The following is a 115,343-nucleotide window of genomic DNA, read 5'->3' as shown; positions in this document are numbered from 1 at the left end:
CACGCCCGAGACGGTCACGCGGCCGTCCTCGCCCGTAGTGACGGTGGCCTTGCCCTCCGCATCCCACGTGCAGTCGGCCGCTAGCGTGCGGCCGCGGTCGTCTGCGATGCTCAGGACCGCACCGGCAAGCGGCTTGTCGCCGTCGCTGCCGCGCTTGGTGAGCGCGAGATCCCAGGTGTAGGCGCACGCATCGTCGCTCGGCGTGCGGGTGAAGCCGGCGTCGCCGGACTGGTCGGCAAAGGGAGAGCGCGGGTAGCGCAGGTAGACCTCGTTGGGGTTGCCCTTCGCGATGCCGTGGTTGCACGCGCTGTTGAGCGGCGCATTGTACACGGCGACCACGCGGGCGCCCGCGGTGAAGGCGTCGGCCCCGCCGAGCGCGGCGATGAGATCGCCGGTGCGCACGGTGAAGGTCTTGCCGTCGGCCGCTACCTTGGTGGCGCACTGGGCCGTGATGTCGGTCCAGCCCTTCGCGGGCTCGGTGCCGGCGCGGCCGTCCTTACCGGTCGAGACGGCGTCGAAGCCGCCGTCCGCGCCCGGCGCCACGTACACGTGCACGCTCGCGGCGACCTTAGAGGGGTCGAGCCCCGCGCTCATGGTGTCGACGAACCGCACCGTATAGGTGCCGTAGGCGGTAAGACCCGCCGGGACCGTGGCAGAGAGGCGCCAGTACAGGTCGTCGGCAACCGTGGCGTCGGCGGCCTTCTGCCAGGCGGCGGTGCTGTCCTCCAGCACATGCTTTTGGACCTTGGGCGTCGCCGCCTTGGGCTTGACGGTGACGGCGCTACCGCCCACCAGGGCCATGATCGGCGCGGTGCCGGCCTCGTTCTGGGAAATGGCGTCGTCGTCGGCGACGATGAGCCAGTAGCCGCAGGGCAGCTCGGTCGTCGTGCCCGCGTTAAGGGCCACAGACTTGGCGCCAGAGCTCTGGAGGGAACGAGCGAGCTGTGCGCTCAGCGCGCTCGTAAGGTGGGAATCGGTGTTGAGCCACTCGGCAGCTTCCTGCGCGGTGGTCTGGGAATTGGGCATGCCAGCGCTGTGCAGCACTGGCAGCGCGGCGTCGCGCACGGCGTCGCTTGCCCAGGCGAGGTCGGTGGCGATCTTGGCGTCGCTGTCGCCGTCGACGACGTTGGCGCTAAAGATCTGGTAGGCGTCGTAGCTGCTCGCCACGGTGCCGCTCACCGTGATGGAACCGGTCGAGGTCGGCGTGGCCTGCGCGGAAGCGGGGAACACAACCGCGCAGGTGCCGATCAGGAGGGCAAGCAGCGCAAACAAGATCGGGAAGGAGCAAACTTTCTTATTCACGACGCTTACCTCCCTTCGCATTCGCCTTGCGACGAATGTGCATCCAGGCCGCAGCAGCGCAAAGCACCGCCGCGCCGGCAAGGTACGTCAGAGTGACGCCCGACATACCAGAAAGGGGCAGAGTGGTGGAGTAGGTGTTGGTGAAGGTGGGGATGGAGGTGTCGGTGGAGTTGGGGGCGAAGGTGTCGATGAACGTCCGTTTTTCGGCTTTGGGGTCTGCTGCCCAATTGCCTGCGGAGTCAACGGTTCCCTTCTTATAGGTCACCCTACAGTTGATCTCTCCTTTTTCGGTGTCATACGTTGGCTCAACCGTGAACTGATAGACCGACTGGTCGTACGTGTAGTGTGAGAACTGCGGACCGTCGGTTTTCTCGCGCACATAGTACGTAAAGGTCTTGAAAGGGCCACCCGGGTCGCCGGGATTATTCCTGATATCAGAGAGCGAGTACTTGAGCTCAATCTTTTCATTGTTTTCGTCCATGAACGGAAGCGTCTGCGTCTTCTCAGAACCAGAGGTCACGGCGGTACCGATGATGTTTTTAAATTCGCTGTCTTTCGCAAGCTGAAGTGTAAACTCCTTCATCTCGCCACCCTCAACGACCTTAGTCGCCCTAGGAGTCCAGGAAACCTCAGGGTCGTACGTGTTGGTGAAGGTTGCCTTATTGGTGGAGGTTGCGCTGCTGGAGTCGACGATTGAATAATAGCCGTCAGTACCTGGTGGCACAGTGCCCAGATCTTTAGCTGAACCCTCATCATGCTTAGTCACGTGCACGCTATCAATCGTGTAGTTATGGACATTAAGCTCTCTAGTCGAATTCGAATTTCCCTGTATCGGAACAGACATAAGTACAGTCTTGTTGTATTTGACTCTCACCTTAATCTCGTATACAGCACGATCGTAATGAACACCAGGCTTATTGCCCCCATCTTCGACCAAGTAGTATGTAATTTCGACAGCACCTTTCGCTAATAACTGCTCGCCAAGCTGTTTGTCGTTAAGAAGCAGCTCGAGCTTGTCGCTAAGGTCAAAGGCGATGTGGCCGTCAGCGCTATTTTGGGCAGATTTGACAAGCTCGCAGCCACCTTTGTCGAATTTATCATTCTTCCAAGAAGGCGCCTTCGCAGTATCCGAGTTCTTGCGATAAACCGTAAACTTGAAATCCCCATCTCCGAGCGTACGGCCGGCCAACTCCTTGGTCGCCTTCAGCTTAAGGCTCGGGTAGACGTACGCATCCGCAGGCACGCCTAGGTACAAGTCGCCATTCGACATGATGCCGCCACCATGGTCCCAGGAATAGTTGCCCGTGATGAAAGTTGTCGCTTCATTCTGCGCATGATTCCGCGCATCAATCGCCGCCTCATCCTCGGCAATAACACCCGAGGTCAGGCCGATGCTATTTTCTACCCCAACAGCACCGTTGGCGGGAATGGTGATGGCTTTTTTAAGTTCGATGCTTCCCGAGTACCGGGCGTCTCCACCGCCAAGCATCTTACCAGTCACAACTGCAATCGGCTTATTGTTATCATGCGCTGCGAGGAAGAAATCGGCATGACCATTGTCACGAAAAACCTGTTCCAAATAGGCGGTATAGTCTTGATTCTTACCGTCGCCGCCTTTAGAAAGATGGGGCGCTTTGTCATTGCCGGAATTGTGCTCTTTGTCGTAAGCAGGATCAGGATATTTTTTGTCATGATAATCAGCACCGGCAGACGAATTGCCAAAGATAGCCGTGCCTTCAGTGTTCGTTACCAAGGTCTTACCCGATGGGCAGACCGCAACGCCGCCACCATAGCCGCCAGCGATATTGCTGCTTATATACGAGTTGTATACAAACAGCCTGCCTGCGTTAGTCGCGTTTTTCGAATCACCCTGAACAAAGATGCCGCCACCCCAGTCATAGCGAGACATGCAGTGATTGTTAGTGATGTAGACTATACTTTTTTTAGTGCCGTTACTTTCTTTAGGGCCGTTAATAAACGCGTCAACCTTCTGGCCCACTCGGATGCCGGCACCTTCAGATCGGTAGCTCACGTTAGAGGCAATAATTCCTCCCGTAACTTTGAGCCATGCCATATCTTGTTGATCAATATTGGTAACGTAAACGCCGCCGCCAGCTTCATCGGAATAGTTGCCAGTAATCTGGCCGCCATAAATGGCGACATCGGCGCCCTTTATGGCGGCAAGCCCAGCGCCGCCATGACAACCATCGCCATCTTTACCGCAGAATTTGGCATAGCGATTGTTCGTAATGTAACCGCCGAAAACAGTAACGCTGCCGCCATATTCGGCCATGATGCCGCCACCAAAGCCAACAGAATCAAGCGTTCTGTTGCCGGAGATTACGCCATTAGTTATGGTGACCGTGGAAGCGTTGGCAGACACACCACCGCCACTATAAGCGCTGTTGCCGGCAATTACGCCACCGGAAACGTCGAGGCTCGAATTGTTGCATATTTCAATTCCGCCGCCCGCATGCGAGCCGAAAGCACCACACACATAGCCGCCGCTCATGTTGACGGTAGAGCCATTCTCGGCATAAACCAAACTGTCGACCCTGCATTGTTTCTGTTGCGTATTTTCCTGTTGCGTAATCACGCCACTCTCGAGCTTGAACGTACCACCCTTGCTGTTAGTTGCGTAGAGATTAATGAGCCTCAGTCCGTCAGAGCCATCGCACGCCACGATGGCACCTTTAATCTCGACGCTATGTTTGAAAAGCATCTCGGTTGTCTTGGTTGTGTCTTTTTTACTCGGGGACGATTCGGTCACGTAGTAGGTAAGGCTAGACGGAATGCCATCGGTGTCGTAAACCAACTCTGCTTCTCTACCATAATTGTTGCGATCTAAAGTCTGATCCTGATCATTTAGCTGCTTGCCGTCGTCGACACTTTCACTCGGTTTCTTAGGATCAGTATCCTTAATTATAAGTGTCGCGCCACCGGTGATATTGAACAAAGGATCTCTTTGACTCGTATGCTTAATCTTCCTTGATTATCAACTTTATCCGAACACCTCCCACATTCATCCGCACATGTGCGGATGAATGTGGGAACCCGATACCCTGAGGGCCGGGCCGGCCGGCCCCGGGAGATCGGAGGACGGCATGTCCGGAAAGAAGAAAAGGGACTCCGCAAGGGCGGTCCCGAGGGCCTACGGAAGGCTCACGAGGCACGAGCGGGACACGGTCCAGAGGATGCTGGAGCGCAGGGCGTCGTGCAGGGAGATCGCGAGGGAGCTGGGCAGGTCGCCCTCGACGGTGAGCGCCGAGGTGGCGTCGCACAGGTTCGTGACGGCGCCGAAGGCCAGGCGCGGCGAGCGCGTGGACGCCTCCGCCGACCTGTCGGCGGCCTGCCCGCGCCTGGCGGCGTGGCCGCGATGCTGCAACGGCTGCGGGCGGTACCGCGCGATCGGCTGCAAGCGCCGCCCCCACGTCTTCTACGAGGCCCGGGCCGCGCAGCTGTGCGCCGACTCGGTCCTCGTCTCGTCCAGGCGCGGGATAGACGCCGACGAGCCCGCCGCGGCCGAGGCGCTCGCCCACATTCGCGACGGCCTGCGCCGCGGCCTGTCGCCCGAGCAGCTGTCGGCCCGGAACGGCGGGCCCGTGGACCTGTCGCCCTCGACGATCTACCGCTGGGTCTCGGCGGGCTACGACGGCATGACCAACATGGAGCTCAGGCGCAAGGTCGGCTACAGGCCGAGGAAGCGCGCCGCCGGCCGGGCGGCCACGCGCCACTCCGCCCGCAGGTCGCATGCCGCGTTCCTCGCCCTCGGGGAGGACGCGTGCGCCGCGGCCTGGGAGATGGACACCGTCGAGGGCGCCCGGGAGGACTCCGCCTGCCTGCTCACGCTGCTGCACCGCCCCAGCAGGCTGCAGCTCGCGCTGCCGCTGGCGGAGAAGACCGCCGGGCGCGTCGCGGCCGCCCTGGGCGATATCAGGGAGGTCCTCGGCGCCGACGGGACGCGCCGCGTGTTCCGCGCCGTCCTCACCGACAACGGCGCCGAGTTCTCCGACGAGGCTGCGATCGCGGCGCTGCTCGGCGAGGGGCCGGGCGAGACGAGGCTGTTCTACTGCGACCCGAGGCGCAGCGACCAGAAGGGCGCCTGCGAGCGAAACCACGTCGAGATAAGGAAGCTGCTGCCCAAGGGCTCCGGGCTCAGGTTCGACCGGCTCGCCCCGGCGGACCTGGCGCTGGCCATGTCGCACGTGAACTCCGAGCCCCGCGGCGCGCTCGGCTTCTCGACGCCCGCGCGCGCCTTCAGGGCGATGCTCGGGGAGGACGCGGCGGCGCTGCTGGACGCCTACGGCGTGGAGGAGGTGCCCATCGGCGAACTCGACCTGACGCCGAGGCTCATCGAGAGGGCGCGCGCAGAGAGGGGCGATGCCCCGCTGGCCTAGCCTAGAGGAAAAACGGAATAGACGGACCGACCGTCCGGCTGAGTCTGGGAAGAGGTGCCGGGCGGCGGGCGGAGCATGGCCACCGGACCCATCGAAACACATCTCCACCGTTCCTTCAACTGGGAAAACGGCGCCCCCGGGGCCCGTGAGGGGCCGCGGGGGCGTTCGGCTAGCTGCGGGAACGGCCTATCCGCTCAATGTGTTCGGCTGAGATCGGAAATCAACCTATGCTTAATCTTATGGCCTTTTAGATCCAGCGTGATATTGCTACCGTCTTGGCCGAGCTGAATTGTCGTTTTGGTATCAATATCTTTCGTAAGCTCAAAGTTGGCAGTGCCGCTCGCGCTCTCCAGCTTAGTTTTCAGCGTATCCGCGCTATCTATCCCACCAGATGCCGCTTCGGTCTGCCCGCCTTCCGCGACCGCCATTACAGCATTGCCATCCGACGACTCGCCATCTTCACCCCGTTGCTCGTCCTCAAGCTGATCCTCAGCCTGATTCTGCTCAACGTCATTTGTAGGATTGGTCTCGCCGCCCTCGACGTCGTCACTATTCTGGTTTTCGGTATCCCCGTTGTTGGTGTTTTCTACATCAGTAGACTCAGTTGAGGAATCCTCCGTCACAGTCTTCTCGGTAGGAACCGTCTGGACATCGTTGGCAATGGCCTGCGAGATCGGAGGCATGACGAGCGACAGCACCAGGCTCAAAACGGAGGCTCCGCACAAAACGCCTGCCAGTACACGGCGCGTCGCTTTTTTTACTCTGCTTAGTTTTTTCTGAATTCGCTTTCATCGATGTCTCCTCCCCAAGAGACCGCGATCTTGCTCTTTCACTATCAAACGTATCTGCGCAACCTGTAATTACGCACGCTTATAGTACATATTGTAACGATTGTTTGAACATCTAAGCAAAAATACCGATAGTTTTGTAGCGAATTCTCAATTCTCTTGACATTTACTCAGATTTGCTTTTGTTTATTCGCTATTTAGTTTTTATTTCTGCTGGTAATTTAGTTGCCTATCATTTTTTAATAGCATTTTATTTATTTGCACAACATTTTGCTCAAGAGCAAGCACCTGTGAACGATCGAAAATCGACCGTGAACGGTAGGTCATTAACCGGGAGGAATAGACTACTAAATTGATGGGAATATCTTTATTTCATCGGTAGTTAGAAGCGTAATGTTCAGACAACCATATCTGAATTTTCGCGTAGATTTTAGGCATCAATTCGCCCAAATCGCCTGAGGCCACCGCAAAAGGAGCCTGTCCCCTTTTGCGGTGGTTCTCCCCCGGCGCTACAGCAGATGTTCCTCGATAAAGATCGCGATGCCGTCTTTGTCGTTGCTGGCGGTTACAAAGTCGGCGGCGGAGCGGGTGGCATCGCTACCATTTGCCATGGCCACGCCCACGCCGGCGTCAGCCACCATGCAGGTGTCGTTATCGGCATCGCCAAACACACAGATGTCCTGGAGCTCCATGTCGTTGAGCTCCGCCACGCGCACAAGGCCGCGCGTCTTGGACACGCGCGGATCCATGAACTCGTAGAGCCGCTGCGTGGTTTGCAGAGCCGCCGCTTTAACGGTGTCATCGGCAAACGTCGACGCCCGCTCAATCACCCGCGGCATTACCTCGGGCGCCATGGTAAACATCACCTTGGGCTGCGGCTCGCGCAAAAACTCGGCAAAATCGACCACCTGGTAGGGCACGCCGTCGACGCGCGACAGGTGCTCGACGCACGCGTTGCTCTCGGGCACGTAGAACACGCCGTCTCGGGGGCAGACGGGCGTTGCCGGAAGGTCCGCCATGTGTTTGCAGATGCGCGCGATGGTCTCGCCCGGCAGCGGATAGCTCAGCTCGTTGATGTCGTGCGCGCGGTCGATGACCTCGGCGCCACCGCAGCCCACGAGCACGTCCACCAGGCCTTCGATACCCCAGAGCTCGTACATGGCCTCGGTCGCGTGGGCGTCGCGCCCGGTGCACAGGCCAAAGAGCACGCCGCGCTCGCGCAGGGCGCGGATCGCCGCCACGGTGCGCGGGGACACCGTGTGCTGGCTCGTGAGCAGCGTGCCGTCGATATCGCAGAACACGGCTTTGATGTGGCTGAAGGTGGTGTCCATGGGGGCCTTTCTGGGTTGTGCGGCGGTGTGGGGTGTATTCGTGAACGGCGTACATGGTATACCAAGGCACGGGCCGTTGGGGCCCGATCACCACAAAGGTGCCTGGCCCCTCTGTGGTGGCCGGACCCGAAGGGTGGCCGGACCCGGGGCGCGAACCATCACAACATTCGACGTTTTTCGGCAAAATCGCGATTTTCGCTGAATGTTGTGATGGTTTTACTGCCTTGCGGCACGATCAAAATGCCGGCGTCCAAACAGCAGCAACGCCGCGGGAACCGCCGTCACGACCATGCCCGCACCAACGAGCGTCTGCTGCACGCCAAACGTCGCCGCCAGCCACGGGGCAATAGCCAGCGGGGCCACGCCGGCGAACATATTGCCAAAGCCCATGACCGAGTTCACGCGACCGAGCTGCTCGAGCGGGGCCGTCGTTTGCACGATCGTGTTGTGGAGCGGGTTGACGATGCCCCAAGCTATGCCCAGTGCAATTTGGCCGACGAGGGTTACACCCACGTACGGTGTCCCCACATAGAGCAAACTTCCCAGACCCACGGACATAAGCGCCACAAGCAGCGTCTTAAGGTTGACCAAGTGCGGCGGCAAGCGGAGCGCGGCCACGGCGCCCAGCACCGCGCCCACACCGCTGGCCGACGAGAGCCAGCCCATCCATTCGACACCGACGTGCAGAATATCGCGGTAGAAGAACGACTCCAGCGGGTCGAAGGCGCCATAGCCAAAGTTCGAAAGGAAAATAATGCAGAACAGTAGGGCGAGGACGCTGTTGGTAAAGACCGTCTTGATGCTGGTCGCGAAGGTGACGCGAGAAGATGTGTTGGGGTCGGGACTTTGGCTGGCCTTATCCGACGTGATGTCGCCGATTACGGGTTTGCCTTCGTGTGTGGCGGCCTGACCTGCACTTTGCCTAAAGCCCCAACCGGCGGCGAGCGCCAGTACGGTAAAGATCATCATGAGCACAAACACCGCGCGCGACGATGCAGCCGCCGCGACAAAGCCGCCCAATGTGGGGCCAACGATGATACTCACGTTTGAAAACATGGCTATGGCGGAGTTGATGTCTTTGAGCTCGAGAGGATCATCGGTGAGGTAGGCTGGATAGGACGTAGCGATGGGCTGGGCAAACCCCATCACGAAGCCCAGGAGCACCGCGCCGAGCAGGACGATGCCGGTCGCGCTGCCAAAAACGATGATCGCCGCGCCGGTTGTCAGCGTGCCCACGATGCTCAGCAAGAAATGACGGCGTGGGCCCCAGGCGTCGAGCGCCGCGCCACCCGCAAAGGATCCCAAGATCACGAAAACGTTCATAAACAGAACGGCCAGCGATGTCGCCACGACCGAGGCATCGTCTGCATAGGTGAGCGTTCCGATGACGCCGATAAAGTAGCTGGTCTGAAAACCGGTGTAGATGAGAAAGCGCATCGCCACCAGGCGCTTGGCCTGCATGGACAGCGATGATTGAGACTTTGAGAAAAGAGAGGCGAGCATGGAGACTCCTTGTTTCATACGAATACGGGCGGCGGGCATTCGCCACCGTCTGTCAAATCAATCTATCCGCATGAAACATTAAGGACGCATCAAGCCCCTTCTCTCCGTTTTTCGCCCGTCATGAACTACTTGGTAGATTGTAAGGCATGTCCCACGCATCTACTAAAGCAAAAACCACCACAAAGGTGCCTGTCCCCTTTGTGGTGGAAATGGCGTTTGCCCAGATAAAACCTGCCAAAATAAACCTGTCCCTTTTGGCAGGTTTTAGGCCAGATGGTCTTGGATAAGATCGCAGATGGCTCGGGCGTCGTTGATGTTGATGGCTCGGGTCGCAAAGCCGGCGTCGAAGGCCTGACGCGCCAGGGCTTCGTTGCAGGCAAGGGCCAGCGTGTGACCGTCGACCAGGTCGAGCGAGCTCTTGCCGCGCAGACGGTCAACACCGGAGCGCGCGACGACGATGTTGTCGAAGCCCTCGGTCTTGTAGCCCTCGATGATCACCACGTCGACATCGTTGTAGCGCGACAGCAGCTCGCGCGCGGGCATCTCGTCCTCCTCGCGCGTGTCGGCGTACTCCGCCCAGCGCGTGGCGCAGATGAGCCCCACATGCTTGGATCCGGCCTGGTGATGGCGCCAGGTGTCCTTAGCGGGTACATCGATATCAAAGCCATGATGACCATGATGCTTGAGCGAACCCACGCGCAGGCCGCGGCGGGTGAGCTCGGCAATGACCTTCTCGACGAGCGTGGTCTTGCCCGAGTTTTGGTAGCCGATAAACGCGATCGCAGGGACGGCCGGTGCCGGAGCTGCGGGCGCGACGGCGACGGGTGCGCTCGCGGGCGCGGCACCGTCAGCGGCGGCAGCCTCAACAGCAGCAACCTGACGCTCGGCACGATCCCACACGCCCGAGCGGCCGCCCTCCTTGTGCAGCAGGCGCACGTCGACGATCTCCATGCCGCGATCGACGGCCTTGCACATGTCGTAGATGGTCAGACACGCGGCACTCGCGCCGGTCAGGGCCTCCATCTCGATACCCGTCTTGCCCGTCACGCCGGCCGTAACCAGTACGTGAAAGCCAACCTGCCCGTCCGCGCGCGCCGGCGCCCAGCCCTCGGGCACGTCCTCGGCCGGCATCCCCGCCGGAGCGATGGGCGCAATGTCGCACTTACTCTTGGTAATGAGCAGCGGATGGCACATGGGGATGATGTCGCTCGTGCGCTTGATGGCCATGATGCCCGCCACGCGTGCGCAGGCAAGCACGTCGCCCTTTTTGGCGCGGTCCTGCAGCACCATGGCTTGCGTCTCGGGGTGCATGAGGATGGTGCCCTCGGCGATGGCGATGCGATGGGTCTCGGCCTTGTCAGACACGTCAACCATGCGCACCTCGCCCTTGGCGTCCACGTGCGTCAGCTCGTCACGACGGGCGTCGCGGGCGGGCTCGGCGGCAGCGCTGGCAGTCGGCTGCGCGGACGCGTCGACGTTGCCGGCATTCGCCGCGGCCGTGGCTTTGTGGGCAGACATCGCGGCCCTGCGAGCGGCCTTGGTGGCATCGGCGTACCTGCTCTTGGCCATATGATCATCCTCCGATTTGGGACATAAATCGTTGCGTGCCCTCAATTATCGCGTGTTCCTGCGGTTTGTGGGCGACGGCATCGCGCCAAATCGAAAGTACCTGCATATCATCACCACGGCGCAACGCCTCACGCACCGAATACTCGGCATCGCTAAACAGGCACGGACGCACGTTGCCATCGGCCGTCAGGCGCAGACGGTTGCAATTCGCACAAAAATGATTGGACATGGCGCTAATGAAGCCGACCGTTCCCGCCGCGCCCGGAAAGTGCCAATAGCGCGCAGGGCCCGCGCCGGCAGGAGCGTCGTTGATGTCGAGCGGCTCGAGCTCGCCCAGTCCCGCCGCGGCGGCCCCGGCATTGATGCGCGCCCGCAGCTCGTCGCTCGGCACGGTATCGCTCGCGTCCCACAGCTCGGGATTGAGTGTGGGCGCGTGCGGGTCCACAGCGCAATGCGAGCTCGTGTGTTCGTCGCCGATGGGCATGTATTCGATAAAGCGCAGGTGGATGGGCCGGTCGAGCGTGAGCCGTGCGAGGGCCGCCACATCCTGGTTGAGCCGGCGCACCACAACGCAGTTGACCTTAACGGGTTCAAAGCCCCAAGCCAGCGCTGCGTCGATGCCCGCCATGGTCTGCTCGAGTCGACCCAGACGCGTGATCTTTCCAAACAGCTCGGGGTCGAGTGTGTCGAGCGAAATGTTGACGCGGTTAAGTCCTGCGTCTTTGAGGTGCGGCGCCAGCTTGGGCAGCAGGGCGCCGTTGGTGGTGAGTGAGATGTCCTCGATCTGCGGGATCGCACGAATGTCGCGAATGAGCGGGATGATGCGGCGGCTGACCAGCGGCTCGCCGCCCGTCAGGCGCACGCGGCGAATGCCCTCCCCCGCCACCAAGCGCACAAAGCGGGCGATTTCCTCGGCACTGAGCAGCTCGTCGTGTGCACGGGGCGCCACGCCATCGGCCGGCATGCAGTAAATGCAGCGGAAATTGCACTTGTCGGTAACGGCAATGCGCAGGTAGTTGATATCGCGGCCAAAGCCGTCATGTTGCACGTGCCCGTCCACGCAGCCCTCCCCTCACGCGGCGTTTTATTCTTCGGAAAACATAATACTCCACGGGAGAATCATGCCGACACCCGTACGACAGGACGGGTCGCTTCGAGCAAAACGGACTTTCCAAGCCCATCCTCAGCATACAAACCATCACAACATTCGATGCTTTTCCCGTTTTTGGCAAAAAACGTCGAATGTTGTGATGGTCTGCCTGCCCACGGCACCCCGTAGAAGGACCAAAGCGTCCCTAAAGGCTGCCGTCCCAGTGTCGAATCACGAATTCTCGCAGGTCATTCTGACGTTTTTGGAACACCTCGCTTCGGTCGCACTTGAGACCCATAGCGAGCGCGATGGCGTTCATCGCCCGATGCAATTGCAGCTGATGGGCAAACTGAGTCCCGGTGAGGACGATCATCCTAAAGCCCAGCGCGCTCAGCACGGTCATACGCTCCGCGTCCGACGCGCTGCGCTGTTTATCAAGATGGTCCGAGCCGTTGTATTCAATCCCCGTACCGCTTGCAGGCGCATATACGTCGATCTCGAAATACCCGGCCTTTGCGAGATATTTGAACTCGTTGGGAACATCGACCCGATGGTTGAGCTCGATCTTGGCGTATCCCAACCCTCCCTGGGAACGTTTTGCTACAACCATGATTGCGGTGGCTGTCTCCATGGGCGACCGCGCGCCATCGTGCACACGCTTGAGCGCGGCGGCCGCGCGTATTGTCCCCTGGCGAGATCGGTTCTCATTGCAATAAGCAATCAAGTCGGCAACGGTATACCTCTGCCCCATCTCGATATAATCGCCTGTCGACAGATGATTCAAATGGTATCGGGCGCAGATTTCGTAGCCATATTCCAGCTGCTCGGGCTCGCTCATCCACGAACCCGCTTGAACAAAGCACATGGCCTCATCAACCACCAGAAGGCCCTCTGCCACCTCGATAAGATGGCCTGGAGGTACCGGCGCTCCAAACACGTGGCATCTAAATCCAGCCGGCGTCGAGCGCTCAAAATCGAAGTTGACGAGCGTGTCGATATGATCGAGCTCTTCTCGTGGAATACCGAACGAAACCAGATAGTCGGTAACGATCTCAACTGCCGTTGAAGCCCTCAGCCCCTTGGCATCGAGTCCCAATTTGGGCAGGCTCGCAGTCGGCTCCGCCTCGTTAGCAAGCGAGTCCTCATCGTATAGGCTGCTTGCACGCGAGAGCGGCTCGGACGGGCGCGCCACGTTGTGGTACAGCCAGGCGGTCTTATGGGACAGGACGATCGGCAGGTCCATGAGCCCTCCAATGGAGTCGGATAACCAACCTTATTCCCCTGCTCACGGGTCCGCACACCTTCGTGCACAAGAAAGCGATTCCACCCGGTCGAGCGGCAGAAAAACCATCACAACATTCGATGCTTTTCCCGTTTTTGGCGAAAAACGTCGAATGTTGTGATGGTTTGAGACGAGGTGAGGGGCACGGAGGGATCAAAGTATCGTGCTCGAACGGGTTAATCCAGCTCTTTTAAGCCATGCGCCAGCTGCCAGTACTCGCCGTGCTGGGCGAGCAGCTCTTCGTGCGTGCCGCGCTCGATGATGCGGCCGTGTTCGAGGACCATGATGGCGTCGGCATCGCGGACGGTGGACAGGCGGTGCGCGATCATAAAGGTGGTGCGTCCGCGCATGATGCGGTCCATACCGCGTTCGATGAGCTTTTCGGTACGCGTGTCGATGCTCGAAGTGGCTTCGTCCAGGATGAGCACCGGCGGGTCGGCGACGGCCACGCGCGCGATGGCGAGCAGCTGACGCTGACCCTGCGACAGGTTGGCGCCGTCGGCCGTGACCGGTGTGTCGTAGCCCCGCGGCAGGCGGCGGATAAACGAGTCGGCGCAGGCGGCCTCGGCAGCGGCGCGTACCTCCTCGTCGGTCGCGTCGAGCTTGCCAAAGCGGATGTTCTGCGCAATGGTGCCGCTAAACAGGTGCGTGTCCTGCAGCACAATGCCGAGCGATCCGCGCAGGCTGGCCTTGGCAATGTGCTTGACGTCGATGCCGTCGTACGTGATCTCGCCGTCATCGACCTCGTAGAAGCGGTTGATGAGGTTGGTGATGGTCGTCTTTCCGGCGCCCGTCGAGCCCACAAACGCGATCTTTTGCCCCGGCTTGGCAAACAGGTTGAGATCCATGAGCACACGGGTGCCCGGCACGTAGGAAAAATCCACGGCATGGAAGCGCACGTCGCCGGCAAGCGGGACCAAGCCGCACGTGAGCTCGGTGCCGTCGGCAGCCACCGCGCGGCCCGACTCATCAACAGCAACCACATCATGCAAGTGCCCGTACGCGCCCACGCCCTGACCCTCGGGAATCTTCCACGCCCATGCGGCGTCGCCCGTCTGCACCAGCTCCACGCAGCCCTCGTCCACCTCGGGCTTAAGGTCCATAGCCGCAAACAGGCGCTCGGCACCGGCCAACGCGTTGAGCAAGAAGTTGCCGAGCTGCGTAAACTGGTTGATGGGCATGGCGGCCTGGCGCACAAAGACCAGGTAGCTCGCGAGCGCACCTACGTCGGCGAGCCCCTTGATGCAGAGCATGCCGCCCGCCACGGCGACGATGGCATAGTTGACGTAGCCAATCACGACAGTCATGGGCACCATGGAGTTGGCATAGCTCACGGCGGCGGTGCCGGTGCGGCGAAGCTCGTCGTTGCGGCAGGCAAAGCCGGCGACATTCGCCGCCTCGCGGTTAAAGACCTTGATGACCTTTTGGCCCGAGACCATCTCTTCGATATATCCGTCCAGGTCGCCAAGCGATGCCTGCTGGGCGGCAAAGAAGCGCTTAGAGCGCGCGCCCGAATAGCGCGCATACAGCACAATGGCCGCATCGCACACGAGTGTGATAATCGTGAGCTGCCAGTTAAGGATGATGAGCATGGCCGTGGTGCCCACAACCTGAATGGTGGCCTGAATCACGTTGGCAAAGCTGTTGTTAAGCGCCTCGGAGACGGTGTCGACGTCATTGGTGAAAAAGCTCATGATGTCGCCCGAGCGCGTGCTGTCAAAATAACTGAGCGGCAGCGTCTGGATGTGCGCGAACAGGTCGCGGCGAATATCGGACACCACGCGTTGGGCCGCGCGCACCATGATCTGCGAGTAGCCCAGGGCCGAGAGCACGCCCGCAGCGTAGATGATCGCCGTCAGGATGACCTGCTTGGCGAGCAGTTCCTCCCCGCCCGTGGCCAAACCGTTAACGATGGGGCGCACCATGTAGGTGCCGGCGAGGCTCGCGATGGCGGCAACGGAGGCGAGCACGCCCACCGCGAGCAACGAGAACTTGGCATGCCCCATGTAGGAGAGCAAGCGGCGCACAGTGCGCTTGAGGTCGGCCGGGCGTGCTTGGGCTGCGGTCTTAGGCATGACGCTCACCCCCTTCCAAGGGCGATCCGCATGCGACGGAGGAAAACGGATCATTCGCGCAACCATCGTCGCTGCCGTCGCCGGCGTCCGCGTTCCTCGCAAACTCCATCTGCGAGGCATAAATCTCCTGGTATATGTTGTCGCCCGCTAGCAGTTCCTCGTGCGTGCCCACGCCGTGGACACGACCGTCGTCCAATACCACAATGCGATCGGCATCCATGACACTCGCGATGCGCTGGGCGATGATGAGCACGGTCGTATCGGAAATCCGGGCGATGTGCTCGCGAATCTTAGCGTCGGTCGCCATATCGACCGCGCTGGTGGAGTCATCAAAAATGAGCACGCGCGGATGCTTGAGCAGCGTGCGCGCGATGCACAGGCGTTGCTTCTGGCCACCCGAGACACCGGCGCCGCCTTGGCCCAACTCGCCGTCCAGCCCGCCGATGCGATCAAGGAACTCGTCCACGCACGCCGCGCGGCAAGCCGCGAGGAGCTCATCGTCCGACGCCTGCGGATTGCCCCACTGCAGGTTCTCGCGCACGGTACCCGTAAACAGCACGTTCTTTTGCAGCACAATGCCCACGGCGTCGCGTAAGGTCGCGAGGTCGTAGTCGCGCACGTCGTGTCCGCCCACAAGCACGGTGCCCTCAGTGGCGTCGTACAGGCGCGCAATCAGCTGTACAAGCGAACTCTTGCCCGAGCCCGTGCCGCCGAGGATGCCCACCGTCGAGCCGCTCTCGATGCGAAGGTCGATATGCTCGAGCACATCCTCGGCAGCATCCGCGCGGTATTTAAACGACACGTCGCGAAACTCGATACTGCCGTCCGTTGGCGCCGCAGTCGCGAGGTCCCCCGCAGGATTGGCGATAAAGGGCTCTTCATCGAGCACCTCTGCGATACGGCCCACACTCGTAAGAGCGCGCGTGAGCAGCAAAAACACGTTGGAAATCATCATGAGCGAATTCATGATCAGCAGCACGTAGCTCATAAAGCCCGTGAGCGAGCCCACGCCCAGCTTGCCGGCGAGAATCATGCGGCCGCCAATCCACAGGATGGAGAGCGCAGCCACGTACATCGACAGCTGAAACACCGGCAGGTTGAGCACCGCGCTGCCAAAGGTCTTTGTCGCAGTGCGCGCAAGCTCGGTATTGACTGCGTCGAACTTGGCCTCCTCGTGCTCGGTACGAACGTAGGCCTTGACGGCACGCACGGCGGTGAGGTCTTCCTGTACCACGCCGTTGAGGTGGTCCATCGAGGTCTGGAGTTGGCGGTAGAGCGGACTGACGCGATAGGTGATGACGCCCAGTACGATTGCCAGCACGGGCAAGATGATCGCAAAGACGGTGGCGAGCGGGCGCGACAGCATCAGCGCGTAGATAAGGCCGACGATAAGCGTCACCGGGCCGCGCACCATAGGGCGAAAGCCGTTGCCCACAGCATTTTGGATAACGGTGATGTCCGTGGTCATGCGGGTGACGAGCGAGCTGGCGTCGTAGTTGTCCAGGTTACCAAAAGCGAGCGTCTGAATCTTTTTGTACTCGGCCTCGCGCAGGTTAGCGCCTAGGCCCGAGGCAACGCGGGCGGACGTGCGGGCATAACCCAAGCCCAGTACCAGCGAAAGCGCAGCGCACACCAACATGTACGCGCCCTGCAGCAGCATGTAGTTGATATCACCCGCAGGCACGCCCACATCGATGATGTTGGCCATGATGACCGGGATAAACAGCTCGAGCACCGTCTCGACCGACACAAAGAACACGCCGAGGATGGCATCGCGACGGTATGCCCCTAGATAGGAAAACAGTATTTTGAGATTGCGCACGCAGGTTCAACCCCCATCAAACGTTGTTCGCAAACGCACGTATTATTGCGCGCCGAATAATGGTGTCAAGTATTCCGAAATCGTTTTCTGCAAGGTTAGCGACGGCGGCGAGTTCTCGTGACGTGTGTCCATATTCACTCGGAATAATGGTGCGCGAGACTTTTTCGCTCCGGCGTCAACACAAACCTTGACTCTACAATCGTTGTAGGGTTTTCACTACACTGGTACGTAAACGAACCCAGCCAGAAAGCCCCGCCCATGGAACACGACCTCACACGCGGCAATGTCCTTAAGACCATCGCGGTCTTTGCCCTGCCTTATATGCTCTCGTACTTTTTGCAGATGCTCTACGGCATGGCCGACCTGTACATGATGGGGCAGTTTAGCGGCGCCGCCGGCATCACCGCCGTGGGCAATGGTGCGCAGACGCTCTATATCATTACCGTGACGCTCGTGGGTCTAGCCATGGGAACGACGGTCATCGTCGGTCACGCCGTGGGTTCGCGCCGCTTCGACCGCGCCGAGACCGCCATCGGCAACACCATCACGCTCTTTATGGGCGTCTCGGTGGTGCTGGCCGCTGTCCTGCTTGCATTGTGTCCGCAGATTGTGGCACTCATTGGCACGCCGGCCGAGGCAGTCGAAGGAACCGCCGCCTACCTGCGTATCTGCTTTGTCGGCATTCCGTTTATCGCCGCATACAACATTCTTTCGGCCATCTTTCGCGGGCTGGGCGATTCGCGCTCGCCCATGTACGTGATCGGCGTGGCGTGCATCATTAACATCGCGCTCGATTTTCTGTTTATCGGCCACATGGGGCTCGGCCCCGTGGGCGCGGCGCTCGGCACGGTGACCGCCCAGACGGCCAGCGTTGCCCTCGCGCTCGTGTGGCTCAAGAGCCGCCGCACGAACATCCACGTAAAGCGCAGCGACCTGCGCCCCCAGCCCGAGGTGCTCGGCAGCATTCTTAAGATTGGCGTGCCCGTGGCCGTGCAGGACGGCTGCATCCAGGTGGCGTTTATGTTTATCACCGTCATCGCCAACCACCGAGGGCTCGTCGACGCCGCCGCCGTGGGCCTGGTCGAAAAGATGATCAGCTTTTTGTTCATTGTGCCAAGTTCCATGGGTGCCACCGTCAGCGCGCTCACGGCGCAAAATGCCGGCGCGGGCAAGGGCGACCGCGCACGTCAGGTGCTCAAGGACGCTATGACGATCTCGGTGGTGTACGGCTGCCTGATCACGGTGCTGATGTGGCTGGTGGCCCCGGCGTTTATTGGCTTTTTTGCCAAGGACGCCGCGGTGGTCGCGGCCGGTACCGGCTATATGCGCAGCTACATTTTCGACGCAATCTTTGCCGGCATCCACATTTGCTTTAGCGGCTTTTTCGCTGCTTACGGCAAGAGCTACATCGGCTTTGCGCACAACGTGCTGGCCGTGGCGCTCATTCGCGTGCCGGGCGCGTGGCTGCTATCGAACGCCTATTCCGACACGTTGTTTCCCATGGGCATCGCTTCGCCGTGCGGCTCGATTTTGTCGGCGGTCATCTGTGTTGTCGCGTTTACCGTGCTCAACCGGCGCGGGGCTTTTAACAAGCTGATGGCGTAGAGGATCGTTTGCGTCGTACGACCTCGGCGCCCCTTCCCCGTCCATTGAAAGGAGCGGTGCCATGACCGACTCGCCAACTGAACATACCGAGGGTCTGCTCCGCATTGGCGAGGTTGCGCGCCTGTTTAACCTGAGCGTGGGCACGCTGCGCCATTACGAGCAGATGGGCTTGCTGGATCCGGCACACATCGATCCGGCAAGTGGATACCGCTACTACGGATCGCGGCAGCTCTCCACCCTCAACACCATCAGTCATCTGCGTGTTCTCGACTTGCCGCTCGCACAAATCCGTGAGTTTGTGACCACGCGCGATGTGGACCTCATGCAGCGGCAGCTGACTCAGCAGCAGGAGCTCATCGAGCGCAAGCGCCGCGAGCTCGAACGCGTGTCGCGCAAGATCGATAACCGGCTTGCCCTGTTGCACGATGCCCTGAACACCGAGCTCGATACCATTTGCACAATCGATGCGCCCGAGCTTCGCTGCGCCGTGTTGCGCGAACGCGTCAACCCCACCGACGCCTATGCGTTGGAGTGGCAGATTCGTCAACTGCAGAAGGGCCAGCACGAGACCTTTGTCTTTCTGGGCAACTTGGGCGTTGGGATTAGCGCCGAGCGCCTCGCCGCCGGCGACTTTGATGGCTACGACGAGGTCTTTCTACTGCTCGATGACACCGATGATTACGAGGGCGACCTCGAGACGCGGCCCGCCGCGCGCTGCCTGACCATTAGCTTTCGCGGCACGCACGGGCAAGCAACCCCACGCTATGAGCAGCTGCTCAACTATATGCGCGAGCGCAACCTGACACCCGTCGGCCCCTCGCGCGAGATCGCCCTCATCGACGACATCATCAGCGACAACCCCACAACCTACGTGACGCAGATCACAGTGCCCGTTGCCCCGTCCAAATAAGATCCGCCCGGAAGGCAGTTCAATCATGCTTTCCGGGCGGATCTTCAATTTGGTTATCGATGCACTAAGCCTGGGGCACCTCACCGGTAGCCAAGATCTGCTCGAGTGCGTCCTCATCCAGTACGGGCACACCCAGCTGCTCGGCCTTGGTGAGCTTGGAGCCCGCCTTGGGGCCGGCGACCAGATAGCTCGTCTTCTTTGAAACACTGCCCGAGACCTTGGCACCAAGCACCTTGAGCGCCGCGCCTGCCTCGTCGCGGGTGCGGTTGACGAGCGTGCCGGTGAGCACGAAGGTCAGACCCGCAAGCGGCTGTGCGTCAGCAAGCTCACCCGCCACGCCAGTGTCGGCTGCGGCCTGCGCGTGCGCGGCGCCCAAGTCGACCTCGAGCGACAGGCCCGCCTGGCGCAGGCGCTCCAGCACGGCAAGGTTCTCGGGCACGGCCAGGAACTGCTTGACGCTCGCCGCAATCTTGGGACCGATGCCCTCGCACTCGGCGATGTCCTCTTCACTCGCCAAGATGAGCTTGTCAATCGACAGGAATCGCTCGGCGATGACCTCGCCCACACTCTTGCCCACATGGCGGATACCCAGGGCAAACAGCACGCGACCGAGCGACTGGCTCTTGGACTTGTTGAGCTCGGCGATGATCTTTTCGGCCGTCTTGAGGCCTACCGGGATGGGGTCGCCCTTCTTAACGCCCTTTTTGCTGTTGGAGCTGGCATAGGTGCGCCCCGTGTCCAGGCCTGCGATGTCGTCGACCGTGAGCTGGTAGAAGTCCGCGACATCGTGAATCAGCCCGGCGGCGATCATCTTGTCGACAATCTCGTCGCCTAGGCCATCAACGTCCATGCAGCCGCGGCTCACCCAGTGAAGCAGGCGCTCCTTGAGCTGCGCGGGGCAATCGATGGAGACGCAGCGGTAGGCAACCTCGCCGTCCTCGTGGACCACGGGACTACCGCACACGGGGCAGACCTCGGGCATGTGCCAGTCGACCGAATCAGCCGGGCGCTTGTCGAGTACCGGGCCCACGACCTCGGGGATTACGTCGCCCGCCTTGTGCACGATGATAGTGTCGCCCTCGCGCACGTTTTTGCGACGGATCTCGTCGATGTTGTGTAGCGTGGCGCGCGCGATAGTGGAGCCGGCAACCGTCACCGGGTCGAACTCGGCGACCGGCGTGAGCACACCGGTGCGGCCCACCTGGATACGAATCTCGCGCAGGACGGTCTGTTTTTCCTCGGGCGGGAACTTAAAGGCAATGGCCCAGCGTGGTGCGCGGGCGGTAAAGCCCAGGTCGAGCTGCTGCTGGAAGCTGTCGACCTTTACGACCACGCCGTCGATGTCGTAGTCCAGGTCACCGCGATGCTCGAGGGCCTGGGCGCAGAACTCGTGAACCTCGGCCGGCGCGGCGCAACGAGCCACGTTGGGGTTGACGCTAAAGCCGGCGCTACGAAGCCAGTCCAGAAACTCGCGCTGGCTGTGGACGTGCAGCGGGTCGGTATCGGCGATGGCATAGATAAAGGTGGCCAGGTCGCGGCGCGCCGTGACCTTGGGGTCTTTCTGACGCAGGCTGCCGGCGGCGGCGTTGCGCGGGTTGGCGAAGGGGTCGCGCCCCTCGGCATCGGCCTCTTCATTCAGACGCACAAAGCTGCCCTTGGGCATATAGACCTCGCCGCGCACCTCGATGGTGCGCTCGCGGTCAGCGCCCATGTGGGCGAGCGCCGGCTCGGACAGGTGCATGGGCACATCCTTGATGGTGCGCACATTGAGCGACACGTCCTCGCCCGTGGTGCCGTCGCCGCGCGTGGCGGCGCGCACAAAGGTGCCGTTTTGGTAGGTAAGCGCCACGCCCAGACCGTCGATCTTAAGCTCACAGGTATAGGTGACGCTACCGGCACCGAGCGCATCCTCGGTGCGCTGGAGCCAAGCGTCGAGCTCGTCCAGGTCCATGGCATCGTCCATGGAATACATGCGTGCCATGTGCGTAACCGGCGTAAACTGCTCGCTCACGTAGCCGCCCACGCGCTGGGTATAGCTGTCGGGCGTCACCAGGTCGGGGTAGGTCGCCTCGATTTCCTGCAGCTCAACGAGCATTTTGTCAAAGGCGGCGTCCGTGATCTCGGGCGCGTCGAGCATGTAGTAGCGATAGGCGTGGTAATCGAGCTCGTGGCGCAGCTCGGCCGCACGCGTTGCCGCCTGGGCACGGGCATCGGTCGGTGCGGTGGCTTCCGCGGTCGTGGGCGTTTCGGTATCGATATCCACGCCGTCACCAAACAGGCTCGATTGCTCCATAGCGGCACTCCTTCGCTCGATTTCAAACGGATACTAGAGTACCACCGGTCACCATGGCGCCGAATAGCCCTTTCGAACCGCACCGAATCGGCAGCCGACGGACCGGGGCGGAGCGCGCGATCAAACCATGCCCTTGCCAGCTCTAATTGATCCGTTTTCCTCCGTCCCCAACGGATCAATAAGAAGAGAGGGGCTGCCCCGCATCGGCGGGACAGCCCCTCTGGCTTCGATATGCGCAATACAGCTCGTTAGAAACCCTGACTGTAGCCTTGGCCCTGGCCCTGCTGGCCTAGCAGCTCCTCCAGGTACTGGCGCAGCTGCTCGTCGGTGATGCCGCCGTTGCCGGTGTCGGTCGAACTGTCGTCCTGCTGCTGGTTCTGCAGCTCCTCGTCAGAGCCCAGCTCGACGGTGACCTTCTTCTCTTCCTTGCCGCGCACGAGCGTGATCTCGACCTTCTCGCCCACCTCGTGGCTGCGCAGTGCGATGATCAGGCCATCGGCACTCGTAATCTCGTCGTCGCCCAGCTTGGTAATGACATCGCCCTCTTGGATGCCAGCTCTGGCGGCGGGGCCATCCTCAACGACGCTCGCCACATAGGCGCCGCTATCGGTACTCAGTTTGTTGGTGCGGGCGTTGAGCGCGTTGACGCTCGAAAGCGTGGCACCCAGGTACGGATGAACCGGCGTCTTGCCGCCGATAATCTGGTCGGCAATGTTCTTGGCGTAGTTAACGGGAATAGCAAAGCCCACGCCCGAGCTGGAGCCCGAGTAGCTCTCGATGAGCGAGTTAATACCCACGAGCTCGCCGTTGTCGTTAACGAGCGCGCCACCGGAATTGCCCGGGTTGATGGCGGCATCGGTCTGGATCATGTTGGCATAGATGGTATTGCCGCTGGTAGAGCTCATGGCCGTGGAGCGATAGAGCGCCGAGACGATGCCCGTGGAGACAGACTGTTCGTTGCCAAACGGCGAACCGATGGCCATAACCCACTCGCCCACGTTGAGCTTGGAGGAGTCGCCAATCTCGATCGGCGTAAGCTTGGAGGCGTCTGCATCCTTGAGCTTGATGACGGCTAGGTCGCTCGAAGCATCGTTGCCCACGAACTCGGCCTCGTAGGTGGCGCCGTCGTCCATGGTCACCACGTACTGGTCGTAACCATCGACCACGTGGTTGTTGGTGAGGATATGGCCCTCGGTATCGAGCACCACGCCCGAACCAACGCTGCCCGAGCTATCCGACTCATCAGCAGACTGCGAAAGCGAGCCATTCTGGCTGCCGCTCGAAGTGGCGGTGATGGAAACGACGGAGGGCAAGGCCTTGGCAGAAACGGCCTCGGCCAGCGTGGTGTCCTCGGAATCAATCGTAATCTTTTGCGTCGACGAACCCGAAGCACCCGCCGTCACGGCATTCTTGCCACCACCAATGTTGAGCGTGCCACTCATAATGAGCGCGATGACCAGCAGAGCGCCGCAGGCGCAGCCGGCAAGCGCTGTAATAAAGATCGGCAGCTTTTTGGTCTTGGTCTTGGTCTTGACCACCGTGTGCTTGTTTACAACCTGCTGGCCGCCCAGCGGCTTGCCAGTCTGTGTGTCGTAGGCCTGCACGTAGGGAATGTTGCTGCCGGCAGGCGTCGACTCCACCTGCACACGCGGCTGCTGCTGGGTCTCGCCGGCGTTGCCCGCATCCTGGGGACGCTGGGAATCGTTCTCGCTCATGGCTGCGATCCTTTCGTCAAATAACCAAAGGCCCACCAAACATGTGGCGGGCCATCATTGTTCACGTTGAGTTGTACCCCAATATGCGGGTGCACGTGTATGAGAACGCAATCTTTTAGGAATGCTTAAGTTCTGTTGCAGGCCCTAAAGGAACCCGCACCTGCGTCAAAACCACCACAAAGGCGCCTGTCCCCTTTGTGGTGGAAAGCTAGTCCTTAAACAGATAGCCCACGCCGCGGACGGTGGTGATGTGTGCCGCGATCTGCGGGCCCACCTTGGAGCGGATGCGTCGGATGTGCACGTCGACGGTGCGCGTACCGCCGCAGTACTCAAAGCCCCACACGCGGTGCAGCAGCACCTCGCGGCTGTAAGCACGGTTGGGATGCGTCGCCAAAAAGCTCAGCAGCGAGTATTCCATCAGCGTCAGGTCGATGGGCTCGTTATCGAGCGTCACCTGGTAGGTTGCCAGGTTAATCTCGAGGTTGTCGATGTTGAGCACATCGTCGGCGGCGACAGTCTCCTCCTCGCCCATCAGGCGCTGCGCGCGAGCCTTGAGCTCGTTGGGCGTCGCCGTGGGGCATACAAAGTCGGCATGCGCGTGATTCGGCAGGCGCAGGGTGCCGAGTGCCTCGTCATCGACGATCACCAGCATGGGGACGCCGCCGCGATCGTCAAGCCACTTGGCAATCTGATCGATGCGGTCACTGCGGATGCCATCGGAATCGAGGATCAGCAGGTCAAAGTCGTGCGCCGCAGTCGGCGAATCGGGGGTTGCCAGGCTCACCTCGACACCCAGGGTGGTCGTCAAGCTGCGGGCAAACTCGTGGAAGCGCGTCGTGCGCGCCATGAACAGGGCACTCTTTTCGGACATATCGACCTCCAAGGAAATGAGCTCAATCGTACTGGAACAAGCCAGCGCGATTAGGAGTTCGCCAGATAATGCTTGATCTCCCACTCGGTGATCGTAGACTCAAACTTATGCCACTCGTCGCGCTTCTTTTTGAGGAAGAAGCTATGGATGTGCTCGCCGAGGGCATCCTTCATAAACTGCGAGTCCTCAAAGACGTCGAGCGCCTCTTTGAGCGAGCGCGGCAGCGGCGTATAGCCGGCCTCGACCATCTGACGGTCGGTGAGCTTGAGCGTCTCGGCCGTTGCCTCGGGCGGGAGCTCCAGTTTGCGCTCGATGCCATCGAGACCAGCCGCCAGCGTGACGGCGTTGACCAGGTACGGGTTGGCCATGGGGTCGGGGCTACGAAGCTCGATGCGCGTGGACAGCTGCTTGCCGGGCTTGTAGACCGGGATGCGGACCATGCTCGCGCGGTTGCGCAGGCCCCACGTGGCGTACTGCGGCACAGAGTCGCCACCCGTGGTGATGCGCTTGTATGAGTTGACCGTGGGGTTGGTGATGGCGCTGATCTCGCGCGCGTGCGTCAGAATGCCGGCCATGTAGTGTTTGGCGATGTCGGATAGATGGTACTTCTCGTCGTCCTCGCCCCAAAAGACGTTGTTGCCGTCGTGATCGAATAGCGACTGGCACAGGAACATAGCACTGCCGTCTTCGCCTGCCAACGGCTTGGGCATAAAGGAGGCGTGGCAACCGCTCTCGTAGGCCTGCTGCTTAATGATGAGTTTGGCCGTGGTGATGGCGTCGGACATGCTCAGGGCCTCGGCGTGGCGCAGGCTCATGCCATGCTGCGAGCGGCCAGCGGCGTGGAAGGTGTATTCCACGGGCACGGACATCTTCTCGAGCGTGAGGACCGTGTTGCGACGCAGGTCGCGAGCAGCATCGCTCACCGAAAGGTCAAAGTAGCCCACGTTGTCGAGCGGCTCGGGCGTGTGCTCGTCGGGGAAGTAGTAGTACTCCAGCTCGGCGCCCACGTTGAGCAGGTAGCCGGCCTTCTCGGCCTTATAGAACATGCGGCGCAGGGCGTCGCGCGGGTCGCCGGCAAACGGCTTGCGATCGGGGGTGCACACGTCGCAGAACACGCGGGCGACGCCGTTGTGGCTCGGGCGCCACGGCAGGATCTGGAAGGTCGAAGCATCGGGAAACGCCAGCATATCGGCTTCCTCGGGCGTGGCAAAGCCCTCGATAGCGGAGCCGTCAAAGCCAATACCCTCCTCAAAAGCGACCTCGAGGTCCTCGGGGCTAATGGCAAAGTTCTTGAGGCGGCCGAGAATGTCGACAAACCACAGACGCACAAAGCGGATGTCACGCTGCTCTACGGAGCGGAGTACGTAATCGATATTCTGCTGGTTCATGTCGCTCCCCTTTCTTTCGGGCGGGTTTCGACTGGTCTATATCGCAGATACTATCGCAGAAAAATGTTTCCGCAGGGTTAAAGCGTATCAAGCGCTCAAAAAACGTGCGCGAACAGGCCGTTGCGAACGAGCGACTAGCGCGAGGTCGAAGCGCGGTATTCGATGTGACCGGGAATCTCGATGCGCTTGGGGGCGAGCTTTGCGGCATCGCCCACCGTAGTGGTAACGATGTCGATGCGCTCGGACAGGCGCTCGACCACGCGCTCGGCAATGGTGAGGGTGTCTTGCGCGGCCGTGGTCACACCGCCAAAGAGCACGTGGTTCCAGGGGTAGTCGTCAAACGTCGCGATCTTGAGACCCGCCGGCAACGAGGGTCCCAACTGTGCCAGCGCCTCGGTCAGACGCAGAAAGACCAGGCCGTTGACGGCAATGAGGCCGAGCTTTTTACCTGCATAGCCGCGGATGGTCTCGTCCAAGCGGCCGACGCCCGTGGCGCCACCATCGGCCAGGGTGACGACCTCGCCCGCAAGACCGCGGCGCGAAAGCTCGTCGGCAAAAGCCTCGGCGCGCTCGCGACGCACGGGGCTGTCATCGCTTGCCTCGGTGAGCAGGCACAGGCGCTCGCTGCCAGCGGCAGCCAAGGCGTCTACCAAGCCGGCAACCAGCTCGCGGTTGTTAGATGTCACCAGATCGACACCGCCGGCGGCAACATCGCGGTCGAGCAGTACAACGGGTAAACGTCCCGCGGCAGCGGCGATTGCCTCGTCGTTACCGCCGCAGGTATTGACGACCAGGCCGTCCACGCCGGCGTCGATAAGCCTGGTGAGCGATTCGGCCTCTTTAGCGGGATCGTTGCCGCTAATGGCCGTCATAAGCGAGCAGCCGCGCGCGGCGGCACTGGCGGAAAGCCCTTCGAGCATGGCACTGGAGAACGGGTTGGCGATGTCGGCCAGGATCACGCCGATGAGGTTGGTGCGTGAGCTGCGCAGATTGCGCGCGGCGGCACGTGGGCGATAGCCGGTGCGCTCGATAACCGCCGCAATGCGAGCACGGGTTTCCTCGGTCATCTGCCCGGGGCGGTTGTTGAGATAGCGCGAGACCGTGGCCGGACTCACGCCCGCCTCGGCGGCAATGTCCTTAATCCTCATCTGCGCCATAGCGCACCCCGTTTCCCAATTGTCAGCAGTCTGAGCCATTTTAGGCATTTTTTAAAAATGCCGGTTGCAAAACGCTGTAGGTGAGTATACTACAACTCGAAACGAAACCGATTTCGTAAACCGATTTCGGCAAGCGTTGGCACGGTGGTGCAAAGATGTACCCTACCGTCTTGGCACCTCCGTGCCAACGCCATATCAAAGGTGTACGCACGAGCAAGAAGGAGCTGCACGACCATGGATAAAACGGTTCTTACCTTCGGCGAGATCATGATGAGGCTCTCGCCCAAAGATCACCTGCGTATTGAGCAGGCAACCGAGTTTGACGTTCGCTATGGCGGCGCCGAGGCCAACACCGCGCTTTCCCTGGCCTACCAGGGCGACAAGACCGCTTACGTCTCCGTTGTCCCGGCCAACCGTCTGGGCGAGTGCGCGCTGCGCTCGCTGAAGGCCTACGGCGTCGATACCACGCGCGTCGTGCGTCAGGGCGACCGTCTTGGCTCCTATGTGTTTGAGGTCGGCGCCTCGCAGCGCGGCAACGGCTGCGTCTACGACCGCAAGTTCTCTGCCATCAACATGGCCAGGCGCGACGTCTTTGACTGGGACGAGATCCTCAAGGGCATCGATGTCTTCTATTTCTCCGGCGTGACCCCCGCCGTCTCCGATGAGATGGCCGCCGCCTGCAAGGAGGCGCTCGCCGTCTGCCGCGCCAAGGGCATCACCACCGTGTGCGACGTGAACTATCGCGGCAAGATGTGGTCGCCCGAGAAGTCGCAGGCCACCATGAAGGAGCTTCTGCCGCTCGTCGACATCTGCATCGCCAACGACGAGGACGCTCCCGCCGGCCTCGGTATGACCTGCGTCTCCGGCTCCCTTGCCCACGGCATCGAGGAACGCGACACCTACGTCGAGATGGCCCGTCAGATCTGTGCTGAGTACGGCTGTAAGAAGGTCGCCTCGGTCATCCGCAACATCTCCTGCGTCGAGCGCTCCATCTGGATGGGCATGCTCTTTGACGCCGAGAGCGGCGAGCACTGGTTCTCCCCTGCTCACGACGTGCACGTGCTCGAGGGCGTTGCCGCCGGCGACGCTTTCAACGCCGGCTTGGTCCACGCCCTCATCAACGACTTTGATCCACAGGACGCCGTCAACTACGCGATTGCGGCCTCGATCCTCAAGCTCACCATCAAGGGCGATTCCAATCTGGTGACCGCCGACGAGATCGCCGCTGTGGCAAACGCCGCCGACGGTGGCACCCGCGTCGCGCGCTAAGCCGTCCCCATTCCGCGGGCCGCAGCTTTCCATACCCATACCTCTGCGGCCCGCTCCCCGATTCCTCCGGTCGGGCAAAACCACCAGTCCCATTCCGGTTTTGTCTGGCATTTCCTACATGACTGGTCGTGCAGCCGATTTTGGAATTGCTTGAACCCCAAGCAGTGCCTCCGATAACCAATCCAGAATCGGCTCCTGACCAGCACATTTGTCAATCACGCGCCCGTGCGCACCACATATCGAAAGGAACATCATGTTCGATCAGTTCTACACCACGCTTGAGTCCCTGGGCATCGTGCCGGTCGTCGTGCTCGACAAGGTCGAGGACGCCGCTCCGCTCGCCCACGCCCTTATGGCAGCTGGCATGAAGTCCGCCGAGGTCACCTTCCGCACCGCCTGCGCCGCCGAGTGCATCGCAGCTATGGCCGAGGCCGAGCCCAAAATGTGCGTCGGCGCCGGCACCGTCCTGACCGTCGAGCAGGTTGAGCAGGCTCGCGCCGCCGGTGCCAAGTTCATCGTCTCCCCGGGTTATAACGAGGACGTCGTGAAGCACTGCATCGACATCGACCTGCCCGTGCTGCCCGGCACCGTGACCCCCTCCGAGGTCACCGCGGCCGAGAACCTGGGTCTCAAGGTCACCAAGTTCTTCCCTGCGGCTCAGTACGGCGGCCTGAACACCATCAAGGCCCTCGCTGCTCCGTTTGTCGGTCACCGCTTTATGCCTACCGGCGGCGTGAGCACCGCCAACGTCGAGGAGTACCTGAGCTCCTCCGCCATCATCGCCTGCGGTGGCACCTGGATGGTCAAGCCCGCCCTGTTCGCCGACGGCGACTTCTCCAAGGTCGAGCAGATCGCCCGCGAGGCCATGGACGTCGTCAAGAAGGTCCGCGGCTAGGTTTAGCTCTCTATCGTGAAAGGGGGCGTGCCCTAGACCTCGCCCCCTTTCTTTTAAAACGGCTCGGAAGCGCGCCGTTTCCGTCACGGACAAGAACCGAAACCGTCTTGTATGCTGATAGAACGTGACGGAAGCGACACGCCCCCGAGCCGCTTTACTTACTCGACTGGCAACCGCGCCCAACTGGACCACTTCGGTAAAAACCGAGCCACCAAAACAGCTGCGGCGCCGTCTGGAGGAATGAACCCTTGCTTCCGGTCTTTTCCTCCAAGCGGCGCCGCAGCTTTTTCGTGCCCCGATAATGCCCCGGCAGTTGCGGTGAGATACGGACTGCTTACACCATCAGAGCCGCAAAACAATCCCTATTTCACCGCAACTAATGTAGGGGGCGAGTTAGATGGCCGAGTCTTTGGACAGCTCAAAGTAGTCGGGATGCAAGGCAATAACCGGGCCCTGCTCCTCGGGCATCAGGTGCAGGTGTGTCTCGGCCAGATAGCTCGCCGTGTCGGTATCGCCCTTTTTAATGGCCTCGAGAATCCGGCGATGCTGCCGACGAATCGGCTCCCAATCCAGATCCTGCGAGACCATACGCAACCAGTTGTATCGCTCAAAATGCGTATTGACGCTCTTCATCCAATCCCACAACATGTGGCGGCCGGCAATCTCAAAACACGTCTCATGGAACAGGTTGTCCAGATCGAAAAAGCGACGCGTTTCGCTATGGTCGAGCGACTCGGACTCGGCAAGAATCTGCTCGAGCCGATGCTTTTGCTCGGGCGTGGCGGTCGAACAGCATTTAATTAGCACGCTTCTCTCGAGCTTCTCACGCAAGAAGCAGGCGTTTTCGGCGTGTTCCATGCTGATCTTAGAGACGTAGGTGCCGCTTTTGGGGCGCGTTTCCACCAGCTCCTGCTCACGCAGGCGTACAAAGGACTCACGAATGGGTGTGCGTCCGATTCCCGTCTCCTTTTCCAGACCAATCGCCGAAAGGCGCGTGCCGGGCTTGAGCTCGGCATAGATGATCTTGGAGCGCAATGCGTTGTATGCCTGATCTTGCAGGCTCTGATAATGCTGGTGTTGTTCCATAAAGCCCTCGGATAAGTCCTCGGTTAGTCGAATACCACCATGCAATACTATCGCATCGACACGCCCCAGCTCCCAATCAGTCTTTTTGGGACGGGGCTTTTTGGCTACCCTGAGCCGCAGGTCGGCCCCTTGCCACAAAAGTGGCCCATCTACTACGTTAACACGGATAGCCTCGGCCATACCGAAAACCGTGAAAACAAAACCGCAGGTAGACAGCTTGTCGATTTTCGAAAAAGCCGACTATGGTTGACCCCTGCGGCTTAAACGTAGTAGATAGGCCCTTTTCGTGGCGCAGCACTACTGCACCCCAAATTGGCACCCCGAGCCCTCGTGAGTTGCCAACAAGCTGTTCGCCCAGCGCTTTATCCGCGCGGCATTCGGAAAATAGCGCCACCGTAAGAACCCGCGAACAGCGCTATACGTTGCTATATCTCACTATACTTTGCTATATCTTGCTATACTTTGCTATATCTTGCTATATCTTGAGCAAAGGTGGCTCACATGCAAACAAACCCTTTTAAGCCCACAGCAGGTAAAACACCCCCCACGATTATCGGCCGCGAAGATGTACTCGAAGAATTCAATGAAGGCCTCATCAACGGGCCTGGTGCCCCGGGGCGCCTAATGCGCATAGCCGGCGTCCGTGGAACGGGCAAGACGGTCCTCCTTGACGAGTGCTCACGTTTGGCGCAAAGCCGTGGCTGGACGGTCATAAAAGAGGTCGCAACCGAGGGACTTTGCCAACGCATTCTCGAACAGCTGCAGCCCAAATTCCAGGCCAAACACGCCAGATTTGAGCCCACCGTAGCTGGCATATCCATCGGCAGCATAGACATTGAGCGAATCGGTCCATCGCTACGCGACGCCATGAGACAGACAATATCCAAGAATGAAAATGGCCTGCTCATCACTCTCGACGAGGTTCAAGACGCAGAGCTCGATGAGGTCCGAACGCTCTCCATTGCGATTCAGCAGGTTATCGGCGAAGACCTTGATATCGCCTTTGTTTTTGCGGGGCTGCCTTCGATGATTGAAAGCATCATCAACGGAAAGACACTTACGTTTTTGCGCCGTGCCCTCCCCTTTGACCTGAAGGCTGTGGCAGTAACCGAAGTGTCGTACTCCCTCGAGGAAACCATTGAAGCGTCTGGCATGGAGTTGCAGCCAGGTATTGCCGGCCAACTTGCCGAGGCAACGCAAGGTTATCCTTTCATGATCCAACTCGTTGGATACTACGCATGGCAGTTGGCAAGACGCGCACATACACCGATTATTGGAGAAGAAGAAGCCGAGCGCGGCATTGCAACGGCACGCGAACGCTTCTGTGCCATGGTGATTGAGCCCGCGCTACAGCGCATTCCGCCCACGTGCATCGCTTATCTGCTGAGCATGGCATCTTTGGGGCAGACGAGCTCGACCAGCATGGTTGCCGATGCCCTAAACAAAACGCCTCAACAGGTGAGTTCCGTCCGCAGCCGCCTGTTAAGAGAATCGATTATCGAGGCTCCCTCGTACGGCAAGGTCTCATTTGCCATCCCCTACATGCGCGACTACCTCTACGAGCACAAAGCCGAACTGGAAGTTGAACTGTAGAAACGGCAACTGCCCTGCAAGACGAAAACCGTTTTCGTACGGATTAAAGCAGACGTAAACGATTTTCGTCTTGATTTGCGTACGGAATTAAGACGTAAATTGCGCTTTCGTACGCTTATTACCAGACGCAAATTGTTTTCGTCCGGCCATGCGTCCCCAATCTAGACGAAAAGAGCCCCGAGCTCGTATTGAACTGCATCCCAATTCTTGGACGGGCGCCGATGCCCTGATCTCTGCCATGTCGAGGTGCGAGATCAAATCCTTGGCGCGCTCGCCGGAGTGGTATGCCTTGTTCGGCGCCACCTTCCTGTAGAGCTTCTTGAGCTTCGTCTTCCCCTTGTTGCCCGGCGGCATCTCCGTCTCAGGTGGCAGCCCTAGGAAGGACAGGACGCCGGGCAGGTCGCACAGCATCACGTCCTCGATGTCGGCCTTGGCCGCCAGGTCGACGACTCTCTGCGCTGTCGGCGAGATGTTCGGGGTGCTGCTACCGCCCGCTGGTTCGGAAGCTGGCGGGCAGTAGCGGGCAGTAGCGGCAGTAGCGGTGTGGCTCGATAGGCCCGAATATCCGTAAGGAAGGTGCTCGCTCTCATATGTGCTGATATGCCTCGCCTCGCGAACCTTGGGATGCTTCCTGAGGTAATCCCTCAATTCGAGCCACTCTTTATGCTCATAACGCTTCGAAATCGTTTCCCCGTCGACAGTTTCCTTCACATAATGGTATGTTCGAACGCCTTCGAACTTGCCGAACCCGTTCTCGACGCTGATGTTTCTGAACCAGCGCGAAAACCCATTCAGGTCCATGAAGTTGACTTGGGGATGCCTGTCTTTCGTTCGTTCGAATGAGTGGACGAGCGGAGTGCCTTTGACTTGTTCCAGGCCGAAGGCTTCCATTTCGCGGGCCTGCTCCTTTTTCCAGAATTCGAGATACGACGTCAGCGTCTCGCTTATCGAGATCCTCCGCACGCTTTTCTTGCTTTTGGGCGAGCGAACGCTTCGATCGGCCGCGAACTGCTGCTCAATGAGGATGCTTCTGTTCTCGACGGAGACATCGGACCACGTCATCCCGAGGGCTTCTGCCCTTCTCATGTCGGTGTCGAGCATGAGCATCACGCATGTGATGTGCGCGTCCGGTTCTCGATTGAGTAGGATGTCGAGTAGGCGAGCGGCGTGATGGTTCCTTCGCGGTTGTCGTGGAACTTTTTTGCGTACGAGCCGACGGTGTCCCTCGATTTTTGGACGTAGGTGCCGCTGTTGAGTTCTGCCTTGTAGGCTTCGAGTGCGGCGTCGACCTCTCGGCTTTTGGTGGTATGTATGGTCTGCCACGGCGAATAGCGGTATTTGCCCGTGACCGGATCCTTGCCGAGGCTGTGACGGTAGCGCCACGTGTATTTGTCGCGGCGTTGCTTCGTTCCTTTGCCTATGACGAGAGGTCGGTCGTTCATCGTGTTCCTTGCCTGAAGTGCCTGAGAATCGCGCTCGGTTGCGCGGAATGGCGCAAAGGGCTGGGGCGGGTGGGCATTACCCTTGGTGGTGGGCCCTGCGTGGGGTCACACCCCAAGGGTAATGCTCCGCCTGACCGCTTTCAAGCTCGTTGTGGGTCGAATTTGGGTCGAAATGTCTGAATGAAACAACGTCGTAGCGACCTCATAACCCGAAGGTCGGTGGTTCAAATCCGCCCCCTGCGACCATGAAACTTCAGGTCGGAAGCATAAAAGCTCCCGACCTTTTTCTTTGTCTAGGGGTTTCGGCATCTCTCGTTCTTTGGGTACCTCGAGGCGGGCAATCAGATAGATGCTTACGAGTATCATAGGGTCTTTTTACGTCGCGGTCGTGTCTCGTACTGGTGCGCCGCTCTTTGTGGGACGTGTCACTTTGCCATAGGTTGTCCGGCGGCGGGGCGCAGGTCGTTCCCCGTGGCGTCGCTCCTTTCGACGCTACGCTGCCTGACTACTCGTTCCACTGGTGCTTTTTCATGTCGACGCAGCCGTTGTCTCGGAAGGCGACTCCTTCCTCCGTCAGTAGTGCTCGCTGGTCGGGGAAGTTTGGCGCGAGGCGTCCCGCGTGGTTGACGACGCGGTGGCAGGGATAATCGCCGTAGCGATCCGCCTCGCTCAGCACCGCTCCGACCAGGCGAGAGTTTTTCTCCCTGCCGATGAGGCGCGCTATCTGACCGTACGAGGCGACGCATCCCGCCGGAATCTCTGCCACGACGGAGAGAATCTCATAAACCAAATCTTCGTCCAGGACTTTTCCCATCGTATCGCTCCCGTGTTCGCTTTTGCCTTCGGGGGCGCGGCGCCGATCACCCGTGCTGCGATTTTCGCAGCTCCCCTTACCGAAGCATCGAGGGAAAGCGCGTGCGTGTCAAGGTTGTCTGGTCCAGTTGCTGGCTCGATGCCTCGAGATGTTCGCCTCAAGTGCGACCTGCCCCTATTGGAAAAGGATGCCGAAGATGTATTTGGTGATGGCGGAGCGGCGGATGACCCCCACGAGTTTGCCCTCGTCATCAACCACAGGAAGCTTCTTGAACTTCTTCTTCGCCAGCAGCGCGGCGACGCGGGCGATGCTCTGCTCGGGACGGGCACACACTACCTGGCGCGTCGCGAAATCCATGACGCAGCGATCCTTCAGGTCTTCGATGCGCTGCTCAAGGCTCTGATCGTCGAAGTACAGCATGGACGCGTCGCCGCCCGTGAAGATGGTGTGAGCGCGATGCTGCGCGATGGCTCCCATGACATCGCCGTCGGAGATGAACCCGACCACCTGGTTGCGCTCATCGATTACGGGCATGCTGCTCACCTCGTTTTCGGCGAGCATGCGCACCACGTCGGAAATCGTGCAATCCTGCGTGCAGGTGAACGGCTCTTCAATCATGATGCTCGAAACGGGCGTCCCCTCGAGCTCGAGCGGGATGCGCTCGGACAGAATCTCGGACATCGCTTATGCCTCCTTCGTTTTCGGTGCGGTTTTCTTGGTGCGCACGCTGAATATGGCGCAGATAAGGGAAACGAGGCCGATTGCCGCGCACACCTTGTAAGCGACGCCCGCGCCCACGGCGGTGGCTACTTGGATGCTCGCATCGACGCCGGCCGACGCGGTGACGCTTGTCATGACCGTGATGATGAGCGCCGTGCACAAACCGCCGGCGACCTGGCGGCCGGTGTTCGCGATGGCGTTGCCGTGGGCGATCATGTCATTTTTCAAGGCATTGACACCCCATGTGTTCACCGGCATGTTCGCGAGCGACTGGCCGGCGGACTGCAGCATGCAGAACAGCGCAACCACCAAGATGGGCGTGTTTACCGTCGAAAGCGAGAGCAGGAACAGGGCGCCGGTCATGAGGGCCAGGCCGACGATCGAGATGGCACGCGGACCGAACTTGTCGAACACCACGCCGGAGATAGGGCTGATGATGATGCCCACCGCCGCGGCGGGAAGCATGGCCATGCCGGTTTCGAAGGCCGAAGCGCCAAGCGAGGTTTGCAGCAGCAACGGCAACAGCGTGTTGGTGACCAGGCATGCGGCGTTGATGAGCGTGACGATGATGGCGGCCACGCGGAACTCGCGCGTCTTGAGCGTGCCCAGTTGAAGCAGCGGGTCCTCGATTTTGCCCTGGCGTACGACGAACAGCACCAAGCACACGACACCCGCGACGATCGAGCCGAGCACCACGGGGTTGCCCCAACCCATCGACGAGGCGCTCGAGAACCCGTAGAGAAGTCCGCCGAAGGCGATGGTGGAGAGGACGACCGAGGGCAGGTCGAGCTTGGGGTTCTTCAGCTCGCCCACGTTTTTCAGCATGAACACGCCCAGCACCAGCACGAGAATTGCGAGGGGGACGATGGCGCCGATCATGGTGCGCCAGCCGTACGTGTCGATCACCGCACCGCCTACGACGGGGCCGACCGCGGGACCCGCCGACATGACGATGCCCGCCATGCCCATAGCCGTTCCTCGTTTCTCGACGGGGAACACCAGCATGGGAACCACCGAGACAAGCGGCATGAGCACGCCTGAGCCCGCCGCTTGCAACACGCGACCGATGATGAGGAACAGGAAATCAGGGGCTGCGGCGCACAGCAGCGTGCCCAGCGCGAACACCAGCGTCGCCCCGAAGAATAGCGCGCGGGTGCTGAACTTGTCGATAAGGAACGCCGAAACGGGGACCATGATGCCGCTCACCAGCGGGTATATGGACATGATCCACTGGGCAGTCGAGGCATCGATGGCGAAATCGGACATGATGACCGGCAGCGCAGGCGACATCACCGTTTGGTTCAGTAGCGCCAAGAAGGCACCCAGGACGACGACCGCGACGATGCGGATCTGGGTACCGGTAATGCGCCCATTGGCGGGCGCGACCGTACAATTATCAGACATAAGCTTCCTTCGTATCTATTCGATTCTTCGCCGAAGGCGCGCCGGCCCACGGGCGAAATAACATGCACGTGCTATGCGTGCATCAGATACGACAGGAAGAAAGCGGCTGCTCAGAGCGCACTTGGGGAACAACAGGAGAGGCCCCGTATACCAGGGGCCGCCGAATTGCGATGTATGCTTTGGTCAAATCCTTCATAGCGGGGAGGTATTCTAGCAGCCGTCTTCGCCCCTTTCAAGGGATGTAACCCAGACGTTGATTTTCTTTACCGAGGCGCCATCGTTGACGGGTGGCGTGCTTCTCTATCGCCACACCGCGGGGCGAGGGAACGCCGCGGCGAGCTTGTACATCGGCTATGTGTGCAGCTGCGAGCGTGTCGCCGGCGCGCGCTGGGCGCCAGTCCGATCCGGCCGACTCTTGCCGACGGTCGGTCGCCGTCCTCCTCCATCTCCGCCTGCTCTGTTTTTGCTCGGCTCCCTTGTCGTATCATGGACGGACGAGAATTGAGCGAAGGCGGTACGTATGAACATCCAGATATTCGGCACGAAGAAAAGCTTCGATACTAAGAAGGCGCAGCGCTATTTCAAGGAACGTCGTGTGAAGTTCCAGTTCATCGACTTGAAGGAAAAGGGGATGAGCAAAGGCGAGCTCGAAAGCGTGGCGCGCGCCGTCGGCGGGATCGACGCTGTGATCGATCCAAAGGCGAAAGATGCCGACACGGTTGCGCTCGTACAGCATCTTGCTGCCGACCAGAAGTTCGAAAAGGTGCTCGATAACCAGCAGATTCTTCGTGAGCCCATCGTTCGCAACGGCCGCCAGGCAACCGTTGGCTACGAGCCTGACGTGTGGAAGGGCTGGGAATAAAGTGAAGCGCCCACGCCCGTGGTTTTATCCACGGACGCGGGCGCTTGCGTAAGACGTCTCTTGTCGTTTGAGTGGAGCGCCCCGGCGGCGCTGAACAACGCGCCCCGGTGACGTGGCTCGGGGCTCTTTGTGCCGCACATCTATGAGAGGAGATATTTGATGCGCATGGGCGCTACTCCATGTAGCCACCCTGAATGGCGGAAACTGCATGCTCGGTAAAGAACTTGAGCGTGCCGGAGGTGTAACGATTAGCCTTGGGCTTCCAAGCGGCTCGGCGCTCGGCCAGGACGGCGTCGACCTCGGCCGGCTCCATCTCCTTGCCGGCGATGCCCACGATGGACAGCGAGCGCTCGGGGATGTTGATTCGGATAAGGTCGCCCTCCTCAATCAGGGCAATCGGACCGCCCACAGCGGCCTCGGGCGAAACGTGACCGATAGCCGGGCCCTTGGAGGCGCCGGAGAAGCGGCCATCGGTGATCAGGGCAATGCTCGCACCCAGCTCGGGATCGCTGGCGATAGCCTCGGTGGTGTAGAACATCTCGGGCATTCCGGAACCCTTGGGGCCCTCGTAGCGAATGATAACGGCATCGCCGGGCTTGACCTCGTGCGTCAGGACGGCGTGAATGGCGTCCTCCTCGCAGTCGAACGGACGGGCCTTGAGCGTAGCCTGGAACATCTCGCGCGGAACAACCGTGTGCTTGACGACGGCGCCCTCGGGAGCAAGGTTGCCGTGGAGGATGGCGATGGAGCCGTCGGTACCAAAGGCCTGGTCAAACGGACGGATGATGTCCTCGCGCTTGAGATTCCACTTCTCAAGGTAACGACCGCACTTCTCGTAGTAACCGTTGTTCTTGAGGTCCTCGAGGTTCTCGCCGAGAGTCTTGCCGGTGACGGTCATAACGCCGAGGTGGAGCATCGACTTGATCTCCTCCATGATGCGCGGCACGCCGCCCGCATAGTAGAAGAACTGCGCCGGCCACTCGCCTGCGGGGCGAACGTTGAGCAGGTAGTGGGCGCCACGGTGCAGGCGATCGAAATCGTCGGCGGACATCTCGATGCCAAACTCGCGGGCGATCGCGGGAATGTGCAGCAGCGAGTTGGTGGAACCGGAGATGGCGCCGTGGACCATGATGAGATTCTCGAAGGACTCCTTGGTCACGATGTCGCGGGGGCACAGGTTGTGCTCGGAGAGCCACACGGACTGACGGCCAGCCTCGCGCGCAAACTCACGCAGATCGGAGCTGGTTGCGGGCAGCAGAGCCGTGCCGGGGAGCATAAGGCCCAGGGCCTCGGCGGTAACCTGCATGGTCGAGGCGGTACCCATAAAGGAGCAGGCGCCGCAGCTGGGGCATGCGTTGTGCTTGGCAAACTCGAGCTCCTCGCGGGAAATCTCGCCGCGCTCATAGCGGGCCGAGATGGCGCCGAGCTGCTCCAGGGTCAGCAGGTCGGGACCGGCATCCATGACACCGCCGGTAACGACGATGGAGGGGATGTTGATGCGGCCCATGGCCATGAGGTTCGCAGGCAGACCCTTATCGCAGCTGGCGACAAAGACGCCGGCGTCGAATGGAGTGGCCTTGGCATGAATCTCGATCATGTTGGCGATCATGTCGCGGCTGGGCAGCGAGTAGTTGATGCCGTCGTGGCCCTGGGCCTCACCGTCGCAAATGTCGGTGCAGAAGTAACGAGCACCGTGACCGCCAGCCTCGGCAACGCCAGCACGGACCTCCTCGACCAGATCAAACAGGCCGGCAGAACCCGGGTGCGAGTCGCCGAACGTCGACTCGATAATGACCTGCGGCTTGTCCAGATCCTCGATGGACCAGCCAGAGCCCAGGCGCAGCGGGTCCATCTCGGGGCTGATGGTGCGGAACTTGCCAGAACGCGGCTGCAGCTTGGCAACCAGGTCGGCGGCCTCCTGCTGAATCTGTGCTTTGGTTTTCTCGTCCATGATGTTCTCCTCTTTTGGTTTGAACGGTTGTACCAATCGTTGGTTAATGAATCAGGTGAAAATGGGTACCGAGCGATGCACTCGGCGAAAGATGCTTAGCTACGCGAACTAGGCGAAGAACGAAATCACCAGGGCGCAGGCAAGACCCGAAAGGCCGATGAGCGTCTCCATAACGGTCCAGGACTTGAGGGTGGTCTTCTCGTCAATCTCCAGGAATGAGGAGCACATCCAAAAACCGGCATCGTTGACGTGCGAGAGGGCCGTGGCACCGCCGCAGATGGCAAGACAGATAGCGGCACGCATGAGCACCGAAGCACCGGCAACCGCGGGCATGGCGGCCATAATGCCCGATGCCATGGTCATAGCGACGATGGAGCTGCCGACAGAGGCACGCACCATGACGGCAATCAAAAAGGCAACAACCACCAAAGGCAGCGGTGAAGCCTCGAGCATAGGGCCAATAACCTGGCCCAAGCCGCAGTCCTGCAGCATCCAGCGAATGACGCCGCCGCAAGCGATAACCAGCAAGATCATGCCGACGGGCTTAAGAGAGCGGTCGAGCAAGGCCTTGAGCTCGGCGCCGGAGTAGCCGCGGCGCGCGCCCAGCAGATACATCGCGACGAGCGTGGCGAGCGTCAAAGCGACGAACGGCTTGCCCAGGAAGGCGAGAATCGAGGCGAACTCGGCGGGCATGGGGATATAAGAGGACAATGTGCCCAGCAAAATCAGACAAAGCGGCGTGAGCACGATGGCAAGCACCATGCCAAAGGAGGGAAGCTCCTTTTCGTCGCTCGCACCCTCGGCAGAGGTAAAGTGCTCCGGAACATCGGTAAAAATGCGACCGCCCACGTTGCGGCCCCAGATGACGCCGGCAATCGCCATGGCGATGAAGGCGGTGGGGATACCGACGAGGATCATGGTGCCCAGGTCGACACCGAGCGTGCCGGCGACCAAAACCGACCCGGCCGATGGCGGCACAAACGCATAGCCAGCGGCAAGTCCCGCGAGTAGCGCGATGCCGTAGTAGAGCGTCGACTTTTTGGTCTGCGATGCCACGCTAAACGCAAGCGGAATCAAAACGACCACGCCGGCCTCAAAGAACACCGTAGTACCGATGACCAGACCGGTAATGCCCAGTGCCCAGCTGGAGTGACCCTGCCCAAAGGTATCGATGAAGGTCTGGGCGATCTTCTTGGCGCCGCCGCTCTCTTCAAGAATCTGACCAAACATCGAGCCCAGGCCAATGAGCAGGGCGATGTTTTGCAGCGTGGTGCCCACGCCCTTGGTGACGGTGTCTGCCACCATGTCGAGCGGCATGCCGGCGCCGATACCGATCACGAGCGCCGAGACCATCATCGAAAGCACGGGATGCAGCTTGAACTTGATGATGAGCGCAAGCAGCAGCGCGATGCCCACGATGGCGGCGATGACCAGCCTGGTGGGATCAGCCATAAACGTTGGGTCTGACATCTTTCCTCCAATTCATCAGACCTTTTGAATTCGTCTGATGACTATAGCGTGTTTTGGAAAGGTCTGATGTTTCATTTTGAAATTTGTTCGAAATACATCTGATGTATTTGGTGAACGGTCGGAAAAGAGCTGCGAACGGCATATATGTGGCAGCTGATTCATGTCAAGCCGTCTGCATAGCGTTCGCAGTGCGCTAAAATAGCTCAGATGAATTCTTTTGATATGAGGTGAAGCGTGGCACGAGCCGATTCGGGACTCCCCGAGCAGATTTCAGAGAAAATCATTCAACTGATCCTGGATGAGCATCTTGAACAAGGCGATCGCCTGCCCAAGGAGGCCGTGCTCGTCGAGCGCCTGGGCGCCGGCAGGAGCACGGTGCGCGAGGCCATGAAGCTGCTGCAGTCGCGCAATATCGTGCGCATTAAGCAGGGTTCGGGCACCTATGTGGCGTCAAACCCCGGCGTTGCCGACGACCCGCTGGGCTTTACCTTTATCGACGACAAGCAGCGTCTGGCGCGCGACCTACTCGAGGTGCGCTTTATGATCGAGCCGCAGATGGCCAGCATGGCCGCAGAGCACGCAACTAACGACCAGGTCGTCTGTATCAAAGAGCTCTGCGACGAATCCGAGCGCCTGGCCGAGGCCGGTGAGGATTACTCCGCCGCCGACACCGCGTTCCACAATGCCATTGCCGAAAGCTCCGGAAACCTCGTCGTTCCCCGCCTGATGGGCGTGCTCAAGGCATCCGTCCCCCTCTTTATCGACGTGACCGGCAAAAAGCTCGTCGAGGAAACTATCCGCACGCACCGCGATGTGGCCGACGCCATCGCCTCGCGCAACCCCACCGCCGCGCACGACGCGATGTATCTGCACCTGGTGTATAACCGCAACATGATCGCAGAGGGCACGCAGGCAAAAAGCGAGTAGAGGTCCGCACGGCAGGGGCTTTTCTGCCGTTCACCTTTTAAAAGTGAACGTTCACCTGATTTTAGGAAATAAGGGGTGCCTGTTGCGCCGCTTCTCCTATACTGAGCTTGTACTAAAAGTAAGATAAATATAGATGAACGTTTCTTTTGAAAGGATCGCTATGTCTGATCTTATGGACAGCTTCCGTCTGGACGGCAAGGTCGCACTGGTAACCGGCGCCACCTATGGCATTGGCATGGCTATCGCCGAGGCGCTCGGAGAGGCTGGCGCCAAGATCGCCTTTAACGCACGTCACGCCGACAAGGTAGCCGAGGCCGAGAAGCACTACCGCGAGCTGGGCTTTGAGGCTCATGGTTACGTGGCAGACGTCACCGACGAAGCCGTCGTTGCCGAGCTCATCGCCAAGATCGAGGCCGACTTTGGCACCACGCCCGACATCCTGGTCAACAACGCCGGCGTTATCCAGCGCACCCCGATGCTCGACATGAGCGCCGAGGACTTCCGCCGCGTCGTCGATATTGACCTCAACGCACCGTTTATCGTGTCCAAGGTCTGCCTGCCCGGCATGATCGCCAAGGGCCACGGCAAGATCATCAACATCTGCTCGATGATGAGCGAGCTGGGTCGCGAGACCATCGCCGGCTATGCCGCCGCCAAGGGCGGACTCAAGATGCTCACCAAGAACATCTGCTCGGAGTTTGGCGAGGCCAATATCCAGTGCAACGGCATTGGACCCGGCTACATCGCCACGCCGCAAACCGCACCCCTGCGCGAGACGCAGCCCGACGGCAGCCGCCACCCGTTTGACCAGTTCATCATTGCCAAGACGCCGGCCGCCCGCTGGGGCACGCCCGAGGATCTGAAGGGCCCCGCCGTGTTCTTGGCTTCCGACGCGTCGAACTTCGTCAACGGCCACATCCTCTACGTCGACGGCGGCATCCTCGCATACATTGGAAAGCAGCCGCAGTAAGACGTCTGGGCGAGGCGGTGGACGATAAGGTCTGTCGCGAGTTCCGCACGAGCCGAAGAGCACTTAATGTGCTCTTCGTGCGAGTCAGGACTGTTCGAGCAGCAGACCTTATCGTCCGCCGCCCGCAGAGCGGCTTCTCTGCTGGAGATGCCATGCAACATAACGAACCATTAATTTAGAAAATAGTGGAAGGTTACCTATCATGAAAATCGCTCTGATCAATGAGAACTCTCAGAACTCCAAGAACCCTATGATTGAGGCTGCCCTTAAGAAGGTTGTCGAGCCCATGGGCCACACTGTCTTTAACTATGGCATGTATGCCGATGCCGACTCCAAGCCCCTCACCTACGTGCAGAACGGCATCCTTGCCGCCGTGCTGCTCAACTCCGGCGCTGCCGACTACGTCGTGACCGGCTGCGGCACCGGCGAGGGCGCCATGCTCGCCTGCAACTCCTTCCCCGGCGTGCTGTGTGGCCACGTTGCCGACCCGCTCGACGCCTACACCTTTGCCCAGGTCAACGATGGCAACGCCGTCGCCATGCCCTTCGCCCTCAAGAACGGCTGGGGCCAGGAGCTCAACCTTGAGTACACCTTCGAGAAGCTCTTTGGCTTTGGTTCGGGAAACGGCTACCCCGCCGAGCGCGTTGAGCCCGAGCAGCGCAACAAGAAGATCCTCGACGGCGTGCGCGCTGTGACCATGCGCCCGCTCGTCGACGTCCTGGGCGAGATCGATCAGGACCTGGTGAAGGGCGCACTTGCCGGCGAGCACTTCCAGGAGTACTTCTTTGCCAACGCAACCGACGAGGCCATCATCGCCAAGGTCAAGGAAATTCTGGACCTCTAATCGCATGACTCATTGCAGCTGACGCAAGCGGCGGTCGTCCCATGTACGGGACGACCGCCGCTTTTTGCTATCTACCGACTGACGCCGCGGGGATAGGCCTCACATGCACCAAGGGGTTGACTAGAGCTCGCAAGCAACCTTGTAGCCATCGCCGATGGCGTCGCGGATGTTGCCGCACTTGTTGGCATCGCCCAACACGTGGGTGGTAACGCCGGCTGCAGCAAGGTCGTCGGCCAACTTGGTATTGGGACGATAGCCCATGGCAAGTACCAGCGTATCGGCATCGGCGATGGTGTGGATCTCGCCGTCCTTTTCGTAGCTGATGGCATCCTCGGTAATCTCGGTCACCTTGGCCTCGGTCAGCACGTGAACGCCCTTGGAGAGCATGCGCGTGATGAGCACCGCGCGACCGGCGCCGCCCTCGTTGGCGGCGAGCGTCTTGGTCATCTCGATGACGGTGACGTCGCGATTGGCCGGCGACAGATCGTTGACCAACGGGGCCAGGTAGTCGGCCGTCTCGCAACCGACGGTGCCGCCGCCCACGATGACAATCTTCTTGCCCGGGAAAGCCTTGCCGCCCAACAGGTCGTCAGCTGTCATGACCTGCTTAAATCCCTGCATGAAGGCCGGGGCGATGGGCTCGGCGCCATAGGCCAGGACGACCTCGTAGCCGGCGTAGTCACGCTGAATGTCCTCGGCAGTAAGCTCGGTGCCAAATACGCACTTCACGCCGACCTCGGCCAGGCGACGGTACTGATACTTGATCACGCGGGTGAGTTCCTGCTTTGCCGGCGGAACGGCCGCGATGCGCATCTCGCCACCCGGCTCGTCCTGCTTATCCACGAGCACTACGTTGTGGCCGCGCTTGGCAGCAATGTAGGCTGCCTCCATGCCCGCAGGACCAGCGCCCACAACCAGTACGTTCTTGGCCTCGGCGGCAGGCTCGTAGCCGGCCTCGTCGCGCTCAACATCGGGATTGACGGTGCAGGAGATGCGCTTGCCAAACATAATGCCGTTCAGGCAGCGCAGGCAGCCGATGCAGGGGCGGATGTCGTCGGCGTTGCCGGCAGCGGCCTTATTGCAGAACTCGGCATCGCACAGATTGGCGCGGCCCATCATGCAGATGTCAGCAGCGCCGTCCTCGATCAGCTCCTCGGCGATCCAGGCCTCGTTAATGCGTCCGACGGTGGCAACGGGAATGTTGACGTGCTTTTTGATCTCGCGCGAGCAGGCGGCATGCGAGGCCTGCTGAGTACCGGCGGCGGGAATTGCGGAACCGCGCTTGATGGTGGTACCGCCCGAGACATGAATCATGTCGACGCCGGCCTTCTCCAGGCGGCGCGAGACATAGATCATGTCGTTGAGGGTCAGACCGCCATCGGTGTACTCATCGCCCGAGATGCGGACGTCGATGATAAAGTCCTTGCCGCAGCGCTCGCGAATCTCGGCGATAACCTCGAGCAAGAAGCGCATGCGGGCGTCGAGCGAGCCGCCATACTCGTCGGTGCGCTTGTTGTAGAGCGGAGTTAAAAAGCCGCCAAGCATGCCATGGGCGTGCGCCGCATGGACCTCGACGCCATCGACACCGGCCTTCTGCATACGCACGGCAGCGTCGCCAAACTGATGCGTGAGCTCGTGAATCTCGTCGACCGTGATGGGGCGCGGTGCCTCGCGGGCGTAAGACGGGCCCACAAAGGACGGAGCGATCAGGCGAGGCGTGCCCGGAATGTTAAAGGCCATATAGGCGGGGTGGAAGAGCTGCGGCATGATCTTGCAGCCATACTCGTGGACGGCCGCGGCGAGCTTTTCCCAGCCGGGGATAAACGTGTCGTCGTAGCAGCACATGTCACCCGGCAGATAGGTGTAGGTGGGCTCGACCGTCACGACCTCGGTAATGATGAGGCCCACGCCGCCCTTGGCGCGGGCGCGGTAATGATCGACCAAGTCGTCGGTCACATAGCCATGATCGGCCAGGTTGGTGGACACCGGCGGCATAAAGACGCGGTTCTTGACCTCGGTCATACCGACCTTGATCGGGCTAAAGAGCATTGGATAGGCAGAGGACTCCATATAGGGTTCCTTTCATTTGAGCCGCTCGGCGGCAGTTGCTGACGTATCTATCGTACCAGCAACCGCGCAGCACCCGACCGCACGCACTCCCCTGCCTACGTATCGACCCACAAAAAAGTTGCGGTGGAATACGGAGTAGATAAGGCCTTTGACAGCCAAGACAGTCCGTATTTCACCGCAACTGATGGGCGGGATGGAGTTAGAGGCCCAGGTAGCTGGTCATGCCTTCGACGGCGAGCTTGGCGCCGGCTACGGCGTGAACAACCGTCAGCGGGCCGTTGACCACGTCGCCGGCGGCAAAGACGCCAGGCACGGTGGTCATGCCGCGCTCGTCGACCGAAAGCAGGCCACGATGGTCGGTCTCTAGGCCGCCCGTTGTAAGCACAAGCTTGTCTTTGGGCACCTGCGAAGCTGCAATCACAACTGTGTCGGCAGACGCATGGTCGAGTTCCTCCTCGTAGCCCACCACGTTGTTGTCCTCGTCAAAGATAGCCGTCTCGAACACCGGACCGTTATCGTCGATGGCGCAGATCGCCTTGCCGCACACAATCTCGGCACCGTCAAGCTCGGTCAGCTCGACCTCGTCGTCGATGGCCGAGATATGGCGCGAGCGTGCATACACAGTGACCTTGCGAGCACCCGAACGCAGCGCCGTGCGGGCCACATCCATGGCCACATTACCGGCACCGATGACCGCCACGTTCTGCCCGATCGCCACGCTCGAGGGATCGACCAGGTAATCGATACCAAACAGCACGTTGCCGCGCGACTCGCCGGGAATGCCCAGTTTGTGGGCACGCCAGGTACCGGTACCAACAAAGACCGCATCGTAGCCGTCGCGCAGCAGGTCGTCGATATGCAGCGCGCCACCGATGGTGGTCGAGGGGCGCACGCGCACGCCAAGCGAGCACATCACATGACGGTACTTTTGCACGAGCGCACGGGGCAGGCGGAACTCGGGGATACCGTATTCCAGCACACCGCCGATCTCGGGCCGCTGCTCAAAAACAGTGACGGCGCAACCCAGCTGCGCCATCTTAATGGCCACGGTAATACCGGCTGGGCCGGAGCCGACCACGGCGACCTGCTTGCCGCGCGACGGCGCGGGTCTCCACTCTTTGCGGTCCAAATACGCCGTGGAGATATAGTTCTCGATGCTCGAAAAATGCACGGGCGCGCCCTTGCGGCCCTGAATGCAAGCGCCCTCGCACTGGCCCGAATGATTGCACACCATGGAGCAGACCGCGCTCATGGGATTGTTCTGGAACAGTAGCTCGCCCGCCTCTTGCAGACGGCGCTGTTTGAACAGGTCGATGACCTGCGGAATAGGCGTCTGAACCGGGCAGCCCTTAATCTGACAGAACGCCCTTTTACAACCTAGGCAACGATTCGCCTCTTCGACAATGTGGATAGCCACGCAACTCCCCTTTTTAATGCAATCCAATGGGGGCGACGATAAAGACCCTTCACCGCCGCCCCCATACAGGTAATCTCAATCTGCCGACACGGCAAAAGCCAATGCTATAACTCGCGATGCGAAGCCCCGCAGCGAGCGGACATGTGCTCGAGTGTCGCCAGGCAGTCAGCCGCCGTCGCCGGCACGCTGTTCTCGACCACGCAGGGAATCCCAGGGCAGGCGGCGGCAGCCCAGGCCACCACGGGCTCAAAGTCATAGCGACCCGTCTCGCCCACGCCGTGGCACACCAGGCGTGAGCCCGTACCGTCGCACCAACCGGCTTCGTCCTCGTTATCAACGACCTCAAAATCCTTGGCGTGCAGCACGCGGATCTTACTGCCGCATAAGTAGAGCATGCGCGCTGTGATTTCCTGCGCTTCGTCAACAACGCTGGGGTGCAGCAGCGACACTGGGTCGTAGATCACGCCGAGCGACGGGCTCGAGACGTGCTCCAGCACCTCACGGCAGCGATCCGGCGTATTAACCGTCTCGTTCCAACCGGGCTCGATCAGTATTTGCCCGCCCACGGCCTCGGCCCGATCGCAGACGTGTGCGAGTCCGTCCATAAAAGCCTCGAGTGCCTCATCAGTCGTGCGGTCGTCAGCAACGCGGTTCTGCGCATTGGGGCGACCGGTCTCGGTGCCAACCGGGCATCCGCCGAGCATCTGGGCAAAGTTCAGGCATGCCTCGTACTCGGCAATGTTATCCATGAGCTGTTGGCGATCGGGCGTCGCCAAATTCTTATAGCAGCCGAGCACGGCGACCGAAACGCCCGCCTCGTCGAGCACCGCAAGCAAATGGTCGGCAAGCTCGCGGGTCAGGCCGCCTCGATCGATCCCCATCGATGCGTAGAGCACCTTGCTCGGCAGCTGAATGCACGAAAAGCCCAGCTCTCCCGCCATGCGGATGCGTTCCTCGACGGTCCCCTGCGGAAGGTCGTGCAAACGCACACCCGGAGTAATAGCCCCCACGTTATTCACATCCCTTATGAGCGTTGATGCCCGGGGTGTATCCGCCAAACGGGTCCTCGATAGAGCACACGCCCGAGGGAGCAAGCGGGTCATGCCTGCCGGCCAGTTTGTCGTGATGCATGGTCTCGATATAGGCAAGCACCAGCGGCGCCACGCCCTTCGCATCGTTTTTGACGATAGGCTCGCTCATGTAGTAACCAAACGTGCCCTCGCGGTGCGCGGTGTTTCCCAAGCCCGCGACCAGGCAGATGTTGTCGAGCGCCAGCTGCCCATCATGCTCGGACAGGCAGGTCTCGCAGATGCCGTCGAAGGCGCGACGGCCGTACTGGTAGTAACGCTCGCCCAGCACGCCTAGACGCACGCCCTTCATGATGGCATTGGCAAAAATCGCGCTACCAGACTCCTCCAGGTAGTTGGGGGCGATATTGGGCAGGTTGATGACCTGATGCCACATGCCGGTCTTCTCGTCCTGATACGGCAGCATGGCATCGATCAGGTCGTGGAACATCTTGCGAATCTCGTCCTTCTCGGCTGACATCGAAGGCGGCATGAGCTCCCAGGTATCGATGAGTGCCATGGCAAACCAGCCCTCGGCGCGCAGCCAGAAGTTAGCCGAAAGGCCGGTGACCGGGTCGCACCAGAACTGTTTGCGGCTCGCGTCGTAAGCGTGATAGTACAGACCGTTGAGGGGATTGCGCATCAGGTCATGCACGACCTGGAACATATGGAAGCTGTCCGAGCAGGCACGACGGTTGTGGAAGCTCAGCTCGTACTGCATGTAGAACGGCTGGGCCATATACATGCCATCGAGCCAGATCTGGTTGGGATAGACGGCCTTGTGCCAAAACACGCCTTCTTTGGTGCGCGGCTGGGTCTCGAGCTGGCGGTAGATGGTGTCCATGGCGGCACGGTACTTGGGCTTGCCCACCAGGTCATAGAGCTTGTAGAGGGTCTTGCCCGCATTGACGTTATCGAGGTTGTACTCCTGCGGGTTGTAATGCTTGATGGTACCGTCGTCCTGGACAAAGAAATCGATGTAGTCATCGGCAAAGGTCAGGTAGCGCTGCTCACCCGTGATCTCGTACAGTTCGATGAGCGCCTTGATCATGCAGCCGTCGATATAGTTCCAGGTGTTCTCCTTGCCGGCGCGAATCTTTTCGATATTCCAAGCCGGCGCCTGCGGCGTAGAGGTTTCGATCAACTGCTCGATATAACGATCCAGGATTTGATTGCAACCCATTGCTGTCCCCTCTGACATAAACGATAGGTGAACGTTACCCCTAGTGTAACGCGAACGAGGAATATAGGGTGAACGTTAACCCTATATTCCTCGCGAACGGCAGACTTTTAGCGGCAAACGGCGGTGAGACCCGCGGCGATGCGATGCGCCAGGCGCTCATAGCCAGCCGGGCTGTAGTGCAGACCGTCCGGCATATAGAGCTCGCGGTGCTCCGGCAAAAACGGGCTGATGCCGCTTTGCGCATACAGGTCAATCACCGGCACGGAGTAGCGGTCGCAGACCTCGAGCATCGCTCGCACGTAGGCGACCTGCGTCAACCCCAGGTGGTTGAGCTCGTCGCTTGCCGGGATATCCTTCTCGTGCTTGCCGCTCGTCTTGCACGGCGTCATAAACACGAGCTTTGCCCGAGGCGAGCGCGCCGTGATGGTACGGATCAGGTAATCGAGTGCACCATAGAACTCATGCACGTCCGTGCTGCCGAGCTCTCCAAGCGGCACGTTGCGGCTAAAGTCGTTGACGCCGCCAAAGACGATGTAGATATCGGCCGCATCGTCGATACCGTCAAGGCGCTCGACAAACGAATCGGTACGGTCGGCCTTGATGGCGATACGCGAACCCTTGATGCCAAAGTTCTCGACGACCGCGCCTCCCAGCAACGCGCCCAGATGCGAAGTCCAAGAGATGTCGTTGCCGCCTGCGCCGCATCCGTTATCGCCCCATGTGGTCGAATCGCCAAAGCAGCAAATGGTCGATTCACTCAAACTCTTCGTTTCCATAATCTTCTCCTCATCCGCCCATCGGCGGTCATACAGGAACGTACCGTTTATTCGCAGCATGCCGAGGGGCTATGCACGGGCGCATTCCGCAACGTGCGAATCGAGCCATTCGATATCCTCGACAAGATGTGCCACGCCCAGATGGTGTTCACCCGGACATACCTCGTGCCGCAGGCCATCTCTGCGACCCAGCAACTTGTAGGCATCGCGCACGATCTCGAGCTGCTCGTCAACATTTTTCAGCCCGCGCGAACCGTTCAGATGATCCTCTTCACAGCTTTGCACTAACAACGGGCGCGGCGCAATAAGCGAGGCAATATCGCCCATGTCGAGCAAGCGCCAAAGTCCGGGTGTGTAGTTGCAGCTGCAATTGCCGTTGAGGTGCAGCAGCGAATCATCGACACCGTACAGGTAGCCCGAGACAAACGTCTTGCATACGCGTGGGTCGAGCGCCGCCAGATACAGCGTCATGTATCCGCCGCCCGAAAAGCCAAAACAGCCCAGGTCGTCCATGGCAATGTCGCCGCGCGCCTCTAGGTAATCGATCAGACGCATGTTATCCCAGGCGTTGAGGCCCGCAACGGTAAGTCCCAGCGGCTCGGCCATGCGCGCCTGGTTTAGGCACGTGCCGCGCAGAAAGCTGTTCTCGTCATCGCCCTGACCCTTCCAGTCACGACGGTATCCCCAACCGCGTGCGTCGGGGCAGACGGTCACGTAACCCATACGCGCCAAACGCAGACCGTAGTCGTAATTGAACTTACGCACAGCATCATCGACCGCCGGCACGCCCGTCACGCCCGCAACACTTGCGGCGCCTGCTCCCTGATGGCCATGCGGGCAGATATAGCAACGCTTAAGCCCCCGTCCATCAAGCTTCGGATGAGACGGCTCCAACAGGTAAAACGACATCCACACATCGTGCTCAACCTGCAGCATCGCATGAGTACGCACAATGCCGCCGGCAACCCGCACGCGGCTGAGCTCACGAATCTCAATCGAGACGCGGTCCATAAGCGAAAGGCCCAAAACATCGTACAGACGAGTCCTGGTCGCAATCTTCCACGCCTCAAAATCTGCAGGAGTCTTGCCCGCAAATGCCGCCGAGCGCCCTTCGCGCTTCAGCCGGGCACGCAGCGCAGGCTCGTCTTCGCAGTACGTCTCGATGTGCACGGTGCGACCATTGGCAGATAGCCCAGCCGTCTCCACCGCATCACCGTCGCCGCCCTCGGGATCCCAGCTATCCACACCGGCAAGCACCTGCTCGCGAGCGTACCCGGCGGCAGCCATCACATCGAGTTCATTCGCCCACGGCACCCAGCCGGTAGTATCGCCCGCCGGCCCATACAGGATCGCGCCAGCATACTGCGCGCAGTTGTGCGCCGCCGGTTTATTCCAATCCCACCAGCCTTCGCGCTTGATATGTCGCCCTAGCCAACAATCGATCAGCGCAGTTTGCGCCCATTCGCGCCAAGGACGGCCCAGGTAGACCGAATCCGGCGCCACGCCATCCGGAGCTGTAAACGAACAACCATGAAACACAAATCCGTACGGCTCGCCTTTAGGCGTGGAGGCTGCCGTTACATACCCGTTGACATCCATATCGCGGTTGAGCGAGCGAATCTCGCACCCCTCAAAGTAGGCACGCGCGCCGCCAAAGATAAAGTCGACATCGCCCTCGATCCGGCAACGTCGAAAATACTGGCGTCCCACCCGGCGCGGCGCATACTGTTTGGGTCCTATAAACCCACCCGGTTTGGCCTCATGCGGCGGCAGCGGACCCAAAAACAGCGTGTCTTGGTGTCCCTTAATGCAGCAGGCATCGACAACCAGACGGTCGCCATCAGCATACAGGGCAATCGCTTGACCGACCTCGCGCCCATCGCCCGCATCGTTTTCGATCGTGAGGTTCTCGAGCCGTACGTCGTCGGCATCGACCAAAACGGTATAGGTCCTAAACGTGCCGAGCGTGCCGTCGACGCCCGAGCCGTCCTCCGAAGGCATCTTGGCACCCAGGCTGCCCACGATACGCACGCTGTCGGCCGTCTCTCCCTCAATCGTCACATGCGAGCGATGAATCTCGACCCGCTCGCGATACTCGCCCGGCTCGATATGGATTGTCACCGGCCGTCCGTCATTCGGACAGGATTCGTCAATTGCCTCCAAGGCCTTAGAGATACTGTGATATGCCCCCGCACGCTCGGGCGAAACCTCAAAAAATCGTCTCTCACTCATCATCAGTCACCGCGTCCTTTCGTCGTAGACCGTCTACGTTGCAGTTTCGGCATATAAAAAGTTCGCGCAATGGGTCGGGAAGGCCCTGCCCATCGCGCGCCGCGACATACCGAATTTAATTGTTTAGGAGCAAACGCCTACGCACGGATAACCTTGTCGACGTTCTGGAGCTGCAGTTCCTCGCCGTCCTGGCCCTCGATCACCACATTTTGCAGGTCGAGTACCTTGACGTTTTGCGCGATGATGCCCTGGCGCACCATGGGCTCAACGCCGCAGGCCATGGCCGGAACAAAGGGCTCAGCATCGTCGGCAAAGGTCACGTGGACATCCTGGAACGTCAGGCGCGTTACTTTGCTCTCGGGCAGGCCCGTGATGTAGGCAGCGGCCGCGTGGCAGTTAGTGGCCTCGATATCGCAAAACGTCGTGGCACCAAAGCCGGGCGTGCGGTCGTCGACGGGCAGTGCCTCGCGAGACTGCACGTAGTCGGTCTTGCCGTCCTTGTCGCAGAAGTAGAAGGAGTTGACCACGAAGGGCGTGAGCACCTCGTCCATGCGAATGTGCTCAAAGGTAATGCCCTCGTTGACGGCATCCTTGCCGCGCCCGCGGCGGGTCTTGACGCGCAGGCCGCGGTCGGTGCGCTCAAAGAGGCACTTGCTCACGGTAAGGTCCTTGATGCCGCCGGCAGCCTCTGAACCCAGGACCACGGCGCCGTGACCATCGTGCATGTAGCAGTGAGAGATCAGCACGTCGTGCGTGGCGGGACGAAGCTCGGGCTCAATGCCCAGCTTGCCGCTCTTGATGGCGATGCAGTCGTCACCCACTGAGAACTGACAACCAAGGATGCGAACAAAACCGCAGCTCTCGGGATCGAAGCCGTCGGTGTTGTGGGAGTTCTTGGGGCCCTCGATGGACAGGCAGAGCGCATCGACGTGCTCGCACAGGATGGGGTGGATGTTCCACGCCGGGCTGTTGCGGACGGTGAGGCCGGCCAAGCTCACGTTCTCACACTCGGATAGGAAGATCATGCGCGGGCGGGCGACCTCGCGGCCCTCCTCCGGGCGAAAGATGTTCTTAAAGTCCTTGTTCCACCAGTTGTCCTCGGCAAAATCGGTCTGACCGTCGATGGCACCACGACCATAGATGCACACGTCGTGCACGCTCAGACCCGTAAAGGTAGAGCAGTAGGTCGAGAAACTCTCGCCCTCCCAGCGGCCCAGGGGCAGCATATCGGTGCCGGCATACCCGGCGCCCTCGTCGCCTGTGACCGTGCCCGGAATGTAGGCAAGCGCCGCGCGATCGTGACGGGCCAACAGCACCGCTCCCTCGGCGAGCTCGATGTTGATATTGCTCTTAAGGAAGAGGGACTTGATGCGATAACTACCGGCGGGGATCAGCACGCGGCCGCCCTTGGGGCAGGCCATGATGGCAGCCTGGATGTTGGTGGTGTCATCATGCTCGGCATCGCCCTTGGCGCCACAGTCGCGAACGTTGATGGTAAAGGGCTCAGCCGGCGTGGTGACACCTACGCTCAGCTCACGCTCGCCACAGACAAAACGGACCAAGTTGCGCTTGCCGGGGGTCAGGCCGTCGACATAGGTCTCGACCGTATTCGTGGTACCGACGGGCTCGTCGTTGACAAAGATCTCCCACGTATCGGCGCAGGTAAAGTAACCGCCGTCGTCAAGCTCGATAACCGCCGCGCGCGCGTTGCGCCAGATAACGTTCGTCTCCATGGGTTTCTCCCTCAAAAAAAATGCTCTAAAGGCAAATTGTACGCTGTTGAAAAAGGGCCGTGCCTGCCGGCGGAATTCCGGTGGCACGGCCCTGTGATTTGGACGATATGTCGGCCTTACTCGGCGGGAGTTACGCTACCGTCCTGGAAGCCAACGTTGTTGTGGGCAAAGCAGTCCTCGTACTTAAAGCCGGAGAGCTCCTCGCAAAGCGCCTTGACCTCGGGCTTGACGTCGGCCATCTTGCCACCCTCCTTGACTCGGTGAATCTCGTCGCAAAGGACGTCGCACTGCTCCTTGTCGATCTTGATGCCGCGGGCAAGGACGGCCGCAAGCAGGAAGAAGCCGGCGCAGCCGATGATCATGTAGCCGCAGATATACAGAGGCACGGTAGCGGGCTGGGTCACGGCGTCGCTATTGCCGGCGGTCTGAATGAAGCCGGAGGCAGCAAGGACGATAGCCCATACGTTGACGGCGATAGCCTGGGCGATCTGCTGGCAGAGCTGCTGAGCGGAGCTGTAGATACCCTCGCGACGACGCAGGGTGATGAGCTCATCGACATCGGGGATGTAGTTGAGCAGAACATCGGGCAGGTACTGGAAGCCGACGTAGAAGAACTTCCAGATGGCGAAGATGATGGGGTAGGCGATCATGGCGATGGCGACCGTGGAGGTGCCGTTGATCTGACCAAAGGCGAAGTAGTTGAAGGCGATGATGCACGCAGCGCAACCGACATTTGCCAGGTACCAAGACTTGTGGAAGCCCTTCTTGGCCATGAGGGCGACCCAGATGGCGGTGCAGACGATAGCGACGACCTTGCCAGGCATCTCCATCACGGACTCGTAGGACTTAGGAATCTGCAGGCAGTAGACGATGAAGAAGGACAGGCACGCAGACCAGCAGGCAGCAGCGAGCTTCGTGGAGACCTGTGCATACAGGACCTTGCGGAAGGACTTGTTGCGGAAGGTGGAGATAACGTCGATAAAGAACTTCTTGATGCCCTCGCCGACGCTCTCGATCTTCTCCTGAGCGACCTCCTCGGGGGTGTGCTCCCACGTGGACAGGTACACGCAGAGCAGCGAGATTGCCATGACCGAAGCGTTGACCGTAGCGATGATGAAGTAGCTGAACGGGTTGGTCTCGCCGAAGGTGCCAAAGCCAAAGCCGACGAGTGCAGCCATCAGGAAGCCGGCGGCGTTACCAAAGAGGTGCTTGTAGCCGGTGAGGTACGTACGCTCCTTAAAGTCGTCGGTCATCTCGATGGTAAGCGGCGACAGGTTGGCGGTGCAGAACGTGTACGCGACGTTGTAGATCAGGTACAGCACAAAGTAGTACGGGAAGCCAAACGGCGTAGCCACGAAGATGAGCGGCTCGGCGATCATCATCGGGATGGCCAGCAAGATCCAGAAACGGCGACGACCAAAGATGCGGCCAATCTTGGTGGCATAGAAGTTATCGGCCACAAAGCCCATCAGCGGGCAAAGAATGGCGTTGACATAGATGGCAAACGAGCTGATCAGTGCAGCCTCGCCTGCGGACAGGCCACACTCCGTGGACAGGAACAGCACCATGTAGCTGTGCGTAAAGGTCAGGGCACCGGAATTGAGCATACCGCCCATACCAAAGCCCAAGCGCGTCCAGAATGTGATCTTACGCTTTTTTCCGATCTTATTAGTCATCGAGCTCCCTCTCTTTTCTCGATTGTCTTGTACCAAGACATTGGAGTCCATACCGACGTCTGTCTGCATGCCGTTCAGGGTGAACGTTTAGCTAGATTATGCGCGATTGCTTATGATAGGTGAACGTTCACTTGTATATTATCCTTGAACGGTCGTTTTTTGCCGTTGAACGGGCCTGAAAATGAAAAAATCCCTGCATTTTTGATTATCAAGTCGATTCAGCACCACGCAACAACTAGGTGAACGTTCATTGTTCTCTGGAGATGAGGGAGGTGCCGGGCACCCTTCCCAAAAAAGCCGTGCACGACAACGCAACGAGAAACGAAAAACGACCCCGCCGAGATTGTCCTCGGCGGGGTCGCTCAGTCTTTGCAGCAGCTTATTCAATCACGCGCTCAACGTGTCATCGCTACAGGCAGACTCCGTCCTTCCAGATGCTGATCTCGTGACAGCCGCGACGCTCGGCGCTGGTAAGCTTGCCGCTCGCCGTGTCCAGCACCAGCTGATACAGATCGCCGGCAGCCTCATCGAGCGTACGCTCGCCCGTAGCCACCACACCGGCGTTAAAGTCCATCCAGTTGGCCTTGTGGTCACACAGGCGCTGGTTGGTGAACACCTTGAGCGTAGGCGCCGGCGCACCAAACGGCGTGCCGCGGCCGGTCGAGAACAGGATCACGTGGCAGCCGGCAGCCGTCAGGGCCGTGGTGGATACCATGTCGTTGCCCGGACCGCACAACATGTTCAGACCATGCTTGGTAGCCTGACCGGCGTACGGCAGCACGTCGACGATGGGGGCAGATCCGCCCTTTTGCACGCAGCCGCAGCTCTTGTCCTCGAGTGTGGTGATGCCGCCATCCTTGTTGCCGGGGCTCGGGTTCTCGTAGACGACCTCGCCATGGCTAATAAAGTAATCCTTAAAGCCGTTGAGCATGTCGGAGGCGGCGTTAAACACCTGCTCGTCCTCGCAGCGATCGAGCAGAATGCTCTCGGCGCCAAACATCTCGGGGACCTCGGTGAGCACCGACGTGCCACCGCGGGCGACGAGCATATCGCTCACGCGACCGATCGTGGGGTTGGCGGTAATGCCCGAAAGACCGTCAGAACCGCCACACTTAAGACCAATGACCAGCTCGGAGGCTGGAATGGGCTCACGCTTGGCCTGCTTGGCCAGGTCTGCCAGCTCGGCCAGAATCTTGTGGCCCTCGACCTGCTCGTCGGCAACGTCCTGGCAGGTGAGGAAGCGGACGCGCTCGTGATCGAAGTCACCGAGCTCGTCGAGCACCTGCTGGTGTGTGCAGTTCTCGCAACCGAGCGACAGGAACAGCACGCCGGCCGCATTTGGGTGACGCGAGAGCGCCACCAGCAGACGACGCGTCTGGGCATGGTCGGCGCCGGTCTGCGAGCAGCCAAAGGGATGCGGGAAGTAGTAGACGCCCTCGAGCGAGCCATCGACCAGATCCTGGGCCTGCTCACACATGGCACGGGCGACTTCGTTGACACAGCCGACCGTGGGGATGATCCACAGCTCATTACGCGTCGCGGCACGACCGTCGGCGCGGCGGAACCCCATAAAGGTCTCGGGCTCAACGGGATCCACGACCGGATGTGTGGGGTTGTAGGTGTACTCGACCTCGCCCGAAAGGTTGGTCTTCACATTGTGCGTGTGGAGCCACTGACCGGGCTGGACATCGCCCGTCACGTGTCCGATGGGCAAGCCGTACTTGATGACGTCCTCCCCTGCGGCAATCGCGCGCACCGCCATCTTATGGCCCTGCGGAATATCCTCCGCGGCCACGACCTCGCCCACCCCGGGAACCGCGACGGCGGTGCCCTTGGCAAGCGGCGACAGCGCGACGATCACGTTGTCGGCCGGATTGATCTGGATAGTGTTCATTACAAAGAGTCCTAACCCTACAGGTTGAGCAGAAGTCGAAGCGCGGGCATGCCATTCCACACCCGCGCCGGATATTTACGCCTGAGCGTTGGCGAAGGCCTGCTTGGCACCCTCGGTGCGCACGACGGCGAGCGCACTGACGACAAACTCCTCAAGACCGGCGATCTGCGTAAGGTCCTCGCCCCACATCTGCTCGTTGGTGAGCACGTCGTGCACCAGCTGGGCATCGTCGGCACCGGCGTGGGCGGCGTAGAAATCGAGTACGAAGGCGTCGTCCTGAGCGGTGTACTCGGTGCCGTCGGCGCGGCGCAAGTGCAGGCCATCGCCCTCGCGAGCAACGAGCTCCTGCGTATAGAAGGCAATGAGCGTAGCAAGGCTCGTCGCCAGGCACTTGGGCAGGTTGCCGGTCTCGGCAACGTAGTCCTTGAGCGTGGGCAGGTCACGGGCGCGCCACTTAGCCGTGGAGTTGAGGCAAATGGAGAGCAGCGCGTGGTCGATAAACGGGTTGTCGAAGCGATTCTCGACAGCGGCGGCAAAGGCCTTGCAGTCCTCGACATCCAGGTCGGCGGCAAGCGTCGGAATGACCTCGTCGTAGAGCATGGTGTTCATGAAGCCGCGAACGGTCTCGTCATGCATGCAGTCGCGCACGATGTCAAAACCGGCAACCCAGGAACCCGGAACGAAGGCGGTATGGGCACCGTTGAGGATGCGGACCTTGCGCTTCTTGTACGGCGTGACATCGGGGGTAACAAAGACACCCGGAAGACCAGCCTTCACAAAGGGAAGCTTCTCGGCAAGCGACTCGTCGCCCTGGATACCCCACATCTGGAAGGGCTCGCGCACGGCCAGGAAGGGGTCCTCATAGCCCAGACGCTCGGCAACCGCCGCGGCCTCCTTGGGATCGCGGATGCGGCCGGGGACGATGGTGTCGACAAGCGTGGTGCAGACGGTGCAGTCGTTGGCCATCCATTGCGCAAACTCGTCCTCCCAACCCCAGTCGCTCACGTACTGGTTCATGATGCGCAGCAGCTCCTCGCCGTTGTGATCGATGAGCTCGCAGGCGAGGACGATGACGCCCGGCTTACCGGCGGCCCAGCGAGTGTGGAGCACCTGGGCAAGCTTGGCGGGGAAGCTCGCAGGCGGCATGTCGTCGGCCTTGCAGGACGGGTCGTAGGCGATACCGGCCTCGGTGGTGTTGGAGACGATGATCTCCAGGTCGTCGGAGACGGCGACCTCCATCATGGCGCGGTAGTCGTCCTCGCGATACGGGTTGAGGCAGCGGCTGCAGGCGCTAATCACGCGGGACTCGTCAACCGTGTTGCCGTTCTCCTTGCCGCGCATCAGCACGGTGTACAGGTCGTCTTGGGCATTGATACCGTCGGCAAAGCCAAAGGCGCCACTGATGGGCTGCACCATGACGACCTTGCCGTTCCAGCCGGTGGCCTCGTTGCCCATGTCAAAAAAGCGGTCGACGAAGGCGCGCAGGAAATTGCCCTCGCCAAACTGCAAAACCTTCTCGGGAGCGTCCTTGGACAGCAGGTAGCCCTTGTAGCCGATCTTCTCGAGCGCATCATAGCTGATGTTCTCCATCTATGTCTCTCCTTAGATAACTGTTAGCGTGCAAGCAAAACGGGGCGCCGCGTGTGGCAACGGCGCTCCCGAGTTCGATGTGATTTGATGCGGGCTTAGGCCTCGACGGTGTCCAGGTCAAAGCCAAAGTAGCGGACCGCATTGTTGTAGCTGATGTCGCGTACAACCTCGCCCAGCAGCTCCATGTCGGCCGGGTACTTGCCCTGCTCGACCCACTCGCCGATCACGCTGCACAGCACGCGACGGAAGTACTCGTGGCGCGGATAGGACAGGAAGGAGCGGGAATCGGTAAGCATGCCCACAAAGTTGCCCAGCACGCCCTCGTTAGCCAGAGCCGTGAGCTGCTCGCGCATACCGACCTCGTTGTCGTTGAACCACCAGGCGGAGCCGTTCTGGATCTTACCGGCAGTCGGAGCCTCCTGGAAGCAGCCCATCACGGTATCGATCATGGTGTTGTCGATGGGGTTCAGACTGTACAGGATGGTCTTGGGCAGGCCGCAAGTCTCCTGGATGGAGTTGAGGAAATCGGCGAGCTGGTCGGACGGCGTGTAGTTGGAGATGCAGTCATAACCGGTATCGGGGCCGAGCTTGGCAAACATGGCGCGGTTGTTGTCGCGCTTGCAGCCAAAGTGCAGTTGCATGGCCCAGCCCAGGCGGACATACTCGCCGGCGACAAACTGCATAAAGGCGGTCTTGTACTTGAGGACCTCTTCCTCGGTGAGCGGCTCGGCAGCCAGGCCCTTGGCAAAGATGGCCTCAATCTCATCGGCGGTAGCCGGGACATACATAACGTAGTCGAGTGCGTGGTCGGAGGCGCGGCAGCCCAGCTCGTGGGCAACATCGTAGCGCTTGGAGATGGCGGACTTCATGCCCTCAAAGTCGCTGACCTCAATGCCGGCAACCTCGGAAAGGTGCTTGCAGTAGTCGGCGAACTCCTGGCCGCGCTCGATGCGCAGAGCGGCGTCGGGGCGCATGGCGGGAACGACCTGAACGTCAAAACTGTCATCGGCGGCAATCTTCTTGTGCCACTCAAAGCTGTCGGCGGGGTCGTCGGTAGTGCAGATCATGCGGACGTTGGACTGCTTGATCAGGTTGCGGCAGGTAAAGCTGGCCTCGGCGAGCTTGGCGTTGGCAAGGTCCCAGACCTCCTGGGCAGTCTTGCCATTGAGGACGCCCTCGTAGCCAAAGTAGCGCTTAAGCTCCAGGTGGCTCCACTCAAAGACGGGGTTGCCAACGCAGCGACCCAGGGTCTCGGCCCACTTTTGGAACTTCTCGCGAGCAGGGGCGTCGCCAGTGATAAAACGCTCGTCGACGCCGTTGGCACGCATCAGGCGCCACTTGTAGTGGTCGCCGCCCAGCCAAACCTCGGTGATGTTCTCGAAACGCTTGTCCTCCCAAATCTCCTTGGGAGAAATGTGGCAGTGATAGTCGACGATGGGCATGTCCTCGGCAAAGTTGTGGAACAGCTCCTCGCCGGTCTTAGTGCTCAGCAGGAAATCCTGATCGTCCATAAAGTTATTCATCAAACAGCCCCTTTGCTGGCAACGCGGGCGCACGGCGCGCTCGTTATCCTTTAGGTGAACGTTCACTATAGTAATGCAAAATGGAACATTAGGTGAACGTTCACCTAACCATCACGGGGTGAACGGTAGATTTTGCCCGTTCAACGGTTGCTGGAGATGTGACTTGCATGTATTGCGGACCGGTTGGCGTCCCCGAACACCGAACTTGAGCGCTTTTGCTCAGGTGGGTCATGTCCCGACGTACATTTTTGGGAGTATTCAGCATTGGAGCGCGCCGTGCGCCATCCTCAGCGTCCTATTTGGAACGCAGATAGCGCCCGATCGGCATAAAAAATGGGCTTATGGGACAAAATGTGTGTCCCGATAGAACATCCGTTTCCATCCATTAATCCAGCCAGAACGGGTACGGGTCCCTGTGGTGGAGGTCCTCCCACACGGCCCTGTCGCCCCACTCCGGCCCTCCGTCCTCGCGCGACGGCGAGGCGGAGTAGACGCTGAACAGGAAGTCGATGTCCGCGTCGGTCGGCATCGTGGCGAGCTTCTCGCGCGCCGCCCTCGCGTCCCCCGAGTGCGCGTGGCACCACCAGAACACCGCCTTCACGCGCTTGACCGACGTCAGCCCCCGGTGGTTGCGCAGGACGGCCCTCAGCTGCGAGTTCACCCCTCCCTCGATCATGTTGTTGGTCGACGGCAGCGGGCCGGCCTTGGCCAGGGCGGGGTCGAGGTAGGTGAACAGCGTCCCCGCCGACACCAGCGACGACAGCGACGAGCGCGCCCGCCTCAGCCTCTCGTGGGTGTAGACCCTCCTGCCGTCCACCACGGTCCTGTCCTCCAGGAAGTCGGCCCAGAACCCGCACCAGTCGAGGTAGCGCTCGACCCAGAGCTCGGCCTGGTGCAGCGTCTCGATGCCCATGAGGTCGCGCGCGATGAGGTAGAGCTCGCGCCCCGCCTGGAGCTTCGGCCGCGTCGTCGTGTAGCGCTTGACCTGCGAGAAGGCGTGGAAGGTGCACCTCTGGACCCTGGTGCGCGGCCAGGTCTCGCGCACGGCCTTGGCGAACCCGCTCCCGCCGTCGGTGACGACCACGTCGGGCGCCGGGATCGGCGCCATGAGGGCCGACCACGCCCTCGAGTTCTCCGACCTCGCCATGTACCAGGAGACCACCCTCTCGCCGCTGCAGCATATGAGCACCACGAGGTCGCGCGCGACCCAGATCCCGTCGACGTGGAGCACGCGGTGCAGCTCGCCGTCGGGGACGGGCATGGGCCAGACCTCCCAGAACTCGGCCGTCCTGCGCCTGAAGGACCGCCCGCCGCCCGGCATCATGGCTTGCGAGTCCTTCGAGAGGAGCCACCCGAGGAACTCCTCGAGCCTCGTCGCCGTGTCGTCGTACCTCACCGTCGTCGACGCGCCGCAGGCCGTGCACCTCCACCGCTGGGACCCCGATGAGGTCCTGCCGTTGCGCTTGGTCCGACCGCCGCAGTAGGGGCAATAAACGGCCTTCATGGGCACCTCTTCCGAAAGGGTATTTAACGGTTCCGGAAAAGGTTATCTACCTGCGGGAACGATAGGCAACCGGACACACATTCTGTCCGAGCGGTTAAAAGCGGGCACGGAATTTAAACGGCTGAAAAAGGGGCATCGACCTGCGCCGATGCCCCCAACATGGACACACATTTTGTCCTATAAGCCAAAAAATGCCCCCGATGGCAAATTACGCCATCGGGGGCACTTAAAACAGTCGTTCTGCACCTCATTCAGGGCATGCCAATGCTGAATACTCCCAAAAATGCACGTCGTAAGAGGGGGTACCTGCTCAATCGGCTAAATTCCCGCAAGTTCGCAGTAGCGGTCGACATTGCTGGCAAACACCATCTCGACGGCGCCCTTCTGGACGGGCTCCGTCGGGATCCTTCCCCACAGCAGATAATCGCCCAGCGTCTTAGCGCCGCGATACGCCAGGCTCGTCGGGTCCTTATAGACAATATTGGTAAAGATACCGCGGCGCAAGGCCAGAGCACTTTCGGGAAACAGGTCGTTGCCGATCACCATGACCTGACCGGCCTTGCCGCTCGAGACGAGCGCGTCGGCAACCGCTTCGGAACCAACGGCAAAAACGCTGCAGATAAGCTCGGGGGCGTCCAGCGCACTCAAGCGCTTTTCGAGCTCATGCTCGAGCTGTTTGACTTGCGCATGGGCACCTGCAAGATCCTCAACCTGCCATGGAATATCACGTTCGCGCAGGTAATTGTGGAAGGCGCGGGCGGTTAGATAGTGCGAATCGGTATACGGGTCGCCTGTCAAAAGGAGCACGCGGGCGTCGGCCCCAGAAGCATGGACCAGGTTTGCCGCCTGCTCGGCCATAAGGCTACCCGCCGTCGAATAATCGGCCAAGCTCGCACCCAAACGATTCAAATGCGGACGGTCGCCGTCGACGAGCTCGATCGTCACGCCCGCCTCGGCAATCTGCCCCAAAAGCTCAGTTGAACGATCGTCGCCCGGCGCATAGGCAAGCAAGCCATCAATCTTTTCACCCACCTGCAAACGCTCGTCGATTTGCTCGAGCGCATCGGCGTAGCCGCCCACGCCAAATTCAACACGCTCAACCGTAATGCCCTGGTCGATGACCTCCTGTTCAAAGCGATTGCAGCCTTCCCACAGGTAACGGAAAAAGTACGCGCCCTCGCGCGATGCGCGGGGCAAGCAAAACACCAGATTGATATCCTTGCGGCGCAGGCTTGAGGCACTTGTGTTGCGGTGATAGCCCATGGTCTCGGCCTTGGCGTTCACCTTGGCGCGCACGGATTCGCTCACGCCGGCCTTTCCCGTCAGGGCCTTGTGCACGGTATTGATGGAAACGCCAAGCTCGGCGGCTATGTCCTTCATGGTTACGCGAGCGCTCATGGGATTACTCCGTTATAGATAAGTTGCCAATTTACAGTTCAGTTAACGATACCCCAAAAATACTCTTCAACTCACCGCGCTCGCGCCCAAATGCGCAAAGCGCCCCGCGAACGGATGCTCGCGAGGCGCTTGGATGTCTGGACCTTATTTGATACCGCGGCCCAAGTCTTCGGCGATTTTGTCTACGCCTTTAAGCGCGGCGCACGTCTTTTTGTTGGAGCAATGCCCCGTGCAAACGCCACCCTGGGCGCAGTCGGCGCAAGCGCCCTTGCGGTAGATGCGCACGCACACGGCGACAAACGCAACGCCGATAACAGCCAGTACAACAATATCGATAGGTGCCATAGCAAGCCTCCTTTAGTTAACCATCACTTACTTTACCCCATTCTCCACTTACCAAAAAGGGACAGGTTTATTTTGGTCGGTTTTATCTGCGGAAACGCCACATATCTCCCACCAAAAAGCCCGAGTGTCGCTGGGACACCCGGGCTCGTGAAAAGGGGCTAATCCTTATTCGGACTTAAGCGGAAACTGCGGCGGAAGCAGTGTTGGTCTCGTCCTCGTCGGTCCATGCGTGTTTGGGCATGGGACGGAAGATCTGGAAGAGCATCGCGACCAGCAGCACGATAGCCACAACCGTCCAGAAGCCAAACTGCCCAAGGACAAGCAGGTTATAGAACTGGTTGATGAACAGGCCGATCACCCAAGCGAAGGCGCACTCGTAGCCGAGGGCAATCGCGGTCCACTTGCCGGAATTCATCTGGTTGCGGATGGTACCCATAGCGGCAAAGCACGGAGCGCACAGCAGGTTGAACGCGCCGAAGGCAACGCAGGCGCCCATGGTGGGGAACATGCCGGCAAACGCGGTCCACAGGCTCGGGTCGGTCTCGCCCGCGTCGGCGACGGACAGCAGCGAGCCGGCGGTGGCGACAACGTTCTCCTTGGCGACGAGGCCAGAGACAGTCAGCGCGGTTGCCTGCCAGGTGCTAAAGCCGAGCGGGGCGAAGATCCAAGCGACCAGGTTGCCCAGCATGGCGAGCACGGAGTAGTCCATGAACTCCTCGGGGATGCCGTCCATCGCAGGCAGGAAGCCAAAGGAGCCGTTGTAGCTACCAAAGTTGGAGAGGAACCACACCACGACGGTAGAGGCGAAGATGATCGTGCCGGCCTTCTTGATAAAGGCCCAGCAGCGCTCCCACACGTGCAGCGCCCAGGAGCGGATCGCCGGGAAGTGGTAAGCGGGGAGCTCCATGACAAACGGGGTCGGGCGGCCGGCGAAGAGCTTGGTCTTCTTGAGCATGAGGCCCGAGGCGATGACGGCAAAGACGCCCAGGAAGTAGAAGAGCGGGCTGATCCACGCGGCGGTGGTAGAAGAATCGCCGATGATGGAACCCATGAGCAGGGCGATGATCGGCAGCTTAGCGCCACAGGGAATGAACGTGGTGGTCATGACCGTCATGCGGCGGTCCTTCTCGTTCTCGATGGTCTTGGTAGCCATGACGCCGGGGACGCCGCAGCCCGAGGACACGAGCATGGGGATGAAGGACTTACCGGACAGGCCAAAGCGGCGGAACACGCGGTCCATGATGAAGGCGACGCGGGCCATATAGCCGCAGTCCTCCAAGAAGGACAGCATGACGAACAGCAGGAACATCTGCGGGACGAAGCCGAAGATGGCGCCCAGGCCGCCGACGATGCCGTCGCAGACCAGCGAATCGACCAGGCCACCGTCCTCGGTGCCGCCCGCCACAAGGGCGTCGTGCACCACGGTGGTGATACCCGGGACATAGGGGCCGTACTGTGCCGGGTCGACCGAGTCGGCATTGTCACCCGCAGCCTCGACGGCCGCGTCGTAGGCGTCGCGACCCTGGCCGAGCACATACCAACCGTCGGTACCGAAGAGCTGGTCGTTGGTGAAGTCGGTCACCGTGCCGCCCAAGGTAGAAACGGCGATGTAGTACACGCAGAACATGATGACCACAAAGATCGGCAGGCCCAGGATACGGTTGGTAACCACGCGGTCGATCTTCTCGGAGGTGCTCATCTTTGCCGGAGCCTTGGTGAGGCACTCGTCAATGATGTGGGCAATCACGCCGTAACGCTCGCCGGTGATGATGGACTCGGCGTCGTCGTCGCAGTCCTGCTCGCACTGGGCGACCAGCTGCTCCACGCGAGCGGCCTTCTCCTTGGTGAGGTTGATGAGCTTGCAGGCGTCCGCGTCGCGCTCGAACAGCTTGACGGCGTAATAGCGGCGCTTGTTGGCGGAAACGCTCGCCGGAAGGTTGTTCTCGATGTGGTCCAGAACGTCCTCGATGGAGGAGTCGAACTTGTGCTCCGGCATCTGGCCCTTGGAAGCAGCGGACTTCTTGACCTGCTCGAACAGCTCCTTAATACCCTTGTTCTTAAGGGCCGAGATCATCATGACCGGGCAGCCGAGCTTCTTGGAGAGCTTGTCCGTGTCGATCTTGTCGCCGTTCTTCTCGACCAGGTCGGCCATGTTGAGGGCAACGACCACGGGCAGGCCGGTCTCGATAACCTGAAGCGCCAGATACAGGTTGCGCTCAAGGTTGGTGGCGTCGACAACCTGGACGACAACATCGGGCTCGCCGCTCATGAGGTAATCGCGCGAGCATTGCTCCTCGGGGCTGTAGGGGGAAAGCGAGTAGATGCCAGGGAGGTCCGTGATGGTAACGTTCTTGTCGCTTAGGAGCTTGGCTTCCTTTTTCTCAACCGTGACGCCGGGCCAGTTGCCAACGTAGCCGTTGGCGCCGGTAATCAGGTTGAAAAGCGTGGTCTTGCCGCAGTTGGGGTTACCCGCCAGCGCGACATGGATCTGAGAATCCGCCATTCAATCCTTCTTCCTTGTGTGCCTGCGCTGCTTTCTCCGCGCAGGCTGGATAATGTGCTTCAAAGTGCTGCATTAAGTTAGAAAAACCTAACTTTATCTGCAGAAATATACGTCGCGGGTCCTTACTGGACCTCGACGACGGCCGCCTCCTCCTTGCGGATGGAAAGCTCGTAGCCGCGCACGTTGATCTCGACCGGATCACCGAGCGGTGCAACCTTCACGACCTTGAACGAAGTGCCCTTGATGAGCCCCAGGTCCATAAGGTGGCGGCGAAGCGCACCCTCACCGTGAAGCTTGACGATGGTGGAGCTCTCGCCCACCTTAACGTCACCCAACGTCTTCATCCTCTTATCCCCCTTTCGGTTTTTATGAAATGCTGCAGACTAACCGACGGTCATGATGTGCATGGCAACCTTGGAATCGATGCCAAAGCGTGCGCCCAGCACCGTGACGATGATATTGGCGCCACTCGAGCTCACCACGTGGATTTCGTTGCCCTCGACAAAGCCGAGGTCCTTGAGGTGGTGCTTCATGTCCTCATTGCCCTTTACACGAGACACGCGCACGGTTTCGCCCGCTTTTACCATCGAAAGCGGCATGGCCGGCATCTGCGGTCCGCAAGACATGAGTTGCTCCTAACGTCAGTTCGTCCTCAACATCGACGCGTAAAAAGTTAACCACGTCTATGTTCGCTATAGTAAACTAGCACGTGGTTAACTTTTTGTAAAGGGTCCCCATTCAGATTTCGAAAAAGTTTCCTATACGAAACAAAAAGGCGCGGCAAAGGACCATCCTTTACCGCGCCCTATCATGCTTAGAGCGAGAGATTTCTGATCGATGTGACACAGGAGGCCTCATCCACGCCCGAAACGCGGAACACGATGTCCTCGCCACATTCGCCACAGAGTGCCATGAGCCCTATAACGTCGCGGCCGTCAGTATGGCGGTCGCCGATGCTGACCGACACGTCGCTACGATGCTTGGCAATGATGTCATAGAGCAACGCAACCGGGCGGGCATGTAGTCCCAACGGATCTTTAATCGTCTTTGTAAACTCGACCATGTCCCCTCCCACGACATCGCACATTCGGCCGGCAAACCCAGCCACGTGGTAGTTATTGTAGCGTTAGATGCTTGTCGAGACCCACCAGAAGCTCAACCGGAAAGTGCGTCCCGTTATGTGGCTGAATTCTGGGTCGCAGTTTCCGCTGAGCGACCCTAGCGGAAAGTTCATCCCATTCTGGACGCAGATTCCGGGACGCACTTTCCGCGACATCCGGTCACCCCATGCCCTCGCAACCTCGGCGTATAAAAACCGAGGGAAGGCACACGTCCTTCCCTCGTTGCAAGCAATATATAGCCGCTCGCCTACATCAGGCGCAGGCTGACGTCCTTGAGCTGGGCGCCGGAAACGGCGCTCGGGGCGCCCGACATGAGGTCGGAGCCGCTGGCCGTCTTGGGGAACGCCATGACGTCGCGGATGGAGTCGGAGCCGGTGAGCAGCATGCACACGCGGTCCAGACCCAGAGCGAAACCGCCCATCGGGGGCGCACCAAACTTGAGGGCCTCCATGAGGAAGCCGAACTGCGACTCGGCGCGCTCCTCGGTAAAGCCCAGGAGCTTGAGCATGGACATCTGCATCTCGGCGTTGTGGATACGCATACCGCCGCCGCCGGCCTCAAAGCCGTCCATGACAAAGTCGTAGGTGCAAGAACCGGCTGCCAGCGGGTCGGCCTCGATCTTGGCGATGTCGGTCTCGGTCGGCAGGGTAAAGGGCTGGTGCTCGGCAGCGTAGGCCTTGCGGTCCTCGTCCCAGTGGAACAGTGGGAAGTTGACGACCCACAGGAAGTCGTGACCCTCGCGCTTGATCTCGAGCGCGTTGGCCATGTGGGAACGCATGCCGCCCAGGATCTCGTCAGAGAGCAGGCGCGGGCCGGCGGCGAACATCACAAGGTCGCCGGGCTCGATGTCCACGCGCTCGCGCAGAGCAGCCATCTCCTCGTCCGAGAAGAACTTGACGATGGGGCTGTTGATGGAGCCGTCCTCGCGGAAGGCGATCCAGGCCAGGCCCTTGGCGCCAAACGTGGAGGCCACGCCGGCGAGCTTATCGATCTTGGCACGTGCCCAGGCACCGGCGCCCTTGGCGTTGATGGCCTTGACGACAGAGCCCTCCTCGTTTGCGGCGGTCGCAAAGACCTTGAACTTGGAGTTGGCAAAGATGTCGGTCAGGTCGACCAGGTGCATGCCATAGCGGGTATCGGGCTTGTCGGAGCCATAGGTGTCCATGGCATCCCAGTAGTTCATGCGACGCAGCGGCGTGGGCATCTCGACACCCATGCGGCCGAAGGCATCGGCAAGAACCTCTTCGAGCGCGCTCATGACATCGTTCTGGTCCACGAAGGACATCTCGATATCGACCTGGGTGAACTCGGGCTGACGGTCGGCACGCAGGTCCTCGTCGCGGAAGCACTTGGCAACCTGGTAGTAGCGCTCAACGCCACCGACCATGAGCAGCTGCTTCAGAAGCTGCGGGGACTGCGGCAGGGCGTAGAAGTTGCCCGGCTGGATGCGGCTGGGGACGATGAAGTCGCGGGCGCCCTCGGGAGTGGACTTGAACAGGGAGGGCGTCTCGACCTCCATGAACTCACGGTTGTGCAGCGCCTCGCGAATGGCAAAGGTAAAGTCGGAGCGCAGCTTGAGGTTGGCCATCATCTCGGGACGACGGAGGTCCAGATAGCGATAGCGCAGACGGGTGTCCTCGCTCGTCTCGATGCCGTCCTCGATCTGGAACGGCGGAGTGACGGACGTGTTGAGCACCTCGGCATGGTCGGTCAGGACCTCGATCTCGCCGGTCGCGAGCTTGGTGTTGGTGGTCTCCTCGCCACGAGCGCGCACGACGCCGTGGATCTTGATGGGCCACTCGGGACGCATGGTCTCGGCGATCTTAAAGGCGTCGCCGTCGGAGTGCTCGGGGTCGAAGGTGAGCTGCGTGATGCCCTCGCGGTCGCGAAGGTCGCAGAAGATAAGGCCGCCGTGGTCGCGGCGACGGCTCACCCAACCGGTGAGGGTGACCTCTTCGCCCACGTTCTCGAAGCGAAGCTCGCCGCAGGTACGGGTGTGCATGGAATGCTCATCGATGGGACGGGTCTGGCTCATACCAGTGATCCTCCTTTATGGATCTGTGCCGCCCCGTGTCGTTCCGGGCGGCGTCGTACAGATTTGCCCAGCCTGCGTAAACCGCGCAGCCAGACATGGCGTTCTATCTTATCGCACCCGCGTCGATGTGCCGCGAAAAAGTAGCTCTTGCCCAAAGACTTGACGGAGACGAAACAATTGACACGGCCTGGCCGTCACCAAGGCGCGCCGCGTGCGACAATGTGCCCCAATACAACTGCACTCGGAAAGGCCCGTCATGACCGCACGCCTCATCGTTATGGATATCGACTCCACGCTCATCAACCAGGAAGTCATCGACCTGTTGGGTGAGGAGGCCGGCGTGGGCGAGCAAGTTGCACAGATCACCGAACGCGCCATGCGCGGCGAGCTTGACTTTAAGCAGGCGCTCGAGGAGCGCGTGGGGCTGCTTGCCGGCTTGGATGAGAGCGTGTTCGATCGCACTTTTGCGCGGGTGACGTTTACCCCCGGCGCGCTGGAGCTTGTGCGCTCGGCGCACAGCAAAGGCTGGAAGGTCGGCGTGGTAAGCGGTGGCTTCCACGAGGTCACCGACAAAATCGTGGCCGCCGCGGGCATCGATTTTTGCCTGGCCAACCGCCTGGAAGTCGTGGACGGCAAGCTTACCGGCAAGCTGGCGGCAAACATTGTGACCAAGGAATCCAAGCTCATCCAGCTGCTGGATTGGGCGGTTGAGTGCGGTGTCGACATGGCCCATACCGTCGCGATCGGCGACGGCGCCAACGACATTCCCATGATTCAGGCCGCGGGCACGGGCATCGCGTTTTGTGCCAAGCCCAAGACGCGCGAAGCCGCCCCGTTTGCCATCGACGAGCGCAACCTGATGCTCGCCATGGACATCATCCTGCGCGACTAGCCGATCCGTCTAAAAAATGAATCAGTCCGTCCTATAGTTTCCGAACAATTTTGTCTTAGTGTTCGGAAACATACCCTTTGAGTGCTAGACTTTGCGCCGTCGAAGGGAACATATATGGATAAGCGAGATCTTGAGCAATTGCTGAGCGATGTTGCCGACGGAGTAGTCACCCCGGCAGTCGCCCTCACGCGCATCCAGACGGCTCCGACCGCCGATTTGGGCTTTGCGCAGCTCGATCTTTCGCGCGGAGTGCGCCAGGGAGCCGGCGAGGTTGTCTACGGTGCCGGTAAAACCGCCGAGCAGATTGCCGCCATTATCGAAGCACTGCACGATGCCGGCCAGGAGCGCATCCTGGTCACGCGCCTGGACGCCGAAAAAGCAGCCCGCACCTCGGAGCTCCTCGACAACGGCATCGACCTGGGATATGTCCCGGACGCACAGCTCGCCCTCGTGGGAGGCAAGCCCTCCCCCACCGGCAACGGACGCATCGTCGTCGCCTGCGCCGGCACGAGCGACCTGCCCGTCGCCGAAGAGGCGGCAGTGACGGCCGAGTTCTATGGCAACGAGGTCGATCGCCTCTACGACGTAGGTGTCGCCGGCCTGCACCGTCTGCTCGCGCATGCCGAGGAGCTTGCCCAGGCACAGGTGGTCATCGCCATTGCCGGCATGGAGGGCGCACTGGCGAGCGTTGTCGGCGGCCTGGTAAGCTGTCCGGTCATCGCCGTTCCTACCAGCGTGGGTTACGGTGCGAGCTTTGGTGGCGTAGCCGCGCTACTCGCCATGCTCAACTCCTGCGCCAGCGGCGTTTCGGTCGTCAATATCGACAACGGCTTTGGTGCCGCCTACCAGGCAAGTCTTATCAACCATCTGAGCGCCGGCACACCCCGCGCCCGTTAAGGAGCATTCCATGTCCAACCATCAGCATACGCTTATCATCGACGGCACCTCGGGCATCAGCGGCGATATGACCGTCGCGGCCCTGCTCGACCTGGGCGCCAGCGAGGAACACCTGCGCGAACAGCTCGCCACGCTGCCGGTCGACGGCTTTTCGATCGCCGTCACGCGTGCAAACAAGCATGGCATCGACGCCTGCGATTTCGACGTCCAGCTTGCAGAGGAGCTCGAGAACCACGATCACGATATGGCCTGGCTCTACGGCAACGAAGCAGCTGCCGAGCATACGCACGAGCATGAGCACCACCATCATGACCATGATGAGCACGAACACGAGCACACACACAACCACGACCATGACCATGAGGCCCACGGTCATGGCCACGAGGGCCATCATCACGCCCACCACCATCACCACCGTTCTTTGGCGGACGTCACAGCCATCATCGACGGCTCGCAGCTAAGCGATGGCGCCAAGCGTCGCGCCCTCGCCATTTTTTCCGTACTCGCCGCTGCCGAGGCCAAGGCTCACGGCAAAACGCCCGACACCGTCCTGTTTCACGAGGTGGGCGCCGTCGACTCCATCGTCGACGTCTGCTCTGTCGCCATCTGCCTCGACGACCTTGGTATTGAGGACATCGTGGTCGAGTCGCTCTCCGAGGGTCACGGCACCATCCACTGTGCCCACGGCCTCATGCCCATTCCCGTCCCCGCTGTCGTCAACCTGTGCCAGGCGGGCAATATCGCCCTCACGCCTGCACCGGTCGCCGGCGAGCTCGTGACGCCGACGGGCGCCGCCATCGTCACCGCGCTGCGCACGTCCGACCAACTGCCCTCACGCTACCGCATCGAAGCCGTCGGCTACGGCGCCGGCAAACGCCCCTACGAAGGTTGCTCCGGTACGCTCCGCTGCCTGCTCGTTCACGCGGACGCATAGCCATGGATGCCCGCAAGGCAAAAAGCCGCGCTGCGATCGTCGCGGCGTTCTCCGAGCTGCTGCGCGAAGAGGACTACGGCAAGATCACCGTCGGTGACATCATCGCTCGCGCCCATGTGGGTCGGGCCACGTTCTACGGCCTCTTCAAGAGCAAAGATGACCTACTCGCTGAGCTCGTGTGCGATATCTGCACCCATGCCCTCGACGATGACGGTACGCCCCTCGATGATCCGCTCGTGCAGGTCGAGCATATCCTCAACAACCTCTGGGAGCGCCGCCAGGGCGTTCGAGCCCTCGTAGCCGGCGCCGGCTCACGCGTCTTCGCCGACTGTCTACGTAAGACCATCATGTCCCGAGCAGCCGAAACCGTCCCCGTCGACCCCGCAGGCCCAGCAGCCACCATGGACCGCAGTTTCTTACTACACCACATAGCCTCAAGCTTCGTAGCCACCGTCCAATGGTGGGCCTGGCACAACTTCCAAGCCCCAAAAGAGGACGTAGCCAAAGACTACCTCTCAGCCATAAAACCCCTCTTCAACTAAGTAAGAACCTCATCCCAAAGCATCGCCCCAACCCAAGGCGCCACGCATCCCAAAGATTCACTCACGCTTCAACGCCCCTACCAGCAACAAGCCCCTCCCATCCAAATTCAGATATATATGTTGAGTTGCTTGTTCGAACACAGCCAAGAATGCCCAGGGCTCGGTAGGGGTTAACTTTCCAACGCACTCCGCAGGACGCAAAAAGGCTCGCCGCACAAAGTGCGCAGCGAGCCTTTTTGCATGTCCGAGGACGCGTTGGAAAGTTAACCCCTACCGAGCCCGGACCTTATAGAGCCGTCCTTTGACTAGAACATGCCCAAGAAACCGTGCACAAACAGTGCAGCCAGAGCGGCACCGACAAACGGAGCGATGCCAGGAACGAGCAGGCCGTACTTCCAGTTGTTGTCAGCCTTGTTCTTAATCGGCAGAACCTGATAGGCCATGCGAGGACCAAGGTCACGAGCCTGGTTCATGGCGAAGCCGGTGATGCCGCCCATACCCATGCCAACAGCCCAAACGATCAGGCCGACGCAGATGGCGAGCATCAGAACGTTCTCGCCAGCGCGGTTAGCGGCAGCAAGGATGGCGCCGATGAACACGAAGGTGCAAATAGCCTCGCAGAAGAAGTTGCGGGCATAGTTCGTGCCCTCGGTGGTGGGGTTGGTCGAGAAGATGTTGCGCTGGGCAATGGGGTCGACGACGCCCTCGGAAGCCTTGAACTCATCGGCATACATAAGCCAAGCGATTACGGCGCCCACAAAGCCGCCGAGCATATCGGCAATCATGAAGGGGATGCAGCTGCTCCACGGCACCAGGCCGACGATGCACTGGGCAAGCACCATGGCGGGGTTCATGCACACGGCGCCGCCAAAGATAAACAGAGCGACCGAGATGCCAAAAGACCAGGTGGTGATGGCAAACATGTGGCCGGAGCCCTGATACTTGGTGCCCTTAAGCACGGTATCGCAGTGTACGCCCACGCCAAAGATGATCATGAGGGCCGTTGCGCCGAATTCGCAGAGGAGTTTGGTAAGCATAAAACCTTATCTTTCTTGTCGGTTATAAACGATTCGTTTGGGCCGTGCACTAGTGCTGCGCGACGACAACGCCCAGGCCATCGGGAATGACGGCAACCTTGGCATCGGCACCCTTCATCTCAAAGGCGAGCTTGAGCGCCTCCTCGATAGTGTTGACCGGCGTCATGTGCATATCCTTGAGCAGCTGGTGATCGCACAGGTCGGTGACCATAATCACAGGGTGATGCGCCAGGATGCGGGCGAAAATCTGGCTCGTCCACTGGTCGGGCAGGGTCTCGTCCTTAGGACGGTCGATGCAGGCGCGCTCAAACTCCGCCGGATCGTTGTCGGCGATGTTGTGATAGAAGCCTTCGCCACCGTGACCGTCGGCGCAACCGGCGACATCAATAATCACGCCGCCCTCGGGAAGCGTGGCCTCGGCAGCGCACATGCCCTTCACGGCCTGATAGATGTTCTGGTCGAGCGGGTAGCCGCCGTTGGTGGTGATGGCAATCTCGCACTCGACGGGCTCAACGCCGGCAAGGCTCTTCACGAACTCGCAGCCAGCCTCGTGTGCCTTGTGAATGTCACCGGCAAAGGAGCCGATGACCTCGTGCTTGCCGTTGAGCACCACGTTGAGCACAAAGGCAAGGTGAGCCATCTCGGCAGCGGCAAACATGTCCTCGCTCACATGGTTGTGGCACAGGTTGCCGGCACGCGAATGAGAATCGTTCACAAACTGACCGTTGTGGTTGTACATGATGGTCTTGTAGCTGGCGATGCCGGGCAGCACGGACTTGCGGCTGCCGGAGAAACCGGCAAAGAAGTGCGGCTCAATAAAGCCCTCGGCAAGCAGCAGATCACAATCGGCGGCAATCTTGTTGATGATGCACTCGCCGCCAGAAGGCAGGGTGCCGATCTTTTTCATCATGCTGTCGTCAGTCGCGACGTGCATAACGATTTCCTCGTTGGCAACGATCTCCTCGCCGTACTTGTTGACGAGCTCCTCGTGCGTCGACGGACGATGCATACCCGTAGCAACCAGAATGCGAACGCGCGCCTCAGGCGCAGCGGAATGGATGTGATGCAGCAGAATAGGCATCGTCACACGCGAGGGAACGGGGCGCGTATGGTCGGAGCTAATGATGACGATATCCTTCTTGCCAGCACAAAGCTCCTCGAGCGAAGGCGAGCCATAAGGGTTGGCAAGCGACTCCTCTACCAGCTCTTCCTGCGATTTCGTGGTCTTAAACTCGTTTTGATGACCTTCCATCACACCCGCGAAGTTCTTATCCTCAAGCTCCAGATGCAACGTCTTGTGGTCAAACGGCAGTTCACATTCAAACAATGACGAGCGCCCTCTTCCTTTCAACTGACACACTAGATAAACCGTTGGAAGGATACGCCGCTCACCGAAAAACTCCACCGTCCACCGACTCATTAACACAACGTTCATATTTGACCCATAACAAAACGGCCGCGATCCCAAACGGGACCGCGGCAGTCACAGCTGTAAGGCGCGAAGCACCACATGCATCTCAATCCCAATCGATAAGACGCGGGGCGAGAAGCGCGCTTTATTATCATCAGCTTTAATCCCTGCAGACCGAGGACGAAGGGACCCGATGGGTCTCCCTCTGAATGCATTCCGCAGCACGAAGCCCCCTTATCCGCAGCTCCGAAGGAGCAGGATAAGGGGGCTTCAAGTGCGAGGACGCATTCAGAGGGAGACCCATCGGGTCCCGGTGAGAGCCACAGGGCTATCGATTACCCCGTGTTCTGCAATCCTGCCGAGACGCCGGTCACAGTCGAAAGAATCAGGCTCATGTACTCGGCCTTCTTCTCCTCGGCCATCTCGTCCTGGTTCATGCGCACCTCGCGAAGGGCGCGGACCTGGGCGATGGACAGGGCGTCGACGTAGGGGTTACGCACGCGAACGGCGCAGCCGAGCACGCGACGACGCTGCAGCGGCCACTCGTCACCGACGATGGCAAGGACCCACTTACGCGTGAGCTGCATCTCGGTAAAGACCTTCTCGGACAGATCCTGGCGATCGCCCAGGTGCAGATACATCTTGGCGATGCGCTGATCGGTCTTGGCGATCGACATCTCAATATTGTCGATAAAGGTGCGGAAGAACGGCCACTCCTGGTAGGCAGCCTTGAGCTGGTCAAGATCACCAAGCTGCTCGCAGGCGGTGCCCAGACCGTACCAAGCGGCCAGGTTAATGCGCGCCTGGCTCCAGCTGAAGATCCACGGGATGGTACGCAGGTCATCGAGCGACTTGGCGCCCAGACCGCGCTTGGCGGGACGCGAGCCGATCGGCAGCAGACCGACCTCGGTCAGCGGCGTCACGGTCGAGAACCACGGTGTAAAGTCCTCGGTGTTCAGCAGGTCCAGATAGCGTTCGTGGCTTGCAGTGTTGAGCTTCTCGGCCATATCCCAGAACTTCTGCGTGGTCTCGGTGTTGGTCTTCTCGACACTCGGGGCCGACTGCAAAAGCGTTGCGGCGGCAACGGACTCAACATGGCGCTGAGCCAGCGTGCGGTTGCCGTAACGGGCAAAGATGACTTCGCCCTGCTCGGTAAGCTTAAAGAAGCAGTTGACCGAACCCTTGGGCTGCGCCAGCACGGCCTTGTTGGCCGGGCCGCCGCCACGGCCCACGGCACCGCCGCGACCGTGCATGAGCACCAGGTCGATATCGTTCTTCTCTGCCCACTTGGCGATGCGCTCCTGCGCGGAGTGCAGCGCGAGCATGGCCGTGGTAGGACCGGCATCCTTGGAAGAGTCGGAATAGCCCAGCATGACCTCCATGCGGCGGTTGGTCTGGGCAAGGCGCTTTTGCACCACGGGCAGCGTAAGCATCTGATCGAGCACGTCGACGCAGCCCTCGAGGTCCTCGAGCTGCTCGAACAACGGGATCACGTCGAGCTCGGGGACATCCTCCTCGTGTGCAAAGGACAGGTGGGCAAGCTCAAAGACGTCGGCCACATGCTGGGCGCTCTTGGTAAACGAGATGATGTAGCGGTGCGCCATCTTCTTGCCGTAGCGCTTTTGGATGGAACCGATAGCGCGGAAGGTATCGATGACCTCGCGCGTCATGGGCTGCAGGTCGCCATGGATACCGTTCTCGTGGATATCCTTGAGGGCGCGGGCGTGCACCACGGAGTGCTGACGGAACTCCATCTCGACCATATGGAAGCCGAAGGACTCGACCTGCCAGATGATGGTTTGGACCGGACCGTAGGCGGCACGGACGGCACCGCAGGCAGCAAGCGAACGCTGGACGACGCGCAGGTCATCCAGGAACTCGTCGGCGCTGTGGTACATGGTGTCGGTGATGCGGCGCACGGTGGCGTTCAGGCGGTCGGCCATGACGAGCATGACGGCGCGATGCGGCTCGTGCTCGGAGATCAGCTCGGCGCGGGCCGTGTAACGAGGGCTCATCTCGACCTGATGGTTCCACAGGTTAATGAGCTCGGCAGAAGGCTTGCTGTAGGTAGCCTCGAGCGTGAGGTTGCGGCCGATGTGGCGGCACTTGTCCTCGAGCTTGAGCACCATGTGCGTAAAGTACTTGGCGGCGACCTCACGGCTCACCTTGGCGGTGACGTTGGGGTTACCGTCGCGGTCGGAACCGATCCAGCTGCCGGGATGGAAGAACGCCGGGCACAGCGGCGGCACAGTACCGGCCTTGTCGCCCAGCACCCAATCGTCAAAACGACGATAGATAACGGGGATAACGTCGAACAGCGTGTTATCGAAGATGTCGATGATGGTATCGGCTTCCTCGACCGGCGTGGGCTTCTTGAGCGCGATGGGACTCGTACGCACCAGGGCGTCGATCTCCTGCAGCATATGGCGCTCGTTCTCCACCAGGTCGGAGCCGCCCAGACGCGGACGCTCCTCCAGCAGGTTGGAGATACGGCGGATCTTGCCCTCGACGGCCTTACGACGGGCCTCGGTGGGATGTGCGGTAAAGACAGGGTGGAACTCGAGCTTGTCGAGCAGCTCGTTGGCACCCTCGACACCCAGCTCATTCACCAGCTGGTGATAGGCAACGGTAAGCTCGTTGGCAGGATCGACCTCGGTATCGGTCGACGCACCGGCCTCGCGCTCGCGCAGCTGCGCCACACGGTAGTTCTCCTCCGACAGGTTTGCCAGATGGAAAAAGCTCGTAAAGGCGCGAACGATGACCTGCTGCTTATCGAGCGGCAGGCTGTCGATCAAATCGACGACCTCACGAAATGCCACGGCAGTGGGCTCGTCGGCGGTGGGCACGCCCTGCTCGTCGACGGCTTCGTCGGCAGCGCAGGTACCGGGGTTGCCGGCATTGACCACAATCTCGGCTGTCAAAATCTTGTCGAACAGGTCCGCGATCTCGGGATCATACTCGCTAAGCACACGGCGCTCCAGGCGCAAGAACAGCGCCAGATTGTCGCGCAGCTCCTCGGGGATCTCGATCTCGGCGAGACGCTCCCTGGACTCGGCATTCGAGCCGATTCGGTTAACGAGGCGGTTGACCACGGCAGCGACGCGCGCCGCGGCTTCGGGTACAGACTGGTTGCTTAGGTTCTCAGCCACGTTTCCTCCCATTCCTCCTTCTATGCACGTAACATGCGGTATTCATTATAGGCGCTTGAGAAATACTTTCGACACTGATTGCGCTTTACCACACAAAAGTATTTTCTGCATTGCAAAGGTTTTTGCCCTAAATGGTCGTATTTCTCGGTGGGCGGCATACGTAAACGGGGGCATTCCGCATAAAAGCGAAACACCCCCGTAACAATCGCTCTCCATGAGCAGGGCACGTTAGCAGGCCCGAAGCTCAAAAAGATGCGCTACAGGCGCTCGCGAACCGCCTCGACGACGTTGTCCAGATCGGCGAGCACCTCGTCATGGCTCTGCATGTCGCGCACTTTGACCTTGCCGGCGGCAAGCTCGTCGCCACCCAGGACCAAGATGAGCTTGGCGCCTACCTTATCGGCTTGCTTAAACTGGGCCTTGAGCGAACGACCCTGATAGTCGGCCTCGGTCACGATACCTGCGGCGCGAAGCTCCTGCGTAATGGCAAAGACGTTCTGACGCAGCTCCTTGCCGGCGTTGGCGACATAGACGCACGGGGCCTCATCGGCACCCAAATCGCTGCCAAAGGCCTGCAGGGCCAGCAGGGCGCGCTCAAAACCGACAGCAAAGCCGACGCCCGCCGTGGGCTTGCCACCCTCGAGCTCGACCAGGCCATCGTAGCGGCCGCCGCCGCCGATGGAGCCGACGCCGGCGCCAGGGGCCTCGACCTCAAAGACAGTACGGGTGTAGTAGTCCAGGCCGCGCACCAAGGTGGGATCCTCGACATACTCGATACCGGCGGCATCCAGATAGCGCTTGACCTGCTCGTAGTGCTCGCGGCACTCATCGCACAGGTTGTCACCCATCAGCGGAGCCTCGGCCATGATCTCGCGGCAGTGGTCGTTCTTGCAGTCAAAGGCACGCAGCGGGTTGAGCTCGGCGCGCTCGCGGCACTCATCGCACATCTCGTCTGCGTGATCGAGGATGAACTGCTTAACCTGCTCGCGATAAGCCGGACGGCACTGGGCGTCACCCATCGAGTTGATGAGCAGACGAAGCTTGGAAAGATCGAAGCCCAGGCTCTTGTAGAACTCCATGAGCATGATGATGCACTCGGCGTCTGCCGCCGGATCGGGAGCGCCGAGCCACTCGATGCCCACCTGGTGGAACTGGCGCAGGCGGCCCTTCTGGGGACGCTCGCCGCGGAACATGGCCTCGGCGTAGTACGCCTTAAACGGCGTGGAGCCCTGGGGCACCAGATTGTTCTCGACGACAGCGCGCACCACGCCGGCCGTGCCCTCGGGGCGAAGCGCCAGGCGCTGCTTGGGCTTGAGTTTGGTGTCGGTGCCCTCGGTAAAGACGCGCTCCAGGTTGGCACCGCTGAACACGCGGAACATTTCCTTGCGCACGACGTCGGTCGACTGGCCGATACCGTGGACAAACACGTCCACCTGCTCGATCGCGGGCGTCTCGATGGGTTTAAAACCAAACGGCTCGAACACGCCGGCCGCAATCTGCTGCATCTTTTGCCAGGCGCGCATCTCGGCGCCGATAAGGTCGCGGGTTCCCTCCGCCTTCTGTGCCTGCATGGGCAAACACCTTTCTTTTGTATCGCGTCATAGGTAACGGTCATTATACGGCACAAATACAAACAGCGGCGGCGCGTCTGACCGAACGAGGGTATGGGGACTCGTTCGGCCAGACGCGCCGCCGCTGTTTGTGATCCCTTTTCCTCCGTCCCCTTCGGATCACGTGATCCCTTGGGGACGGAGGAATAGGGATCATTTCGTAGGCCCGTGGCCGCCTTGGAAACCGAATGATGGTACGAGCATCCATTCGGCTTCCAAGGCGGCCACGGACAGAACGGGACGAACAGAAAAGAGCACGTAGACCTGCCATAGCTCACCGACAAAGCTCATGCCGGCAAGAACGGCAGAGGTGGCGATTACAGTGAGGGAGCCCAAAACGCGACCGCTTACTTTATCGGCAACATGACCGATCACAAGTGAGCCGATAACGCTCACCACGGTGGAGATGGCGTTGGAGATGTTGTACTGCGCAAGCGTGATGCCCAGGTCGCTGACGACGAGCGGCTGAAACAGGCTCATGCAGTTAACGAAAATCGTGTAGCACGTGGCCATGATGACAAAGCCAGGCGCCGGTAGTGCCCAAGATTGCCTTGAAAGACAAGGGCATAGGCCTTACGGCCATGCCCGCAGGCTTGAAAGGCAAGGTTGGGTGCTACCGGTGGTCGGCGATATAGCCCAAAGCGACGGCGGTATAGGCCGCGGCACCGAGCGGCAGCTCGGCATCGTTAAAACGTGCCTTGGGATGGTGCTGGGCAAAGTGTTCGTCCGTGTCGGTTACGGCCGCGCCCACGGTAAAGTACGCACTTGGGATCTTGCTCGAGATAAGCGCGAAGTCCTCACTCGCCATGGCATGGAAAAGCGGCAAGAAAGCCGTCTTGGGCAGCACTGCGCCCACGTAGCCAAGCGACGCCTGAGTCATATCGCTCATATGACCCAATCCGCTGTCAAGAGCCACAATGGCCCCGCCGACCGCTTGCAATCGGTCGGCGGGGCCTGCCGTTAACCCGTCCCGGTCCGCCCCCGGCATGTCGTCGACGCCTTCGGCTCAGTCTCATATCCGCGGATACCGTTCTGTCGGCCCGCACTCCGTTCCTTCGGCGGGGTTCCCCAAGTCTGTCGAGGCGCATGCGGAGGGCTCCGCGCGCACAGCGAAATAGGGGGTATCCCCGAAGGCCGCCCGGCTCGCCGGGACGGGGGCTATGTCTATTCCGCGCCCTCCCGGCACATCATGCCGAGGGCCCAGAGCCACCTCACGAGCTCGGCCGCGGTGGCCGCGTTGGCCTTCGCCGCGGGCACGCCGCGGGCGAGCATCTCCTTGCGCCGCCGCAGGAGCCGCTCGGACCCCTTCCTCCCGTGCATCCTTATCTCGAGGGGCACGCCCGTGTCCCTTGGCATGAGCTTCGGCTGGTGCCGTGCCGCGGCGTAGCACCATGAACCCTCAACGGCCAGCTTCCTCACGAGCGCGTTGCCCGCACCGCTGATGCCTCCGAGCCGCACGGAGTCGCCACTCGACCTCTGACTCGGCGCGAGGCCGAAATAGGCCGTGACCTGCCTTCCGGAACGGAACCTCGTGAAGTCGCCGACCTCGGCCGAGAAGGCTGCGGCCAGCGCGAAGGCGCAGCCCTTGATCGACTGGAGGGCGGCCACCTCCGCGGCGATCGGGCTGGCATCCACGGCGGCCCTGTACTCGGAGAGCAGGTCCGCCCGGGCCTCCGCCGCGGCCTCGACCTCGTTCCTCAGGGCGGCGAGCGTCCGAACCCCGCCATCGTCCTCCGGCCTGACCTTGTCGAGCCACCTCAGGAAGTCGTAGGTCCAGTACTTCCTCGGGTTGCCGGCGGGCGTGGTGCCGCCGTAGACGAACCCTCGCTTTGCGAGGAAGGCGAGCAGCCGCTGCTTGGCGGTCGCCAGGCGCGCGGTCGCCCCGTCGTAGGCGCCGGCGAGGTCCCTGATGCCTTCGACCTCGGGGGAGGGGATCCATACGGGGGAGATGTCGTGGGCGAGTATCGCCTTGGCCATCCTGGCGGCGTCGTTCCTGTCGTTCTTGGAGGCCGAGTCGGCGGCCGACCTGGGGATCTTCGAGACCGCGGCGACGACGCACTCGACGCCGAGCCCGGCGAGCTCCCTTTGCGGGGCGAAGCCGAGGTAGCCGCTCTCGTAGGCCGCGAGCGACGGCCCGGGGAACCCATCCATCCACCCGGCGATCTCGCCCCAGGGGTTGCCGGGGAACCTCCTCGTCACGGCCTCGCCGGTGTCCGCGTCGAGGGCGCAGACGGTGGTCGACCTCAGGTGGACGTCCATCCCGAACGCGGTAGAATACTTTGGCATGGGAGCCTCCCAACCTCGTTGCGGCGCGGCTGCGCCTATGGCACTTCAACATCATTGTCGCAGCCCCGACCCGCGGTCACGAGCGGGGGCTCCTATCTTTTTAGTGCCCTCGGATTGGGTCATAGTGTCTGTCGAGTACAAGCGGCGGAACATCCGAAAGCGTCTCGATGGTCGCCGGCGTACGATAGGTCGTAGCAACGCCGTTAACGACCTCCGCGATGCGGGTCTTTAGGTGAGCCATGAGCTCAACATCAAAGCCGCGCAGCGTTCCCTCGAGCACGCAGGTGTCGGGGATGACGTTGGCCGCCAAGCCGCCGGCGAACTTACCAACGGTAAGTGCGACTTCCTTGGCCGCCGGCACCTCGCGGGAGATAAGCTCCTGGAGCGCCAGGTGCACGTGGACGCCGGCCGTGATGGGGTCGATGCAGATCTCGGGGCTGGAACCGTGGCCGCCCTTGCCCTGGAGCGTGATGCGGAAACCGTACACACCCGAGAGCGCCGGGCTGCCGTAGAGCACCAGGCCAAGCGGCGACTGGCTGTTGACATGCATGGCAAAGGCCGCCTGAGGACGCGGGTTCTGCAGCAGGCCATCGACGATGGCAGCGCGTGCTCCCTCAAAGGTCTCCTCGCCCGGCTGGAACAGCAACTTGACGGTAGCGTTGGCCTCCACAAGCTCGGCCTCGCGGGCCTTGAGCAGGCGCGCCGCACCAAGCAGGGCCGTCGCGTGCATATCGTGACCGCAAGCATGCATGCAGCCATTGGTGGATGCAAAGGGCTCGCCGGATTCCTCGACAACGGGAAGGGCATCCATATCGCCTCGGAGCATGACGACCGTTCCGGCCTGCTCGTCCTTGCACGTGCCATTGCCCTGAGCGGCCGCACCGGCACCGATCAGGCCAACGACGCAGGAACCGTCGACTAGCGTGGTATGGGGGATGTCCATCTCGTCCAGACGTGCCTGGATATAGGCAGACGTCTGCGGAAGATTGTTACCCAGCTCGGGCATCTGGTGTAGATCGTGTCGCCATGCAGCGAGCTCGTCTGCAAAAGCCTGAGCTTCTGCGACAAGACCGTCACCGATAGCGGCCTGCGCCGCCGCGGTGGCCTGGGGCGCTGGTTGCGGTTGAAAATCGGACAGAGCTGATGCCATAGAAGCCCTCCAGTAACGTTTTTGCAGCACGCACTTTGATAGCGTAAAGTGCAAGGTACAACTGTAAGGGCATGACATAAAAATGCCGCCCTGGGAGGGCGGCGCAACAAGTTGTTTACAATTGCGGGTGTGATTTTCGGCGCAAGAAATCGAAATGCGTCTCGCTCAAGATAATCGAAAGAAAGATGAGCGCGAAGCCGGCGAGCAGGCGAGAGGTGAGCGCCTCCCCCATCAGCAGCACCGAGAACAGCACGCCCGAAGGCGACTCCATCGAAAGGAGCAGTGAGCCCGTCGAGGCCGAGACATGCGCCAAGCCGACGTTTTGGATGAGCAGAGCCGCGCATGTGCAACCAACCGAGAGAAACGCCATCGCGCTGATAAAGCTCGGCGTCCACACGGACAGAGGCGCTTGGGTCTCGAATAGCAGCGACGTTGCCAGGCTCAGCACGCCGTTGCCCACAAACATCCAAAACGTGATGACGTTGATGTCCATTTTGCGACCGTACTTGGCAGTCACCGCCATCTGGATGGCGAAAAAGACCGCACCCGCCAGCGTAATGACATCACCGATGTTGAATTCAACGCTATCGAGCGCCACCAAGCCAATGCCCGCCAAGCACAGCAGCGCCGCGCCCAGGTTATAGCGGGTGAGTTTTTCGCCGCTCAGAAAATAGCTCGCGAACGGCACAACGATGCAATACGTGCCCGTCAAAAAAGCATTCTTGCCCGCCGTGGTGTGCGCCAGACCGACTGTCTGCAGGGCGTAGGCGGCCCACATAAGTGCGCCCATGCCAAGTCCGACGATAAGGTTGCGGGCGTTGAGGTGCGCGATGATGCGCTTGTGGAAGATGAAAAACATGACCAACGCCGCAGGCAGAAAGCGCACGTAGAGCAGTTCGAACACCGGAATGGTGTCGAGCGCGTCCTTCATGGTCGTAAAGGAGTAGCCCCAGACGACTGCCACCGAAAGCAGCAGGACTTTCCAGAACAGCGGCGAGCGAGCGCCGGCGCCGCGGGAGGTGCCGCCCGCGCCCAGGTCCTCGCGAGCAACAGGGCTATCGGGCATCATTTCGATATTGTCAGTGGCATGCTGGGCCATAGGGCATCCTCGCGCTCAATCTGGGCGTGGTGTCCGCACGCGCATGGCTGCGTGCCGCCTCATGGTCAAATAAAAGCAGGGCGCACCGGACCCCCGGCACGCCCCGCTACTGTAGCAACAACCAAGCAGCCCACGCAATCCAGCCCACTAAAGCGTCGGCAGAGTAAACCTCGATGTTTCGTCGATGTCACGCTGTTGCACTAAATAAGTTTCGTGCTTTCAAGCTTTTCGATAATCCAGTCGTTGGCTTTGATGACCGGACGGCGGAAGACGACGCCCAAGGCCAGCGACGGAATCAGATAGCTCGCCAGAATGCCCAGCTCAACCCAGTACTCCATATGGTAGGCGCCAGCCATGGCGGCATGCATGGCGTTGATGCCGTGAGTAAACGGCAGGAACGGATAGATCGCCTGGAACACGGGGCCGGTCATCTCGATGGGGAACGTGCCGCCCGAACCGCCGACCTGCATGACCAACAGCACGACTGCGAGCGCCTTGCCGATATCGCCAAACGAAACCGTAAGCGTGTAGACGATATTGGAGAACACGAGACTCGCGACCCAGCCCGCTAGCACAAACTGCAGCGGGTTGTCGCACTGAATGCCAAAGAACAGAATGTCGCCCGCGCACACGAGCGTTGCCTGCAGCAGAGCCAAACCGCCAAAGAACAGGTAACGACCCAGATAGATCTCGTGCAGGCGCACGGGGATGAGCTCGTTGATAAGCTCATCGTCAACCGAGACCTTCATCATGGCCGCCAGTACGATCGAGCCGACCCAGAGCGACAGAATCGTGTAGAACGGCGCCATGGCCGAACCGTAGTTGCGGATCGGATAGACCGGCTTACGGTCGAGTGCGACAGGGCCGGAAAGCGACACGGCCAGACCCTCGGGATCATTGCCGATCATCGTCTTGATCGTGGCTAGATCATCAGACATAAGGGCACCGTCGAGTTCGTCCTTAAACGCGCTGATCTTGTCCGACGCCTCGCCCAGCTGATCGGAAGCCTTGTTGACCAGCTTTGCAGCCTTGGAGAGGCCCTTTGCCAGCGAACCGGATGCGTCGGTCAGGCCGGCAACAGCACTATCCAGGTCGCCCGAGATACCGTTCAGGGAATCCAGAACGCCCGAAATGGTCTTCTTGAGCTCCTTGGCCTTAACCGAGAATGTAGAATCGTAATCGGATTTGGCACCCGCGATGCCGGCCTTGGCATCGGCGATGGCCTGATCGACCTCGGCACGCGAGTTGTTGACCTCGGCCATACTCTTCGTGAGCGACGTCGCGATATTCGTCAGCTCATTGGCATTGTTGCGGTACTCCGTCGCGGTTTTGTCAAGCTCGGCAGCCGCGTCCTCAAGCCCTGCCTTGAGCTTATCGTTACTCACCTGGCCAGCAAGACTACGGAGCTCGTTCGCCGTGGCATCAATCTCGTCGGCACGTTTATTGAGTGACGCTGCGCCATCGTTGAGCTGAGACACCGTAAGATTGACATGCTGGTTTGCAGTGTCGAATGCCTTTGCGAGCTCGGTAGAAACGTTATCGAACGAACCCGCACTTCCATCGATCGCGGCATCGATGGCATCGTTTGCCGCCTTAAGCGCTTCTTTGGAATCATCGATGCCGCTCTTGGCATGCTCCATCAACCGCTTGGTCGACTCATCGACCGTACCCGTCTGCTGGAGCATACCGCTCGCCGACGTCAACGAATCGGACGTAGAGCTCAAAATGCCCGCCAGCGACGAAGCATTAGCCTGAACGTCTTGCAGGTCCTCAATCGAATCGCTGAGCGTCGAGGACAGGTTGGCGATAAAGTTGCTGACTTGGTCGGTGCTCATGTAATCGAGCAGGCTGGACACCGTCTTAAGACCGATGCTCGTAATGGTCTCGGTAAAAGATTCGTTAACCTGGTTCTGAACGGCGCTCGAACCCTTCTCGGTCACGATCTGCGCGATGGCGTTGGCCTTCTGGTTCTCGTAAAACTCGATATCGGCGTGTTTCACGTCGGTCGAGAAAAGCGTCATCATGTCGGCGCTAAACGTTTTGGGGATAACGACGGCAGCATAGTACGCGCCCGACTTAACGCCCTCGATAGCCTTTTCGCGATCGTTAAGCACAACCCAATCGAAGCTCTCGTTGCCGCGTAGGGTGGCGGTCACGTTTTCGCCCACGTTAACCTCGACGGGGATCAGATCGCTCTCGTAACCCTCATCGGTGTTGACCACGGCGATCTTAAGATTGCCGGTGTTGCCGTACGGATCCCAGCTGCCGGCGATGTTAAACCACGCGTACAGACACGGCACGATAATGAGGCCCATCACGACAACCAAGCCGATTACGGAGCGAGACACGTTTTGGACATCGCGCTTAAACAGATGCAGGATGTTCTTCATTTATGCCTCACCTCCTTTGGAGTGCTTGCCAAGCGGGGTGGTATCTCCATCATTTGTGGCTGTGCTGTCGCTGCCCTGAGATTTATGGTGCGAGCCTATATGCGGCAAGCGGCCCGTGGACTGATCGCCGCCCTTGGCACCACGCTCGCTGGCGTTGAGGCCAAACATGCGGCGGGCGGCAGGAATGGCGGCCGTGTGCTCGCGTATCTCGCGGCGCAGGTCCTCATCCGAAAGCGCCGAGATGCGCATCTGGGTATTGAGGCTCGCGCGGATGTATTCGATATTGATAAGCCAGCCGCAGATGGCAATAACCGAGATGATCCAAATGACCAGCAGGATAATCTTGCCGTTATTGTCGATATCGAGAACCGTCGACAGGACAAAGAGCAGGACCTGAACGCCCACCACGGCGGCAAAACCGCCCTTGATGTAGTACGGGTAGCGATGTTCAAAGGCGACCGCATGATCGAGCAGTTCGCGACGGTACGAATCGGAATCGAGCACGACGCGCATGGCCGTTCGCAAGGAGTAGCGCTCGCGCGGCAGGTCGTTAGACTCGCAAATCATCATACCGGTCGTGGAAAGCTGTTTATCAAAGAGCAGGTTGAGGTTGAGCAGCAGCGGACGCAGCTGCAGGCCGATAAAGAGCGCCACGATCAAGAACACGCCCAGAATGCACAGGTTAAACAGGTAGTTGAACGAATACATGCCGCCGACCGTCTCACGCAGCAGATTGATGCCATAGGTAAAGGGCAGCAGCGGGTGCAGCCACTGGAAGAAGCCGGGCATCATCTCGATGGGGTACATGCCCGACGAACCCGGGATCTGCACGATGACAAGAATGACGCCGATTGCCTTGCCGATATGCTTAAACGTAGTGGACAGCGCATAGATGATATTGACGTACGTAAATGAGATGGCGATGCCGCCCAGCACAAATAGGAGCGGACTGACGCACTGTACGCCAATGACCAGATCTCCCACCGTAACGATAATGGCCTGCAACGCGCCCAGGATCACCAGGAGCAACCAGCGGCCAAAGTAGCCCTGACGCGCGGTAAAGCTGCCAACGCCTTCGCGATCGACCTCGAGCTTGTAAATGGCGATGAGCACGTAGCCGCCCACCCAAAGCGCCAGATTGGTGTAGAAAGGAGCAATGCCCGAGCCGAAGCTCTTAACCGGATAGATCGACTTGGACGCGAGCTCAACCGGAGATGCCATGAAGTCAGCAACGTCATCGACGTCGACGCCCATCAGGTCGGCCAGCTCGCCCATGGACTCGGAGGTCTGCAGCGCCTCGATGTCGTTGGCGGCGGTGGCGAGCTTGTCCTGGACCTTGGCAAGCGAGGCGTCGGTCTGGGACAGCGTGGTCTTGGCCTGACCGAGCGTAGCGTTGAGTTGCGAAAGTGTACCGCGCGCACTTGCAATAGTAGGCGTGAGGCCAGACACGATTCCCGTCAGATCGCCCGAGACGGCGGCAAATGAATCAAGCGCGCTCGAGGCCTTCGGCAGCGCGTTTTGACCCAGGTCCGTCTGGGCCTGGCCAAGGTTGGTCGCACCGGTCTGGATTGCGTTATTGATAGCGTCGCTGGCACCCGAGACAGCCGCGGCGTCATTCGCCATGGCGCTCGACTGCGCGGACAGACCGTCCTTGATGCTCTGAAGCTTTTCATTCTGCTCTCGAAGCAAATCGATGGTCGATACAATGCGCGCGTCAATTTCCTCGGAACCTGTCGACGTGTCATTGGCGAGAATCTCTAAGTGCCCGATAACGGCCTTATTGTGGTCGATCGTCGCTTGGAGAGACTCGAGCGAGTTGTCGATACGGGTGGTCGTAGATGTGACCGTGCCCGTCAGCTTGCCGATGGCAGCGTTCGCAGAGGCTGACGTCTTGGTGAGCGCAAGGCTGCCTTCCGAGAGCGCCTTGGAGAGCGAGGCGACAGAGTTGCCCGCCGTGGCGCGAGCCTCGCCCAGCAGGTCATTGCCCTGGGAGATCGCCTGCGTCAGCGACGGCGCCTGACCCTGCAGACCGGCAAGTGCCGCATCTGCCGAGGCAATGGAACCACTCGTCTTATCGATGGCGGCATTCATGTCGCCAATCGAATCACGCACTTCGCCCAACGTATCGGAAGCCTCTGATACCGAACCGGCCAACGAATCCTGAGTCTGGGTTGCCTTGTCCTTTAAATCGACTCCGGCATCCTTGGCAATACTGGCAACGGTCTCGCCCACCGTGGAGACAAATTCCGAGTTGATCTGCTCCTCGATGGTGTTTGCACCGGTGTCGGTAACCTTGGGCGCAATAGCGCTCTTTTTCTCATTGACGTAGTACGTAAGCTTGGGCTGATGGTAGTTGCCGTCGAGCATCGAGACCAGGTTATCCGAGAAGTTCTTGGGGATTACGATGGCCGCATAGTACTCACCGCTCTCGACGCCCTCCTTGGCGTCGGCCGCCGAATCGACGAAGGTCCAGCCCAACTGATCGTTCTCCTTGAGCTGATCGACGACCTTATCACCCGCGTTGAGCTCACCCACCAGGTCGTTTTGGGTGCCCCGATCGTTGTTGGCGATGGCAATCTTGATACCCTGAGTGTTTCCGTACGGATCCCAGTTTGCCACGATGTTGTACCAGGCATACAGCGAGGGAATAACGCACACGCCGAGGGTAACCACCAAGGCGACGGGGTTCACAAGTAGTCGCTTAATGTCGCGCTTGAATATCGCAAAGGAGACCTTTGCATCGGATAGTTTGCTGCCGAGACTCACGCTTGGGCCATCCATCCTGTCGTTGAATCAAATCGTACTATCGACAACCATTGTACGTAGGCGCTTTAGCGTCTCAGAGCACAATGGTATTGAGTTTTGCGGGTAGCAATATACTACGAAGACGAATTAACGTACAGTTGTACAGTATCTTAAATTTCAGCAGGTCACAAAACCACAACCCGCACAAATTAGCAATTCAAATAGCATCGGGGACGTTCTTAAACGACTAGTCAAACAAAAACGCCCCCAATGACTACTTAGGACCACGAAAGCGTCGCTGGTTGAGCATAAGTCAGCGAAAACGCCCCTAAGCGAGCAAGGTGACGCGAAAGAGGAGGGAAGCGTACTTCGATACGCGACCGACGATTGAACGTCAGATTGCCGCTTAGGGGCGTTTGCAGCGTCGAGCTGTTACGCGGTTTGGTAAAACCGCGTAACTACCTAACTACATCAAGTTGCAAACAGCTGCTGCGAAGGCAACGGGGTCCTCGGGCAGAATGCCCTCGACCAGCAGGGCCTGGTCATAGAGCAAACCGGAGTACTGCTTGATCTTGTCGGCGTCGCCCGCCTTCTGAGCGGCGACGAGCTTGGAAAAGACCGGGTGCTTGGCGTTGAGCTCGAGCACGCGCTGGCTCTTGGGCATACCGTCGGGCGCGCCCTCGGGACCCTTCTGGAGCACCTTCTCCATCTCGAGCGAAAGCGGGCCCTCGGTGGTGATGCACGCGGGAGCATCGGTCAGGCGCGCAGAGACGGCAACCTTCTCGACCTTGTCGCCGAGTGCCTCCTTCATGGCGTTAAAGAGGTCCTCGTTCTCCTTGGTGGCGTCCTCGGCCTCCTTCTTCTCGTCATCGGTCGCCAGGTCAAGATCGCCGGTTGCGACGTTCTTGAGCTCCAGGTGACGATCCTCAACCTCGGGCTCGGCACCATCGGCCACGGCCTTTTCGGCAGCCTCGCGGGCGGCATCGTCCTCGTAGATCTTGGGCATATCGGCGGCAACGTACTCACGCATAGCCTGGAAGGTGAACTCATCCACGTCCTGCGTCAGCAGCAGCACGTCATAGCCGCGGTCGAGCACGCCCTTTACCACGGGCATCTTGGCCAAGCGCTCACGCGAGTCGCCGGCGGCGTAGTAGATGGCCTTCTGATCCTCGGGCATGCCCTTGGCATACTCGGCCAGGGTAATCATCTTCTGTTCCTTGGCAGACCAGAACAGCAACAGGTCGGCGAGCTCATCGGCCTTCATGCCATAGCTCGAGTAGATGCCGTACTTAAGACCGCGGCCAAAGTTCTCAAAGAACTTCTCGTAGGCCTCGCGGTCGTTGTCACGCATATCCTCAAGGTCGGCGGTGATCTTCTTTTCCACACGCTTGGCGATGGCCTTGAGCTGACGGTTCTGCTGCAGCGTCTCACGCGAGATGTTGAGCGACACATCGGCGGAATCCACGACGCCGCGGACAAAGTTGTAGTAGTCGGGCAGCAGGTCGTCGCACTTCTCCATGATCAGGACGTTGGAGCTGTAGAGTGCCAGACCCTTCTCGTAATCCTTGCTGTACAGATCGAACGGCGCGCGGCCCGGCACAAACAGCAGGGCATCGTACTCGAGCGTGCCCTCGGCATGGAAGCTGATGGTGCGCGCAGGATCGTCAAAGTCGTGGAACGTGGACTTGTAGAACTCGTCGTAGTCCTTCTGCTCGACATCGGAGCTGCGCTTCTTCCAGATCGGTGTCATGGAATTGACGGTCTCGAGCTCCTGGTAGTCCTCGTACTCGGGCTTGTAATCGTCGCCGGCGTCCTCGGGCTTGGGTTTCTGGCGGCTCTTGGACACCATCATCTGAATCGGGTAGCGCACATAGTTGCTGTACTGCTGAATCAGGCTCTTGAGACCCCACTCGGTCAGGAAGCGATCGTAGGTCTCGGCCTCGCCGTCGGCATCGAGCTTCTCGTTCTCGCGCAGCGTCAGGATGACATCGGTACCGTGCTCGGCGCGCTCACCGTCCTCGATGGTGTAGCCCTCAAGACCGTCGGATTCCCACACATGGGCGACATCCTCGCCATAGGCGCGGCTGACGACCTTCACATGGCTGGCAACCATAAAGGCAGAGTAGAAGCCCACGCCAAACTGGCCGATGATGTCGACATCGGAGCCCTGCTGCTCGGCGTTCTCGGTCTTAAACTCCTCGGAGCCGGAATGGGCGATGGTGCCCAGATTGCGCTCGAGCTCCTCGGCGGTCATGCCAATGCCGTTATCCGAGATGGTAATGGTGCGGGCGTCTTTATCAAAGGAGACGCGAATGGCCAGGTCGCCCTGGTTGATCTTGACGCTCGGATCCTGCAGGCTCTTAAAGTTGAGCTTGTCGACGGCGTCGCTCGCGTTAGAGATAAGCTCGCGCAGGAAGATTTCCTTATTGGTGTAGATGGAGTTGATCATGAGGTCGAGCAGTTTTTTGCTCTCGGTCTTAAATTGACGCATGTGCAGTCCTTTCGCGCTACCCCCGTCCGCAAAAACGGCCCGGTTGCCCGAGCCGCATCGCAGACCTGCTATGTTCAGACTTAGATTTTATAACCCAATAGCGCGCATATATACATACGGAATCGAAAAACTGTATGTCCGAGCGCTCCAATGCGTCAATTGCCAAGGAGTGTCCCCAGCTGCCGGCAGAAAAGGAACGTCCCTATCTGCCATCTACGCGCTTGGCCATCCAGACATGGGGCTGGCCCTCGTCTTCGTAATCTACCGGGGCAATTTGCGTGTAGCCCGCCTTTACATAGAGCGGCAGCACGTATTCCTGCGCATGCAGCTTAATAAGCTTGGCGCCGGCATCGCGTGCACACGAAGCACTGGTCTCCACGATCGCACTCGCCAGTCCGCGACGACGCATAGCCGGCAGCACGGCGACGCGCCCCATAATGTAGGTCTCCCCCGCCGCAACGCCTTCGTCCATGTCGCATGCCGGCAACACCGGGGCCTCTGCGTCAGCCACGCGCTCAAGCTCTTCGGGAAACACGCGCGAGCAACCGGCAAGCTCGCCGTCTACATAGAGCGTCACATGAATGCAGTTTGGATCCTCGTCGATAGCGTCGAACTCATTCTCGTAGCCCTGCTCGTCCATAAAAACGACGCGGCGCACCAACGCCGCGTCATCAAAGCATCCCGTCTTAAGTTGGATATCCATGGCTGCCCTTTCATTCAATGCGAACGTTAGGGACAGATTTTAGCGAAAATGAGCTCCGCGTACGCTAAACTTCGCGCGAGCCTTCGCCAGGCAGTCGTAATGACCCACGTTATGGGCATCGCTCGCGATGAAGCTGTACAGGTTCTGATCGAACAGGCGCTGTGCCGGCTTTTTCTCGCGACCAAAGCGACCGCCGGCAATAAAGTCCGCCGAAGCCTGCAGCTTGCAGCCCATATCGACCAGACGCTCCGCCACGCTTACATCCTTTTGAACCGCACGATAGCGCTCAGGATGAGCGATGATCACCTGGTAGCCACGGCACTGCAAATCGTAAATCGTGTTCTCGTACTCTCTAAACGCATACGCATCGGCATGCGTCGAAAGTTCGAGCAGAAACTCGTTGGTCCCATCGAAATGCAAGTGCTCCGCGGCATCGATACCAAGCTCAACGAGCTTTCGATGGTTGACCTCGAAGCCCATCTGGAGCGGAAAACCGTCAGCGTTATCACGCAGCAGCTCAAAGGCATCCCACATCTTGTCGTAATCAAAATAGGGATCACGGCAGTGAGGAGTGCAAACGATTCTGGTTACACCGGCCCGCTTGGCAGCCTCGAGCATCGCCAAGCTCTCATCGAGATCGGCGGCGCCGTCGTCTACACCCGGCAAGATATGGCAATGAATGTCACGCATAGGTCAGCCTTAATCAACTAAACGTTTGCTCGGTTGGTGAAGATGCCCTTTTTGGAAGTCCCCTGATCGTCGGAGCCCTTCTTAACCTTCTTACCGTCCTTGGTGTAGTAGGAGTAGTAGTACTCGCTGGTCTCGGTCTCGCAGTAGTTCATAACGGTACCGATGAGCTTGACCTTCTCGGACTTCTTAAGCTGACCGATGGCGTTGAGCGCCTCCTCGCGCTTGGTGAAGTCCTCGCGCACCACGAACAGCGTGCCGTCGGTCAGGCTGGCAATCTCGGCAGCATCGATGAAGGTGCCGACCGGGGGAGCGTCGAAGATGACGTACTGGAACTTAGCAGACAGTGCCTTTACCAGCTTGGCAAAGCGGTGAGAGACGATGATGTCGGCAGGATTGGGAATATGCGGCTCGGCATCAAGGAAGTAGAAGTTCTTCTGACCCGTCTCGACAATTGCCTGGTCAATGGAGATCTGCTCGGAAAGAACCGCATAGAGTCCGCCGCGCGAACGAACGCCGAGCATATCGGAAAGGGACCTGCGGCGCATATCGGCCTCAACCAGGAGCACGGACTTGCCACTCGTGGCAATTGCCTGAGCAAGGTTAATGGAAACCGTAGACTTGCCCTCGTTGGGAATCGAGGAGGTAACGGTGATGGTGCGAATGGGGTCGTCCACGCTCGCAAAGCGGATGTTGGCCAGAAGGGTCTTGGCGGCATTCTGTACAACGAGCTTATCGGTGTTCTTTGCCTTAGCCATGCCTATTTACCACCTTTCATAGCCGGAATTCGGCCAACAACGGGAATGCCCAGGAGCTCTTCTGCCTCTTCGGCACCGCGGATGCGGGTGTTGAGCATGTCTGCCAAAACGACATAGGCAACTGCGATAAAGATGCCCGCGAGGAACGCGACAGCAACGTACAGCATACGCTTGGGGCCGCTGGGGGCTTCGGGGGTCTTAGCCTCGTCGATAACGTTGATGCTCTGGGCAGCGCCGACGTTCTGAGCGACCGTACTCACCGAGCTAGCTATGGCCTTTGCGACCTTAGCCGTCTCCTTGGCATCGGTGCCGGTAACCGAAAGCGTAATGACACGCGTGGTGGTCTCGGAGGAAACAGACACCTTGTAGTCATCCAGATCGGTGAGGCCCAGTTCATTGGCTGCGCCGCTCTTAACGCTATCGCTATCCAGCAGCGTGGCGATATCGTTGGAAAGCATCTGACTCGCCGAGAGATCGTTGTAGCTCATCTGACCGCTATCGTCGGTCTTGGCGAGAATGTACATGCTCGTCGTCGCGGTATAGGTGTTGTCCATCGCAACGAAGGACACGATGCCCATGGCGATCGCGCAGACCACCGGAAGGGTGATGACCAGCTGAAGGTGCTTCTTCAGCAGCTGGAACAGTTCGAGAAGGGTCATGCAGCTTGCCTTTCATTTCCCCAGTTCGGATTGACAAAACTGTCCGTATGTTATCGCATCTTTTTACCGAGACCAAACTCTATACATAAGAAACAGGCTCTCCTGTAAAAATGTCGGAAGCAATCGTAAAATTGCACAACAACGCCGCACCCGAAAGTCAAATGCGGCGTCTACATCAATATCTATGTTGTATCGCTATGCGAATGGCTCGTCCTGCTGTATGGGAAACGTCACCGTAATGGTGGTTCCCACGCCCAACTCGCTCGACAGATCGAGCGTGGCGTGATGATACAGGGCCGCATGCTTGACAATGGCAAGCCCCAGACCGGTTCCGCCGCGTGCCTTGGACCTACTCTTGTCCACGCGATAGAACCGCTCAAATACCTTGCCCTGTTCTTCAGGCGCGATACCGATTCCCGTGTCGGCGACCGCAAGGAACGGATGGCCTTCGTCGTTGGTGCCGCACTGCAGCGTAACCGTACCGCCGGGTCGATTGTAGCGGATGGCGTTGCTTGCCAGATTATAGATGAGCTCGTCAATCAAGCGCGACACGCCCTCGATGACCACAGGCTTGGTCTCATGACTTATCGTCACATTCGCCTGACGGGCGACCTGTTCAAGACGCTGCTCGACCGCGTAGATGGCACGCGAGAGCTCAATAGGCTCCGTGGACCCAATGGGCACCGCCTCGCCCTCAGCTGCACGCTCGGCCTCGTCCAAGTTAGACAGCGTAAGGATATCGTTGACAAGCGCTGCCAAGCGGCCCGCCTCACGATAGATGCGACCGCCAAAGTTGCGCAGGTCGCCCTCGCCCTCGACCATGCCGTTTGCGATGAGCTCGGCATAGCCCGAAATCGCCGTAAGCGGCGTCTTGAGCTCATGGGTGATATTCGCCGTGAACTCGCGGCGCATACGGTCGTTGTCCGCTAGCACCGCCATTTGGCGCTTGAGTTCCTGGCGCTGCGACTCGATACGCTCAAGCATGGGGACCATCTCGGCATAGGCGTGCTCATAGCTACGGCGTGGGTGGTCCAAATCCACCTCTTGCAACGGCGCGATGATGGCACGGGACTCGCGGCGCGCCATAAAAAACGAGAGTACCGCACCCGCTGCTGCGATAAGCAGCATCGGCGCCACCATCGACAGCAAAATCGCCGCAACGCCAGGCTGGGCCTGCGCCAAGCGGACAACCTGGCCGTTATCAAGGGCGACGGCGCGATACAGCATAATCTCGTCGAGCGTAGAGCTTGCGCGCTCCGCGGAACCCAAACCACTCTCAAAGGCCTCGATGACCTCGGGGCGATCGCCATGGTTGGGCAGTGTGGAAGGCGACGCCTCGTTGTCGTAGGCAACCGATCCATCCTTGTTAATCAGCGTGATGCGCAAGTCCTCGCGATCGAGACTACGCAAGAACGGGATGGGCTCCTGCTGTTCGTCGAGAGCGGCAGCAATGAGCTCGGTTTCCTGCGCCAGATTGGCACTCGTGGCATCCGCCAAGGTGTTTTGCACAAAGAACGCACCCAGCACCGTAAACGCCACGATAACCGCCATGGCGCAGACAAAGATCGTCACAAAAACGCGGTGCGACAGCGTATGTTTTCCCTGGGGGGCGAAGACCACGGGTTACTCCTCCGATGCGGTGGCCGCGGTGTCGTCGCCTTTGGCACCATCGCCGGCAGAAGGCTCGGCCAAGCGGTAGCCCACGCCGCGCACGGTCTCGATGGCGCTGGCATGCTCGCCCAGTTTTTGGCGAAGCGTCTGCACGTGCACGTCAACGGTGCGCGAACCGCCGTCGAAGTCCCAGCCCCACACGCTCTGCAGCAACGACTCGCGGGTAAAAACCACGCCGGGCTTGCGCATGAGGTACTCGAGCAGGTCGAACTCGCGCAGGGTGAGCTTAAGCGGCTCGCCGGCAACGGTCACCTCGCGATGGCTGGGCGAGAGCACGATGTCGCCCACGCTGAGCACATCGCTCGCCTGCTTGACCATGCCGCCGCGACGCAGCAGTGCGCGGCAGCGGCTCGCAAGCTCCATGAGCGAAAACGGCTTAGTCAGGTAATCGTCGGCACCGCCATCGAGCGCCATCACCTTGTCGAGCTCGGTATCCTTGGCGGTAAGCATCATGATGGGCACCGTCGCCGTCAGGCGATCGGCACGCAGTCGACGCATAATCGCCAAGCCATCGGTATCGGGCAGCATGATGTCGAGCAGGACGGCATCGGGTACCCGTCGCGCCACGGCAGCCTTAAACTCACCGTCGCACGAAAAGCCTTCGGCCTCAATCCCCTGCTTGCGCAGCGCATAGACCGTCAAATCCCTGATGTTGTCATCGTCCTCGACGTAATAGATCATGTTGAACCCCTTTGCGGCCGGCATGACCGCATCTTAACCCTAAAGGTACCTTTACTAGATGGTATCAGCCAAAACGCCCCGTCAAATAATCCGCCGTGCGCGGATCGGTCGGATTCTTGAAGAGTTGCGCGGTGGGCGCGTGCTCCACCAGCTCACCCAGCAAAAAGAATGCGACCGAATCGGAGATACGCGCCGCCTGCTGCATATTGTGCGTAACGACCACGAGCGTGCAGGTCTCTTTGAGCTCACAGGCCAGCTGCTCCACCACCAGCGTCGACACAGGGTCGAGTGCCGAGGTCGGCTCGTCCATCAGCAGAATGTCGGGCTGCACGGCCAGCGCGCGGGCGATGCACAGACGCTGCTGCTGGCCGCCCGAAAGACCCAGACCCGACTCTTTGAGCTTGTCCTTGACCTCATCCCATAGCGCAGCGCGACGAAGGGAGTCCTCGACCAGCTCGTCGAGCACGACGCGGTCGCGCACACCCATACCGCGCGGCCCATAGGCGACGTTGTCGTAGATGCTCATGGGAAACGGGTTGGGGCGCTGGAACACCATGCCCACGCGCTGGCGCAAACGGCAGATGTCGTAATCGCCCAGGATATCTTGACCATCGAGCGCAATCTTGCCCTCGATACGGCAATCCTTGATGCCGTCGTTCATGCGGTTAAAGCAGCGCAGCAACGTGGACTTTCCGCAGCCCGAAGGCCCGATAAATGAGGTGATCTGCTTGTCGCGGATCTTGATATTCACGTCCTTGAGCGCATGATGGTCGCCATAGAACAGGTCGAGGCCCTCGACGTCGATGCGCGTCGGCGAGGCGGCAAGATCCTCTGCCGTGGGGCGAGTCGCATCCCCAACCTCGCGCTCGTGCGCGGCCTCGGCCTGCGCTTCCATGAGTTCTTCAAGCTCCGTGGGCTCCACAGCCGCAGCAGCCGTCATACCGCATACCTCCACATCGATATCAATTCAGCAGTATCGATAGTAGAAATCGCGGCTCATATGCACGTGAGCGCATTGTCAAGTGTTTGTAAGGGCACGCTGGCTATGCGGCGGGCAGCTCGATGGTGAATATCGTGTGTTCGGGCGTCGATTCACATGCAACGGTACCGCCGTGTGCCGCGATGATCTCCTTGGCAATAGCAAGGCCCAGACCGGCACCACCGCGATTGGTCGCACGCGCCGCATCCAGGCGATAGAACTTCTCAAAGATCACCTTGAGCTTAGCCGCAGGGATAGGATCGCCCTGATTGATAAAGCGAACGCGCACGCCGCCATCGTCTTGGCGCCCGGCCTCAATCGTGATAGTCGAGCCCTCATAGCTATAGGCGACGGCGTTTTTCATGATGTTGTTGAACACGCGAGCCATCTTGTCGCCATCCACGAGCACCGTCAGGTCCTCGTGGATATCAACTTGGGCTTCCTTATGCTGCTCGTTGAGGATGGGATAGAACTCGTCAGCCACCTGAGCCAGCAGCAACCCCAGATCAACATAGCCGCGCGTGAGCACGATATCGTGGAAGTCAAAGCGTGTGATATCGAAGAACTCTTCGATGAGTGCATCGAGCCGGTGCGCCTTGTCGAGAGCCACGCCCGTAAAGTGCGCACGTTGCTCAACCGGCAGCTCAGGAGCCTCTTGCAGCAGCGAAAGATAGCCCACCACACTGGCAAGCGGGGTGCGTAGGTCATGTGCCAAGTACGTGACCAGATCGTCCTTGCGATGCGACTCGTCACGCAAGGCCTGTTGCACCTTGCGCTCACGGTCACGCACGCGGTTAAGGGCGCCCTCGACCTCCAAGAAGTCGCCGTCGATGTTGTCCCAGGTGTCGGGGTGATCGATCAGGCGATCTTGAATACGAGCGGCCAGCACACAATCGGCATGCTGCTCGCCCTGTTCGTAGCCCTGGTAGTACAGGGCGCGGCCACACAAGAACAGCACGCACGCGGCAAGCGCCAGCACAAAGCCAAGCATGTTGAATACAAAGCCGGCATCGAACAGCACCGGCCCTTCGATGCCGCCGAGCGCCATGGCGCCAATCGCCAACGTCATGGCCCACGCGGCGCCGCCAATCACCATGCAGCGGCGCACGATCTCAAATCGATCGATCAGCAAAAAGCCGGCAAGCAGCACCGTCAAGATTCCGGCGATGTTGTCGATGCCAATCAGCAGCAGGCTCAGCAAAAAGAGCAGCACCGTTGCAAGCGCGCGGTTGTCGACGACCGACCTCACGTATTCAAAGAGCCGATCGGGTACCTCGAATGCCTGCCTATCGTCTTTTGTCATATCCACTTCCCCACCATCAAAGGCGCTATTCGATGATGTAGCCGACGCCCCAGACGTTTTTGATAAAGCGTGGCTTTTGTGCGTCGTCGCCGATTTTTTCGCGCAAGTGGCGAATGTGCACCATCACCGTATTGTTGGAGCCGGGCATAAAATCCTCGCTCCACACCGCGCGGAACAGGTCCTCCACGGCCACCACGCTGCCGCGATGCTCGACCAGATACAGCAAGATTGAATACTCGGTGGGTGTGAGGCGTACCGGTGCACCGTCCACCGTCACGGAACGAGCGTCGCGGTTGATCTCCAAGCCGTCGAGCTGAATGGTCGGCGACTCGGCCGCCTGTGCACGGCTACCGTAGCTGGTGTAGCGGCGAAGCTGAGCGTGCACGCGCGCGATGAGCTCCAGCGGACGGAACGGCTTAACCACGTAATCGTCCGCGCCAAGCGAAAGGCCCCCGATCTTGTCTTGCTGGGCATCGCGCGCCGTCAGCATGATCACGGGATAGGTATGGCTGGAACGGATCGTACGCAGCAGCTCAAACCCATCGATATCGGGCAGCATGACATCTAGCAGCGCCAAATCGAACTCCTGCTCCAAAATCGCCTTGGCAGCATCGGCCCCGCTATAGGCAATCTGGACATCAAAGCCCTCTTTTGTAAGGTAGATGCCAACCAAGTCGGCGATGGCCTTTTCGTCATCAACTACCAGTATGCGCTCGTTCATGCGTGCTCCTCTCGCGCTCCATTATGCCTGAGGCGACGCACGCCACACACAACAAGCGTGGGTGATTAAGTCGGTCTTAAGCACCCTTGTGCCCGTTCGAACGCGGATGTGGGCCACGCACGCACGCGATGATCGCCGACGCCGACAAACGATATACTCTAGTTCCAGAAGAGACCATCCCGTCGAAAGCGAAATCCGTGAAGCCCCTCACCTCTTTTGCAAAGCGCTCAGCCCAGCTTGCCGCCGGCTTTGTCTGCGCTATCGCCCTTGCCGCTGGCGTGCCCACCGTCGCCGGCGCCCAAGTGCTCACGACCGACAATGTTTGCGGCAAAACCGCCGATGCGCGCGGCATCACGGCCGAAAACCTGCCCGATATCGATGCGACCAATGCCCTCGTCATGGGCAAAGACGGCACCGTCTACTATGCCCGCGGCGCCGATGAGCAGGTCAAGATCGCCTCGATCACCAAGGTCATGACCGCAATCCTAACCGTCGAGAATTGCAAGATGGACGAGAAGGTCACGGTGAGCAACGCCGCAGCCACCGTGGGTAATTCGACCGCCGGTTTGCTCGAAGGCGACGAGCTTACCGTGGAGCAGGCACTGCGCGGCCTGATGATTCCCTCGGGCAACGACGCCGCCATCGTGCTCGCTGAATATGTGGGCAAGAAGATCGACCCTAAGACCAAAGACGCCGAGGCCACATTTGTGAAGGCCATGAACGAGCGCGCTAAGAAGCTCGGCTGCACCGGTACGCTTTTTGAAAACCCGCATGGTCTGGACTTTGATGAGTGGGCTGGCGATATGCACTCAACCGCACACGACGTAGCGCTGATGATGCAGGAGGCCATGAAAAACGACACGATCCGCAAGGTCGTAGCGAGCGAGGATTCCTGGATCGAGGTCACGGGCGCCGACGGCACCGACCATTCGCATTCCATGGACACGCATAACTATTTGCTGGGCCAAGATGGCAACATCGGTGGCAAGACTGGCACCACCGACGATGCAGGCTATTGCTTTACGGGTGCCTACAACCGCGATGGCGACGAGATCTACACCGTCGTTTTGAACTCCACCACCACCGACCAGCGCTTTACCGATACCGCAACCCTTGCCAATTGGTACTACGGCCACAAGGCGACGGTCGCGATCGCCAACACGCAGGAAAAGACTGCCAACGGCAACCCGCTTATGGCGCGCATTAGTCAAACCGACTGGACGGATAAGACGATCGACGCCACGCTCGCCGATCCCACGGCGCAAGCGACCGTATTTTCCCTTGCCGGCGAGGTGACCGAAAAGGTTAGCTACGACGATCTTTCGGGCACGGTGCATGTGGGCGACAAGGTGGGCAGCGTTACACTCAAGCAGAACGGCACCAAGATCGCCGTTATGGACCTGGTCGCCGACGAGGAAGGCGCAGGGCCGAATCCCATTGAATGGCTACTCGTGAAGCTCGATCGCTTGGGCCGTCGTATCGACAACCGCCCGCTCACAGCCGAGAGCGAGACCGTAGCCAAGGCGCCCGAGATGTAAGATCGAAGAACAATACACTCGCTGAAAGGAGGTGTCCGAAAGGATGCCTCCTTTTTTTGAGGGTTCGAATCCCCAGCGCCCTTTCTCGATAATAAAAAAGGGCCCCCGATGGGACCCTTCTTTAAAGTTAAACTGGCGGAGAGCTGGGGATTCGAACCCCAGATGCCCTTTTGGGGCATACTCGCTTAGCAGGCGAGCACCTTCGGCCTCTCGGTCAGCTCTCCGTAACAGCCGTTCTATAGTAACCAAACAGCCAAGGATGGGCAAGAGGAAATTTTCTAATTGCCTAGCATCCTTTCCTCCTTGGAGGCTTCGCCTACCCCAGCGAGCGGTTGAGGGAGCCGAGCTCGTCGTTGCCCATGGTGCGCCACATTTGGAAGATGCAACCGCGTGCCAGGAAAAAGAAGCCGTTGTCGACCAGTTGCACAGCGGCATCTGCCAGCTGATTCGTCACGGCGGACACTGGCGGCAGCTCGAGTCCAGCCTTGCGGATGGTCTCGACCGCCTCCTCGAACGTCGGAGGCTCGCTGACGCCCATCTCATTCATAAGGCCCTGCATTTCTTCCAGCGCGCTACTGCCCGACTCCTCGCCGCGCGGCACCAGACGGTAACAAGCCAGCGCCAGGTCGAGCTGATCGCAATTCCAATAGGCAAACGCCAAGCGATAGAACAGGTAGCCGATTGCAGAACGATCGCTGGCAATACGTAGGCCGTGGCGCGCCACCTCGATAATCTCGTCAAAGCGCTCCAGACGCGCAAGCACGTTGATGAGCGCAAAGTGCGATTGCATGGACGAGCGTGCCAGATCGTAAAGATGGCGCACCTCGGGCAGTGCTCGTTCAAAGTCCTCTTGCTCGGCGTAAAAGCTGCAGATCTCGTGCTGGGCAAAGTACAGCGCATCGGGCGCACGAAGGATTCGCACAGAGCGGTCTTCTTCCAACACCGGTAGCACCATGCGTACCAGCTGGTTATCGCAAAACTGCGTTTGAACCGGACCTGTCGCCAAAAGCTCGGCGACGGCGCACTTAGCCTCCAACTCCTCGACAAGACGGGAAAAGCCTTCAAAGGCACCTGTACGGTCGACTTTTGCCTGCTCGCGCAATTCAACAACGCGGGCCACGTATGGGTCGTCGTCCTCTTCCATGACCTCCAACTCGTCAGCCGTATCGGCAAGCAGCAGATCGCGCAGCGCCGGCGGAAGTGTGCGATGGTCATCACGCGGACGAGCATGAACCTCCGCAGGCTCAATCGTCTCCGGAGCGGTTGACTCATACGCCTCAAGCACACGCTTGCACGGCATATCGTCCATGTCCATGCTCTCAAGATCCTTGGCGACAGGCACGCAATCGGCCAGATAGGCCGCGCGCCCAAAGAAATACGTTGCGACAACGCGCTCGCCCTGCTCCCTGTCGGGAGCAGCAATCTGCACATAGCAGCGCGTGATGCAGGTGCCCGCGGCAAAACACGCTGCCGCAAGCGTCAGTGCCACGCGCGCATCGTGCTCCGCGGCCCAGATCGCGCGCATGTCCTCGTCCAGCTCGCGCCAGGCGTCATCCTGAGCGTCGTATTCACGTTGCGGCATGGCATCAACGACAGACCGCCCAAACCGAACGAGCATAATCCCCTCGGCAACGTTTGCCCGATAGGTATAGTCGAGCCGTGTGACCACGTTAAGCGCCTCGACAATACGCGCGAAGCGGGTACGCACATCCCACTCACCGCCCGGCTGGCAAGCCACCGTACCCGGTTTGCCCCACGGGTTATCGCTCGAGGCCGTATCGAGCAGTCGGGGAACATCGTTGGTCGTCTTGGCGATATGCCACGCATCAAAGAGCGCGCAGCCCTCAAGGCTCGGCGAGGATGCCGCAGGGGCCAATCCGGCCCCGATGCGCTCGAGGATGCCAGAGAGGCGGTTGAGACGGCACTCGATGGCAAGCAGCATGTCAATCTCGTCCTGGTCCAGCAGGCTACGATCAAAATTGAGATAGAAAAGCTTTGAGCGATCGATGCGAGCCAGGCTCATCTCGGACTTGGCGGCGATGGTGCGCAGTCGGGGCAAGTCGACCTCGCTCATAAGGGCGGCCGCATAACGCTCGATACCGCTCGGATTCTCGGCATGGTCGACACGGTAGAGCAGCGTCTCGATAGCGTCAGGTAGCGGTGCCGTGTTAAAGCCCAAAAACACCTCGACCGGCTCGGGCAACTTTACGAGCTTTATTTTGTCGACAACGTTTTGCATGTCCGCATCGAGACCGTCGACGCCCGCCGTGTTCGCAATAGCGCTTTCGGAGTTGGCAAATATCACGTAGCGCAAGAACATCGAGGCCATGAACTCGCCGTATGGAAGGGCGCGGGTCGAATTCCATGTCTCGTGGTCGGACTGCTCGCGCATGGGGCCTTCGGGAGAGCCGGCAGTTTGCGCACACGTACGCATTGCACCGTTGGCTTCCCTTACCATAATCTCACCAATACTGGAATCCGACTCGTCAAGGACCAGCTCCATGTCGGGATCGTTGGGCAGCGGAGCCTCGCTAACGGGGCGGTCCACCTTGTACACCTCACCCAAAACGCTTACGTAGCCCAAAAGCGACACATGGCTTTTGCCAACGAATTCGACGACATAACAAGATTCATGCTGGTCCTCGCCAAAGAGTTTCCAGACCACGCCATATGAGCGCCCCGCAGGCTGCTCGGGCATCGCCGGAAAGCGCTTCTTGGGATCGAGAAACCTGAGCTTGTATGTCGGACGCTCTGCCACGAAGTATCACCCTGATCGGTCGCTTGAAGAAGGAGTGGTCACGGATGGGCCGCGACACCTACTCGAAATCTTACACGAGTCGACAGGAAATAGTCCGCTTTACGCCTGCGCCTCGACCGAGGTTCGAATCCATGCAGCGGCGGCATAAAAGAAAAGCCCCCGTTGCCGGAGGCTTCAAGTTCAATTGGTGCGGCGTATAGGATTTCGCGCATCCGCTGCGCGGATCCGCACCGGCTTCGCCCGCCTGCCGGCGCGCTCGCCCGCGGGCTAAAACGCTCCGCGTTTTCTTCACGCCCGCGCCTCGACCGAGGTTCGAATCCATGCAGTGTTTACGTAAAAGAAAAGCCCCCGTTGCCGGGAGCTTTAATCTCAAATGGTGCGGCGTATAGGATTCGAACCTATGACGTTCTGATTCGTAGTCAGACCCTCTATCCAGCTGAGGTAACGCCGCGACTTGTTGATTATTATGCACATCGACTGAATAAAGGTCAAGCATTTTTCGAAAAAAGTTATCAAATTTGATTTTTACTCATTTAACACAGTCAATCGACTCGATGCTTTCAAACACGGCAAAAGCAACTTCTCAAGTATATCGACATATAAGAAAAGCCTCCGTTACCGGAGGCTTTAAAGTTCAGTTGGTGCGGCGTATAGGATTCCGCGCATCCGCTGCGCGGATCCGCACCGGCTTCGCCCGCCTGCCGGCGGACTCGCCCGCTCGCTAAAAACGCTCCGCGTTTTCTTGACGCTCGCGCCTCGAACGAGGTTCGAATCTCCGCAATGCCCCCGTAAAGGAAAAGCCCCCGTTTCCGGAGGCTTAAAACTCAATTGGTGCGGCGTATAGGATTCGAACCTATGACGTTCTGATTCGTAGTCAGACCCTCTATCCAGCTGAGGTAACGCCGCAACGCACGGATTATTATGCACGTGACCCCTCGATGGGTCAAGCGACAATTTGGAAAAATTTTACGAAGTAATGATTAAGATGCTCGCGCCTCGACCGAGGTTCGAATCCATGCGGTGTTGCCATAAAAGAAAAGCCCCCGTTGCCGGAGGCTTTCGATTTCGATTGGTGCGGCGTATAGGATTCCGCGCATCCGCTGCGCGGATCCGCACCGGCTTCGCCCGCCTGCCGGCGTGCTCGCCCGCGGGCTAAAACGCTCCGCGTTTTCTTTACGCCCGCGCCTCGACCGAGGTTCGAATCCATGCAGTGCCGACGTAAAAGAAAAGCCCCCGTTGCCGGAGGCTTTCGATTTCAATTGGTGCGGCGTATAGGATTCGAACCTATGACGTTCTGATTCGTAGTCAGACCCTCTATCCAGCTGAGGTAACGCCGCAGCGCAAGACATATAAAACCACTTTAGCTTATTGGAGTCAAGCACAATCTCAAACTTTTTTGTGGAACGCAGTTTTGTCATGCTGCTCCGCATATACCGCTGTTCCCCGTACGATCGATTGGCTTTTCGATCACGTCGAACTTGGCATCAAGTTCCCTCAGGAGCGATCTCACCCGCTGGGCACAATCATAATCGGCAAACGAGATACTCAGCATGCGCGCGACCTGGTTGGAAGTCCCAACTCCATAGAATTGCTCCAGCGCCACAAGCCCCTCGTGCGCCACAAACGTCTCGACCACATGCGGCGACTCCTCAAAGCACCATTGTGTCAACGGACCCTCACTCGTCTGCCGAACCACCAGGCCGCCCATGCCAGACGGCTCACACGTTACAAGCAGGTACTCCCCGCCCTCGTCGCTCTCAAACAAAACCACCCGATCATCAAACAGCTCCATCGCGTCCCCTTTCTCTCGCTCTTATTTAGCAAAAGCATAGCAGGTAGATGGCTGTATACAGAACAGTTGTTCGTGTGTTTTCTATTGAGCTGTCCGCACGGCATGGTATGGACCTGCGCACGAAATAGGGCGCCCCCGAAGGAGCGCCCTTGCATATCCCCTATGCAGGCAAGTTACGCGACCGGCTCGATCTTCTCGAGGCCGCCCATGTAAGGACGCAGAACCTCGGGAATCGTGATGGTGCCGTCGGCGTTCTGGTAGTTCTCCAGAATGGCGGCCATGGTGCGGCCGGCCGGCAGGCCGGAACCATTGAGGGTGTGCAGGTAGCGCGAACCCTTGAAGTTCTCGGGGTCGCGATACTTGATGTTGGCGCGGCGAGCCTGGAAGTCACCGCAGTTGGAGCAGGAGCTGATCTCCTTGTAGGCGTTGTAGCTCGGCAGCCAAACCTCGACGTCGTAGGTCTGACGGGCAGAGAAGCCCAAGTCGCCGGTGCACAGGCTAATCACGCGATACGGAAGGCCCAGCTGCTGCAGCAGGTACTCGGCCTCGGCGGTCATGCTCTCGAGCTCCTCGTCGGACTCCTCCGGCTTAGCGAACTTGACCATCTCGACCTTGTCGAACTCGTGCTGACGGATGATGCCGCGGGTGTCGCGACCGGCGGAACCGGCCTCCTCGCGGAAGCAGGGGGTGAAGGCGGTGTAGCGGCGCGGCAGGGTGTCGGCGTCGAGGACCTCGCCGGCGTGCAGGTTGGTGAGCACGACCTCGGCGGTGGGAATCAGGAAGTTGTCGCCCGAGACGTGGTAGGCGTCGTCCTCGAACTTGGGCAGCTGACCCGTGCCAAACATGGTCTGACGCTTGACGACGATGGGCGGCCACCACTCCTTAAAACCACGGCTGGTGTGCGTATCGAGGAAGAAGTTGATGAGGGCGCGCTCCAGGCGGGCGCCAGCGCCATCGAGAACGGTAAAACGGCTGCCGGAGAGCTTGTTGCCGCGCTCGAAGTCGAGGATGTCCAGATCGGTGCCCAGATCCCAATGCGGCTTAAAGTCGAAGTCGAACTCGCGCGGGGTGCCCCAACGACGGCGCTCAATATTCTCGTCCTCGTCCTTGCCGTACGGCGTGGCCTCGCAAGGAATGTTGGGCAGGTGAGCCATGAAGTCGTACTGCTCCTGCTCGAGAGCAGTACGGCGCTCGGCCAGACCGTCAATCTTCTCGTTGACGGCGCGCACGGCCTCCTTGGCGGCCTCGGCCTCGTCCTTCTTGCCCTCCTTCATCAGGGCGCCGATCTTCTTGGACTCGGCATTGCGCGTAGCCTGGAGCTCCTCGACCTCGGTGATGACGGCACGGCGCTCGTCGTCGAGCTCAAAGAACTTCTCGCGATCCCAAGACGTCTGGCGGTTAGCCATGGCGACATCGATGGCATCGGGGTTCTCGCGAACAAACTTGATATCAAGCATTAGATCCTCCGGCGATATACATTCCATTTAGGTTGCAACCTTGTACATGTATGGGCAAGTATATACTTATGAGCGTTTACGACCCAACTCAACTACGCAAGAAGGCACCCAATGGACGCAGTTTTTTCCTTTTTGTTTGGCACCCGCACCGGTTTTGCCATCCTTTTCGCCGGCGGCATCCTGTTATTTGCGATTCTTGCCTTTGTAATGGAGAAGCGTACCCATAAGATGTACGTCGACCGCGGACCCAAGTCCGAGGATGAGGAAGACAGCTTCTGGGACTAACCTGCCAAAAAGGGACAGGTTTATTTTGGTCTGTTTTATCTGGGCAAACGCAAGCGCCCCGCAACTGGAATTGAGCCAGTTGCGGGGCGCTTTTCGCATATACGACAAAACCGCAGGAAAAACCTGCCGAAATAAACCTATCCCTAAATGGCAGGTTTTACTGGAGGGTGGCGTCGATGGCCTTGACCAGGGCACTGCGCATACCGGCGTCCTCGAGCGCGACGACGCCCTTGATGGTGGCGCCGCCGGGTGAGCATACGGCATCCTTCATCGCCGCAGGATGCTGACCAGTCGCAAGCTGCAGCTTTGCCGTGCCCAGCACCATCTGGCTCACAATGCGATAGGCATCGGCGCGCGGGATACCGTGCTTGACGGCCGCGTCGCCCAAGGCCTCAATCGCCATGGCGACAAATGCCGGTGCGCAACCGCCCACGGTACCGCCCACAAACAGCAGACTCGAATCGAGCTCGACGACGGTGCCAAGCTTACCGAGCAGGTCGAGCACAACAGCACGTTGCTCGTCGCTGAGCGTAGAGGACTTCTCGCAGGCGATGACGCCCTCGCCCACCGAAACCGGCGTGTTGGGCACCGTCGAGATATGCGCGACACCCGGCAGGACCTTTTCCCACTTGGTACTGTCCCAAGTCCAGGCGACCGAAAGGACAACCTTGTCGGCTAGGACGTCCTTGAGCGGAGCGAAGACCTTCTCGATCATGTACGGCTTAACCGCGGCAACCACGATTTCGGATGCGGCGACAACCTCCGCCGCATCACGACAGGCAACCATCCCACGCGTCTCACAACGCTCAACCAAGGCGTCGTAGTGGCCCGCGCAGGCGCACATATCGCTCGCAGCCACACCGGCGGCGATCCAGCCATCGGCCATAGCACTCGCCATATTGCCAAAACCGACAAATCCAATCTTCATATCTCATAGTCCTCTCAGACACGCTCTTCAAAACGAAGGCTATTGTCCCACGGCATTGTTTCGTATTGCCGACCTATTTGTGATACGGCTCGCCACGGCTAATCTTGCAGGCGCGGTAGATCTGCTCCAGCAGCACCACACGCGCCAAGTTATGCGGCAAGGTAATGCGTCCAAAGCTGAGCATCTCGTCGGCCCGCGCGCGCACGTCATCGCTCACGCCGTCCGATCCGCCAATCACAAAGGCGATGTCGCTGTTACCACGCAGCATAAGATCATCGAGCCGCGCCGAAAGCTCCTCGCTCGAGCGCTCTTTGCCCTCAATGGCAAGCAGGATCACATGCGCTCGAGGCGGCAGGGCTGCAAGTATCGCCGCCCCCTCCTTGTCGCGCGCGGCATCCACGCCGCCCGCCTTAGCCGGGTCGATATCAGCCACCTCGCGGACATCCACCTTGGCATAGGCGCCCAGGCGCTTGGTGTACTCGGCGCACGCGTCCTTCCAAAAGCGCTCCTTGAGCTTACCGACGCAAACGACGGTGTACTTCACGCGCACCTACTCCTTCGAATCGTTTTGAACTTTGCCGGCGGTCAGCATCTGCTCGAACATCGAGGCCGACTGCGAGAAATCGCTCGGCAGCACGACCGTCGAGGTTTTACCCGTGCGAGCGAACTCCGTCATCATCTCGGACCACTGCGTAAACATGAACAGCTGGTTGGCCTCGTCGTTGCCGACACCCGTCTCCTGGATGATCTCGAGTGAATCCTTGATGCCCAGCGCGATGGCCTTGCGCTGGTTGGCGATGCCTTCGCCCGCCTTTTCCATAGCCTCGGCCTCGGCGGTCGCCTCGGTAACGCGCTTGATGCGGTCGGCCTCAGCGAGCTCCTGCGCAGCAGCGCGCTTGCGCTGGGCGGCGTTGATGTCGTTCATGGAGTTCTCGACCTCGGTCGGCAGCGCGATCTTGGTGATGAGTGTCGACACCAGGGTAAAGCCGTAGGCAGCCATCTGCTCGGACACGGTGGCATTAACGTCCTTGGCGATGTCATCCTTCTTGGCAAAGACCTCATCGAGCGTATAGACAGGGATGGAAGAGCGCAGGGCATCGGTGATGAAATCACGCATCTGGTCGACGGGCTCCTGCAGCATGTAGTAGCTCTTGTAGATGCCCGAATCTGCCGGGCCGGCGCCCATGTCATAGCTCACGTGGTACTGAGCAGAGACCTCAAGGCCGATGGTCACGTTGTCCTGGGTCTTAACGTCGATGCCAAAACCGTTTTTCATGGTGCGCAGACTCACCGTGGCGGCCTTGCGGTCGATCACGGGCACCTTCATGTGGAAGCCCGCGTTAACGATGCGGTTAAACTTGCCCAAACGCTCGATGATCACGGCATGCTGCTGTTCAACGACATAGCAGGCGTTGGGGAGCAGCAGCAACAAAATGATGATGGGAAGTAGAAGGCTCGTAAGAGCAGCGATAATACCGGACAACAGCATGGTCTCTCCTCTGATAGGCACACGTTGGCACTAGGATACCCGCACGAAGCAGCCACGTGACACCAACAGGAGGCCCATAACAAAAAAGCCCCCATTGCTGGGAGCTCTTTCAATCAATGGTGCGGGCGAAAGGACGTCCGCGTATCCGCTTCGCGGATCCGCACCGGCTTCGCCCGCCTGCCGGCGGACTCGCCAGCTCGCTAAAAACGCTCCGCGTTTTCTTTACGCTCGCTCCTTCACAGGTTCAAGTCCCCGCGATGGGCCCATAACAAAAAAGCCCCCATTGCTGGGAGCTCTTTCATTTAATGGTGCGGGCGAAAGGACTTGAACCTTCATGGGGTTGCCCCCATACGGACCTGAACCGTACGCGTCTGCCAATTCCGCCACGCCCGCGTGCAGGAATTAGAATAACGGAGCACCATCGCGAACGCAAGAACTATTTTTGAAAAAGTTTGCAGGCATTTTCCCAAGCTGCTCGCGCGATTGCCTCAGCATCCTCGCCGGTACGATCGACACGGTCGTTGACCAGCGTGTTTGCCGTGATAGAAATCATTGCCGGCTCGCACTCAAGACCACGAATGGGCTCCGGTGCCATATACGGGCAATCCGTCTCGAACAAAATGCGATCGAGCGGGGTCGCCGCAAATGCCTCGCGCACGTCGTCGTTGCGCTTAAAGGTGGCCGCGCCGCCATAGGCGATATAGCAGCCCAAACCCACAAAGCGCTCCATCGTGGCTCGATCCTCGCCAAAGCAGTGCAGCACGCAACCGGCCTGAGGCACACCCACCTCGCGCAACACGTTGTACGCATCCATATGCGAAGTGCGCTCCCCATCCGAGTCCTCGTGCCGCAGGTGCAGCTCCACCGGCACATTGCGGCGCACGGCAACTTCGAGCTGACGTGCCATGCAATCAATCTGCACGCTATGGGGCGCCGGCGCGATGTCGTCATCGTAATCCATGTGGTAGTCCAGGCCGATCTCGCCGATACCGGCGCACAAAGGATTATCGAGCGCGGCAACGACCTGCGCGTGAATGTCGTCGGTATAATCCGGCGCGCCATAGGGATGAACGCCAGCGAGATACTTGATCTGCGGAATATCCCGCATCGGTAGAATTTCGCGCACGAGCCAGTCGCTATAGTCCGTCACGCTGCGCTTGTCGGCGATGGGGTCGAGCATCGTCACCAACAGGTCGACGCCCGCGGCTTTCGCGCGCACGAGCGTCTCGGGCACTTCTTTGCCCCAAAACGAAAGCAGATGCGCATGCGTGTCGGCAAGCGGTGCCAAGGGCACGGGGCAGGCAACCGTCTTCTTTTTCTTGGTAAACGTCACGCGTTCGGCATTAGGCGTCATGGATTAGCTCCTGGGCCAGGCGGACAAAGTCAGCAACATCGAGCGTCTCAGCGCGCGTGGTGGGTGAGATACCGCAAGCCTCAAAGGCGGCATCGAGCACGTCCTTGGCAAAGCCGTTGGCGCTCATGGAATTGCGGATGGTCTTGCGACGCTGAGCAAATGCGGCGTCAATCACGCGGGCCACAAACTCGCGATCGAGTCCTTCGGGCACCACGCCGTCAACACGGTCGATACGCACGACGGCCGAGTCCACGTGCGGTGCCGGCATAAAGCAACGCGGCGGCACCTCAAAGCGACCCGTAACCTGCGCATACAGGCCCAGCTTTGCCGTATAGCCGCCATAGGTCTTGTTGCCCGGCGTTGCGGCAATGCGATCGGCAGCCTCCTTTTGAACCATGACGACGGCGCGCTTGAGCGCGGGCATCGTCTGGAAGAACTGAAGGATGATCGTCGCCGCCACGTTATAGGGCAGATTCGCGACAAATACCGTCGGCTCACCGCCCGCAGCCTGCTCAATCTGCTCCGGCGTTACCCTGAGCGCATCGCCCATGATAAAGCGGAAGTTGGCGTAGTCGGCGGCATGGGCATCGAGCACCGGCTCGAGCTCGGGATCGGCCTCGATCGACGTGACGCACGCCGCCTCCTGCAGCAGCGCAAGCGTGAGCGTACCAACGCCCGGACCAACCTCGAGCACGCGCTCATCGCCCGCAAGCTCGGAAAGCTCGCAAATGCGCTCAATTACATGGTTGTCGATCAGGAAGTTCTGGCCCAGGCGATGCTTGGTCGCAAGGCCAAACTCCTCCAGCAGCTCCCTTGTTGCCGTGGGGTTTGCCAAAGGCGAAGTTGTCATAGTTGCCTCCTTAGCATGGTAGCGGCGTCTTGAAACAAAAGGGCATGGACCGTTGCGGCCATGCCCTTACATCTAAACAGTAAATTGCCGATATGGCGCGCGGCGTCTTAGCCCAGACGCGGGAACAGCGGCTCGCCCTTCTCGACGGGCTGACCACCTGCAAGCAGGCCCCAAGCGCAAATGCCCTTGAGGTCGTCGGTCGCGGCCTCGTCCTCGCAGGACAGGCGGCGCAGGGCCTCGGCAGAGGTCTGGGGCATGAGCGGCATCAGCAGGTGAGCGGCAATGCGGATGGCCTCGAGCAGGTTGTAGATCACAAACGCCAGCTCGTCAGCCTTGGCCTCGTCCTTGGCAAGCGCCCAGGGCTCGGAGTCCTCGATGTAGTGGTTGGCGGCATGGATGAGCTCCATGACCTCGTCCTTGGCTCCACCGTAATCGAGCACGTCCATCTTGGCCATGTAGCGCTCGACCAGGCCATCGGCGATCTTTGCCAGCGGGTTTTCGAACGCATCGAACGACGCGGGCTTGGCGGGCGCGCAACCGTCAAAGTACTTGCCGCTCATGTTGAGCGAACGCGAGATAAGGTTGCCCCAGCTGTTGGCCAGGTCGGCGTTGTAGACCTGCTCCATGCGATCGAAGCTGATGGCACCGTCGGTGCCGGGGACGACGTCGGTCATGAAGTAATAGCGATAGCCCTCGACGCCCAGCATGTCGATAACGTCCTGCGGAGCGATGGCGTTGCCGCGGCTCTTGGACATCTTTTCGGCCTTGCCGGTCTCGGCATTGCGCACGGTCAGGAAGCCGTGGGCAAAGACGTGCTCGGGCAGGGCCTCACCGATGGCCATGAGCATGGCGGGCCAAATGACGCAGTGGAAGCGGATGATGTCCTTACCCACGATGTGGAACTGCGCGGGCCAACGATAGGCCAGCTCGGCACGCGCCTCGTCGGTGTCGACGCCGTAGCCGACGGCCGTCATATAGTTGAGCAGCGCATCGAACCACACGTAGGTCACGTGGCCCTCGTCAAACGGGACCTGAATGCCCCAGTCAAAGCTCGTGCGGCTCACGGAAAGGTCGTTAAGGCCGCCCTCGACAAAGCTGCGCACCTCGTTCATGCGGAACGCAGGCTCGACAAAGTCGGGGTGCTCGTCGTAAAGCTTGAGCAGCTTGTCCTGGAAGGCGGAAAGCTTAAAGAAGTAGGACTCCTCCTGCACGCGCTCAAGCGGACGGTGGCAGTCGGGGCACAGGTGCTGGCCGACGCTGCCGTACTCCTCGTCGCCCTTCTGGACCTGCGTATCGGTGAAGTAGGTCTCGTCAGGCACGCAATACCAGCCGTCGTAGCTGCCCTTATACAGGTAACCGGACTCCTTCATGCGCTCCCACAGGTACTGAACGGCATGATGCTGGCGCGGCTCGGTGGTGCGGATGAAGTCGTCGTTGGAAATCTCGAGCTTGCTCCAAAGCTCCTTGAAGTGCGGAGCCTGGCTGTCGGTCCACTCCTGCGGCGTCATGCCATGCTTGGCTGCGGCCTCGGCGACCTTCTCGCCGTGCTCGTCCATACCGGTCAGGAACTTGACGTTATAGCCGGCGGAGCGGCGATAGCGAGCCTGAACGTCGGCGATGATGGTGGAATAAGCCGTGCCCAGGTGCGGATCGGCGTTGACGTAGTAGATGGGCGTCGTGATAAAGAACGAAGGCTTGCTTTGATCCATGGGGTTTGTCCTCCAGAAAAACGTTGCATACAGGGGATGATTCTAGCGCAAGGGCTGGATATCCTCCATCTATTGCATATCGAGCACCATGGCATAGACATCGCGCTTGCGGCGCGAATACTTCTGAGACAGGCGCTTGGCCACCGCAGAGGCGGGCTCCCCCTCCTCGAGCGCGGAGCGGATATCCTCGCACAGGGCCTCGTCGGGATCCGCTGCCGCGGCGCCAACCGGCACGATACCGGCCTCCTCATCCTCGCTCGGCGGCGTGATGACCAGCGCAATCTCGCCCTTTACCTCGCCGCGAGCACGCAGCTCCTCGGCGAGCTGGGCAGCAGGCCCGCGCAAGACCTCCTCGTGCAGCTTGGTGAGTTCGCGGCAGACGGCAACCTCACGCTGGGGAAAGACCTCCGCCACGGCCTCGAGCGTCGCCACGATGCGGTGTGGAGACTCGTAGAAGATGAGCGCGCCGGGCACTACGGCAAGGCGCTGCAAACGGCGCACGCGGTCGCCGTGCTTTCGGCCCAAAAAGCCCTCGAAGAAAAAATGCTCGCAGGGAATGCCGGACGAAACGAGCGCCGTGACGCAAGCAGAGGGCCCGGGGATAACTTCGACGGGCACATCGGCCTCACGCGCTGCCTCGACCAGCGCCTGGCCGGGGTCGGACACACTCGGCATGCCGGCGTCCGAGGCAAAGGCGAGGGTCTCCCCCGCCAGCAGGCGGTCGACCAGGCCGGCGGCGCGACTGGCGATCACATTCTCGTCGCAACGGACAAGCGGCTTGGAAATGCCCAGATGCATCAGCAGCTTTGACGTCACACGCGTGTCTTCGCAGCAAATGGCATCAGCGGCGGCAAAGGCCTCGCCAACGCGCGGGGACAGGTCGCCCAGGTTGCCGATGGGCGTGCCGACCACATAGAGTTTGCCCGTATGGGCGCTGTTTTGCGTCATATCAACCTATTCAATCATGCCGCGCTCG

At 60.1% G+C, this 115,343-nt stretch carries 90 protein-coding genes and 5 tRNA genes (2 of these 95 cut by a window edge); 16 read left to right on the top strand and 79 right to left on the bottom strand.

The features are described 5' to 3' along the window. Both ACKUUJ_RS04840 and ACKUUJ_RS04835 read right to left on the bottom strand, forming a co-directional pair. On the bottom strand, nt 1-1,302 hold the 5' portion of the coding sequence (locus ACKUUJ_RS04840; protein WP_409064835.1) for a SpaA isopeptide-forming pilin-related protein. The gene continues 369 nt to the left of window position 1, outside the view; 1,302 of the gene's 1,671 nt are visible here — the first part of the coding sequence; its start codon is at nt 1,300-1,302; its stop codon lies beyond the left edge, outside the window. Beyond that, the gene (locus ACKUUJ_RS04835) at nt 1,295-4,258 is read right to left on the bottom strand and encodes a Spy0128 family protein (protein ID WP_409064834.1); all 2,964 of its coding nucleotides are present in this window, start codon (nt 4,256-4,258) and stop codon (nt 1,295-1,297) included. Before ACKUUJ_RS04835 ends, ACKUUJ_RS04840 begins: the two co-directional genes overlap by 8 nt. Nucleotides 4,259-4,346: 88 nt before the next feature. Between ACKUUJ_RS04835 and ACKUUJ_RS04830 the strand changes: the two genes are divergently transcribed. Then, nucleotides 4,347-5,699 (top strand): IS30 family transposase, encoded by a 1,353-nt coding sequence (locus ACKUUJ_RS04830; RefSeq protein ID WP_409064833.1) that lies wholly within the window; start codon nt 4,347-4,349, stop codon nt 5,697-5,699. A gap of 194 nt (nt 5,700-5,893) precedes the next feature. Here the strand turns inward: ACKUUJ_RS04830 and ACKUUJ_RS04825 are convergent, their stop codons facing one another. From ACKUUJ_RS04825 to ACKUUJ_RS04790, 8 genes are all read right to left on the bottom strand, one after another. Further along, nucleotides 5,894-6,406 carry a hypothetical protein gene (locus ACKUUJ_RS04825; RefSeq protein WP_409064832.1) on the bottom strand — a complete coding sequence of 171 codons (513 nt, stop codon included), beginning with the start codon at nt 6,404-6,406 and terminating at the stop codon, nt 5,894-5,896. Between the two features lie 590 nt (nt 6,407-6,996). After that, on the bottom strand, nt 6,997-7,818 hold the full coding sequence (locus ACKUUJ_RS04820; RefSeq protein ID WP_409064831.1) for an HAD family hydrolase: 822 nt from the start codon (nt 7,816-7,818) through the stop codon (nt 6,997-6,999). Nucleotides 7,819-8,034: 216 nt separating this feature from the next. Beyond that, nucleotides 8,035-9,321, bottom strand: a complete 1,287-nt coding sequence (locus ACKUUJ_RS04815) for an MFS transporter (RefSeq protein ID WP_409064830.1) — start codon at nt 9,319-9,321, stop codon at nt 8,035-8,037. A 264-nt stretch (nt 9,322-9,585) separates the two neighbouring features. After that, on the bottom strand, nt 9,586-10,890 hold the full coding sequence (gene mobB, locus ACKUUJ_RS04810; RefSeq protein ID WP_409064829.1) for a molybdopterin-guanine dinucleotide biosynthesis protein B: 1,305 nt from the start codon (nt 10,888-10,890) through the stop codon (nt 9,586-9,588). A 4-nt stretch (nt 10,891-10,894) separates the two neighbouring features. After that, complete coding sequence (gene moaA, locus ACKUUJ_RS04805; RefSeq protein ID WP_409064828.1) at nt 10,895-11,950, bottom strand: GTP 3',8-cyclase MoaA; 1,056 nt, start codon at nt 11,948-11,950, stop codon at nt 10,895-10,897. Nucleotides 11,951-12,185: 235 nt separating this feature from the next. Beyond that, entirely contained in the window at nt 12,186-13,223 is a 1,038-nt protein-coding gene (locus ACKUUJ_RS04800; protein ID WP_409064827.1) for a hypothetical protein, read from the bottom strand. Nucleotides 13,224-13,438: 215 nt separating this feature from the next. Beyond that, nucleotides 13,439-15,337 carry an ABC transporter ATP-binding protein gene (locus ACKUUJ_RS04795; RefSeq protein ID WP_409064826.1) on the bottom strand — a complete coding sequence of 633 codons (1,899 nt, stop codon included), beginning with the start codon at nt 15,335-15,337 and terminating at the stop codon, nt 13,439-13,441. Further along, nucleotides 15,330-17,159 carry an ABC transporter ATP-binding protein gene (locus ACKUUJ_RS04790; RefSeq protein WP_195543865.1) on the bottom strand — a complete coding sequence of 610 codons (1,830 nt, stop codon included), beginning with the start codon at nt 17,157-17,159 and terminating at the stop codon, nt 15,330-15,332. The genes ACKUUJ_RS04795 and ACKUUJ_RS04790 overlap by 8 nt, the downstream gene beginning before the upstream one ends. Nucleotides 17,160-17,417: 258 nt before the next feature. Here ACKUUJ_RS04790 and ACKUUJ_RS04785 point away from each other — a divergent pair, with 258 nt between their 5' ends. Both ACKUUJ_RS04785 and ACKUUJ_RS04780 read left to right on the top strand, forming a co-directional pair. Then, entirely contained in the window at nt 17,418-18,764 is a 1,347-nt protein-coding gene (locus ACKUUJ_RS04785; RefSeq protein ID WP_409064825.1) for an MATE family efflux transporter, read from the top strand. Between the two features lie 61 nt (nt 18,765-18,825). Then, a complete protein-coding gene (locus tag ACKUUJ_RS04780) occupies nt 18,826-19,674 on the top strand; it encodes a MerR family transcriptional regulator (RefSeq protein WP_409064824.1) in 849 nt (282 codons plus the stop codon). Nucleotides 19,675-19,738: 64 nt separating this feature from the next. On the opposite strand, the gene ligA is transcribed toward ACKUUJ_RS04780, so the two are convergent. From ligA to ACKUUJ_RS04755, 5 genes are all read right to left on the bottom strand, one after another. Next, the gene (gene ligA, locus ACKUUJ_RS04775; protein WP_409064823.1) at nt 19,739-21,967 is read right to left on the bottom strand and encodes an NAD-dependent DNA ligase LigA; all 2,229 of its coding nucleotides are present in this window, start codon (nt 21,965-21,967) and stop codon (nt 19,739-19,741) included. 248 nt (nt 21,968-22,215) lie between these two features. After that, nucleotides 22,216-23,682 (bottom strand): S1C family serine protease, encoded by a 1,467-nt coding sequence (locus tag ACKUUJ_RS04770; protein ID WP_409064822.1) that lies wholly within the window; start codon nt 23,680-23,682, stop codon nt 22,216-22,218. Nucleotides 23,683-23,890: 208 nt separating this feature from the next. Next, nucleotides 23,891-24,553 (bottom strand): response regulator transcription factor, encoded by a 663-nt coding sequence (locus ACKUUJ_RS04765; RefSeq protein ID WP_118256204.1) that lies wholly within the window; start codon nt 24,551-24,553, stop codon nt 23,891-23,893. 50 nt (nt 24,554-24,603) lie between these two features. Continuing rightward, the gene (locus tag ACKUUJ_RS04760; RefSeq protein WP_409064821.1) at nt 24,604-25,941 is read right to left on the bottom strand and encodes a glutamine synthetase family protein; all 1,338 of its coding nucleotides are present in this window, start codon (nt 25,939-25,941) and stop codon (nt 24,604-24,606) included. 134 nt (nt 25,942-26,075) lie between these two features. Continuing rightward, complete coding sequence (locus ACKUUJ_RS04755; RefSeq protein ID WP_409064820.1) at nt 26,076-27,098, bottom strand: LacI family DNA-binding transcriptional regulator; 1,023 nt, start codon at nt 27,096-27,098, stop codon at nt 26,076-26,078. Nucleotides 27,099-27,332: 234 nt separating this feature from the next. On the opposite strand from ACKUUJ_RS04755, the gene ACKUUJ_RS04750 reads away from it, so the two are divergent. Then, entirely contained in the window at nt 27,333-28,367 is a 1,035-nt protein-coding gene (locus ACKUUJ_RS04750; protein WP_055252504.1) for a sugar kinase, read from the top strand. Nucleotides 28,368-28,620: 253 nt separating this feature from the next. Next, the gene (gene eda / locus ACKUUJ_RS04745; protein ID WP_055252503.1) at nt 28,621-29,262 is read left to right on the top strand and encodes a bifunctional 4-hydroxy-2-oxoglutarate aldolase/2-dehydro-3-deoxy-phosphogluconate aldolase; all 642 of its coding nucleotides are present in this window, start codon (nt 28,621-28,623) and stop codon (nt 29,260-29,262) included. A 393-nt stretch (nt 29,263-29,655) separates the two neighbouring features. On the opposite strand, the gene ACKUUJ_RS04740 is transcribed toward eda, so the two are convergent. Next, nucleotides 29,656-30,348 (bottom strand): GntR family transcriptional regulator, encoded by a 693-nt coding sequence (locus ACKUUJ_RS04740; RefSeq protein WP_409064819.1) that lies wholly within the window; start codon nt 30,346-30,348, stop codon nt 29,656-29,658. A 501-nt stretch (nt 30,349-30,849) separates the two neighbouring features. On the opposite strand from ACKUUJ_RS04740, the gene ACKUUJ_RS04735 reads away from it, so the two are divergent. Then, complete coding sequence (locus ACKUUJ_RS04735) at nt 30,850-31,941, top strand: ATP-binding protein (RefSeq protein WP_409064818.1); 1,092 nt, start codon at nt 30,850-30,852, stop codon at nt 31,939-31,941. Nucleotides 31,942-32,028: 87 nt separating this feature from the next. On the opposite strand, the gene ACKUUJ_RS04730 is transcribed toward ACKUUJ_RS04735, so the two are convergent. The 5 genes from ACKUUJ_RS04730 to ACKUUJ_RS04710 all read right to left on the bottom strand — a co-directional run bounded on the left by ACKUUJ_RS04730 (nt 32,029) and on the right by ACKUUJ_RS04710 (nt 36,321). Continuing rightward, nucleotides 32,029-33,042: a hypothetical protein gene (locus tag ACKUUJ_RS04730; protein WP_409064817.1), complete on the bottom strand. Its 1,014-nt coding sequence runs from the start codon at nt 33,040-33,042 to the stop codon at nt 32,029-32,031. A gap of 5 nt (nt 33,043-33,047) precedes the next feature. Beyond that, nucleotides 33,048-33,383 carry a hypothetical protein gene (locus tag ACKUUJ_RS04725; RefSeq protein ID WP_006234743.1) on the bottom strand — a complete coding sequence of 112 codons (336 nt, stop codon included), beginning with the start codon at nt 33,381-33,383 and terminating at the stop codon, nt 33,048-33,050. Nucleotides 33,384-33,888: 505 nt separating this feature from the next. Continuing rightward, on the bottom strand, nt 33,889-34,197 hold the full coding sequence (locus ACKUUJ_RS04720; protein WP_006234744.1) for an MGMT family protein: 309 nt from the start codon (nt 34,195-34,197) through the stop codon (nt 33,889-33,891). 174 nt (nt 34,198-34,371) lie between these two features. Next, a complete protein-coding gene (locus tag ACKUUJ_RS04715; protein WP_006234745.1) occupies nt 34,372-34,878 on the bottom strand; it encodes an HPP family protein in 507 nt (168 codons plus the stop codon). A gap of 3 nt (nt 34,879-34,881) precedes the next feature. After that, on the bottom strand, nt 34,882-36,321 hold the full coding sequence (locus tag ACKUUJ_RS04710; RefSeq protein WP_035136865.1) for an MDR family MFS transporter: 1,440 nt from the start codon (nt 36,319-36,321) through the stop codon (nt 34,882-34,884). A gap of 520 nt (nt 36,322-36,841) precedes the next feature. Here ACKUUJ_RS04710 and ACKUUJ_RS04705 point away from each other — a divergent pair. Beyond that, nucleotides 36,842-37,183 (top strand): arsenate reductase family protein, encoded by a 342-nt coding sequence (locus tag ACKUUJ_RS04705; RefSeq protein WP_409064816.1) that lies wholly within the window; start codon nt 36,842-36,844, stop codon nt 37,181-37,183. A gap of 172 nt (nt 37,184-37,355) precedes the next feature. Here the strand turns inward: ACKUUJ_RS04705 and ilvD are convergent, their stop codons facing one another. Both ilvD and ACKUUJ_RS04695 read right to left on the bottom strand, forming a co-directional pair. Then, nucleotides 37,356-39,134: a dihydroxy-acid dehydratase gene (gene ilvD, locus ACKUUJ_RS04700; RefSeq protein WP_409064815.1), complete on the bottom strand. Its 1,779-nt coding sequence runs from the start codon at nt 39,132-39,134 to the stop codon at nt 37,356-37,358. 108 nt (nt 39,135-39,242) lie between these two features. Beyond that, nucleotides 39,243-40,604, bottom strand: a complete 1,362-nt coding sequence (locus tag ACKUUJ_RS04695; protein WP_195520937.1) for a GntP family permease — start codon at nt 40,602-40,604, stop codon at nt 39,243-39,245. A gap of 234 nt (nt 40,605-40,838) precedes the next feature. Here ACKUUJ_RS04695 and ACKUUJ_RS04690 point away from each other — a divergent pair, with 234 nt between their 5' ends. From ACKUUJ_RS04690 to ACKUUJ_RS04680, 3 genes are all read left to right on the top strand, one after another. Next, nucleotides 40,839-41,531, top strand: a complete 693-nt coding sequence (locus ACKUUJ_RS04690; RefSeq protein WP_409064814.1) for a FadR/GntR family transcriptional regulator — start codon at nt 40,839-40,841, stop codon at nt 41,529-41,531. A gap of 160 nt (nt 41,532-41,691) precedes the next feature. Next, complete coding sequence (locus tag ACKUUJ_RS04685; protein WP_349127229.1) at nt 41,692-42,501, top strand: gluconate 5-dehydrogenase; 810 nt, start codon at nt 41,692-41,694, stop codon at nt 42,499-42,501. 202 nt (nt 42,502-42,703) lie between these two features. Then, entirely contained in the window at nt 42,704-43,345 is a 642-nt protein-coding gene (locus tag ACKUUJ_RS04680) for an RpiB/LacA/LacB family sugar-phosphate isomerase (protein WP_271737944.1), read from the top strand. Nucleotides 43,346-43,465: 120 nt separating this feature from the next. Here the strand turns inward: ACKUUJ_RS04680 and ACKUUJ_RS04675 are convergent, their stop codons facing one another. The 19 genes from ACKUUJ_RS04675 to aspS all read right to left on the bottom strand — a co-directional run bounded on the left by ACKUUJ_RS04675 (nt 43,466) and on the right by aspS (nt 69,412). Then, on the bottom strand, nt 43,466-45,415 hold the full coding sequence (locus tag ACKUUJ_RS04675) for an NAD(P)/FAD-dependent oxidoreductase (protein WP_409064813.1): 1,950 nt from the start codon (nt 45,413-45,415) through the stop codon (nt 43,466-43,468). 199 nt (nt 45,416-45,614) lie between these two features. Continuing rightward, a complete protein-coding gene (locus tag ACKUUJ_RS04670) occupies nt 45,615-46,832 on the bottom strand; it encodes an FAD-dependent oxidoreductase (protein ID WP_409064812.1) in 1,218 nt (405 codons plus the stop codon). Between the two features lie 104 nt (nt 46,833-46,936). Continuing rightward, entirely contained in the window at nt 46,937-47,842 is a 906-nt protein-coding gene (locus ACKUUJ_RS04665) for a sugar phosphate isomerase/epimerase family protein (protein WP_409064811.1), read from the bottom strand. Between the two features lies 1 nt (nt 47,843). Continuing rightward, complete coding sequence (locus ACKUUJ_RS04660) at nt 47,844-49,082, bottom strand: glycoside hydrolase family 105 protein (RefSeq protein ID WP_115596161.1); 1,239 nt, start codon at nt 49,080-49,082, stop codon at nt 47,844-47,846. A 107-nt stretch (nt 49,083-49,189) separates the two neighbouring features. Continuing rightward, a complete protein-coding gene (locus tag ACKUUJ_RS04655; RefSeq protein ID WP_253279142.1) occupies nt 49,190-49,858 on the bottom strand; it encodes an SGNH/GDSL hydrolase family protein in 669 nt (222 codons plus the stop codon). A gap of 69 nt (nt 49,859-49,927) precedes the next feature. After that, nucleotides 49,928-52,090 carry a pectinesterase family protein gene (locus tag ACKUUJ_RS04650; RefSeq protein WP_409064810.1) on the bottom strand — a complete coding sequence of 721 codons (2,163 nt, stop codon included), beginning with the start codon at nt 52,088-52,090 and terminating at the stop codon, nt 49,928-49,930. A gap of 137 nt (nt 52,091-52,227) precedes the next feature. Further along, entirely contained in the window at nt 52,228-53,823 is a 1,596-nt protein-coding gene (locus ACKUUJ_RS04645; RefSeq protein ID WP_409064809.1) for a glycoside hydrolase family 28 protein, read from the bottom strand. Nucleotides 53,824-53,939: 116 nt separating this feature from the next. Further along, a complete protein-coding gene (locus ACKUUJ_RS04640; protein WP_040358813.1) occupies nt 53,940-55,499 on the bottom strand; it encodes an MFS transporter in 1,560 nt (519 codons plus the stop codon). 409 nt (nt 55,500-55,908) lie between these two features. Then, complete coding sequence (locus ACKUUJ_RS04635) at nt 55,909-57,393, bottom strand: UxaA family hydrolase (RefSeq protein ID WP_409064808.1); 1,485 nt, start codon at nt 57,391-57,393, stop codon at nt 55,909-55,911. A 75-nt stretch (nt 57,394-57,468) separates the two neighbouring features. Beyond that, nucleotides 57,469-58,983, bottom strand: a complete 1,515-nt coding sequence (locus ACKUUJ_RS04630; RefSeq protein ID WP_409064807.1) for a tagaturonate reductase — start codon at nt 58,981-58,983, stop codon at nt 57,469-57,471. Nucleotides 58,984-59,078: 95 nt separating this feature from the next. Further along, nucleotides 59,079-60,506 carry a glucuronate isomerase gene (gene uxaC / locus ACKUUJ_RS04625; protein ID WP_409064806.1) on the bottom strand — a complete coding sequence of 476 codons (1,428 nt, stop codon included), beginning with the start codon at nt 60,504-60,506 and terminating at the stop codon, nt 59,079-59,081. A gap of 385 nt (nt 60,507-60,891) precedes the next feature. Beyond that, nucleotides 60,892-62,010, bottom strand: a complete 1,119-nt coding sequence (locus tag ACKUUJ_RS04620) for an IS1249 family transposase (RefSeq protein WP_409064805.1) — start codon at nt 62,008-62,010, stop codon at nt 60,892-60,894. Nucleotides 62,011-62,328: 318 nt separating this feature from the next. Beyond that, nucleotides 62,329-63,408: a substrate-binding domain-containing protein gene (locus tag ACKUUJ_RS04615; protein ID WP_409064804.1), complete on the bottom strand. Its 1,080-nt coding sequence runs from the start codon at nt 63,406-63,408 to the stop codon at nt 62,329-62,331. Nucleotides 63,409-63,552: 144 nt separating this feature from the next. Then, the gene (locus tag ACKUUJ_RS04610) at nt 63,553-63,753 is read right to left on the bottom strand and encodes a hypothetical protein (protein ID WP_409064803.1); all 201 of its coding nucleotides are present in this window, start codon (nt 63,751-63,753) and stop codon (nt 63,553-63,555) included. Nucleotides 63,754-63,928: 175 nt separating this feature from the next. Then, nucleotides 63,929-66,256 (bottom strand): ferrous iron transporter B, encoded by a 2,328-nt coding sequence (locus tag ACKUUJ_RS04605; protein WP_409064802.1) that lies wholly within the window; start codon nt 66,254-66,256, stop codon nt 63,929-63,931. A 122-nt stretch (nt 66,257-66,378) separates the two neighbouring features. Further along, nucleotides 66,379-66,600: a FeoA family protein gene (locus tag ACKUUJ_RS04600; RefSeq protein ID WP_006234774.1), complete on the bottom strand. Its 222-nt coding sequence runs from the start codon at nt 66,598-66,600 to the stop codon at nt 66,379-66,381. A 39-nt stretch (nt 66,601-66,639) separates the two neighbouring features. After that, entirely contained in the window at nt 66,640-66,882 is a 243-nt protein-coding gene (locus tag ACKUUJ_RS04595) for a FeoA family protein (protein WP_022094360.1), read from the bottom strand. A 188-nt stretch (nt 66,883-67,070) separates the two neighbouring features. Then, entirely contained in the window at nt 67,071-67,319 is a 249-nt protein-coding gene (locus ACKUUJ_RS04590) for an HPr family phosphocarrier protein (RefSeq protein WP_055285973.1), read from the bottom strand. A 305-nt stretch (nt 67,320-67,624) separates the two neighbouring features. Next, nucleotides 67,625-69,412 carry an aspartate--tRNA ligase gene (gene aspS / locus ACKUUJ_RS04585; RefSeq protein WP_409064801.1) on the bottom strand — a complete coding sequence of 596 codons (1,788 nt, stop codon included), beginning with the start codon at nt 69,410-69,412 and terminating at the stop codon, nt 67,625-67,627. Between the two features lie 256 nt (nt 69,413-69,668). Here aspS and serB point away from each other — a divergent pair, with 256 nt between their 5' ends. The 4 genes from serB to ACKUUJ_RS04565 all read left to right on the top strand — a co-directional run bounded on the left by serB (nt 69,669) and on the right by ACKUUJ_RS04565 (nt 72,677). Then, the gene (gene serB, locus ACKUUJ_RS04580; RefSeq protein ID WP_409064800.1) at nt 69,669-70,304 is read left to right on the top strand and encodes a phosphoserine phosphatase SerB; all 636 of its coding nucleotides are present in this window, start codon (nt 69,669-69,671) and stop codon (nt 70,302-70,304) included. A gap of 114 nt (nt 70,305-70,418) precedes the next feature. After that, nucleotides 70,419-71,201 carry a nickel pincer cofactor biosynthesis protein LarB gene (larB, locus tag ACKUUJ_RS04575; RefSeq protein WP_409064799.1) on the top strand — a complete coding sequence of 261 codons (783 nt, stop codon included), beginning with the start codon at nt 70,419-70,421 and terminating at the stop codon, nt 71,199-71,201. Between the two features lie 10 nt (nt 71,202-71,211). Continuing rightward, nucleotides 71,212-72,135 carry a LarC family nickel insertion protein gene (locus tag ACKUUJ_RS04570; protein ID WP_409064798.1) on the top strand — a complete coding sequence of 308 codons (924 nt, stop codon included), beginning with the start codon at nt 71,212-71,214 and terminating at the stop codon, nt 72,133-72,135. Between the two features lie 2 nt (nt 72,136-72,137). Next, entirely contained in the window at nt 72,138-72,677 is a 540-nt protein-coding gene (locus ACKUUJ_RS04565) for a TetR/AcrR family transcriptional regulator (protein ID WP_409064797.1), read from the top strand. A gap of 305 nt (nt 72,678-72,982) precedes the next feature. Here ACKUUJ_RS04565 and larD read toward each other — a convergent pair whose 3' ends face one another. The 21 genes from larD to ACKUUJ_RS04460 all read right to left on the bottom strand — a co-directional run bounded on the left by larD (nt 72,983) and on the right by ACKUUJ_RS04460 (nt 100,207). Then, on the bottom strand, nt 72,983-73,714 hold the full coding sequence (larD, locus tag ACKUUJ_RS04560; protein ID WP_409064796.1) for a D/L-lactic acid transporter LarD: 732 nt from the start codon (nt 73,712-73,714) through the stop codon (nt 72,983-72,985). Between the two features lie 49 nt (nt 73,715-73,763). Further along, on the bottom strand, nt 73,764-75,041 hold the full coding sequence (gene larA / locus ACKUUJ_RS04555; RefSeq protein ID WP_409064795.1) for a nickel-dependent lactate racemase: 1,278 nt from the start codon (nt 75,039-75,041) through the stop codon (nt 73,764-73,766). 419 nt (nt 75,042-75,460) lie between these two features. Continuing rightward, complete coding sequence (locus ACKUUJ_RS04550) at nt 75,461-78,274, bottom strand: phosphoenolpyruvate carboxylase (protein WP_370446102.1); 2,814 nt, start codon at nt 78,272-78,274, stop codon at nt 75,461-75,463. Between the two features lie 257 nt (nt 78,275-78,531). Then, complete coding sequence (hisS, locus tag ACKUUJ_RS04545) at nt 78,532-79,845, bottom strand: histidine--tRNA ligase (RefSeq protein ID WP_409064794.1); 1,314 nt, start codon at nt 79,843-79,845, stop codon at nt 78,532-78,534. Nucleotides 79,846-80,037: 192 nt separating this feature from the next. Further along, nucleotides 80,038-80,364: a hypothetical protein gene (locus ACKUUJ_RS04540; RefSeq protein WP_409064793.1), complete on the bottom strand. Its 327-nt coding sequence runs from the start codon at nt 80,362-80,364 to the stop codon at nt 80,038-80,040. Nucleotides 80,365-80,497: 133 nt separating this feature from the next. Further along, on the bottom strand, nt 80,498-80,773 hold the full coding sequence (locus tag ACKUUJ_RS04535) for a hypothetical protein (RefSeq protein WP_409064792.1): 276 nt from the start codon (nt 80,771-80,773) through the stop codon (nt 80,498-80,500). A gap of 275 nt (nt 80,774-81,048) precedes the next feature. Next, complete coding sequence (locus ACKUUJ_RS04530; RefSeq protein ID WP_349089033.1) at nt 81,049-82,170, bottom strand: IS110 family transposase; 1,122 nt, start codon at nt 82,168-82,170, stop codon at nt 81,049-81,051. A gap of 100 nt (nt 82,171-82,270) precedes the next feature. Continuing rightward, entirely contained in the window at nt 82,271-83,320 is a 1,050-nt protein-coding gene (locus ACKUUJ_RS04525; protein WP_409064791.1) for a M20 family metallopeptidase, read from the bottom strand. Between the two features lie 115 nt (nt 83,321-83,435). After that, nucleotides 83,436-84,419: a DMT family transporter gene (locus tag ACKUUJ_RS04520; protein WP_117770437.1), complete on the bottom strand. Its 984-nt coding sequence runs from the start codon at nt 84,417-84,419 to the stop codon at nt 83,436-83,438. Nucleotides 84,420-84,619: 200 nt separating this feature from the next. Continuing rightward, the gene (locus ACKUUJ_RS04515; RefSeq protein ID WP_409064790.1) at nt 84,620-86,809 is read right to left on the bottom strand and encodes a YhgE/Pip family protein; all 2,190 of its coding nucleotides are present in this window, start codon (nt 86,807-86,809) and stop codon (nt 84,620-84,622) included. Further along, entirely contained in the window at nt 86,810-89,575 is a 2,766-nt protein-coding gene (locus tag ACKUUJ_RS04510) for a YhgE/Pip family protein (protein ID WP_409064789.1), read from the bottom strand. Nucleotides 89,576-90,020: 445 nt separating this feature from the next. Beyond that, a complete protein-coding gene (htpG, locus tag ACKUUJ_RS04505; RefSeq protein ID WP_409064788.1) occupies nt 90,021-92,045 on the bottom strand; it encodes a molecular chaperone HtpG in 2,025 nt (674 codons plus the stop codon). A 202-nt stretch (nt 92,046-92,247) separates the two neighbouring features. Beyond that, complete coding sequence (locus tag ACKUUJ_RS04500; RefSeq protein ID WP_117786114.1) at nt 92,248-92,748, bottom strand: GNAT family N-acetyltransferase; 501 nt, start codon at nt 92,746-92,748, stop codon at nt 92,248-92,250. Between the two features lie 39 nt (nt 92,749-92,787). Then, nucleotides 92,788-93,438 carry a tyrosine-protein phosphatase gene (locus ACKUUJ_RS04495; RefSeq protein ID WP_022094060.1) on the bottom strand — a complete coding sequence of 217 codons (651 nt, stop codon included), beginning with the start codon at nt 93,436-93,438 and terminating at the stop codon, nt 92,788-92,790. A 17-nt stretch (nt 93,439-93,455) separates the two neighbouring features. After that, nucleotides 93,456-94,193: a CpsD/CapB family tyrosine-protein kinase gene (locus tag ACKUUJ_RS04490; protein WP_055309657.1), complete on the bottom strand. Its 738-nt coding sequence runs from the start codon at nt 94,191-94,193 to the stop codon at nt 93,456-93,458. 2 nt (nt 94,194-94,195) lie between these two features. Further along, the gene (locus tag ACKUUJ_RS04485) at nt 94,196-94,852 is read right to left on the bottom strand and encodes a YveK family protein (RefSeq protein ID WP_117786113.1); all 657 of its coding nucleotides are present in this window, start codon (nt 94,850-94,852) and stop codon (nt 94,196-94,198) included. 195 nt (nt 94,853-95,047) lie between these two features. Then, complete coding sequence (locus ACKUUJ_RS04480) at nt 95,048-96,472, bottom strand: cell wall metabolism sensor histidine kinase WalK (protein ID WP_117786112.1); 1,425 nt, start codon at nt 96,470-96,472, stop codon at nt 95,048-95,050. 3 nt (nt 96,473-96,475) lie between these two features. Then, a complete protein-coding gene (locus ACKUUJ_RS04475) occupies nt 96,476-97,204 on the bottom strand; it encodes a response regulator transcription factor (RefSeq protein ID WP_117786111.1) in 729 nt (242 codons plus the stop codon). A gap of 64 nt (nt 97,205-97,268) precedes the next feature. Then, nucleotides 97,269-98,144, bottom strand: coding sequence for a phosphate ABC transporter ATP-binding protein PstB (gene pstB, locus ACKUUJ_RS04470; RefSeq protein WP_192923895.1), 876 nt, complete (start codon nt 98,142-98,144; stop codon nt 97,269-97,271). Between the two features lie 103 nt (nt 98,145-98,247). Continuing rightward, nucleotides 98,248-99,486, bottom strand: a complete 1,239-nt coding sequence (locus ACKUUJ_RS04465; protein WP_117770431.1) for a sensor histidine kinase KdpD — start codon at nt 99,484-99,486, stop codon at nt 98,248-98,250. 25 nt (nt 99,487-99,511) lie between these two features. After that, nucleotides 99,512-100,207, bottom strand: coding sequence for a response regulator transcription factor (locus ACKUUJ_RS04460; RefSeq protein WP_117786109.1), 696 nt, complete (start codon nt 100,205-100,207; stop codon nt 99,512-99,514). 197 nt (nt 100,208-100,404) lie between these two features. Here ACKUUJ_RS04460 and ACKUUJ_RS04455 point away from each other — a divergent pair, with 197 nt between their 5' ends. After that, on the top strand, nt 100,405-101,745 hold the full coding sequence (locus tag ACKUUJ_RS04455; RefSeq protein ID WP_409064787.1) for a D-alanyl-D-alanine carboxypeptidase family protein: 1,341 nt from the start codon (nt 100,405-100,407) through the stop codon (nt 101,743-101,745). Nucleotides 101,746-101,878: 133 nt separating this feature from the next. On the opposite strand, the gene ACKUUJ_RS04450 is transcribed toward ACKUUJ_RS04455, so the two are convergent. The 7 genes from ACKUUJ_RS04450 to serS form a co-directional block, all read right to left on the bottom strand. Continuing rightward, nucleotides 101,879-101,969, bottom strand: a tRNA-Ser gene (locus tag ACKUUJ_RS04450). Between the two features lie 92 nt (nt 101,970-102,061). Continuing rightward, nucleotides 102,062-104,503, bottom strand: coding sequence for a tetratricopeptide repeat protein (locus ACKUUJ_RS04445; protein WP_409064786.1), 2,442 nt, complete (start codon nt 104,501-104,503; stop codon nt 102,062-102,064). Nucleotides 104,504-104,877: 374 nt separating this feature from the next. After that, a tRNA-Arg gene (locus ACKUUJ_RS04440) sits at nt 104,878-104,954 on the bottom strand. 378 nt (nt 104,955-105,332) lie between these two features. Then, nucleotides 105,333-105,409 (bottom strand) — tRNA-Arg (locus tag ACKUUJ_RS04435). Nucleotides 105,410-105,763: 354 nt separating this feature from the next. Continuing rightward, nucleotides 105,764-105,840: transfer RNA gene (locus ACKUUJ_RS04430), tRNA-Arg, on the bottom strand. Nucleotides 105,841-105,917: 77 nt separating this feature from the next. Beyond that, nucleotides 105,918-106,295, bottom strand: coding sequence for a hypothetical protein (locus ACKUUJ_RS04425; RefSeq protein WP_195239558.1), 378 nt, complete (start codon nt 106,293-106,295; stop codon nt 105,918-105,920). A 173-nt stretch (nt 106,296-106,468) separates the two neighbouring features. Beyond that, nucleotides 106,469-107,752, bottom strand: coding sequence for a serine--tRNA ligase (serS, locus tag ACKUUJ_RS04420; protein ID WP_409064785.1), 1,284 nt, complete (start codon nt 107,750-107,752; stop codon nt 106,469-106,471). A gap of 111 nt (nt 107,753-107,863) precedes the next feature. Between serS and ACKUUJ_RS04415 the strand changes: the two genes are divergently transcribed. Next, nucleotides 107,864-108,037 carry a DUF6724 family protein gene (locus ACKUUJ_RS04415; protein WP_006235069.1) on the top strand — a complete coding sequence of 58 codons (174 nt, stop codon included), beginning with the start codon at nt 107,864-107,866 and terminating at the stop codon, nt 108,035-108,037. A gap of 157 nt (nt 108,038-108,194) precedes the next feature. Here ACKUUJ_RS04415 and proC read toward each other — a convergent pair whose 3' ends face one another. From proC to ACKUUJ_RS04370, 9 genes are all read right to left on the bottom strand, one after another. Beyond that, nucleotides 108,195-108,965, bottom strand: coding sequence for a pyrroline-5-carboxylate reductase (gene proC / locus ACKUUJ_RS04410; protein ID WP_409064784.1), 771 nt, complete (start codon nt 108,963-108,965; stop codon nt 108,195-108,197). 73 nt (nt 108,966-109,038) lie between these two features. Then, a complete protein-coding gene (rlmH, locus tag ACKUUJ_RS04405) occupies nt 109,039-109,509 on the bottom strand; it encodes a 23S rRNA (pseudouridine(1915)-N(3))-methyltransferase RlmH (protein WP_138339724.1) in 471 nt (156 codons plus the stop codon). A gap of 6 nt (nt 109,510-109,515) precedes the next feature. Further along, a complete protein-coding gene (locus ACKUUJ_RS04400; protein WP_117848150.1) occupies nt 109,516-110,454 on the bottom strand; it encodes an SPFH domain-containing protein in 939 nt (312 codons plus the stop codon). A 306-nt stretch (nt 110,455-110,760) separates the two neighbouring features. Next, nucleotides 110,761-110,847: transfer RNA gene (locus tag ACKUUJ_RS04395), tRNA-Leu, on the bottom strand. A 43-nt stretch (nt 110,848-110,890) separates the two neighbouring features. Continuing rightward, nucleotides 110,891-111,808, bottom strand: a complete 918-nt coding sequence (locus ACKUUJ_RS04390) for a TatD family hydrolase (protein WP_409064783.1) — start codon at nt 111,806-111,808, stop codon at nt 110,891-110,893. Next, nucleotides 111,798-112,658: a 16S rRNA (adenine(1518)-N(6)/adenine(1519)-N(6))-dimethyltransferase RsmA gene (gene rsmA, locus ACKUUJ_RS04385; RefSeq protein WP_409064782.1), complete on the bottom strand. Its 861-nt coding sequence runs from the start codon at nt 112,656-112,658 to the stop codon at nt 111,798-111,800. Before rsmA ends, ACKUUJ_RS04390 begins: the two co-directional genes overlap by 11 nt. 107 nt (nt 112,659-112,765) lie before the next feature. Next, complete coding sequence (gene metG / locus ACKUUJ_RS04380) at nt 112,766-114,367, bottom strand: methionine--tRNA ligase (protein ID WP_409064781.1); 1,602 nt, start codon at nt 114,365-114,367, stop codon at nt 112,766-112,768. 69 nt (nt 114,368-114,436) lie between these two features. After that, a complete protein-coding gene (gene rsmI / locus ACKUUJ_RS04375) occupies nt 114,437-115,315 on the bottom strand; it encodes a 16S rRNA (cytidine(1402)-2'-O)-methyltransferase (RefSeq protein ID WP_409064780.1) in 879 nt (292 codons plus the stop codon). Nucleotides 115,316-115,321: 6 nt separating this feature from the next. Next, nucleotides 115,322-115,343, bottom strand: the end of a protein-coding gene (locus ACKUUJ_RS04370) for a glycoside hydrolase family 5 protein (RefSeq protein ID WP_368143561.1). The gene runs 1,040 nt beyond the window's last position; only the last 22 of its 1,062 coding nucleotides appear in the window; its start codon lies beyond the right edge, outside the window — the gene reads right to left on this strand; it ends in the stop codon at nt 115,322-115,324.

The sequence above is a fragment of the Collinsella sp. wc0583 genome (assembly GCF_046116915.1).
In the GTDB taxonomy this organism is placed as follows: domain Bacteria; phylum Actinomycetota; class Coriobacteriia; order Coriobacteriales; family Coriobacteriaceae; genus Collinsella.
Note: the sequence above shows the minus strand (reverse complement) of the source record. Positions and strands in the feature narration are given on the sequence as shown.

Bases quoted from the DNA above. Each gene is read 5' to 3' on its own strand.
- ligA (WP_409064823.1), bottom strand. From the start codon at position 21,967: ATGGAGCAATCGAGCCTGTTTGGTGACGGCGTGGATATCGATACCGAA.
- ACKUUJ_RS04475 (WP_117786111.1), bottom strand. From the start codon at position 97,204: ATGATCTATTACGTCGAGGACGATGACAACATCAGGGATTTGACGGTC.
- ACKUUJ_RS04655 (WP_253279142.1), bottom strand. From the start codon at position 49,858: ATGGAAACGAAGAGTTTGAGTGAATCGACCATTTGCTGCTTTGGCGAT.
- ACKUUJ_RS04780 (WP_409064824.1), top strand. From the start codon at position 18,826: ATGACCGACTCGCCAACTGAACATACCGAGGGTCTGCTCCGCATTGGC.
- ACKUUJ_RS04600 (WP_006234774.1), bottom strand. From the start codon at position 66,600: ATGAAGACGTTGGGTGACGTTAAGGTGGGCGAGAGCTCCACCATCGTC.
- ACKUUJ_RS04735 (WP_409064818.1), top strand. From the start codon at position 30,850: ATGCAAACAAACCCTTTTAAGCCCACAGCAGGTAAAACACCCCCCACG.
- rsmI (WP_409064780.1), bottom strand. From the start codon at position 115,315: ATGACGCAAAACAGCGCCCATACGGGCAAACTCTATGTGGTCGGCACG.
- ACKUUJ_RS04715 (WP_006234745.1), bottom strand. From the start codon at position 34,878: ATGTCCGAGATTCTGTCCGAGCGCATCCCGCTCGAGCTCGAGGGGACG.
- ACKUUJ_RS04565 (WP_409064797.1), top strand. From the start codon at position 72,138: ATGGATGCCCGCAAGGCAAAAAGCCGCGCTGCGATCGTCGCGGCGTTC.
- ACKUUJ_RS04770 (WP_409064822.1), bottom strand. From the start codon at position 23,682: ATGAGCGAGAACGATTCCCAGCGTCCCCAGGATGCGGGCAACGCCGGC.
- ACKUUJ_RS04730 (WP_409064817.1), bottom strand. From the start codon at position 33,042: ATGCTCGACACCGACATGAGAAGGGCAGAAGCCCTCGGGATGACGTGG.
- htpG (WP_409064788.1), bottom strand. From the start codon at position 92,045: ATGCGTCAATTTAAGACCGAGAGCAAAAAACTGCTCGACCTCATGATC.
- ACKUUJ_RS04640 (WP_040358813.1), bottom strand. From the start codon at position 55,499: ATGACTAATAAGATCGGAAAAAAGCGTAAGATCACATTCTGGACGCGC.
- ACKUUJ_RS04695 (WP_195520937.1), bottom strand. From the start codon at position 40,604: ATGTCAGACCCAACGTTTATGGCTGATCCCACCAGGCTGGTCATCGCC.
- ACKUUJ_RS04615 (WP_409064804.1), bottom strand. From the start codon at position 63,408: ATGAGCGCTCGCGTAACCATGAAGGACATAGCCGCCGAGCTTGGCGTT.
- ACKUUJ_RS04760 (WP_409064821.1), bottom strand. From the start codon at position 25,941: ATGAACCAGCAGAATATCGATTACGTACTCCGCTCCGTAGAGCAGCGT.
- ACKUUJ_RS04650 (WP_409064810.1), bottom strand. From the start codon at position 52,090: ATGAGTGAGAGACGATTTTTTGAGGTTTCGCCCGAGCGTGCGGGGGCA.
- larB (WP_409064799.1), top strand. From the start codon at position 70,419: ATGGATAAGCGAGATCTTGAGCAATTGCTGAGCGATGTTGCCGACGGA.
- ACKUUJ_RS04415 (WP_006235069.1), top strand. From the start codon at position 107,864: ATGGACGCAGTTTTTTCCTTTTTGTTTGGCACCCGCACCGGTTTTGCC.
- ACKUUJ_RS04675 (WP_409064813.1), bottom strand. From the start codon at position 45,415: ATGGAGTCCTCTGCCTATCCAATGCTCTTTAGCCCGATCAAGGTCGGT.
- ACKUUJ_RS04830 (WP_409064833.1), top strand. From the start codon at position 4,347: ATGTGGGAACCCGATACCCTGAGGGCCGGGCCGGCCGGCCCCGGGAGA.
- ACKUUJ_RS04680 (WP_271737944.1), top strand. From the start codon at position 42,704: ATGAAAATCGCTCTGATCAATGAGAACTCTCAGAACTCCAAGAACCCT.
- hisS (WP_409064794.1), bottom strand. From the start codon at position 79,845: ATGCAGGCACAGAAGGCGGAGGGAACCCGCGACCTTATCGGCGCCGAG.
- ACKUUJ_RS04635 (WP_409064808.1), bottom strand. From the start codon at position 57,393: ATGAACACTATCCAGATCAATCCGGCCGACAACGTGATCGTCGCGCTG.
- rsmA (WP_409064782.1), bottom strand. From the start codon at position 112,658: ATGACAACTTCGCCTTTGGCAAACCCCACGGCAACAAGGGAGCTGCTG.
- ACKUUJ_RS04400 (WP_117848150.1), bottom strand. From the start codon at position 110,454: ATGCTGTTGTCCGGTATTATCGCTGCTCTTACGAGCCTTCTACTTCCC.
- eda (WP_055252503.1), top strand. From the start codon at position 28,621: ATGTTCGATCAGTTCTACACCACGCTTGAGTCCCTGGGCATCGTGCCG.
- ilvD (WP_409064815.1), bottom strand. From the start codon at position 39,134: ATGGACGAGAAAACCAAAGCACAGATTCAGCAGGAGGCCGCCGACCTG.
- pstB (WP_192923895.1), bottom strand. From the start codon at position 98,144: ATGACGGCTGCTGCGGCTGTGGAGCCCACGGAGCTTGAAGAACTCATG.
- mobB (WP_409064829.1), bottom strand. From the start codon at position 10,890: ATGGCCAAGAGCAGGTACGCCGATGCCACCAAGGCCGCTCGCAGGGCC.
- ACKUUJ_RS04495 (WP_022094060.1), bottom strand. From the start codon at position 93,438: ATGCGTGACATTCATTGCCATATCTTGCCGGGTGTAGACGACGGCGCC.
- serS (WP_409064785.1), bottom strand. From the start codon at position 107,752: ATGCTTGATATCAAGTTTGTTCGCGAGAACCCCGATGCCATCGATGTC.
- ACKUUJ_RS04750 (WP_055252504.1), top strand. From the start codon at position 27,333: ATGGATAAAACGGTTCTTACCTTCGGCGAGATCATGATGAGGCTCTCG.
- ACKUUJ_RS04785 (WP_409064825.1), top strand. From the start codon at position 17,418: ATGGAACACGACCTCACACGCGGCAATGTCCTTAAGACCATCGCGGTC.
- ACKUUJ_RS04645 (WP_409064809.1), bottom strand. From the start codon at position 53,823: ATGGAGACGAACGTTATCTGGCGCAACGCGCGCGCGGCGGTTATCGAG.
- uxaC (WP_409064806.1), bottom strand. From the start codon at position 60,506: ATGAATAACTTTATGGACGATCAGGATTTCCTGCTGAGCACTAAGACC.
- ACKUUJ_RS04815 (WP_409064830.1), bottom strand. From the start codon at position 9,321: ATGCTCGCCTCTCTTTTCTCAAAGTCTCAATCATCGCTGTCCATGCAG.
- metG (WP_409064781.1), bottom strand. From the start codon at position 114,367: ATGGATCAAAGCAAGCCTTCGTTCTTTATCACGACGCCCATCTACTAC.
- ACKUUJ_RS04500 (WP_117786114.1), bottom strand. From the start codon at position 92,748: ATGGATATCCAACTTAAGACGGGATGCTTTGATGACGCGGCGTTGGTG.
- ACKUUJ_RS04660 (WP_115596161.1), bottom strand. From the start codon at position 49,082: ATGGGTTGCAATCAAATCCTGGATCGTTATATCGAGCAGTTGATCGAA.
- ACKUUJ_RS04725 (WP_006234743.1), bottom strand. From the start codon at position 33,383: ATGAACGACCGACCTCTCGTCATAGGCAAAGGAACGAAGCAACGCCGC.
- larD (WP_409064796.1), bottom strand. From the start codon at position 73,714: ATGCTTACCAAACTCCTCTGCGAATTCGGCGCAACGGCCCTCATGATC.
- ACKUUJ_RS04595 (WP_022094360.1), bottom strand. From the start codon at position 66,882: ATGTCTTGCGGACCGCAGATGCCGGCCATGCCGCTTTCGATGGTAAAA.
- ACKUUJ_RS04620 (WP_409064805.1), bottom strand. From the start codon at position 62,010: ATGAAGGCCGTTTATTGCCCCTACTGCGGCGGTCGGACCAAGCGCAAC.
- ACKUUJ_RS04705 (WP_409064816.1), top strand. From the start codon at position 36,842: ATGAACATCCAGATATTCGGCACGAAGAAAAGCTTCGATACTAAGAAG.
- ACKUUJ_RS04720 (WP_006234744.1), bottom strand. From the start codon at position 34,197: ATGGGAAAAGTCCTGGACGAAGATTTGGTTTATGAGATTCTCTCCGTC.
- ACKUUJ_RS04630 (WP_409064807.1), bottom strand. From the start codon at position 58,983: ATGGAGAACATCAGCTATGATGCGCTCGAGAAGATCGGCTACAAGGGC.
- ACKUUJ_RS04390 (WP_409064783.1), bottom strand. From the start codon at position 111,808: ATGACGCCTAATGCCGAACGCGTGACGTTTACCAAGAAAAAGAAGACG.
- ACKUUJ_RS04490 (WP_055309657.1), bottom strand. From the start codon at position 94,193: ATGGCTAAGGCAAAGAACACCGATAAGCTCGTTGTACAGAATGCCGCC.
- ACKUUJ_RS04425 (WP_195239558.1), bottom strand. From the start codon at position 106,295: ATGGAGCTGTTTGATGATCGGGTGGTTTTGTTTGAGAGCGACGAGGGC.
- ACKUUJ_RS04570 (WP_409064798.1), top strand. From the start codon at position 71,212: ATGTCCAACCATCAGCATACGCTTATCATCGACGGCACCTCGGGCATC.
- ACKUUJ_RS04540 (WP_409064793.1), bottom strand. From the start codon at position 80,364: ATGAGCCTGTTTCAGCCGCTCGTCGTCAGCGACCTGGGCATCACGCTT.
- ACKUUJ_RS04610 (WP_409064803.1), bottom strand. From the start codon at position 63,753: ATGGCACCTATCGATATTGTTGTACTGGCTGTTATCGGCGTTGCGTTT.
- proC (WP_409064784.1), bottom strand. From the start codon at position 108,965: ATGAAGATTGGATTTGTCGGTTTTGGCAATATGGCGAGTGCTATGGCC.
- ACKUUJ_RS04590 (WP_055285973.1), bottom strand. From the start codon at position 67,319: ATGGTCGAGTTTACAAAGACGATTAAAGATCCGTTGGGACTACATGCC.
- aspS (WP_409064801.1), bottom strand. From the start codon at position 69,412: ATGAGCCAGACCCGTCCCATCGATGAGCATTCCATGCACACCCGTACC.
- ACKUUJ_RS04460 (WP_117786109.1), bottom strand. From the start codon at position 100,207: ATGAACGAGCGCATACTGGTAGTTGATGACGAAAAGGCCATCGCCGAC.
- ACKUUJ_RS04685 (WP_349127229.1), top strand. From the start codon at position 41,692: ATGTCTGATCTTATGGACAGCTTCCGTCTGGACGGCAAGGTCGCACTG.
- serB (WP_409064800.1), top strand. From the start codon at position 69,669: ATGACCGCACGCCTCATCGTTATGGATATCGACTCCACGCTCATCAAC.
- ACKUUJ_RS04795 (WP_409064826.1), bottom strand. From the start codon at position 15,337: ATGCCTAAGACCGCAGCCCAAGCACGCCCGGCCGACCTCAAGCGCACT.
- ACKUUJ_RS04800 (WP_409064827.1), bottom strand. From the start codon at position 13,223: ATGGACCTGCCGATCGTCCTGTCCCATAAGACCGCCTGGCTGTACCAC.
- ACKUUJ_RS04755 (WP_409064820.1), bottom strand. From the start codon at position 27,098: ATGGCGCAGATGAGGATTAAGGACATTGCCGCCGAGGCGGGCGTGAGT.
- ACKUUJ_RS04515 (WP_409064790.1), bottom strand. From the start codon at position 86,809: ATGAAGAACATCCTGCATCTGTTTAAGCGCGATGTCCAAAACGTGTCT.
- ACKUUJ_RS04525 (WP_409064791.1), bottom strand. From the start codon at position 83,320: ATGGCATCAGCTCTGTCCGATTTTCAACCGCAACCAGCGCCCCAGGCC.
- ACKUUJ_RS04520 (WP_117770437.1), bottom strand. From the start codon at position 84,419: ATGGCCCAGCATGCCACTGACAATATCGAAATGATGCCCGATAGCCCT.
- ACKUUJ_RS04605 (WP_409064802.1), bottom strand. From the start codon at position 66,256: ATGGCGGATTCTCAGATCCATGTCGCGCTGGCGGGTAACCCCAACTGC.
- ACKUUJ_RS04485 (WP_117786113.1), bottom strand. From the start codon at position 94,852: ATGACCCTTCTCGAACTGTTCCAGCTGCTGAAGAAGCACCTTCAGCTG.
- ACKUUJ_RS04465 (WP_117770431.1), bottom strand. From the start codon at position 99,486: ATGACAAAAGACGATAGGCAGGCATTCGAGGTACCCGATCGGCTCTTT.
- ACKUUJ_RS04765 (WP_118256204.1), bottom strand. From the start codon at position 24,553: ATGTCCGAAAAGAGTGCCCTGTTCATGGCGCGCACGACGCGCTTCCAC.
- ACKUUJ_RS04820 (WP_409064831.1), bottom strand. From the start codon at position 7,818: ATGGACACCACCTTCAGCCACATCAAAGCCGTGTTCTGCGATATCGAC.
- ACKUUJ_RS04530 (WP_349089033.1), bottom strand. From the start codon at position 82,170: ATGCCAAAGTATTCTACCGCGTTCGGGATGGACGTCCACCTGAGGTCG.
- ACKUUJ_RS04740 (WP_409064819.1), bottom strand. From the start codon at position 30,348: ATGGAACAACACCAGCATTATCAGAGCCTGCAAGATCAGGCATACAAC.
- ACKUUJ_RS04535 (WP_409064792.1), bottom strand. From the start codon at position 80,773: ATGAGCGATATGACTCAGGCGTCGCTTGGCTACGTGGGCGCAGTGCTG.
- ACKUUJ_RS04710 (WP_035136865.1), bottom strand. From the start codon at position 36,321: ATGTCTGATAATTGTACGGTCGCGCCCGCCAATGGGCGCATTACCGGT.